This window comes from Curtobacterium pomorum, assembly GCF_044497295.1.
In the GTDB taxonomy this organism is placed as follows: domain Bacteria; phylum Actinomycetota; class Actinomycetes; order Actinomycetales; family Microbacteriaceae; genus Curtobacterium.
This window is the reverse complement of record NZ_CP172409.1, coordinates 1,585,524-1,699,132: the sequence shown is the minus strand read 5'-3', so window position 1 is coordinate 1,699,132 and position 113,609 is coordinate 1,585,524. Positions and strand designations below refer to the sequence as shown.

The 113,609-nt window shown below is 71.0% G+C and carries 107 protein-coding genes and 1 riboswitch (1 of these 108 only partly in view); of the genes, 37 read left to right on the top strand and 70 right to left on the bottom strand.

Annotated features, from left to right (window positions below; genetic code table 11):
- Both ACGH48_RS08180 and ACGH48_RS08175 read left to right on the top strand, forming a co-directional pair.
- Positions 1-1,522: the 3' portion of a hypothetical protein gene (locus ACGH48_RS08180; RefSeq protein ID WP_396290969.1), read on the top strand. Its footprint begins 23 nt before the window's first position; only the last 1,522 of its 1,545 coding nucleotides appear in the window; the start codon falls outside the window, past its left edge; the stop codon is at positions 1,520-1,522.
- 18 nt (positions 1,523-1,540) lie between these two features.
- Complete coding sequence (locus ACGH48_RS08175) at positions 1,541-2,641, top strand: glycosyltransferase (protein ID WP_396290968.1); 1,101 nt, start codon at positions 1,541-1,543, stop codon at positions 2,639-2,641.
- Positions 2,642-2,684: 43 nt separating this feature from the next.
- On the opposite strand, the gene ACGH48_RS08170 is transcribed toward ACGH48_RS08175, so the two are convergent.
- The 8 genes from ACGH48_RS08170 to ACGH48_RS08135 form a co-directional block, all read right to left on the bottom strand.
- On the bottom strand, positions 2,685-4,451 hold the full coding sequence (locus ACGH48_RS08170; protein WP_396290967.1) for a glycosyltransferase family 2 protein: 1,767 nt from the start codon (positions 4,449-4,451) through the stop codon (positions 2,685-2,687).
- Positions 4,448-6,097 carry a polysaccharide pyruvyl transferase family protein gene (locus ACGH48_RS08165; RefSeq protein ID WP_396290966.1) on the bottom strand — a complete coding sequence of 550 codons (1,650 nt, stop codon included), beginning with the start codon at positions 6,095-6,097 and terminating at the stop codon, positions 4,448-4,450. Before ACGH48_RS08165 ends, ACGH48_RS08170 begins: the two co-directional genes overlap by 4 nt.
- The gene (locus tag ACGH48_RS08160; protein ID WP_396290965.1) at positions 5,982-6,488 is read right to left on the bottom strand and encodes an acyltransferase; all 507 of its coding nucleotides are present in this window, start codon (positions 6,486-6,488) and stop codon (positions 5,982-5,984) included. The genes ACGH48_RS08165 and ACGH48_RS08160 overlap by 116 nt, the downstream gene beginning before the upstream one ends.
- A gap of 197 nt (positions 6,489-6,685) precedes the next feature.
- Positions 6,686-7,891: a chondroitinase-B domain-containing protein gene (locus ACGH48_RS08155; protein WP_396290964.1), complete on the bottom strand. Its 1,206-nt coding sequence runs from the start codon at positions 7,889-7,891 to the stop codon at positions 6,686-6,688.
- Between the two features lie 11 nt (positions 7,892-7,902).
- Positions 7,903-9,393, bottom strand: a complete 1,491-nt coding sequence (locus ACGH48_RS08150) for an SGNH hydrolase domain-containing protein (protein ID WP_396290963.1) — start codon at positions 9,391-9,393, stop codon at positions 7,903-7,905.
- Positions 9,394-9,396: 3 nt separating this feature from the next.
- Complete coding sequence (locus ACGH48_RS08145) at positions 9,397-10,923, bottom strand: SGNH hydrolase domain-containing protein (RefSeq protein ID WP_396290962.1); 1,527 nt, start codon at positions 10,921-10,923, stop codon at positions 9,397-9,399.
- A gap of 142 nt (positions 10,924-11,065) precedes the next feature.
- Positions 11,066-11,746 carry an ABC transporter ATP-binding protein gene (locus ACGH48_RS08140; RefSeq protein ID WP_396290961.1) on the bottom strand — a complete coding sequence of 227 codons (681 nt, stop codon included), beginning with the start codon at positions 11,744-11,746 and terminating at the stop codon, positions 11,066-11,068.
- 44 nt (positions 11,747-11,790) lie between these two features.
- On the bottom strand, positions 11,791-12,612 hold the full coding sequence (locus ACGH48_RS08135; protein ID WP_396290960.1) for an ABC transporter permease: 822 nt from the start codon (positions 12,610-12,612) through the stop codon (positions 11,791-11,793).
- 157 nt (positions 12,613-12,769) lie between these two features.
- On the opposite strand from ACGH48_RS08135, the gene ACGH48_RS08130 reads away from it, so the two are divergent.
- Together ACGH48_RS08130 and ACGH48_RS08125 are read left to right on the top strand one after the other, a co-directional pair.
- Positions 12,770-14,140 (top strand): glycosyltransferase family 4 protein, encoded by a 1,371-nt coding sequence (locus tag ACGH48_RS08130; RefSeq protein ID WP_396290959.1) that lies wholly within the window; start codon positions 12,770-12,772, stop codon positions 14,138-14,140.
- Positions 14,137-15,591, top strand: coding sequence for a glycosyltransferase family 2 protein (locus ACGH48_RS08125; RefSeq protein WP_123312942.1), 1,455 nt, complete (start codon positions 14,137-14,139; stop codon positions 15,589-15,591). The genes ACGH48_RS08130 and ACGH48_RS08125 overlap by 4 nt, the downstream gene beginning before the upstream one ends.
- A 53-nt stretch (positions 15,592-15,644) precedes the next feature.
- Here the strand turns inward: ACGH48_RS08125 and ACGH48_RS08120 are convergent, their stop codons facing one another.
- From ACGH48_RS08120 to ACGH48_RS08010, 23 genes are all read right to left on the bottom strand, one after another.
- Complete coding sequence (locus ACGH48_RS08120) at positions 15,645-16,454, bottom strand: hypothetical protein (RefSeq protein ID WP_396290958.1); 810 nt, start codon at positions 16,452-16,454, stop codon at positions 15,645-15,647.
- On the bottom strand, positions 16,451-16,801 hold the full coding sequence (locus tag ACGH48_RS08115) for a DUF2200 domain-containing protein (RefSeq protein WP_396290957.1): 351 nt from the start codon (positions 16,799-16,801) through the stop codon (positions 16,451-16,453). The genes ACGH48_RS08120 and ACGH48_RS08115 overlap by 4 nt, the downstream gene beginning before the upstream one ends.
- 13 nt (positions 16,802-16,814) lie before the next feature.
- Positions 16,815-20,297: a DNA polymerase III subunit alpha gene (gene dnaE, locus ACGH48_RS08110; RefSeq protein WP_396291110.1), complete on the bottom strand. Its 3,483-nt coding sequence runs from the start codon at positions 20,295-20,297 to the stop codon at positions 16,815-16,817.
- A 442-nt stretch (positions 20,298-20,739) separates the two neighbouring features.
- Complete coding sequence (locus tag ACGH48_RS08105; protein ID WP_123312945.1) at positions 20,740-21,669, bottom strand: RluA family pseudouridine synthase; 930 nt, start codon at positions 21,667-21,669, stop codon at positions 20,740-20,742.
- Positions 21,666-22,397 carry a signal peptidase II gene (gene lspA, locus ACGH48_RS08100; RefSeq protein WP_396290956.1) on the bottom strand — a complete coding sequence of 244 codons (732 nt, stop codon included), beginning with the start codon at positions 22,395-22,397 and terminating at the stop codon, positions 21,666-21,668. Before lspA ends, ACGH48_RS08105 begins: the two co-directional genes overlap by 4 nt.
- 2 nt (positions 22,398-22,399) lie before the next feature.
- A complete protein-coding gene (locus tag ACGH48_RS08095) occupies positions 22,400-23,086 on the bottom strand; it encodes a DivIVA domain-containing protein (protein WP_340197015.1) in 687 nt (228 codons plus the stop codon).
- Positions 23,087-23,294: 208 nt separating this feature from the next.
- Positions 23,295-23,591, bottom strand: coding sequence for a YggT family protein (locus tag ACGH48_RS08090; protein ID WP_111085780.1), 297 nt, complete (start codon positions 23,589-23,591; stop codon positions 23,295-23,297).
- A gap of 70 nt (positions 23,592-23,661) precedes the next feature.
- Positions 23,662-24,240: a cell division protein SepF gene (locus tag ACGH48_RS08085; RefSeq protein WP_340197016.1), complete on the bottom strand. Its 579-nt coding sequence runs from the start codon at positions 24,238-24,240 to the stop codon at positions 23,662-23,664.
- 43 nt (positions 24,241-24,283) lie between these two features.
- Positions 24,284-25,006, bottom strand: a complete 723-nt coding sequence (locus ACGH48_RS08080; protein WP_396290955.1) for a YggS family pyridoxal phosphate-dependent enzyme — start codon at positions 25,004-25,006, stop codon at positions 24,284-24,286.
- Between the two features lie 7 nt (positions 25,007-25,013).
- Positions 25,014-26,174, bottom strand: a complete 1,161-nt coding sequence (gene ftsZ / locus ACGH48_RS08075) for a cell division protein FtsZ (RefSeq protein ID WP_111085783.1) — start codon at positions 26,172-26,174, stop codon at positions 25,014-25,016.
- Between the two features lie 145 nt (positions 26,175-26,319).
- A complete protein-coding gene (locus ACGH48_RS08070; protein WP_396290954.1) occupies positions 26,320-27,618 on the bottom strand; it encodes an FtsQ-type POTRA domain-containing protein in 1,299 nt (432 codons plus the stop codon).
- On the bottom strand, positions 27,615-29,036 hold the full coding sequence (gene murC / locus ACGH48_RS08065) for a UDP-N-acetylmuramate--L-alanine ligase (protein ID WP_396290953.1): 1,422 nt from the start codon (positions 29,034-29,036) through the stop codon (positions 27,615-27,617). Before murC ends, ACGH48_RS08070 begins: the two co-directional genes overlap by 4 nt.
- Positions 29,033-30,148, bottom strand: a complete 1,116-nt coding sequence (locus ACGH48_RS08060; RefSeq protein ID WP_340197021.1) for a UDP-N-acetylglucosamine--N-acetylmuramyl-(pentapeptide) pyrophosphoryl-undecaprenol N-acetylglucosamine transferase — start codon at positions 30,146-30,148, stop codon at positions 29,033-29,035. The genes murC and ACGH48_RS08060 overlap by 4 nt, the downstream gene beginning before the upstream one ends.
- A complete protein-coding gene (gene ftsW / locus ACGH48_RS08055) occupies positions 30,145-31,404 on the bottom strand; it encodes a putative lipid II flippase FtsW (RefSeq protein WP_123312952.1) in 1,260 nt (419 codons plus the stop codon). The genes ACGH48_RS08060 and ftsW overlap by 4 nt, the downstream gene beginning before the upstream one ends.
- On the bottom strand, positions 31,373-32,902 hold the full coding sequence (gene murD, locus ACGH48_RS08050; RefSeq protein ID WP_396290952.1) for a UDP-N-acetylmuramoyl-L-alanine--D-glutamate ligase: 1,530 nt from the start codon (positions 32,900-32,902) through the stop codon (positions 31,373-31,375). Before murD ends, ftsW begins: the two co-directional genes overlap by 32 nt.
- Before the next feature lie 4 nt (positions 32,903-32,906).
- Positions 32,907-34,010, bottom strand: coding sequence for a phospho-N-acetylmuramoyl-pentapeptide-transferase (gene mraY / locus ACGH48_RS08045; protein WP_123312954.1), 1,104 nt, complete (start codon positions 34,008-34,010; stop codon positions 32,907-32,909).
- Positions 34,007-35,515: a UDP-N-acetylmuramoyl-tripeptide--D-alanyl-D-alanine ligase gene (murF, locus tag ACGH48_RS08040; protein WP_396290951.1), complete on the bottom strand. Its 1,509-nt coding sequence runs from the start codon at positions 35,513-35,515 to the stop codon at positions 34,007-34,009. The genes mraY and murF overlap by 4 nt, the downstream gene beginning before the upstream one ends.
- Positions 35,512-37,149, bottom strand: a complete 1,638-nt coding sequence (locus ACGH48_RS08035; RefSeq protein WP_123312956.1) for a Mur ligase family protein — start codon at positions 37,147-37,149, stop codon at positions 35,512-35,514. The genes murF and ACGH48_RS08035 overlap by 4 nt, the downstream gene beginning before the upstream one ends.
- 14 nt (positions 37,150-37,163) lie before the next feature.
- Positions 37,164-38,933: a peptidoglycan D,D-transpeptidase FtsI family protein gene (locus tag ACGH48_RS08030; protein WP_396290950.1), complete on the bottom strand. Its 1,770-nt coding sequence runs from the start codon at positions 38,931-38,933 to the stop codon at positions 37,164-37,166.
- 49 nt (positions 38,934-38,982) lie between these two features.
- Positions 38,983-39,660, bottom strand: a complete 678-nt coding sequence (locus ACGH48_RS08025; RefSeq protein ID WP_396290949.1) for a hypothetical protein — start codon at positions 39,658-39,660, stop codon at positions 38,983-38,985.
- A 1-nt stretch (position 39,661) separates the two neighbouring features.
- Positions 39,662-40,627, bottom strand: a complete 966-nt coding sequence (rsmH, locus tag ACGH48_RS08020; RefSeq protein WP_222660701.1) for a 16S rRNA (cytosine(1402)-N(4))-methyltransferase RsmH — start codon at positions 40,625-40,627, stop codon at positions 39,662-39,664.
- Between the two features lie 106 nt (positions 40,628-40,733).
- Positions 40,734-41,165, bottom strand: coding sequence for a division/cell wall cluster transcriptional repressor MraZ (gene mraZ / locus ACGH48_RS08015; RefSeq protein ID WP_071254530.1), 432 nt, complete (start codon positions 41,163-41,165; stop codon positions 40,734-40,736).
- Between the two features lie 483 nt (positions 41,166-41,648).
- Positions 41,649-42,050, bottom strand: coding sequence for a DUF3040 domain-containing protein (locus ACGH48_RS08010; protein ID WP_396290948.1), 402 nt, complete (start codon positions 42,048-42,050; stop codon positions 41,649-41,651).
- Positions 42,051-42,160: 110 nt separating this feature from the next.
- Here ACGH48_RS08010 and ACGH48_RS08005 point away from each other — a divergent pair, with 110 nt between their 5' ends.
- Entirely contained in the window at positions 42,161-43,279 is a 1,119-nt protein-coding gene (locus ACGH48_RS08005) for a polyprenyl synthetase family protein (RefSeq protein WP_123312961.1), read from the top strand.
- A 70-nt stretch (positions 43,280-43,349) separates the two neighbouring features.
- Here ACGH48_RS08005 and ACGH48_RS08000 read toward each other — a convergent pair whose 3' ends face one another.
- The gene (locus tag ACGH48_RS08000; RefSeq protein ID WP_123313150.1) at positions 43,350-43,706 is read right to left on the bottom strand and encodes an Rv2175c family DNA-binding protein; all 357 of its coding nucleotides are present in this window, start codon (positions 43,704-43,706) and stop codon (positions 43,350-43,352) included.
- A gap of 171 nt (positions 43,707-43,877) precedes the next feature.
- Between ACGH48_RS08000 and ACGH48_RS07995 the strand changes: the two genes are divergently transcribed.
- Both ACGH48_RS07995 and pknB read left to right on the top strand, forming a co-directional pair.
- Positions 43,878-45,182, top strand: a complete 1,305-nt coding sequence (locus ACGH48_RS07995) for a LysM peptidoglycan-binding domain-containing protein (RefSeq protein WP_396290947.1) — start codon at positions 43,878-43,880, stop codon at positions 45,180-45,182.
- Positions 45,183-45,264: 82 nt separating this feature from the next.
- A complete protein-coding gene (pknB, locus tag ACGH48_RS07990) occupies positions 45,265-47,334 on the top strand; it encodes a Stk1 family PASTA domain-containing Ser/Thr kinase (protein ID WP_396290946.1) in 2,070 nt (689 codons plus the stop codon).
- A gap of 286 nt (positions 47,335-47,620) precedes the next feature.
- Here pknB and ACGH48_RS07985 read toward each other — a convergent pair whose 3' ends face one another.
- The 3 genes from ACGH48_RS07985 to ACGH48_RS07975 form a co-directional block, all read right to left on the bottom strand.
- Positions 47,621-49,006: a class II 3-deoxy-7-phosphoheptulonate synthase gene (locus tag ACGH48_RS07985; protein WP_396290945.1), complete on the bottom strand. Its 1,386-nt coding sequence runs from the start codon at positions 49,004-49,006 to the stop codon at positions 47,621-47,623.
- A 93-nt stretch (positions 49,007-49,099) separates the two neighbouring features.
- Positions 49,100-49,825, bottom strand: a complete 726-nt coding sequence (locus tag ACGH48_RS07980) for a 1-acyl-sn-glycerol-3-phosphate acyltransferase (RefSeq protein WP_123312964.1) — start codon at positions 49,823-49,825, stop codon at positions 49,100-49,102.
- Between the two features lie 61 nt (positions 49,826-49,886).
- Positions 49,887-50,840, bottom strand: coding sequence for an ROK family glucokinase (locus tag ACGH48_RS07975; protein WP_111085799.1), 954 nt, complete (start codon positions 50,838-50,840; stop codon positions 49,887-49,889).
- 122 nt (positions 50,841-50,962) lie between these two features.
- Between ACGH48_RS07975 and ACGH48_RS07970 the strand changes: the two genes are divergently transcribed.
- The gene (locus tag ACGH48_RS07970) at positions 50,963-52,858 is read left to right on the top strand and encodes an AMP-dependent synthetase/ligase (RefSeq protein ID WP_396290944.1); all 1,896 of its coding nucleotides are present in this window, start codon (positions 50,963-50,965) and stop codon (positions 52,856-52,858) included.
- 110 nt (positions 52,859-52,968) lie between these two features.
- On the opposite strand, the gene ACGH48_RS07965 is transcribed toward ACGH48_RS07970, so the two are convergent.
- From ACGH48_RS07965 to ACGH48_RS07955, 3 genes are all read right to left on the bottom strand, one after another.
- Positions 52,969-53,100: a hypothetical protein gene (locus ACGH48_RS07965; protein ID WP_260233057.1), complete on the bottom strand. Its 132-nt coding sequence runs from the start codon at positions 53,098-53,100 to the stop codon at positions 52,969-52,971.
- 125 nt (positions 53,101-53,225) lie between these two features.
- Positions 53,226-53,729 carry a peptide deformylase gene (locus tag ACGH48_RS07960; RefSeq protein WP_396290943.1) on the bottom strand — a complete coding sequence of 168 codons (504 nt, stop codon included), beginning with the start codon at positions 53,727-53,729 and terminating at the stop codon, positions 53,226-53,228.
- Position 53,730: 1 nt separating this feature from the next.
- Positions 53,731-57,141 (bottom strand): pyruvate carboxylase, encoded by a 3,411-nt coding sequence (locus tag ACGH48_RS07955; protein WP_396290942.1) that lies wholly within the window; start codon positions 57,139-57,141, stop codon positions 53,731-53,733.
- A gap of 60 nt (positions 57,142-57,201) precedes the next feature.
- Here ACGH48_RS07955 and ACGH48_RS07950 point away from each other — a divergent pair, with 60 nt between their 5' ends.
- Positions 57,202-58,023 (top strand): ParA family protein, encoded by an 822-nt coding sequence (locus ACGH48_RS07950; RefSeq protein WP_111085803.1) that lies wholly within the window; start codon positions 57,202-57,204, stop codon positions 58,021-58,023.
- A gap of 387 nt (positions 58,024-58,410) precedes the next feature.
- On the opposite strand, the gene ACGH48_RS07945 is transcribed toward ACGH48_RS07950, so the two are convergent.
- From ACGH48_RS07945 to ACGH48_RS07925, 5 genes are all read right to left on the bottom strand, one after another.
- Entirely contained in the window at positions 58,411-58,971 is a 561-nt protein-coding gene (locus tag ACGH48_RS07945; protein ID WP_123312967.1) for a MerR family transcriptional regulator, read from the bottom strand.
- A gap of 184 nt (positions 58,972-59,155) precedes the next feature.
- Positions 59,156-59,860: a MerR family transcriptional regulator gene (locus tag ACGH48_RS07940; RefSeq protein WP_123312968.1), complete on the bottom strand. Its 705-nt coding sequence runs from the start codon at positions 59,858-59,860 to the stop codon at positions 59,156-59,158.
- A complete protein-coding gene (locus ACGH48_RS07935; protein WP_111085805.1) occupies positions 59,860-60,339 on the bottom strand; it encodes an FHA domain-containing protein in 480 nt (159 codons plus the stop codon). The genes ACGH48_RS07940 and ACGH48_RS07935 overlap by 1 nt, the downstream gene beginning before the upstream one ends.
- Positions 60,340-60,452: 113 nt before the next feature.
- Positions 60,453-61,457: a FecCD family ABC transporter permease gene (locus ACGH48_RS07930; RefSeq protein WP_396290941.1), complete on the bottom strand. Its 1,005-nt coding sequence runs from the start codon at positions 61,455-61,457 to the stop codon at positions 60,453-60,455.
- 2 nt (positions 61,458-61,459) lie between these two features.
- Entirely contained in the window at positions 61,460-62,494 is a 1,035-nt protein-coding gene (locus ACGH48_RS07925; protein WP_123312969.1) for an iron ABC transporter permease, read from the bottom strand.
- 178 nt (positions 62,495-62,672) lie between these two features.
- Between ACGH48_RS07925 and ACGH48_RS07920 the strand changes: the two genes are divergently transcribed.
- Positions 62,673-64,211, top strand: coding sequence for a S1C family serine protease (locus tag ACGH48_RS07920; RefSeq protein ID WP_396290940.1), 1,539 nt, complete (start codon positions 62,673-62,675; stop codon positions 64,209-64,211).
- A gap of 43 nt (positions 64,212-64,254) precedes the next feature.
- On the opposite strand, the gene ACGH48_RS07915 is transcribed toward ACGH48_RS07920, so the two are convergent.
- Together ACGH48_RS07915 and ACGH48_RS07910 are read right to left on the bottom strand one after the other, a co-directional pair.
- The gene (locus tag ACGH48_RS07915; RefSeq protein ID WP_396290939.1) at positions 64,255-65,412 is read right to left on the bottom strand and encodes a hypothetical protein; all 1,158 of its coding nucleotides are present in this window, start codon (positions 65,410-65,412) and stop codon (positions 64,255-64,257) included.
- Between the two features lie 224 nt (positions 65,413-65,636).
- Positions 65,637-65,894 carry a hypothetical protein gene (locus ACGH48_RS07910; protein ID WP_396290938.1) on the bottom strand — a complete coding sequence of 86 codons (258 nt, stop codon included), beginning with the start codon at positions 65,892-65,894 and terminating at the stop codon, positions 65,637-65,639.
- A gap of 33 nt (positions 65,895-65,927) precedes the next feature.
- Here ACGH48_RS07910 and ACGH48_RS07905 point away from each other — a divergent pair, with 33 nt between their 5' ends.
- On the top strand, positions 65,928-66,290 hold the full coding sequence (locus ACGH48_RS07905) for an RNA-binding S4 domain-containing protein (RefSeq protein WP_340197122.1): 363 nt from the start codon (positions 65,928-65,930) through the stop codon (positions 66,288-66,290).
- A gap of 13 nt (positions 66,291-66,303) precedes the next feature.
- Here the strand turns inward: ACGH48_RS07905 and ACGH48_RS07900 are convergent, their stop codons facing one another.
- From ACGH48_RS07900 to ACGH48_RS07885, 4 genes are all read right to left on the bottom strand, one after another.
- On the bottom strand, positions 66,304-67,278 hold the full coding sequence (locus tag ACGH48_RS07900; RefSeq protein ID WP_396290936.1) for a DnaJ domain-containing protein: 975 nt from the start codon (positions 67,276-67,278) through the stop codon (positions 66,304-66,306).
- Between the two features lie 96 nt (positions 67,279-67,374).
- Entirely contained in the window at positions 67,375-68,466 is a 1,092-nt protein-coding gene (locus tag ACGH48_RS07895; RefSeq protein ID WP_396290934.1) for a winged helix DNA-binding domain-containing protein, read from the bottom strand.
- Entirely contained in the window at positions 68,463-69,209 is a 747-nt protein-coding gene (locus ACGH48_RS07890; RefSeq protein ID WP_340197126.1) for an aminoglycoside phosphotransferase family protein, read from the bottom strand. Before ACGH48_RS07890 ends, ACGH48_RS07895 begins: the two co-directional genes overlap by 4 nt.
- Positions 69,210-69,339: 130 nt before the next feature.
- Positions 69,340-70,242 (bottom strand): NUDIX domain-containing protein, encoded by a 903-nt coding sequence (locus ACGH48_RS07885; RefSeq protein WP_396290933.1) that lies wholly within the window; start codon positions 70,240-70,242, stop codon positions 69,340-69,342.
- A gap of 81 nt (positions 70,243-70,323) precedes the next feature.
- A riboswitch (TPP riboswitch) is annotated at positions 70,324-70,419 on the top strand.
- Between ACGH48_RS07885 and thiM the strand changes: the two genes are divergently transcribed.
- The 3 genes from thiM to thiD all read left to right on the top strand — a co-directional run bounded on the left by thiM (position 70,408) and on the right by thiD (position 73,501).
- Positions 70,408-71,268: a hydroxyethylthiazole kinase gene (gene thiM / locus ACGH48_RS07880; protein ID WP_396290931.1), complete on the top strand. Its 861-nt coding sequence runs from the start codon at positions 70,408-70,410 to the stop codon at positions 71,266-71,268. Its footprint overlaps the riboswitch before it by 12 nt.
- Positions 71,265-72,008, top strand: a complete 744-nt coding sequence (thiE, locus tag ACGH48_RS07875; RefSeq protein ID WP_396290929.1) for a thiamine phosphate synthase — start codon at positions 71,265-71,267, stop codon at positions 72,006-72,008. The genes thiM and thiE overlap by 4 nt, the downstream gene beginning before the upstream one ends.
- Positions 72,005-73,501, top strand: coding sequence for a bifunctional hydroxymethylpyrimidine kinase/phosphomethylpyrimidine kinase (thiD, locus tag ACGH48_RS07870; RefSeq protein WP_396290928.1), 1,497 nt, complete (start codon positions 72,005-72,007; stop codon positions 73,499-73,501). The genes thiE and thiD overlap by 4 nt, the downstream gene beginning before the upstream one ends.
- Positions 73,502-73,597: 96 nt before the next feature.
- Here thiD and ACGH48_RS07865 read toward each other — a convergent pair whose 3' ends face one another.
- The 4 genes from ACGH48_RS07865 to ACGH48_RS07850 all read right to left on the bottom strand — a co-directional run bounded on the left by ACGH48_RS07865 (position 73,598) and on the right by ACGH48_RS07850 (position 75,437).
- Entirely contained in the window at positions 73,598-74,107 is a 510-nt protein-coding gene (locus tag ACGH48_RS07865) for a metallophosphoesterase (RefSeq protein ID WP_222660663.1), read from the bottom strand.
- A complete protein-coding gene (locus ACGH48_RS07860; RefSeq protein WP_185021373.1) occupies positions 74,104-74,574 on the bottom strand; it encodes a MarR family winged helix-turn-helix transcriptional regulator in 471 nt (156 codons plus the stop codon). The genes ACGH48_RS07865 and ACGH48_RS07860 overlap by 4 nt, the downstream gene beginning before the upstream one ends.
- Positions 74,575-74,656: 82 nt before the next feature.
- Positions 74,657-75,118, bottom strand: a complete 462-nt coding sequence (locus ACGH48_RS07855) for a VOC family protein (protein WP_123292436.1) — start codon at positions 75,116-75,118, stop codon at positions 74,657-74,659.
- Between the two features lie 22 nt (positions 75,119-75,140).
- Positions 75,141-75,437 (bottom strand): GNAT family N-acetyltransferase, encoded by a 297-nt coding sequence (locus tag ACGH48_RS07850; protein ID WP_222660658.1) that lies wholly within the window; start codon positions 75,435-75,437, stop codon positions 75,141-75,143.
- A gap of 76 nt (positions 75,438-75,513) precedes the next feature.
- Between ACGH48_RS07850 and ACGH48_RS07845 the strand changes: the two genes are divergently transcribed.
- The gene (locus ACGH48_RS07845) at positions 75,514-76,137 is read left to right on the top strand and encodes an NADPH-dependent F420 reductase (protein WP_396290925.1); all 624 of its coding nucleotides are present in this window, start codon (positions 75,514-75,516) and stop codon (positions 76,135-76,137) included.
- Positions 76,138-76,281: 144 nt separating this feature from the next.
- Here the strand turns inward: ACGH48_RS07845 and ACGH48_RS07840 are convergent, their stop codons facing one another.
- On the bottom strand, positions 76,282-77,250 hold the full coding sequence (locus ACGH48_RS07840) for an aldo/keto reductase (protein WP_396290923.1): 969 nt from the start codon (positions 77,248-77,250) through the stop codon (positions 76,282-76,284).
- Between the two features lie 155 nt (positions 77,251-77,405).
- Here ACGH48_RS07840 and ACGH48_RS07835 point away from each other — a divergent pair, with 155 nt between their 5' ends.
- Positions 77,406-78,491: a hypothetical protein gene (locus ACGH48_RS07835; protein ID WP_396290922.1), complete on the top strand. Its 1,086-nt coding sequence runs from the start codon at positions 77,406-77,408 to the stop codon at positions 78,489-78,491.
- 29 nt (positions 78,492-78,520) lie between these two features.
- Here ACGH48_RS07835 and ACGH48_RS07830 read toward each other — a convergent pair whose 3' ends face one another.
- Positions 78,521-79,378, bottom strand: coding sequence for a LysR substrate-binding domain-containing protein (locus ACGH48_RS07830; RefSeq protein ID WP_123292823.1), 858 nt, complete (start codon positions 79,376-79,378; stop codon positions 78,521-78,523).
- Positions 79,379-79,514: 136 nt separating this feature from the next.
- Between ACGH48_RS07830 and ACGH48_RS07825 the strand changes: the two genes are divergently transcribed.
- Positions 79,515-80,837: an MFS transporter gene (locus tag ACGH48_RS07825; RefSeq protein ID WP_123312984.1), complete on the top strand. Its 1,323-nt coding sequence runs from the start codon at positions 79,515-79,517 to the stop codon at positions 80,835-80,837.
- A gap of 106 nt (positions 80,838-80,943) precedes the next feature.
- Here ACGH48_RS07825 and ACGH48_RS07820 read toward each other — a convergent pair whose 3' ends face one another.
- Positions 80,944-81,591 carry an NAD(P)-dependent oxidoreductase gene (locus tag ACGH48_RS07820; RefSeq protein ID WP_396290920.1) on the bottom strand — a complete coding sequence of 216 codons (648 nt, stop codon included), beginning with the start codon at positions 81,589-81,591 and terminating at the stop codon, positions 80,944-80,946.
- A 112-nt stretch (positions 81,592-81,703) separates the two neighbouring features.
- On the opposite strand from ACGH48_RS07820, the gene ACGH48_RS07815 reads away from it, so the two are divergent.
- Both ACGH48_RS07815 and ACGH48_RS07810 read left to right on the top strand, forming a co-directional pair.
- Complete coding sequence (locus ACGH48_RS07815) at positions 81,704-82,066, top strand: winged helix-turn-helix transcriptional regulator (protein WP_396290918.1); 363 nt, start codon at positions 81,704-81,706, stop codon at positions 82,064-82,066.
- A gap of 143 nt (positions 82,067-82,209) precedes the next feature.
- Positions 82,210-83,241, top strand: a complete 1,032-nt coding sequence (locus tag ACGH48_RS07810) for an NADPH:quinone reductase (protein ID WP_396290916.1) — start codon at positions 82,210-82,212, stop codon at positions 83,239-83,241.
- An 84-nt stretch (positions 83,242-83,325) separates the two neighbouring features.
- Here ACGH48_RS07810 and ACGH48_RS07805 read toward each other — a convergent pair whose 3' ends face one another.
- Both ACGH48_RS07805 and ACGH48_RS07800 read right to left on the bottom strand, forming a co-directional pair.
- Positions 83,326-83,511, bottom strand: coding sequence for a hypothetical protein (locus ACGH48_RS07805; protein WP_123312988.1), 186 nt, complete (start codon positions 83,509-83,511; stop codon positions 83,326-83,328).
- Between the two features lie 41 nt (positions 83,512-83,552).
- A complete protein-coding gene (locus ACGH48_RS07800; protein WP_396290915.1) occupies positions 83,553-84,362 on the bottom strand; it encodes a hypothetical protein in 810 nt (269 codons plus the stop codon).
- Between the two features lie 113 nt (positions 84,363-84,475).
- Between ACGH48_RS07800 and ACGH48_RS07795 the strand changes: the two genes are divergently transcribed.
- Together ACGH48_RS07795 and ACGH48_RS07790 are read left to right on the top strand one after the other, a co-directional pair.
- On the top strand, positions 84,476-85,372 hold the full coding sequence (locus tag ACGH48_RS07795; protein WP_396290913.1) for a patatin-like phospholipase family protein: 897 nt from the start codon (positions 84,476-84,478) through the stop codon (positions 85,370-85,372).
- Entirely contained in the window at positions 85,369-87,411 is a 2,043-nt protein-coding gene (locus ACGH48_RS07790) for an alpha/beta fold hydrolase (protein WP_396290912.1), read from the top strand. Before ACGH48_RS07795 ends, ACGH48_RS07790 begins: the two co-directional genes overlap by 4 nt.
- A 90-nt stretch (positions 87,412-87,501) precedes the next feature.
- Here the strand turns inward: ACGH48_RS07790 and ACGH48_RS07785 are convergent, their stop codons facing one another.
- Positions 87,502-88,695, bottom strand: a complete 1,194-nt coding sequence (locus tag ACGH48_RS07785; protein ID WP_396290911.1) for an acyl-CoA dehydrogenase family protein — start codon at positions 88,693-88,695, stop codon at positions 87,502-87,504.
- Between the two features lie 47 nt (positions 88,696-88,742).
- On the opposite strand from ACGH48_RS07785, the gene ACGH48_RS07780 reads away from it, so the two are divergent.
- Complete coding sequence (locus ACGH48_RS07780) at positions 88,743-89,351, top strand: QsdR family transcriptional regulator (RefSeq protein ID WP_396290910.1); 609 nt, start codon at positions 88,743-88,745, stop codon at positions 89,349-89,351.
- Complete coding sequence (locus tag ACGH48_RS07775) at positions 89,348-89,791, top strand: acyl-CoA thioesterase (protein ID WP_396290908.1); 444 nt, start codon at positions 89,348-89,350, stop codon at positions 89,789-89,791. The genes ACGH48_RS07780 and ACGH48_RS07775 overlap by 4 nt, the downstream gene beginning before the upstream one ends.
- A 19-nt stretch (positions 89,792-89,810) precedes the next feature.
- On the opposite strand, the gene ACGH48_RS07770 is transcribed toward ACGH48_RS07775, so the two are convergent.
- The 3 genes from ACGH48_RS07770 to ACGH48_RS07760 form a co-directional block, all read right to left on the bottom strand.
- Entirely contained in the window at positions 89,811-89,960 is a 150-nt protein-coding gene (locus tag ACGH48_RS07770) for a hypothetical protein (RefSeq protein WP_396290907.1), read from the bottom strand.
- A 47-nt stretch (positions 89,961-90,007) separates the two neighbouring features.
- Positions 90,008-90,448: a VOC family protein gene (locus ACGH48_RS07765; RefSeq protein ID WP_111086862.1), complete on the bottom strand. Its 441-nt coding sequence runs from the start codon at positions 90,446-90,448 to the stop codon at positions 90,008-90,010.
- A 157-nt stretch (positions 90,449-90,605) separates the two neighbouring features.
- On the bottom strand, positions 90,606-94,064 hold the full coding sequence (locus ACGH48_RS07760) for a proline dehydrogenase family protein (RefSeq protein WP_396290906.1): 3,459 nt from the start codon (positions 94,062-94,064) through the stop codon (positions 90,606-90,608).
- A gap of 105 nt (positions 94,065-94,169) precedes the next feature.
- On the opposite strand from ACGH48_RS07760, the gene ACGH48_RS07755 reads away from it, so the two are divergent.
- From ACGH48_RS07755 to ACGH48_RS07740, 4 genes are all read left to right on the top strand, one after another.
- The gene (locus ACGH48_RS07755; protein ID WP_111086860.1) at positions 94,170-95,072 is read left to right on the top strand and encodes a LysR substrate-binding domain-containing protein; all 903 of its coding nucleotides are present in this window, start codon (positions 94,170-94,172) and stop codon (positions 95,070-95,072) included.
- A 136-nt stretch (positions 95,073-95,208) separates the two neighbouring features.
- Positions 95,209-96,663, top strand: coding sequence for a putative Ig domain-containing protein (locus tag ACGH48_RS07750; RefSeq protein ID WP_396290905.1), 1,455 nt, complete (start codon positions 95,209-95,211; stop codon positions 96,661-96,663).
- A gap of 220 nt (positions 96,664-96,883) precedes the next feature.
- Complete coding sequence (locus ACGH48_RS07745) at positions 96,884-98,491, top strand: putative Ig domain-containing protein (RefSeq protein ID WP_396290904.1); 1,608 nt, start codon at positions 96,884-96,886, stop codon at positions 98,489-98,491.
- A 142-nt stretch (positions 98,492-98,633) separates the two neighbouring features.
- Complete coding sequence (locus tag ACGH48_RS07740; RefSeq protein WP_396290902.1) at positions 98,634-99,266, top strand: FMN-dependent NADH-azoreductase; 633 nt, start codon at positions 98,634-98,636, stop codon at positions 99,264-99,266.
- 17 nt (positions 99,267-99,283) lie between these two features.
- Here ACGH48_RS07740 and ACGH48_RS07735 read toward each other — a convergent pair whose 3' ends face one another.
- Complete coding sequence (locus ACGH48_RS07735; protein WP_396290900.1) at positions 99,284-100,327, bottom strand: MBL fold metallo-hydrolase; 1,044 nt, start codon at positions 100,325-100,327, stop codon at positions 99,284-99,286.
- Between the two features lie 169 nt (positions 100,328-100,496).
- On the opposite strand from ACGH48_RS07735, the gene ACGH48_RS07730 reads away from it, so the two are divergent.
- The 3 genes from ACGH48_RS07730 to ACGH48_RS07720 all read left to right on the top strand — a co-directional run bounded on the left by ACGH48_RS07730 (position 100,497) and on the right by ACGH48_RS07720 (position 101,980).
- Positions 100,497-101,540, top strand: coding sequence for an ATP-dependent DNA ligase (locus tag ACGH48_RS07730; protein WP_396290899.1), 1,044 nt, complete (start codon positions 100,497-100,499; stop codon positions 101,538-101,540).
- Positions 101,541-101,678: 138 nt separating this feature from the next.
- Positions 101,679-101,840, top strand: a complete 162-nt coding sequence (locus ACGH48_RS07725; protein ID WP_396290898.1) for a hypothetical protein — start codon at positions 101,679-101,681, stop codon at positions 101,838-101,840.
- Positions 101,837-101,980, top strand: coding sequence for a hypothetical protein (locus tag ACGH48_RS07720; protein WP_185021377.1), 144 nt, complete (start codon positions 101,837-101,839; stop codon positions 101,978-101,980). Before ACGH48_RS07725 ends, ACGH48_RS07720 begins: the two co-directional genes overlap by 4 nt.
- Before the next feature lie 19 nt (positions 101,981-101,999).
- Here ACGH48_RS07720 and ligD read toward each other — a convergent pair whose 3' ends face one another.
- Entirely contained in the window at positions 102,000-103,019 is a 1,020-nt protein-coding gene (ligD, locus tag ACGH48_RS07715) for a non-homologous end-joining DNA ligase (protein WP_396290897.1), read from the bottom strand.
- Positions 103,020-103,051: 32 nt separating this feature from the next.
- Here ligD and ACGH48_RS07710 point away from each other — a divergent pair, with 32 nt between their 5' ends.
- The 3 genes from ACGH48_RS07710 to ACGH48_RS07700 are packed head-to-tail and all read left to right on the top strand — an operon-like array spanning position 103,052 to position 105,716.
- Entirely contained in the window at positions 103,052-103,888 is an 837-nt protein-coding gene (locus ACGH48_RS07710; protein ID WP_396290895.1) for a DUF429 domain-containing protein, read from the top strand.
- 9 nt (positions 103,889-103,897) lie between these two features.
- Entirely contained in the window at positions 103,898-105,115 is a 1,218-nt protein-coding gene (locus ACGH48_RS07705) for a glycosyltransferase (RefSeq protein WP_396290894.1), read from the top strand.
- 1 nt (position 105,116) lies between these two features.
- Positions 105,117-105,716, top strand: a complete 600-nt coding sequence (locus ACGH48_RS07700; RefSeq protein ID WP_396290892.1) for a uracil-DNA glycosylase — start codon at positions 105,117-105,119, stop codon at positions 105,714-105,716.
- 19 nt (positions 105,717-105,735) lie between these two features.
- On the opposite strand, the gene ACGH48_RS07695 is transcribed toward ACGH48_RS07700, so the two are convergent.
- Positions 105,736-106,164, bottom strand: coding sequence for a DUF6892 domain-containing protein (locus ACGH48_RS07695; protein ID WP_396290890.1), 429 nt, complete (start codon positions 106,162-106,164; stop codon positions 105,736-105,738).
- A 98-nt stretch (positions 106,165-106,262) separates the two neighbouring features.
- On the opposite strand from ACGH48_RS07695, the gene ACGH48_RS07690 reads away from it, so the two are divergent.
- Positions 106,263-107,717 (top strand): APC family permease, encoded by a 1,455-nt coding sequence (locus tag ACGH48_RS07690; RefSeq protein ID WP_340197197.1) that lies wholly within the window; start codon positions 106,263-106,265, stop codon positions 107,715-107,717.
- A gap of 318 nt (positions 107,718-108,035) precedes the next feature.
- On the top strand, positions 108,036-108,656 hold the full coding sequence (locus ACGH48_RS07685) for a hypothetical protein (RefSeq protein WP_123313009.1): 621 nt from the start codon (positions 108,036-108,038) through the stop codon (positions 108,654-108,656).
- 28 nt (positions 108,657-108,684) lie between these two features.
- Here the strand turns inward: ACGH48_RS07685 and ACGH48_RS07680 are convergent, their stop codons facing one another.
- The 3 genes from ACGH48_RS07680 to ACGH48_RS07670 form a co-directional block, all read right to left on the bottom strand.
- Positions 108,685-109,116: a hypothetical protein gene (locus tag ACGH48_RS07680; protein ID WP_123313010.1), complete on the bottom strand. Its 432-nt coding sequence runs from the start codon at positions 109,114-109,116 to the stop codon at positions 108,685-108,687.
- Between the two features lie 276 nt (positions 109,117-109,392).
- On the bottom strand, positions 109,393-109,890 hold the full coding sequence (locus tag ACGH48_RS07675) for a DUF6264 family protein (RefSeq protein WP_396290889.1): 498 nt from the start codon (positions 109,888-109,890) through the stop codon (positions 109,393-109,395).
- Positions 109,890-110,270 (bottom strand): hypothetical protein, encoded by a 381-nt coding sequence (locus tag ACGH48_RS07670; RefSeq protein WP_222660605.1) that lies wholly within the window; start codon positions 110,268-110,270, stop codon positions 109,890-109,892. The genes ACGH48_RS07675 and ACGH48_RS07670 overlap by 1 nt, the downstream gene beginning before the upstream one ends.
- A 76-nt stretch (positions 110,271-110,346) precedes the next feature.
- Between ACGH48_RS07670 and ACGH48_RS07665 the strand changes: the two genes are divergently transcribed.
- Positions 110,347-110,682, top strand: coding sequence for a hypothetical protein (locus ACGH48_RS07665; protein ID WP_396290887.1), 336 nt, complete (start codon positions 110,347-110,349; stop codon positions 110,680-110,682).
- 25 nt (positions 110,683-110,707) lie between these two features.
- Here ACGH48_RS07665 and ACGH48_RS07660 read toward each other — a convergent pair whose 3' ends face one another.
- Complete coding sequence (locus ACGH48_RS07660; protein ID WP_396290885.1) at positions 110,708-111,199, bottom strand: DUF427 domain-containing protein; 492 nt, start codon at positions 111,197-111,199, stop codon at positions 110,708-110,710.
- Positions 111,200-111,308: 109 nt separating this feature from the next.
- Between ACGH48_RS07660 and ACGH48_RS07655 the strand changes: the two genes are divergently transcribed.
- On the top strand, positions 111,309-112,727 hold the full coding sequence (locus ACGH48_RS07655; RefSeq protein ID WP_396290883.1) for an amino acid permease: 1,419 nt from the start codon (positions 111,309-111,311) through the stop codon (positions 112,725-112,727).
- A 136-nt stretch (positions 112,728-112,863) separates the two neighbouring features.
- On the opposite strand, the gene ACGH48_RS07650 is transcribed toward ACGH48_RS07655, so the two are convergent.
- Positions 112,864-113,559 (bottom strand): M23 family metallopeptidase, encoded by a 696-nt coding sequence (locus tag ACGH48_RS07650; protein ID WP_396290882.1) that lies wholly within the window; start codon positions 113,557-113,559, stop codon positions 112,864-112,866.
- Positions 113,560-113,609: the final 50 nt, after the last annotated feature.

The window sequence follows — 113,609 nt, the reverse complement described above, 5'->3', positions numbered from 1 at the left end:
CATTCGAGGCAGATCCTTCTTCACGGGTGTCGCGATGTCCGAGGCCGCCTCGTTCGTGGCGTTCGGCAGTGCCGGCTGGCAGCGATCGGACCGTGCGCGACCACGCGGCGGAGTGACCCCGTCCGGCTCGTTCGTGCAGGCCTCCTGGACCCGTCACGAGCTGCGCCTCGGCAACGACCTCTTCGGGACCGTTCCGGTGTTGCAGGCGCACGGACCCGGATTCGTCGCGTTCTCGGACTCCCTGTTGGTGCTCACCGACCTGAGGGATCGCTTCGGGCTCGTCAATTCGCCGAATGCTGAGGCGCTGCTCGCCCGAACCGGCCTGTCCTGGCGAACAGCCCAGAACTTGTCCACCGAGACGGTCGTGCGGGAGATCACCATGGTCGCCCCGGGACGCGGCGTGACGGTGCAGTGCAGTCGCCCGCTCCTCGTCGACACGGACGAGACATCGCTCGGCACGCTTCTCGAATCGAGTTCCGCTCCCGTCGATGCAGCCCGACGGTCTGCCGGGTTCCTCGCATCGGTGCTCCGCGAGGTCCCTGGCACCCTGCCGACGTCCGTCCACCTGTCCCCGGACGGCGACGCCGTGCTGCAAGGCGCACTCGACCTCGCGGGCACCGAGGGAGGAGTCACGCTGCAAGCCGACGCCGGTGCCGTCGAGCGACTGCACGGCCGGGCAGGCGGCCGGGCGATCGAGGCTGTGCCGGAGATCTCGGACGCTGCGGCGTTGTCGGGCTGGGCAGCCACCGGTTTGGGACTGTACGACGTCGTGGCACCTTCGACCCAGGCTGCGCACGAAACAACGACGGTGACGGTGGACTCCGCCGGGAACGCCATTGCCCGACGCATCTGGGGCGCGGAGTCGGCTGAGGGCATGCAGGCCGAATCGGGCCTGGAGGGTGCAGCTGCGGCGGCCTACGTCGCACAGGTGAAGAAGGGGCTGCGATCGATCGGCGGTGATCCGACGTCCCCGTCGTCGTCGCAGCAGCACTACGTCGCCTTCCGAGCCCCTCGGTACGTCTCCGCGGCGCGTTCGGGCCGTCCCGCTGTCCATCCGTTGCACACGCTGAGTTCCGCCGCGGTGGCGACGACGAGCGCCCACTTCGACGGCGCCGACGGACTCGATGTCCTCGAAACGGTGCTCCGCTCTCGTGGCGCACAGACGAAGGATCCCGCTGCGGCAGGGCGTGCCGCGCTCACGCTCACGGAACTCGGTGGTCCGCTGCAGGATTCGGAGGTCCCCGCTCTCAGTGTGTTGGGGAGCGGTGTCCCCGCCACGGCGTCGACCGAACTCTCTGCCAGCATCGCTGCTGCACGGGGCCTAGGCTCCTCGATCGAGAACCGCGAAGTCCTCGTGGAGCTCATGCGAGACCTGGTCGGCGTTCTCCCTGATGAACTGCTGCCGTCCTACGAACCACTGTTGGCGAACGCGCGGTGGCACCTGGTCGACCGACGAGAGCCGTTGGCAGCTGCCGGGCCCAGTGTCGGCAGGCTGCTGTCGCTCGTCTTGTTCGCCAACTGAAGTCCACCGAGGAGCGCAATGCTGAGCACCCGCCGGATCGGCGTCTTCCCCGCATGGGAGGACAACCCGTACCTGAACTACCTGTACCTCGCCCCTCGCACTCGTGGCTTCGACATGTTGCACGCGACCGCATTCGCGAGCGGTGTCGCGCTCCTCGAGCGCCTCGGGGCCGGCGACGTCTTCCACCTGCACTGGACTGCGCCGATCGTGCAGCGCGCGGAGGACGCGGAGGACGCACGCTCGCGTCTTGCCCGGTTCGTCACCGCCGTCGACGAAGCGCAGCGACGTGGGGTGTTGCTGGTGTGGACGATCCACAACGTCCTCCCCCACGATGCGAAGTTCCGCGACTCCGAGATCGAGCTGTGTCGCCAACTCGCGGCCAGAGCCGACGTCATCCACGCGCTGTCGCCGGCGACGGTGGACATGACCGCCGAGCATTACGCGCTCCCCTCCGAGCGCGTCGTGCAGATTCCCCACCCGAGCTACCAAGGGGTCTACTCGAACACGTCGGATCGACGGTCCGCTCGCCGTGAGCTCGGCATCGGGCCGACGGACCGCGCAGTGCTCTTCTTCGGGCAGATGCGACCGTACAAGGGGCTCGACGCACTCTTCGCCGCCGTCGACGAACTTCCTGACGACGAGTCCCGCAAGACGGTCCTGCTCCTTGCGGGCAGGACGCGTCCAGAAGACCTCGCCGTGGTCGAGGACTCGCTCCCCAGCCGGGTGCGGGTCATCCGGGACCACTCGTTCATCCGCGATGAGGACGTCGACCGGTGGTTCCGAGCCGCCGACGTCGCCGTGTACCCCTACCGGGCGATCTTGAACTCGGGGAGCCTCCACCTCGCCGCGACGTTCGGGGTCCGAGCGCTCCTGCCGGGCGAGCCCCATCTTCGCGATGAGTTCGAAGGCGAGGACTGGATCGCGTTCTACGATCCCGAGGAACCAGAGTCAGGGATCGCAGCGGCTCTGGCGTCGCCGGACACCTACGCGCCGGTCACGACGCACGACGCCTTCTCACGGCGACTGTCACCGTGGAACGTGTCGGTCCGCTTCGCAGACGCACTCGAAGCTGCGCTCACGGCACGCGCTGACCAATCGGATGCCACGTCGGGATCCTGACCGGAAACGCGTCCTCGTGCGGCTGCCCGTTCAAGAGGGGGCTTCAGCGCCGAGGCACGACCTGCCGAACGACCTTCAGCGCCGCACGCGAAGCCGCAGCGCGACGACGTTCCAGGACCACCCGCCAGTTGCGAGACCGGTCCCCGAGGACGCGGAGCGTGTCGAATCGTTCGGGAAGCGGGAGCTGCATCCGTGCCGTGACGACCGGGACCTCGACCGTCGCAGCCCCGATTGCGTACTCGCCGACAAGGTCCCAGCGGCCCAGAGCAACCCGGTGCGACGGCACGGCCACGGACCACCTCGCGGCATATGCCGCGGGTTGTATCCGGAACGTCCCCGCCGTACCCTGGGCGCGTGCGATGACCGTCAGGCGGACGTCGTCACCCAGCAGCTCGACTGGTCCGCTGAGAACTGCACCGGTTCTGTCGAGGCGAACGTCGTCGACGACGAGTCGTGTGCGGATGCTGGTCGAGATCAGCCAGACCGCCCCTGGCTCGCGGAGCTGCAGAGCGCGGACGACCTGACGCACGGGGCCGCGCTTCACCGCGGCGAGGTCGATCGAGTCCGCCAGGCCAGCACCGGCCACCCGCTCGGTCAGCGCGTCGACGGCGTCGCGTCCGACATCGCGTGCGTGGTGCAGCAGGACGGTCGCCAAGCCGTCCGTCACGATTCGTTCGCGACTCACCTTGGGCAGGACATCGGTCCGGCGAGCGATGACCTCAAGGGCGTCGACCCAGGCGTCCAGCGTCTCCACGTCGTAGGTGTCCCGTTGTCGGGCATCTTCCTCGAGGCGGTTGAAGCGGATCGCCACGTCGAGTTCGCCGGCCATGACCAGGCACCACAACACCTGCTTGTGCGGCGTCGCAACCGGTAGTGACCAGTGCGGCGTGGCTTCCACCAGGTGCTCCAGCGCCGCGAGCGCTCCGCTTGCCCGGACACGATCGGACGAGACCGAACGGAGGAACCGGCTGAGGTGGAGCCAAGCATCGGCATCGAACACGAGCGATGAGTACGTCTTCGCGAGCCCGGTGTCCCCGTGCGCCGAGACGAGCTCGGCGCACGCTGCTTCTTGGGTGAAGTAGCTCACTGCCGCCGCGTCGGCTCCCGCGCGCGAGGTCATGGATCCGGTGCCGGGCCGGTCACGGTAGAGGTAGACACAGTCCGGCAGGACGTCGATGGTCCGCGCGGAGAGGTACGTGCGTGTCATCGGCACGATGTCGTTCGACCGTGGCACCTCCGGGAACTCGAGCCCGATCGCGGTCAGGAAGGTTCGACGGAAGACCTTGTTCCACACCGCTCGGCCCCGGATCAGCGCTGGCACGTCGGTGATCGTGGCCTCGGCTCGTGACTCGTCGAACACACGCCAGTTCTTCGACGGCTGCCAGGTCCGAACGGAGGAGAACTTCAGCCAGTCGCCGAACGCTATGTCCGAGCCCGACTCCTCGAGCGATGCGACCAGGCGCTCGTACGCTCCCGGGGGCACGATGTCGTCACCGTCCGCGAAAGCGATGTACTTGCCGCGAGAGACCGCCAGTCCCACATTGCGAGCGCCAGCGCCGCCTCGCTTGTGTGCACGGACGACCCGGACGCGAGGGTCCGCCGACGCGAAGTCGGTCAGACGCTCGAACGTTCCGTCGGAGGAATGATCATCGACGATGACGACCTCCATCGAAGTGAGGGTGCACTCGAGAACGCTTCCGAGGAGCTCGTCGATCCACGGTTCGACGTCGTGGGTCGGGATCACGACGGAGAGGAGCGGTTCCGTGTCGCGACGCAGATGGTCGTCCTGTGCCGGGAGCGGCGTACTCACGATGCTTCGATCTCCTTGTGGATGACGGCGAACCCTCGTCCTGTCCGGTCGACCCGGTAGGGCGAACCGTCGTGCCACCAGCGTGGGAACGTCATCGTGGGCGCCGACCTGACCACGACATCACGCGATCCACCAGGACCGTCGATGTGTACGACGAGGACCCAGTCGCCGTTCGGCGTCTCCGCGAGCGGGACCTCTGCTGACCACCGGACGGTTCCGATGGTGGGCTCGACCTCGTCCCAGATGACGTCTTCGACCGGGTACCGGTCGAGGAGTCGGTCGTCCGCGATCAACAGCGACACCGTGAAGTCGTCGAGCCCGCCGTCGGGCAACTGAAGGCTCCCGCCGACCACGAGGCGCCCGTCGTCCCCCGCTCGCTGGACGTGGTCGAGTACCGAGTCCGCTCCCCGCACGTTCAGGATCGCACTTCGACGGAGCGCATCGCCGAGCCGGTACCTCGCCAGATCGCGAGTCCGATTCCAACGCTCGTCGACACCCTGGAGCATGCCGGCGGCGTCGAGTCGACGGACGTCGCTGACGACGCGCTCGAGTTCGGCGTCGTCCAGCACCATGGCTCGGTCTCGCAGCACCGGGACAGCGATCCTCCGCGCGATCTCCTTCCAGGCATCGAGAGTGGCCCCGGGCCGAGCAGTCAGCGCACGTTCGGTCGTCTCGGACACCACCGTCGCGAGAGACCGAACCGGGATGGACGCCGGAGGAGGATCGCCTGTCCAGAGCTCGCTCGGGAAGGCTTCGAGCAGCGCGGTCCGATGCCGTACGTCCGGCGCCTCGGCCCCGCCGAGCGCGATCGCTTCCTCGACGCTCTCCGCGATGACGACGTCGGTGCGCCCGGTGCCCTCGTAGTAGTCGACGTACTTCACCGGGCTCTCCGTCGATGACCGGACAGCTCGGGCTGGGACTCCGTACGCCTCAGCCGTGATGATCGCGTGCAAGGACGTCCCCACGACGAGGTCGCCAGCAAGCAACTCCTCGATCACCTGCCAAGGCGCTCCGGTCGGACTCACCACGTGCTCGCCAGCAGCATCGAGTCCGACGTCGTTCACGTTCGGGACGACGACGACGGCATGTCGTTTGCGCTCGGGCGATGCCAACACCGCGGTCTCCGGGAACAGTGCGGGCAGGAGAACACCAGGGTCGCCGAAGCAGGGCGGAACGCTGCTGCCCTCCGACTCGAGGGCGACCGCGGTCAGTGGTCCTCGGACGGCTCGGACGTCGAACACCCGCCGCGGGTCCAGGCGACGGGGACGCAGTTTCGCGTTCACGCCGGAACCCCAGACGACATCGCCAGGCTCAGCGAACTGCATGATCGAACCGATGGTGAGCAAGGACGGCTGGCGCGCGTCCTGCTCGGCCGGGCTGCTCACGAGACGACGGGTGAGAAGGGGCCCGAGAAGGTCTCCGAAGTTGTCGACCCGGCCGCCGCCATCGGCACCGGGGTTCCATCGGACGACCCGGACGCCGTGGACGTCCTCCGCGTAGTCGTTCTCCACGACAGACAAGCCTATTGGTTCACCGACGCGGCGAGAGCCAGCGTCGGCGGCGGCCGTCCGGAACGCCCTGATCGGCTCCCGGAGGGTTCGGGATCGATTCGGCGCCGATCGTCCGAACGAGCCGCGCCGGCACACCGGCGACCACCGTGTTCGGCTGCACGTCCCGGTTGACCAAGGAACCGGACGCCACCACCGAACCGGCGCCGATCGTCACACCACCGAGCACCGTGACGTCCCCGCCGATCCACGCGCCGTCGTCCACCTTGATCGGCTTCGAGCTCTTCTTGCCAGCTCGCGACGCCCGGACCCCGATCTCGTGGCCCTCGGTGAGGAACCGAGTGAAGGGGCCGACCGCGACCCGCACGCCGAAGGTGACACCCGGTTTCACGTACACGTCGCGGTTGAGGAAGGTGCCGCGACCGATCGTGAGCGGCCCGAAGAGTTCCGCACCACGGTAGATGTTCACGTCGTCCGCGAGCTCGATGGGAGCTTCGTCCGAGCTGTGCATCCGGACGCGCTCGTCCACGCGGACACGTTCGCCGCGCCGGACGGACGAGGCGAACGTCGACGAAGGGAACAACTCGTTCCGGAGGCTCGCGACCTCGCGCTCGAGCCGGGCCACCGTGTCTCGGAGCTCAGCGGAGGTCGGCGGGGCATCACTGCACTCAGGGACAGCGGAACCCTCGTCTCCTGCCCTGCTGGATGTCGATCCCTCGGCGGCACTCATCCTGCGTACTGCCCGTAGTTCGCGAGCACAGCCGCCGACGACGCGCGCGCGGTGCAGTTGGCGATGGATCCGGTGTACGAGAACGGCGTCTTCGTGTTGTTCCTGGCGGTGAACAGGTGCGCGCTCACTCCGTAGTCCTCCGACACCGGCCTCGCGTAGCCCGACAAGAGCGAGTCCGTCGCCGCGTTCTTCCCCGGGGCCGCGAGCTGGTAGGTCTTCACCGCACCGTCGTACGGACCGGACCCGGATGGCAGCGCGATCACGTTGCGCTGGGCGACGACCGCCTGGGCCTTGAGTCCGATCGTGACGCCGGAGGCTGCCGCCAGCATCGTGTTGTAGCGGATCGACACGTTGCGCGGGCTTCCGTTGGCGGTGCTCGGTGTGCTCCCGGCCGCCTTGATGTTCGACCCACGCGGCGCTCCCGCGATGAGGTTCCTCTCGATGACGCCGCCGGTCGAGTAGATGCTCGACATGAGGTAGATGTTGTGATCGGTGCCCTGGGTGCCGGTCGCTCGATTGTCGTGGATGCAGTTCCCAGCGATCCGGAAGTCACGTGGCGCCGCCGCGCGGAGCGCACTGGCCGTCCCGGACGCAGTGGTCGCGTTGACGAGGAGGTTCGCGACTCCGGTCGATCCGGTCACTTCGTTGTTCCGGAAGGTCCAACCGACTCCGCCGGACATGAGCACGACTGCCTGCCCGCTCTTCTGGACAGCGGAGTTGTAGAGGAACCGGATTCCCTGCACCGTCCAGTAGTCGGGCGAGGTCATGATGAGTGTGCCGCTGATCTGGACCCGCTCGCCCGGAGCCGCCTGCAGCACGATCGGTCGAGTACTGGTACCTCGCTCGATCCCCCAGCCGATCGCCTCCGCGTACGTTCCGGATCGAACCACGATCACGTCACCGGCGTGAGCCGAGCGCACGGCCGCCTGCACCGTCCGCAGCGGAGCGGTCGCATTCGGCTCAGGGCACGCGTCCTGGTACGGGGGCCGCGAAGCCGGGTCCTTCAGGCAGGGCACACGGGAGTACTGCTTGTACGAGTCGGTGCCGGTGGTCGACACGTAGAGGTACCGTCCGCCCGCCGACGGGCTGGCCAGCGACGTCGAGCCCACTCCGTACTGAACGGTGCTGGCCGCGCGCGCCGGCGCGATGTCGATCGCAGTCACCGCGCTCACCACGAGTGCCGTGACGAGCGCGAGGATCATCGAGGGCCTTTTCACAACGAGCCTGCCATCTCCTGGACGAGGTACGGGACGAGCGTTCGGACGAAGGTTGCCGACATGTGGTGCCGGTCACGGTAGGCCATCACGTGACCGATGACCACGGGGCATCGAGCCGCGTCGCACATGCGGCCGGTCTGGTCGATGAGCACTGCACCCGGCGTCGATGCCACAGCCGCGCGCAAGGGGTCCTGCACCGCGAAGGCCGAAGACTTCGTGGTCGCACACTTCGTTGCGGTCGAAGCGGTCTTCGAACCCACTGCGCAGGAGATGGCGGCCTCGGACTGCATCGGGTCGTCAGCCACGGCGATGACCTTCGTACCCTTCGCGATGAGCGGCTTCCACGCGGCGGAGAACGACGCCGGGTCCACCGAGTCACTTCGCAGGGCAGTGACGACCACGACGTCGTACCCGCCTGCAGCAAGCCGCTTCGCGAGGTCGGTCCGCCGCTTCTGGCACGGATCCCCTGCACTCGTCGAAGCGAGCACGCAGCCTCGACCGACGAAGGAGTCCACCCGCCAGTTCAGCGTCGATGCAGTCGCTTTCAGACCCGACAAGAGCATCGCGCCGTGCGAGTCCCCGGTGACCGCTACCCGGAGTGCGTCCGCACGGGACGAACCGTACCGGCACGACGGCACGGGCACCGAGACGTCCGAGGTGTAGCAGGAGAAAGCACCCTGCGTGTCCTTCTCGGATTCGGCGGGCTTGGGCGAGATGGTGTCGCCCCAGCGGGAACCGTCGCACGTCGGAGTCGCCCCTGCGTCGGCACCCCAGCACTGCTTGCCGTCGTCGAGCTTCGCGGTCGCGGCCCCGTAGGCACCAGCTCGCAGCACGCCGCTCGCCTTGACGATGAGTCCGTCACCGGACGGGACGACCATGCGGTAGGCGCCGGCACCCCAACGAGTGACCTTGACCGGGATGGAGACACGTCCGCCCGTCTTCGCGTAGGACTGCCCGGCGAACGTCCAACCCGTCGGGGTCCACTGCTCGACCTTCACCCGTTTGCCTGCCAGACCGCCGTGGAGCCGACCGGTGAACTCGCGCACAGCACCGACTGCGACGTCCGCCGTTCCCGCCGCCGCCGCATCGTAGAGCTGTGGCTGGACCTGGACCCGCACCACCGCACTCGCGACCGTCGCCGAGCCGACGACGGCCCGTGCCCGGAACTGGCCGCCCTTGAGTGCCTGCAGCGAAGTCGACCAGGTGCCGGTCGCCGTGGACTCGACCGCAGCGACTGCGTGCCACGAGCCCGTGCTGGCGAGGTCACGCGACTCGACCGTGACCGCTGCAGCGACGGGTGCGCTGGCGCTGCGCACCGTGCCGGACAAGGTGATGCCCTGTCCGTAAGCGGCACCTGTCGTCGACGACCGGAGCGACACCGCCGAAGTGCTCGCTGCGGTCGCGGGCGAAGCGAGCCCGAGGCCCGCCAACACCACGGCCGCAGCCGTCAACAGGACCGTGGAACGTCCTCGGGCACGGTTCATCATGGGTCAGGCCCCTCGTCTGATCTGGTCGAGTGCGTTCAGCACGTACGGTCCGAGTGTGGCACTCCACGTTCCCGAGATGTGATGGCGATCTCGGAAGACGATGACGCCGCCGATGACGAGCGGGCAGGCGTCAGCCGTGCAGTAGTGCGATGTCAGGTCGACCAGCGACGCGCCGGGCGAGGCCCGCACGGCGGCCGCGAGCGGATCGATCCCCCCGAGCGCGAACGTGCGCGACGTCGAGCACTGCTGCGCTGCGAACGCTCCCCCGGTCGTGGTGCAGGCGACCAACTCGTCGGTGAGGTACGGCTGGTCTGCGATGGCCACGACCTTTGCCCCTGATGCCAGCACGGGCGCCCAGGCCCTCCGGTAGCCCTCCGACGTGGCTGCGGCCCCCGCGCTCCCCGCGGTACTGCGGGGCTGACGGAGCCCTGCGACGACCACCATGTCGTAGTCGCCGGCCAGGAGTCGTCGCTCGATGTCGGCCGACCGTGGCGCGCAGGGGTCACCGGCGGATTGCCCCAACCACCGACAGGTGACGCCGAGGAACGTGTCGAGGTGCCAGTTGCGCGCACCGAGGCGATTTCGGATGCCGGCGACGTAGCCAGCCGCATGCGAGTCACCGACCAGCGCGACCCGGTACGCGGTCTTCTGCGTCGAGCCGTAGCTGCAGCTCGGGACCAGAGCGGTACCGTCCGCCGTCCAGCACCCCTTCGCGAATGCTCCGCCGGTGTCGGCCGAGAGCCCCGCCGCGTCCGTCGTCGGCAGCGCGAGTCCATCGAGTGCGCGGTTGGTGCACGTCGCTGCCGAAGGCGCGCCTGCGGCACCGACGCACGTCGTCTTCGCGGACAGGGCGTCCACGGAAGCGACAGTGGTGAGCTGTTGGACCGGACCGAGCTTCGAGATGAGACCGCCGGACGCCGGAAGGTAGACGCGCATGGCAGTGTCGCCGGCGGCGACGCGGAACGGCAGGACGAACGTCCCGCCCTTGGCGACGCGTGTGACGGTCGAGTCGACCCATTTCCCGCCTCGCAGGACGACGAGTTTGACGCGTTGGCCCGCGAGCTGTGCGTAGACGGCGGCGCTCGCGGACTTCTCTGCTCCGGCAACCGCGTACGAGCGTGCGGCCGGGACCGACGAGTAGATCTGTGCTTGCACGGCCACCGGCAGGTATGCACTCGCGGCTGCACCGTGGCCGGCGGTCTTGACGACCTCTGCCTTCAGCTTGTAGCTCGTGGTCGGGGTGAAGCCGAACGTCCACTTCCCGGTGCTCGATGAACGCGTCGTTCCGATCAGCACCCAGGTCGTCTTCCCAGACGGCATGCCGACGATGCGCACGTCCTCCGTGACCGGGCGATTGGACACCGACACGGACCCGGTGATGGTGACGTTCTTGCCGAGAGCGACGCCGCTGGCGTTCGCGCTGGCGGTCACCTTGGTGGCTGGGGCTGCGGCGTAGGCGGTGGCACCGCTTCCCCCGACGATCATCGCGACGATCGAGAGCAGAGCGAGCGTCCCGAGGGACCGGAGCATTCGAGGACGAACGGTGGCCGGTTCCCCGGAGAGACGGGTGTTCAGGACAGACTCGTTTCAGAAGGGAACGAACAGTTTCGGCAGAATCATAGGTGATTCTGAGTCAACTAAAGGTCACGATCGCCGACGGGCGCAACCTCGATCAGACCGTGGCGTTGTACGCGTCGATGACCGGCGTCGCGTCGCCCGCGCCACGCAGCTGCCCCGCGTCGAGCCAGGCGACCTGATCGCACATGTCGCGGACCGTGCTCATCGAGTGGGACACGAGGATCACCGTCCGGCCCTCTTCACGCATCTCGCGGAACTTCGTGCGGCAGCGCTTCTGGAAGGTCGCGTCACCGACAGCGAGCACCTCGTCGACCACGAGCACGTCGGGAGTCCCAGCCACGGCCACCGAGAAGCCGAGTCGGACGTACATGCCGGACGAGTAGTTCTTCACGGGTTGGTCGATGAAGTCGCCGACGCCCGCGAACGAGACGATCTCGTCGAACTTGCGAGTCACTTCCTTCTTCGTCATGCCGAGGATGGAGCCGTTGAGGAACACGTTCTCACGACCGGACAGCTCGGGGTGGAAGCCTGATCCGACCTCGAGGAGCGACGCCTGGCGACCATGGACCTGGATGCGCCCCTGGTCCGGGTACAGGATCTTCGCGAGGCACTTGAGCAGCGTCGACTTCCCGCTCCCGTTCCGGCCGATCAAGCCGAACGTACTTCCGCGAGGAACTTCGAACGACACGTCCTTGAGCGCCCAGAAGTCCTCGTGGACCGACTTCCGTCCGCGCATCACCGCACTCTTCAGGGTGTTGTTCTGCTCGTGGAACATGCGGAACCTCTTGGCGAGGTGCTCCACGGAGACAGCGACGTCGTTCACAGCAGTTCCGCCAACTTCTTCTCGTTCCGGGAGAACACCACGTAGCCGATCGCCAGGCTCGCGCATGCCCACACCAGGCAGGCGAGCAGATCGCCCCACTCGGGCAATCGGTTGTCGTACATGAGGTTCCGGAAGACGGTGGAGAACCGCTCGATCGGGTTGAGCCGGTACAGCGTGAGGATCCACGGGTGCCCCGCCTTGTCGGCGGCGTCCTCGACGAGCGAGATCGGGTAGATGATCGGCGACAGGTACATCCACATCTGGAGCGCGATGCCGACGAGGTGCTGCATGTCACGGAAGTGCACGTTGACGATGGCGAGGACGAGTCCGACACCGCAGGAGAACATGGCCAGGAGCAGCATCGTGATGACGATGACCGGCAGGTAGACCCAGAAGTTCGAACCGGCGATCGCGAGGGCGATGAGGAGCACACCCATCTCGACCAGCCAGGTGAACCCGAAGGAACCGACCGCGGCGATCGGGAGGGCCATCCGCGGGAAGTAGACCTTCTTGATCAGCGACCCGTTGGCCACGATCGAGGTCATCCCGGAGTTGATGACGTTGCGCGCGAAGATCCACGGCAGCAAGCCGCACATGAGCCACAGCGGGTAGATGCTCAGTCCGCTGGGGTCGCCGACCTCGAGCCGCGCCCGGAAGATGAACGAGTACACGATCGTGTAGATCAGCATCGTCGCGAGCGGGTTGATCAGGGACCACAGCTGCCCGAAGACCGTGCGGCGGTACTTGCCCTTGACCTCACGGGCGGTGAGGTTCGCCAGCAACTCGCGCGACGACATGAGCTCGTTCAGGTACGTCATGCTTCGGGTGCTGGCTCCTCCGGGGCGCAACGGAGCGCTCCTCACAGGGATTCGGGGACGAGACATTCTCGCACAGTCGTTGTCTTCTGCATGTTCGAACGGACCCGCGCGGCATCGACATGACGAAGACTCGCCCAAACGTTTGTAGGCTGACACGGTGATCGTCAGCTTCGCCAACCACTCGACGGCGCCCGTCAACCTCGGCGGCGCGGAGCGGTCCCTCCTCCGGTTCGTCGAGGACTGGCTGGCGATCGACCCGACGATGACCCCGACCTTCGTCACGAAGGCCCCGAAGGGCAAGTTCATCGAGGCGCTCGACGACCGCGGCTGGTCCTACGACGCCCTGCGGTTCCGCGGGTGGGCGCTGCCGAGCCCGCAGCCGGCTCCGGCCGCGGAACGCGCGGCGTTCGCCACCGTCGACTACGCCGCGGTGAACGCGATCATCCGCCTGTACGAGCGGCAGCGCCCGGACCTCGTGGTCACGAACACCCTCGTCGCACCGTGGGCGTCCTTCGCCGCCGCGGTCCTCGGGATCCCGCAGGCGTGGTTCGTCCGCGAGTACGGCGACCTCGACCACGGGCTGCAGTTCCAGACCGGGCGTGCGGGTGTCCTCGGTGACATCGGCCTGCTGTCCGGTGCCGTCGTGACCAACTCCGAGGCGATGCGCGAGCACCTGGCGCAGTACATCCCCGCCGACAAGCTCTCCGTCGCGTACCCGACGGTCGACACCGAACGCCTCCTGGCCTCGAAGGACGAGACGCCGGCGGTCGCGCCGTTCCCGCAGGCCGAGCCCGGCCTCCGGATCACGGTCCTCGGCCGTGTCGAGGAGTCGAAGGGCCAGCACCGTGTCGTGGACGCCCTGGGCGCGCTGCACGAGCGCGGGGTCGCCGCGAGCGTCTGCTTCGTCGGCAGTTGGAAGCACCCCGGCGAGGACCAGCGCCTGACCGAGCGCGCCCGCGCGCTCGGCGTCGCCGACCGTGTCGTGTTCGCGGGCGAGCAGCAAACGCCCGCCCCGTTCATCGAGGCTGCGGACGTCTGCATCACCCCGTCGACGATCGAGGCCTTCGGTCGCACGACGGCCGAGTACATGACCCTGGGCAAGGCGGTCGTCGCGACCCGCCAGGGCGGGAGCGCCGAGCTCGTCGACGACGGCGTCACCGGCGTGCTCGTGGACGCCGACGACGTCACGGCGCTCACGGACGCGCTCGCGACGTACGCGGCGGAGCCGGAGACGGCCAGGAGGCACGGCGCGGCTGCTCCGGACCGGCTCGCGTCGGTCACCGGCGCGGGTCACGACAACGCGGCGGCGATCGCACGTCTGGTCGCGCTGGTCGGCACCGAGGGCTACCGACTCCCCCAGGCTGCGCGGTACTGGTTCGAGCTCCCCGGTGCCTACGCCTCGCTCGGCGCCACGAGTGCGCGCGCCGCGCTCGGCCTGCTCGCGAACCGTGTTCGCGCCCGCTCCGGGACGGTCGGCCGACTCCTCGCCCGACCGGGTGTGGTCGCACGGAAGCTGGTGCGCCGATGAGCCGCGACCGGCGTCCGGTGACGATCGTCGTCCCGATCTACGACGACCTCCCCGGCCTCGAGCGCTGCATCCAGGCGCTCCTCGAGACCGTCGACTTCTCGGTCGACCGGGTCCTGCTGGCCAACGACGTCGGACCCCACGTCGACGCCATCGAGGCCCGCGTCCTCGAACTCGTCGGTGAGCACCCCGGCTTCGAGTACACCCGCAACCCGCGCAACCTCGGGTTCGTCGGCAACTGCAACCGCGCCGTCCTCGAGCTCGACCGGACCGGCAACGACGTCCTGCTGCTGAACAGCGACACGGTGCCGATGCCGGGCTTCCTCGACGAGATGACCGCCGTGCTGGCGTCCGACGACGCGATCGGGGTGGTGTGTGCGCGCAGCGACAACGCGACCATCGCGTCGTTCCCCTACGCCCGGCGCAACCCCCGGGCGACGCTGCCCCCGCGCCGCACGCGCGAGCTGCACGGCCGGACGAAGTACCTGCTCCCCCGGCACACGGTCTCGCCCGTGGCGATGGGCTTCTGCTTCCTCATCCGGCGCGAGGTGATCGACCGGTTCGACCTGTTCGACGAGGTGTTCTCCCCCGGCTACGGCGAGGAGAACGACTTCTGCCTGCGCATCAACGAGCACGGCTACACGTCGGTGCTGGCGAACCGCGCGCTCGTCCTGCACACCGGCTCGACGAGCTTCAGCGGCGACCGCGGCCCGTCACTCCGCCTGGAGCACGAGCGCATCCTGCTCGAGCGGTACCCGTTCTACGCCGGGGCCGTCGCGCTGTTCCTCGCCCGCTACCGTGACGCCGTCGACGTGTTCGCCGACGCGTTCCTGCCCGACGACGACGTCGTGCGCGTGGCCCTGCACCTGCCGACGGAGATCACCCCGGAGGTCGTGGCACGTGTCCGTGACACCCTCGCGTGCGCGGCGGACGACGTGGTCGTCACGGTCATCGTCTCGAAGGCGCAGATCCGGTCGGCACGGCAGGCGTTCCCCGGAGCCCTCATCGCCGTCGGCGGCCGTCCTCGCCAGATCTTCGACGTGGCCGTCGCGCTCGGGGCGTTGACGACCTTCGCGCAGCTGTCCGCACTCAACGCCAACGCGCCGCGCTGGATCCTGGTCGACCCGGTGTCGCACGACATCCGCTGGTCGCACGCGGTCGCGAACCACCGTGCGTCGGCGATCGACCGCATCCTCCGTCGCTTCGAGAACCAGAGCACGTCCTGGCGCGGCGGCGACGGACTCGTCGAGTTGATCCGGATGGCGGCCGACACCGAGATCGACCCAGCATCGCTCCGCGCGCGCTGGCACGCCGTCTCGGACATCGCCGAGGCGACGGGTCTGCTCGTCCACCGGGCGACCGTGTCGCTCCGCCGGCTCACGGCCCTGAGCTTCGGGGCCCGGAACCCACGCATCGTCGCGCGGATCCGCGCGATCACCGGGCGCGGCGCCTGAGACGACGCCCCTGCTGACGGGAGGCCCGTGGCGGCCCCGCCACGGGCCTCCCGTCAGACGACCGCGTCGATGACCGGACGGTGGCGTCCGACGCTCGTCGCGTCCCACGCACCCAACAGGTGCAGCGTCGCGATGCGGAACGCGAGGGCCCGGACCAGCAGCTGCCGCCACTCGGGCTCACCGGCTCCGAGCGTGTCGAGTCGCTCGACCGCGACGCCGTGCCAGCACACCGCGTCGACGGCCGCGATCGCGGTGCCGAACGCCGCCGGACGCCAGTACGGCGGCCAGTCGATGATCGTCGGTGCGGACCCCTCGGCGAACAGCACGTTGCCGAGCAGGTCACCGTGGACCAGCTGCGACGGCGAGTGGACCGGACGGAACGACGCCGCGAGCCGGTCGAGGGTGGGGTCCGTCGGCAGCGGTTCCTCGCCCCACGCCATCCGGTCGGCACGGGCCCACGGGTCCGTGGCGGCTCCGGTGGTGGACGCCGTGCCGAGGAACGCTGGTCGATCGACGCCGGCGACCGCGCGGTGGAAGGCGCGGCCTGCCTGGACCACGTCCTCGACGCGGGACTCGTCGGCTCGACCGGCGACGAACTCCCAGGCCTCCCAGTCCCCCGACCGCCAGCTCCCGTCGTGGGTGGCCACGGGTCGGGGTGCGCGGAACCCCGCCGAGTGCTCGAGCTCGGCCAGGAGGTCGGCACGCCAGTCGGTCACCGCCGGGCCGTCGTGCGGACGGAGCACGACGCCGCCAGCGAGCCAGGTCAGTCCGCGCCCGCCCGTGAGCGGCACCGGCGTGGCCGCTCCCACACCGAACGCGTGCAGCGCTCCGGCGTCCGGAGCGACCAGCTCGGTGCCGTTCACGCGCTCCGCAGCACCTTCGTCATCGGGCGGCCCCTCGCGACCTCGTCGACGAGCTTGTCGAGGTACCGGATCTGCCGCATGAGCGGGTCGTCGAGTTCCTCGATGCGCACACCGCAGATCACGCCGGTGATCAGCGGCGCGTTCGGGTGCAAGTGCGCGGCGGCGAAGAAGTCCTCGAACGTGGTCTCGTCGGCGAGGTGTCGCGCGAGCGCCGCCTCGTCGAAGCCGGTCAGCCACCGGATGACGGTGTCGAGCTCGGCCTTCGTGTGGCCCTTCCGCTCCACCTTCGCGAGGTAGTGCGGGTAGACAGCCGCGAAGGGCGTCCCGAAGATCCGGTGTCCGGCCACGGTCACATCCCTGCTACACCAGGCACCGCGGCCCGAGCAGGCTCTTCAGCTCGCCGAACAGGTCGGGTGTCAGGTTCACCGGGAACGGCAGCTCGAACGTGCGCGCGACGTCGTCCTTGAGCAGCTTCAGCCGGACCTCGGTCTCCCCCTGGTGCCGTCCGAGCACGGCTGCGAGCTCCGTCACGGTGGACGTGGTCGCCTGCCGCTCCGGCAGCGACAACGTGAGCGGGCCGGAGCCCATCGCGTCGCCGATCGCCGGCTGGAACATGCTCACCGCGTGCAGGGCCTTGCCGTCGTCGCGGACGTTCACACGACCGCGCAGGACCACGATCGAGTCGGCCACGAGCGACGGCCCGAACTCCTGGTAGGTCTTGCCGAGGAACATCACGCCGATCTGGCCGCCGAAGTCCTCGATGTCGACGATGCCGTACGGGTTGCCGCTCGTCTTCGCCACCCGGTGCTGCACGCTCGTCAGCAGCCCCGCGACCGTGACGGTCTCACCCTCGATCGAGTCGTCGGCCGCGATGAGGTCGGCGATGGTGATCGACTGGTGCTTCGCGAGCTCGATCTCGAGCCCCGCGAGCGGGTGGTCGGACACGTAGAGCCCGAGCATGTCGCGCTCGAACGCGAGCTTGTCGCGCTTGGACCACTCCGGACGGTCGGGCACCTGCGACACCGGACCGGTGGCCGGCGACTCCTCGGCGACCTCGGCGAACAGGGAGTCGAAGTCGAAACCGACGTTGCCGTGGGCCTCGTCGCGCTTGACCTTGACGGCGCCCTCGACCGCGCCCTCGTGGATCTCGACCAGGGCGCGGCGGGAGTCGCCGAACTCGTCGAACGCACCCGCCTTGATGAGCGACTCGACCGTGCGCTTGTTCGCCGACGAAATCGGGATCTTGCGCAGGAAGTCGTGGAACGACTCGAACGCACCCTTCTCGGTGCGGGCCTTCACGATGTCGTCGACGACGTTGAACCCGACGTTGCGGATCGCGCCCATGCCGAAGCGGATGTCCTCACCGACGGCCGCGAAGAAGCCGATCGACTCGTTGACGTCCGGCGGCATGACCTTGATGCCCATGCGGCGACACTCGTTCAGGTACAGCGCGAGCTTGTCGCGGGCGTCGCCCACCGAGGTGAGCAGCGCTGCCATGTACTCGGCCGGGTAGTGCGCCTTGAGGTACGCGGTCCAGAACGACACGACGCCGTACGCGGCGGAGTGCGCCTTGTTGAACGCGTAGTCGGAGAACGGCAGCAGGATGTCCCACAGCATCTTGATCGCCGCGGCCGAGTAGCCGTTGTCCTGCATGCCCTTCTCGAAGCCTGCGTACTGCTTGTCGAGCTCGGACTTCTTCTTCTTGCCCATCGCGCGGCGGAGGATGTCCGCCTGGCCGAGGGAGAACCCCGCGACCTTCTGCGCGATGGCCATGACCTGCTCCTGGTAGATGATCAGGCCGTAGGTGCCGCCGAGGATCTCCGACAGCGGCTCTTCGAGCTCCGGGTGGATCGGCGTGATCGCCTGCTCGCCGTTCTTGCGGAGGGCGTAGTTCGTGTGCGAGTTCGCACCCATGGGGCCCGGGCGGTACAGGGCGATGAGCGCGGAGATGTCCTCGAAGTTGTCGGGCTTCATCAGGCGCAGCAGCCCACGCATGGGTCCACCGTCGAGCTGGAAGACACCGAGCGTGTCACCGCGCTGCAGGAGCGCGTACGCCTCGGGGTCCTCGAGTCCCATGGTCTCGAGGTCGAGCTCGATCCCACGGTTGGTCTTGATGTTGTCGAGGGCGTCACTGATGATCGTGAGGTTGCGGAGCCCCAGGAAGTCCATCTTGATCAGGCCGAGCGACTCCGCTGCCGGGTAGTCGAACTGCGTGACGACCTGGCCGTCCTGCTCCCGCTTCATGATCGGGATGATGTCGATGAGCGGGTCGCTCGACATGATGACGCCGGCCGCGTGCACGCCCCACTGGCGCTTCAGCCCCTCGAGTCCGAGAGCGGTGTCGAAGACGGTCTTCGCCTCGGGGTCGGTCTCGACCACGGTGCGGACGTCGACGGCTTCCTTGTAGCGCGGGTGGTCCTTGTCGAAGATCCCGGTGAGCGGGATGTCCTTGCCCATCACGGGCGGCGGCATGGCCTTCGTGAGCTTCTCGCCCATGCCGAACGGGAACCCGAGGACGCGCGAGGAGTCCTTCAGTGCCTGCTTCGCCTTGATCGTGCCGTACGTGACGATCTGTGCGACGCGTTCGGACCCGTACTTCTCGGTGACGTACTTGATCGCCTCACCGCGGCGCCGGTCGTCGAAGTCGACGTCGAAGTCGGGCATCGAGACGCGGTCCGGGTTCAGGAAGCGCTCGAAGATGAGCCCGTGGCGGATCGGGTCGAGGTCGGTGATGCGCATCGCGTAGGCGACCATCGACCCGGCACCGGAACCACGGCCCGGGCCGACGCGGATGCCGTTGTTCTTCGACCAGAGGATGAAGTCGGAGACCACCAGGAAGTACCCGGGGAACCCCATCTGGTTGATGATGCCGACCTCGTAGTCGGCACGCTCCTGGACCTCGGCCGGGATGCCGCCCGGGTACCGGTACTCCAGCCCCTTCGCGACCTCCTTCTCGAACCAGGAGTGCTCGGTCTCCCCCTCGGGCACCGGGAACTTCGGCATGTAGTTGGCCGAGGTGTCGAACTCGACGTTGCACCGCTCGGCGATCAGCAGGGTGTTGTCGCACGCCTCGGGGTTGTCGCGGAAGACGTGCCGCATCTGCTGCGGGGACTTCAGGTAGAACTCGTCGGCGTCGAACTTGAAGCGGTTCGGGTCGTTCAGCGTCGAGCCCGACTGCACACAGAGCAGGGCGGCGTGCGACTTGGCGTCGTGCGAGTGCGTGTAGTGCAGGTCGTTCGTGCCGACCAGCGGGATGTCGAGGTCCTTCGCCAGCCGGATGAGGTCGCTCATGATCCGGCGCTCGATCTCGAGCCCGTGGTCCATGACCTCGGCGAAGTAGTTCTCCTTGCCGAAGATGTCCCGGTAGTCGGCGGCGGCCTTGACGGCTTCGTCGTACTGGCCGAGGCGCAGGCGCGTCTGGACCTCGCCCGAGGGGCAGCCCGTCGTGGCGATGATGCCCTCGTGGTACTCCTGCAGCAGCTCGATGTCCATGCGTGGCTTGAAGTAGTACCCCTCGAGCGAGGCCTTCGACGACAGCCGGAACAGGTTGTGCATGCCCGTGGTGTTCTCGGCGAACATCGTCATGTGCGTGTACGAGCCGGCGCCGGAGACGTCGTCGCCACCGCCGTCGCCCCACCGCACACGGGTCTTGTCCGTGCGGTGCGTCCGGGGCGTGATGTACGCCTCGGTTCCGATGATCGGCTTCACGCCGCCGGCCTTGGCGGCCTTCCAGAACTCGAAGGCGCCGAACATGTTGCCGTGGTCGGTCACCGCCACGGCCGGCATGCCCTGCGCAGCGGTCTCCTGCACGAGGTCGCCGAGCCTGGCCGCGCCGTCGAGCATCGAGTACTCGCTGTGCACGTGCAGGTGGACGAAGGAGTCGGAATCCGCCACGGAACCTCCGGTCGAACGAGCTGCTTGCGGGACGCGAACAGCCTAACCGCGACCGAGGACAAACCCGCGCGCGTCGGAGCGGTCTCCCGCCGAGGTCGCACGACACGCCGCACGCAGTCCGGCGAGGGTGCAGGAACCGACGTGTGGCGGGCGCGAGGTGTGCAGATCGTGGCCTGTCGGCGGTGGAGTCCGCGCGTGGCGGGCGGGAGGCACGGGGCGGGGCCGAGACGGGCCTCCCGGCCGGAGCCCGCGCGCGACACGCCCGTGGCGCCCCTGTCGAGGTTCCACGACATGCCGCCTGCGCGTCGCCGAGGTTCCACGAACCGGTGCCGAGCGCGCCGACATGCCGAGATTTCGGAACCTCGACGGACCACGCGGCCGCGCGCTCGCGTCAGGACGAGGCGGCGCGGATCCGGTCGAGCGCGAGGCGCAGGTCGTCCGGGTACTCCGCCCGGAACGACACCCACTCACCGGTGCGCGGGTGGTCGAACCCGAGGCGCACGGCGTCGAGCCACTGGCGCGTCAGCCCGAGCTCCTGTGCGAGCGCCGGGTCCGCGCCGTACATCGTGTCGCCGACCAGCGGGTGGCGCGTCGCCGCCATGTGCACGCGGATCTGGTGGGTGCGGCCGGTCTCCAGGTGCACCTCGAGCAGGGTCGCCGAGCGGAACGCCTCGAGCGTCTCGTAGTGGGTGACGCTCGGCTTGCCGTCGGCGGTGACCGCGAACTTCCAGTCGCTCGACGGGTGCCGCCCGATGGGGGCGTCGACGGTGCCGGAGGTCGGGTCGGGGTGCCCCTGCGCGAGCGCGTGGTAGACCTTCTCGACCGTGCGCTCCTTGAAGGCACGCTTGAGGTGCGTGTAGGCGAGCTCGGTCTTCGCGACGACCATGAGCCCGGACGTGCCGACGTCGAGGCGGTGCACGATGCCCGCGCGCTCCGCGGCACCCGAGGTCGCGATCGTGAAGCCGGCGGCCGCCAGACCCCCGGGCACGGTCGGACCGTCCCAACCGGGCGAGGGGTGTGCGGCGACGCCGACGGGCTTGTCGACGACGACGATGTCCTCGTCGTCGTGCACGATCGTCATCCCCGGCACGACCGCCGGCACGATCCGGGGCGGCTCCTTCGGGGACCACTCGACCTCGAGCCACGAGTCCGCGTGCAGGCGGTCCGACTTGTCGACGGGGACGCCGTCGACCCGGACCCCGCCTGCGGCGACGACGTCGGCCGCGAACGACCTGCTGAAGCCGAGGAGCTTCGCGATGGCGGCGTCGACACGCTCGCCGGCGAGCCCGTCGGGGACGGGGAGGGAACGTGACTCGGTCACGTGGCGTCGTGCCCCAGCGTGTCGCGACGGTCGCGGTGGTCCGGACGGGAGGCCCGCTCCGGCTCGGCCTTGTCTGCGACGGGCGATCCCACGCCGGCCTCCGGCGAAGTCGCGTGGGCTGCGGGCGATCCCGCATCGGCTGCGGGGACCGAGAACGCCGCCCCGCCGTCGAGCGGTTCCGTCGTGTCCGCCTGCGCCGCGCGCTTGGCCGAGACCGTGCGGGACCCGTCGAGGTTCACGCCGAGGATCACCAGCAGCACGAAGACCACCATGCTGATGCAGATGAACGAGTCGGCGACGTTGTAGATCGCCGGCATCATCCACGGGGTGGAGATGAAGTCCACCACGTGGCCTCGTCCGAAGCCGGGTTCACGGAAGAGTCGGTCGATCAGGTTGCCGAGCGCGCCGCCCAGCAGCATGCCGAGCACGACGGCCCACCACATCGAGCGGATCCGGCGCGAGTAGATGATGATCGCGACGACGACCGCGGCCGAGATGACCGAGAACACCCACGTCATGTTCACCGCGAAGGAGAACGCCGCTCCGGGGTTCCGGACGTACAGGAACTGGAGCGCCCCGCCCAGGACCGGGACGGGGGTGCCGTAGGGCAGGTTCGCGACGACCAGCGCCTTGGCGACCTGGTCGAACGCCACCACCACGACAGCGGCGAAGGCCAGTGCCGCGATAGCGCGGACACTGACCTTCGCTCGTGTTGCTGGTCGCGACAACGTCAGTTGCCGAAGCCCTGCGCCGATGCCGGCGCCGGGGTGAGACCGGACTGCTCGTTCGAGGAGTCGAGCTCGGAGAGCTGCCCCTGGATGTAGCTCTTGAGCTGGGCGCGGTAGTCGCGCTCGAACGTCCGGAGCTCGTCGATCTTGCCCTCGAGCTGGCGCTGCTCCTGCTCGAGCACCTGGACACGCTGACGGTTCGTGTTCTCGGTGTCGGCGATGATCTGGCGCTGCTTGGCCTCGGCCTCGGAGACCAGACGCGCTGCCTGGGCGGTGCCCTCGGCGATGAGCGCGTCGCGCTTCTCGATGCCTTCGCGGACGTGCTCCTCGTGGAGACGGCGCGCGAGCGTCAGGAGGTTCGTGGTGCCCTCGGTGTCCTCGTCCGCCGGGACCGTGGTCGCCGGGGCGGCCGCTGCGACCGGAGCGGGCTCGGGAGCCGCCTCGACCGGGGCCGGCACGGGCTCCGGCTCGGGCTCGGCCGCCGGAGCGGGCTGCTCGGTCTGCGCCGACTGCGGAGCGGACTCGGCCGCCTGCAGGCGCTGGCGGAGCTCGTCGTTCTCCGCGGTCAGGCGGCGCAGCTCGACCACGACCTCGTCGAGGAAGTCGTCGACCTCGTCCTGGTCGTAGCCCTCGCGGAACTTCGTCGGCTGGAACCGCTTGTTGACTACGTCTTCCGGCGTCAAAGCCATTGCCGTCACCTCAATAGAACTGCTGAACGTGTGGAACCACTTGCGTCGCGACCGAATCTACCAGTCGCGCCCTGTGGTGCGGATGCCGCGCCGGAGGCGAGCATCGATCCCGACCACCGTACACCGACGACGGACCGGAACGATGACCGCGCTCTCGGCGCGGCGCGTGTCGCGGGCCAGGATCGGCCCGGGAAGGACCTGGATCGGGTCAGACCGCGACGGCGATGCCGTTGACGACGACCCGGGCGATGATCACGACGAGCATGACGATCGTCCAGCCGAAGTCGAGTGCGACCGGCCCCATGCGGAGCGGCGGCAGGACCCGCCGGACCGCGCGGATCGGCGGGTCGGTGATCGTGTAGACGAACTCGGAGACCACGAGCAGTCCCCCGCGCGGTCGCCAGGACCGGTTGAAGTTCTGCACGAGGTCGAGCGCGAACCGCCCCCACATCACGAAGAAGTACAGCAGGAGGGCGAGGGAGATGATCCCTAGGATCACGGACACGATGGGGCTCGCTCGTCTCGGGCGAGCGGCGTCATGCGACGACGCTCACGGGCGGGTGGCCGCGGGCGGCTCAGGACTGGGCGAAGAAGTTCGCCTCGATGTCGGACTCTACCTCAGCCGGCTCACCGCTCACTGCGACGTGTGCGGGCGACAGGAGGAAGACCTTGTTCGTGACGCGCTCGATCTTGCCGTACAGGCCGAGCGACAGGCCGGACGCGAAGTCGATCATGCGACGGGCGTCGTTCTCGGTCATCTGCGAGAGGTTGATGATGACGGGGATGCCGTCGCGGAAGCTCTCGGCGATGGACTGGGCGTCCTTGTACTCGCGCGGGTGGACGGTGAGGATCTCGTTCATTTCCTGGACCGGGGTCGCCTTCTGTGCGGTCGTGTGCGAGCGGCGGAGCGGAGTGACCTGGGCGCCGCGCTGGTGGGTGTGCGTCTTGGGCGCCGGAGCGGCGGCCGGGGCCGCGGCCGGAGCCGCGGCGGTGGGAGCGTCCGCCGGGGCGGCAGACTCCTGTGGCGCGGCTGCCTTCGCCTCCGGGGCCTGCTGCCGCGCGGGGGCAGCCTGCTGCGGCTGCTCGTCCTCGTAGTCGAGTTCCTCGTCGGCGAGGCCGAGGTAGACCATCGTCTTCTTCAGCGGGTTGGCCATGGTTCCTCCGGAGGTTGGTGCACGTGGATGCCCTGCAACGAGGCTAGGGTGCCGCCGGCCGATTTCCCGTGATTGCGGTGCCGATCCGCAGGTGTGTCGCGCCCTCGAGCACGGCGTCGGCGTAGTCGCCGCTCATGCCGGCCGAGATGTCGGTGGCGCCGGGTGCGAGTGCCACGACCCGCTCGGAGATCGTCCGGAGTCGTGCGAAGGCCGCGCGGGGCTCCTCGTCGAGGGGCGCGACCGCCATCACGCCCCGCAGCCGGATCGTGCCGGTCTCGAGCACGCGTGTGGCCATCGCCTCGACGTCGTCCGGTTGCACGCCGCCGCGGCCGGGGTCGTCGGTCAGGTTGACCTGCACGAAGCCGTCGATGACCGGCGGCTCCGGTTCGGCCTCGGTCGGCGCGAAGGCGTCCACCACCGAGGTCCGGTCGAGCGACTGCACGACGTGCGCGTAGCGACGGACCTGCCGCGCCTTCTTCGACTGCAGCTGCCCGACGAAGTGCCAGGTCAGGGCGAGGTCGTCGAGCTCGGCGGCCTTGGCCTGCGCTTCCTGGTGGCGGTTCTCCCCCACCTCGGTGACCCCGAGCGACGCCAGGGCCCGGACGAGGGATGCCGGGTGGTACTTCGTGACGACGATGAGCGTCAGGTCGTCGACCGAGCGACCCGCGGCGCGCGCCGCGTCGGTGATGCCGCTCCGGACGGACGCGACACGCGCCTCCAGTCCGTCGTCTGGTGACGAGGACGGGAGGCGCGGATCACCTGCCATGGAACGGTTACTTCAGGAAGTCGGGGACGTCGAGCTCGTCGTCGTCGTCGAACGCCGGGTCGGCGGCGCGCTGCACCGGCGGCTGGTGCTCCTGCGAGGCCCAGGACGGGCTCGACGTGCTGGAGTCCTCGATCGCACCGGTCGACGCGGCGACGGGGGCCGTCGCGCTCGACTCGGGGTCGACGTAGCTCGAGCGACGCTCCTTCTGCTGCTGCGCCGGCTCGCCGCCGTCGAAGCCCGCGGCGATGACGGTCACGCGGACCTCGTCGCCGAGGGTGTCGTCGATGACCGCACCGAAGATGATGTTCGCCTCGGGGTGCACGGCTTCCTGCACCAGACGGGCGGCGTCGTTGATCTCGAAGATGCCGAGGTTCGAGCCACCCTGGATCGAGAGCAGCACGCCGTGCGCGCCGTCGATCGAGGCCTCGAGCAGCGGCGACGCCACGGCGAGCTCCGCGGCCTTGATGGCGCGGTCGGCACCCCGCGACGAACCGATGCCCATGAGCGCGGAACCCGCACCCTGCATGACGGACTTGACGTCGGCGAAGTCGAGGTTGATGAGACCAGGGGTGGTGATGAGGTCGGTGATGCCCTGCACGCCGGCGAGGAGCACCTGGTCGGCGGTGGCGAAGGCCTCGACCATCGAGATGCCGCGGTCGCTGATCTCGAGCAGGCGGTCGTTCGGCACGACGATGAGCGTGTCGACCTCGTCCTTGAGCCCGGCGACGCCGTTCTCGGCCTGCGACTGACGACGCTTGCCCTCGAAGCTGAACGGCTTCGTGACGACGCCGATGGTGAGCGCGCCGATGGACTTGGCGATGCGGGCGACGACGGGCGCACCACCCGTGCCGGTCCCACCGCCTTCACCGGCGGTGACGAAGACCATGTCGGCACCCGCGAGGGCCTCTTCGATCTCTTCGGCGTGGTCCTCGGCGGCACGACGGCCGACCTCGGGGTCCGCGCCGGCGCCGAGACCGCGGGTGATCTCGCGGCCGACGTCGAGCTTGACGTCGGCGTCGCTGAGCAGCAGCGCCTGGGCGTCGGTGTTGATCGCGATGAACTCGACGCCACGGAGGCCGAGTTCGATCATCCGGTTGACGGCGTTGACGCCGCCGCCGCCGACACCGACGACCTTGATGACGGCGAGGTAGTTGTGGTTCGTGGTCACGTCAGTCAGGCCTCCGGTTGAACCCTCAACCTCTACTTGAAGTTCAGGGGCAATGCTGGTAGATGTGGTGCTGGCTTCGACGCTACGGGTGGGTTCCGCGCACTGTCGCCCCGCCACGCCGCGTGTCGCCGATCAGGTCGGCAATTCAGTCCTTCGCGCGGATCACGCCGTTGTCCGGTGCCGACACGTCGTACTCGACGACGACGCCCGGGTTCCGCGCCGCGTGGTCCTTCACCAGGGCGGCGAGCAACGCGGCCTTCGTGTCGGAGTCGTCGGGGCTCCCCCACACGACGGTGGAGCCGTCCTTGAGGGTCAGGGTCACGTCGTCGGCGGTGGACCCGGCGACCCGCGTGACCTGCGACCGCACCGTCGAGGGCAGCGCCAGCACGACCTCGGTCATGGTGCGGAAGCTCGAGGACCCGAGGCGCGCGCGGGCGATGTCGGCGAGCGGCATCGTGGCCGGACGCTTCGGCGACGACTGCACGACGATGCCGGCCGGGTCGACGAGGTCGAACGAGCTGCCGGACTTCACGGCCACGACGGGCGTGCGCTCGGTGACCGTCACGACGAGGGTGTGCGGCGGCGCCTCTTCCGTCACGTAGCTCTCGATGAGCGGGAAGCCGGCGATGTCCTGCTTGATCGCGTCGAAGTCGAGTCGCGCGAGCGGCGTGCCGACCTGGTCGGACAGCGCCTGTCGCAACGCGGTCTCGTCGACGCGGTTCGTGCCCTTGACCTCGATCGTCTGCAGCGCCATCAGCGGCGAGAAGACCGCCACCAGGATCGAGACGCCGAGCACGAGCACGATGCCGGCCGCGGTGATCCAGGCAGCGCGGCGGTGGCGGCTGCGGCGGGTGAAGCGACGGACCTCGGCCCGCTCGAGCAGGCGGCGGCGGCGCTTCGCGACGCGCGCCTCGCGTGCGGTCTCGGCCGCACGGACGCCGGCACCGATCGGTGCGTCGTCCTGGTGGACCGGCCGGGAGGCACTGCCCGCGTCGAGCACGTCCGTCACGGTCGCGTCCTGGTCGCGTGCACTGCCCGCCGCGCCCCCGGACGGTCGTCGCGCCCCGTCTCCTCGGGGCGCGTTGCCCGCGTCGGGGCGCGAATCGCGGTGGTCCTCGTCCGGTGTGTACTCGCGCAGGCGGTCGGCGACGGCCCCGAAGCCGGCGCCGACGCGGCGGCCGGCCGCGCCCGCGAGGGCGCCCACGCGGTCGCGGGACGAACCGGACGCGTCGGTGCCGGCGGTCGTGTCGGGGGTGGGGTCGGCCGTCTCGACGACCGGGGCCTCGTCGGCGGACGCGGGACGGGCCTCCCGGTCGTCCGCGGGGCGCCCACGGAACGGGAGCCGCGGCATCGAGGGACCACGACGCTGCCGGGGCGCGTCGGCGCCCTCGGCCGGGACGTCCCTGCGGACGTCCCCCTCGTCGAACCCCTCTGGTCGCTTCACCGTGTCAGCGCGCCGTCGTCGTGGAGGGCACCGAGCACCTGCGGGATGATCCGGTACACGTCACCGCAGCTGAGCGTCATGATGATGTCGCCGTCACGGGCGACCGCGGCGGCACGGGCGGCGGCCTCGTCCCAGTCGGGCAGGAACTCCACGCGGGACTGGTCGGCGAAGCGCTCCTGCACCAGGGCGCCGGTCACGCCGGGCTCCGGGTCCTCGCGCGCGCCGTAGACGTCGAGGACGACGGTGTGGTCGGCGAGCTCCTCGTAGACCCGGGCGAAGTCACCGGCCATCAGGCGGGTGCGGGAGTACAGGTGCGGCTGGTGGATGGCGATGACGCGGCCGTCGCCGACGACGTTGCGGGCGGCCTTCAGTGCCGCCGCGACCTCGGTCGGGTGGTGCGCGTAGTCGTCGTAGACGGACACCCCGCGCTCGACGCCGTGCAGTTCGAAGCGGCGCTGGGTGCCGCCGAAGGCCTCGAGCCCGCGGATCGCGTCCGCGGCGCTGACGCCCAGGCCGGTCAGGACCGCGAAGGCGCCGACGGCGTTGATCGCGTTGTGTCGGCCCGGCACGCGCAGCGTCAGGTGGTGCGCTTCGCCGCCGGAACGGAACTCGACCTCGACGCCCGCCGACTCGATGATCCGCTCGATGCGCACGTCGGCGTCGACGGCCTCGCCGAAGGTGACGACCTCGGGGGCGTCGGCGCGCTGCCGGATGCCGGCCGTGACGGTCTTGGCACCGGCGTCGTCGCTCGAGATGACGATGCGCTCGCTCGCCTTCGCGGCGAACTCGACGAACGCCTCGGTGAACGCCTCCTCGCTGCCGTAGTGGTCGAGGTGGTCGGCGTCGACGTTCGTGATGAGGGCCACGGCGACGTCGTAGAGCAGGAACGAGCCGTCGGACTCGTCGGCCTCGACCACGAACAGGTCGCTCGTGCCCGGCGCCGAGCTCGTCCCGAGCGACTGGATGACGCCGCCGTTGACGAAGCTCGGGTCGAGGCCGAGCTCGACCATCGCGGTGACGATCATGCCGGTCGAGGTCGTCTTGCCGTGGGCACCGGCGACCGCCACGAGGCGGTGCTCGGCGATCAGGGCGGCCAGGGCCTGCGACCGGTGCAGCACCGGCAGACCGCGGCGCTGCGCCTCGAGCAGTTCGGGGTTGTCCGGCCACAGCGCGCTCGTGACGACGATGGTGTCCGCGTCGCCGACGTTCGCGGCGTCGTGGCCGATGTGCACCGCGGCACCGAGGTCGCGCATGATGCCCGTCGTCTCGGTCTCGCGGGAGTCGCTGCCGGTGACGCGGTGGCCGGCGGCCAGGAACATCCGTGCGATGCCGCTCATGCCGGCGCCGCCGATGCCGACGAAGTGCACGGTGCCGAGGTCGTCCGGGATCGGCTGCGTCAGGTCGGGCTTGATGGTCATGGTTCCTCCGTGGTGCTGGCTGCGCCGGTGCCGTGCTGCGCGTGCCTCGCGGCGTCGAGGACGAGGTCGGTCATCCGGTCGGCGCCGTCGCGGTGCCCGACGCTGCCCGCCCGGACCGTCATGTCCGCGATGCGGGACCGGTCCTGCAGGATCGTCAGGAGTTGGAACGTCACCCAGTCCTGGTCGAATTCCCCGTCCGCCACGAGCACTGCTCCCCCGGCGTCGACGACGTCCTTCGCGTTGTGGCGCTGCTCGCCGTTGCCGACAGGGTACGGCACGAGCACGCTCGGCAGCCCGACCGCGGTGAGCTCGCAGACCATGCCGGCGCCGGAGCGCGACACGACGAAGTCGCTCGCCGCGTACGCCAGGTCCATCCGGTCGCAGTACGCCAGCACGTGGTAGCCGTCGAGGTCGCTCGGACCGATGTCGGACGCCGCACCGACGACGTGCAGGATCTGCCAACCGGCACCCACGATCGTCGCCGCGGACGCGTTGATCGTGCGGTTGATGCTGCGGGCGCCCGACGAACCACCCGTGACGAGCAGCACGGGGCGGGACGGGTCGAGCCCGAACTCCGCGAGGGCCGCAGGCCGGCTCGCACGACGGTCGAGCGACTCGATCTCGCGCCGGAGCGGCATGCCCACGACCCGGCCGTGCCGCAGTCGGGTGTTCGAGAAGGTCAGGCCGACGTGGTCGGTGAGGAACGCGGCCAGGCGGTTGGCCAGCCCGGGCTTCGCGTTCTGCTCGTGCACGACGATCGGGGTGCCGGTGCGCCGGGCAGCGATGTACGCCGGTGCCGCCGCGTAGCCGCCGACGCCGAGGACGACCTCGACCTCACGCTCCCGGATGATCTGCTCGGTCCGCTTGACGGCCGCTGCGAACCGCTGCGGGAAGCGCAGGGCCGCGCCGCCCAGCTTCCGGGGGAACGGGAGACGCGGGATCGTGAGGAGCTCGTAGCCGCGCATCGGCACCAGGCGGGACTCGAGACCCTCGGCGGTGCCCAGGACGAGCACCTCGGCGTCCGGCTCGCGCTCGGTCAGCCGGTCGGCGACCGCGAGCAGCGGGTTGACGTGTCCGGCGGTGCCACCGCCGGCGAAGAGGTACTTGCTCACCGGAGTCGTCCGTTCGTGGTGGTGCTGTCGAGGGGCGGGTTCGTGGTGCGCGGGTCGTTCTTGCCGGGCAGGTCACGGGCGAACGACAGCACGACGCCGATCGCCACCAGGGTCATGATGAGCGCGGACCCGCCGGCCGAGATCAGCGGCAGTGGGACGCCGAGGACCGGGAGCAGGCCGAGGACCACGGCGATGTTCACCAGCGCCTGGCCGATGATCCACGCGAGGATGCCGCCGGTGACGGTCTTCACGAACGGGTCGCGGGACTGCCGGATGATCTTGATCATGCCGACGGCGAGCACGACGAACAGTGCGAGCACGACGACGGCGCCGATCAGCCCGAGCTCCTCGCCGATGATCGCGAAGATGTAGTCGTTGTCCGCCTCGGGCAGCCACGACCACTTCGCCTTCGAGTTGCCGAGCCCGACACCGAACACACCACCGGACGCGAGCGCCCACATGCCGTGCACGGGCTGCCAGCACAGGTCGGCGTACTGGTTGGAGTCGGTGCAGCCGGACAGCCACGCGCTGATGCGCACCTGACGGGACGACGAGGCCATCGTCACGAACGGCAGCATGACCGCCATCGCCGCCAGGCCGACCAGCAGGTGCCGGGCCCGGGCGCCACCGACGTAGAGCGCACCGAGGACCAGGATGAGCATGATCATCGCGGTGCCCTGGTCGCCACCGAGGATCACGAGGCCGAGCGACAGGAGCGAGGCGATCCCGATCGGGATGAACACCTCTTTCCAGTCGTCGAGCTTGTCGCGCTTGACGTACATGATCGCGCCGATGCCGAGCACCAGACCGAGCTTGACGACCTCGGACGGCTGCGCGGTGAACGAGCCGATGCCGATCCAGTTCCGGTTGCCCTGGACGTCGATGCCGAGCGGTGTGTAGACGAGGAGCTGCAGGGCGAGCGCGGCGCCGAGCAGGCGCATCGCCCACTTCCGCCACAGCCGCGTCGGGACACGACTCGCGACGAGCATGAGCGGGACGCCGAGGACCGCGTAGAGCCCCTGGCGGGACGCCGCACCGAAGAAGTCGTGCGTCGCGGCGTACTGTTCGACGCTCGACGACGACAGGACCATCACGACGCCGAAGACGACCAGGAACAGCGTGACGCCGAGGATCGTGTAGAAGGTGCTCGACTCGGCGACGAAGACGTTCTTGACGGCGACGAGTGCGCCGTTGGTGCGACGCGGGGTGCCCGTCGCCGTCGTGCTACGACTGTTCGGAAGATCCGTCGTCGCCATCGGCGTTGCCTCCCAGGTGCTCGTGGACCGCCGCCGCGAAACGACGCCCCCGGTCGGCGTAGGAGCCGAACTGGTCGAACGACGCAGCCGCCGGGGCGAGGAGGACCGTGTCGCCCGGTCTCGCGACCGATGCGGCATGCCGGACCGCCTCGGGCATGACCTGATCAGTGTCCGTCGTCTCCACCTGGAGCACCGGCACCCCGGACGCGTGTCGCGCGAATGCCTCCAGGACGGGGGTCCGGTCGGTGCCGATCACCACGACGGCGCGCACCTCGGGGCCGAACCGCTCGACGAGGGCGTCCACGTCGACGCCCTTGAACAGGCCCCCGACGATCCAGACGACGGTGTCGAACGACGCCAGTGACGCGGTGGCGGCGTGCGGGTTCGTGGCCTTGGAGTCGTCGACCCAGGTGATGCCGTCCGCCTGGGCCACGAGCTCGGTGCGGTGGTGGTCGGCGCGGAACGCCCGGACGGCCGACTGGATGGCGCTCGGCTGGACCGTGCCGGCACGGGCCAGGGCAGCGGCGGCGAGGACGTTCATCGTCATGTGCGGGCTGGCGAGCCCGGCAGCCTCGAGGTCGGCGACGGTCGAGAGTTCGAGCGCGCTGTTCCGACGGTCCTCGGTGAAGGCACGGTCGCAGAGGACGTCCTCGACGATGCCGACGTCACCGGGCGCGGGCACCCCGGGCGTGAAACCGACGGCGCGGCAGCCCTCGACCACGTCGGCCTCCTGGACCATGTCGCGCGTGACGTCGTCGGCGGTGTTGTAGACGCACGCCATCACGGTGCGCTCGTAGACCTTGGCCTTCGCGGCACGGTAGGCCGCGGCGGAGCCGTGCCACTCGAGGTGGTCGTCGGCGATGTTCAGGCAGGCGCTCGCGAGCGGCACGACCGCACCGTCCCCCGAGGTCGCCATGTAGTGCAGCTGGTGGCTCGAGAGCTCGACCACGAGCACGTCGTAGCCGTCCGGGTCGCGCACGACGTCGAGCACCGGCACACCGATGTTGCCGCAGGCCACGGCACGCAGGCCGCCGGCCTCGTACATCGCGGTCGTGAGCTGCGTGGTGGTGGTCTTGCCGTTGGTGCCCGTGATCGTGATCCACGGCGCGGCGACCGGGCCGCGCACGACCTTGTCGCGCACGCGCCAGGCGAGCTCGATGTCACCCCAGACGGTGCTGTTCCGGACGGACCACTGCACGGTCGCGTTGTGCGGCGGCAGGCCGGGCGACACGATGACGACGTCGGGCGCCTGCTCCTGCAGCGCGGCCGGGACGGCGTCGAGCGGGGTCTGCACGAAGCGGGCCCCGATGACGTCGAGCAGCTCGACGCTGTCCGACGGCGCGTCGGTCGAGTACACCGTGACCGCGCTGCCGAGCTCGACCAGGGTGTCGGCGACCGAGAAGCCGGTCGCGCCGAGGCCGAGGACGGCGACGTTCAGGCCCTTCCACCCCTCGGCGTACCAGCTGTCGAGGGACTGGAGGCGGGAGGACGAGGACACCTGGTCAACCAACGCGTGCGATCCATTCGAGGTAGAAGAGGCCGACCCCCGCGGCGACGAAGAGCCCCGCGATGATCCAGAACCGGACGACGACCGTCACCTCGGCCCACCCCTTCAGTTCGAAGTGGTGGTGCAGCGGACTCATCCGGAAGATCCGCTTGCCGTGGGTGATCTTGAAGTACGCCCGCTGCAGGATGACCGAGCCGGTGACGATGAAGAACAGGCCACCGATCAGGATGAGCAGCAGCTCGGTGCGGCTGAGGATCGCGAGACCCGCCAGCGCGCCACCGAGGCCGAGCGAACCCGTGTCGCCGAGGAAGATCTGCGCCGGCGACGTGTTGTACCAGAGGAAGCCGATGAGCCCACCGCAGACCGCGGCCGCGACGACCGCCAGGTCGAGCGGGTTGCTCACGGTGTAGCAGGCGTGCTCGGTGCTCGCGTCGAGCCGTGCACCGCCGCAGATCTGGTTCGACTGCCAGAAGCCGATGATCACGTACGAGCCGATCGCCAGGATGCTCGAACCGGTCGCGAGACCGTCGAGACCGTCGGCCACGTTCACGCCGTTCGACGTGGACACCGTCAGCAGGACGATCCAGGCGAGGAACAGCACGGTGCCGATGACGGTGCCGAGCGCCATGAAGTCGAGCCACGGGATGTCCCGGACCGCTGAGATCATGGTCGACGCCGGGGGCTTGCCGTTCGACGTCGGCACCACCAGGGCGACCGTCGCGAAGATGACCCCGACGATGACCTGGCCGAGGACCTTCGCCCAGCCGCCGAGCCCGAGGCTCCGCTGGCGCCGGACCTTCAGGAAGTCGTCGATGAACCCGACGAAGCCCAGGCCGACCATGAGGAAGAGCACGAGCAGGCCGGACAGCGTGATCGAGTCGCCCCCGACCAGGTGCCCGACGAAGTACCCGATCACCGCACCGATGATGAGGACGATGCCGCCCATCGTCGCGGTGCCGCGCTTGGTGTGGTGCGACTGCGGGCCGTCGTCACGGATGAACTGCCCCCACCCGAGACGGTGGAACAGCTTGATGAAGAACGGGGTGAGCAGCAACGTGAACACCAGCGACACAGCGCCGGCGATGAGGAGCGCGATCATTCGGTGACACCTCCGAGGCGGTCGCCGAGGAATCGCAGTTCCGCCGACTTCGAGGACTTGACCAGGACCACGTCGCCGGGGCGGAGCATGTCCTGGAGTGACCGGACGGCGTCGTCGACGTCCTCGATGAACACCGACTCGCCGTCCCACGATCCCTCGAGGGTGGCGGCCTGGTGGATGGGCATGGCGCCGCGGCCGACGACCACGAGCTGCCCGATGCCGAGACGGACGACGAGCCGGCCGATGCGGTCGTGCTCCTCGGTCGAGAACTCGCCGAGCTCGGCCATCTCGCCGAGCACGGCGACGGTCCGCTCCCCCGGACGCACGATCTGCGCCAGGGTCCGCAGCGCCGCTGCGGTCGAGTCCGGTGACGCGTTGTAGGCGTCGTTGATCACGGTGACGCCCTCGGGGCCGCCCTGCAGCAGCTCCATGCGCCAGCGCTCGGCGCGCGTCATCGACGCGAGCGCCGCGGCGCCGTCGGCGAGCGGGACACCCCAGCGGTGGGCGACCGTCAGGGCGGCGGCCGCGTTCATCGCGTGGTGCTCACCCAGGATCGCGAGGCGCACGTCGACGTGATCCGGGCCTCCAGGCTGGGTCCCGTCCGCCGGACGGTCACCTTCCTGGCGGACGGGAGGCGCGGTGAGGGTGAAGCGGGTGCCGCTGCGGTCCGTCTCGATGCCGGTGATGCGGTAGTCGGCATCCGCCGACGTGCCGAAGCCGACCACCTGCGCGGCCGTCAGGTCGCGCATCGACGCGACCCGGTCGTCGTCGACGTTGAGCAGCGCGGTCGCGGACGCGGGCAGGTCGGTGACCATCTCGGACTTCGCCCGCTGCGTGGCCTCGATGCCGCCGAACTCGCCGGCGTGCGCGAGGCCCACCTTGAGCACGACCCCGACGTCCGGCTCGGCGATGCGCACGAGCGCGGCGATGTGGCCGACGCCGCTCGCCCCCATCTCGACGACCAGGAACCGCGTGTCGTACGTGACCCGGAGCATCGAGATCGGTGCCCCGACGTGGTTGTTGAAGGACCCCTGGGGCGCGACGGTCTCGCCGTGCTGCTCGAGGATCGTCCGGAGCATGTTCTTCGTGCTCGTCTTGCCGTTCGAGCCGGTGATGCCGACGACCCGCAAGGGTGCCGGCCGTCCCTCGGCGTCGACGCGGTCGGCGGACGCCATCCGGACGCGGGTGACGACCTCGTGCGCGAGCGCGGCGAGGGCGGCGTACCCGTCCGCGACGACGATCTGCGGCGCGGAGGTGTCCACCCGTTCGGGCGTGATGACGAGCGCTGCGCCGGCCTCGGTCGCGGCGGGCACGAAGCGGCGCCCGTCCGTGACCTCGCCGGGCAGGGCGAAGAACACGCTGCCGGGACGGACCAGGCGCGAGTCGGTCTCGACCGAGCCCTCGACCACCAGGTCGCCGGGCTCGGCGACGTCGGTCGCCTGGGCGCCACCGATGAGCTCGCCGCCGACCGCGGTGGCGATCTCGGCGAGGGTGAGCGCGATCATCGGAGGTCCTCGGCCGGACCGGAGTTCGGTTCCCAACCCGCTTCGCGCAGGGCCTGACGGGCCTCGTCGCGTGCCGAGTAGGGAGTGCGGACGCCGGCGATGTCGCGGTAGTCCTGGTGGCCGGGGCCGGCCCAGAGGATCGAGTCGCCCTCGCCGAGCAGACCGACGGCCAGGCGGATGGCGGCCTCTGGCGGGCTCACCTCGTGCAGCTCGTGGTCCGGGAACGCCTCGCGCGCGGCGTCGACCAGGGTCTTCCGGATCGATGCGGCGTCTTCGAAGCGGGGGTGGTGGTCGGTGACGACGAGGATGTCGCTGCCGGCCGCTGCGACGCGGGCCATGTCGCCGCGCTTCGTGGTGTCACGGTCACCGTCCGCGCCGAACAGCATGAGGACCTTGCCCGGCGTGAACTGGCGCACGGCGGCGAGGGTGTTCTCGAAGGCGTCGGCGCTGTGCCCGAAGTCGACGTAGACGCTCGGGCCGTGCTCGCCCGAGACGCGCTCGGTCCGGCCGGGCAGGTAGCACTCGATGGCGCTCGTCCGTTCGCCGCGCTGCTCGCGCTCGTCCTCGTCGGGGTAGCGGCGGTGGTTCGTCTCGAGCGCGTGCGCGATCGCACCGAGCTCGAATCCGCCCTCGACCAGCATGACGATCGCCAGTGCGGCGTTCGCGGCCATGTGCCAGCCGATCAGGGGCACACGGGTGGTGAGCTCGCGACCCTCGGGACCGGTGAGGCGGAACTCGGTGTAGGCGGCGTGTGCCTCGACGATGTCGACGTGCCACTCGGCCTCGACGTCCGGGTGCACCGTGATCGTCGTGACCGGGATGCGGGAGTCCTGCACCACGCGGTGGCCCCAGTCGGTGTCCAGCGAGACGACGCCGCGACGGGCGTGCTCGGGCTGGAACAGCGGGAGCTTCGCCTGGTAGTACTCCTCCATGTCGGCGTAGTCGTCGAGGTGGTCGTGCGACAGGTTCGTGAAGGCTGCGACGTCGAAGACGATGCCGTCGACCCGGTGGCGGCTGAGTGCCTGTGCGCTCACCTCCACGGCGACCGCGCGCACCTCGCTCTCGCGCATCCGGGCGAGGAGCGCGTGCATCTCGCTGGCCTCGGGCGTGGTGAGGCGGCTCGTCACGCTGAGCGCGCCGATGTGGCGCTCGGCGGTCGAGCTCAGGCCGGTGACCAGGCCGAGCTGCTTGAGGATCCCCTCGAGGATGTAGGACGTGCTCGTCTTGCCGTTCGTGCCGGTGACGGCGAACAGCTGCGGCAGGTCGGTGGCCTCGTCCGGGTGGGTGCGGTAGACCCAGGCCGACACGTCCCCCAGGGCAGCACGGGGGTCGTCCACGACGAGCACCGGCAGACCGGCGGCCTGCGCGCTCGCCACACCGGCGTCGTCGGTCAGGACGGCGACGGCACCGCGCTCGGCGGCTTCGGCGGAGAACTCCGCCCCGTGACGGTTCGCACCGTGCACGCCGACGAAGACGTCACCCGGCTGCACCTCGGCGGCACTCAGCGTGACACCGGTCGTCTCGACGGCGTCGACCGAGCCGACGACGCGGAGGCCGAACGCGTTCGCGAGTTCGGCGACCGCCCTCGGGGTGGGGTGTTCGGGCCGGAGGACCGGGGGGATCCGTGCGGACAAGTATTCCTTCTTCCTCACCACGTGGACGGGTAGAGCTTCGCCTCGGACGCGGAGGGGGCTACTCGGTACTTCTCGAGCACCTGGGACATGAGTGTGCGGAACGCCGGAGCCGCTCCGCTCGACCACTTGTTGGTCTGCGGCTTCGTGAACGTCACCGTGACAACATACTGGGGGTCTTCGGCGGGTGCCATTCCGGCCACCGAGGTGATGCGCTGACCGCCGTAGCCCTTCGAGCCCTCGGCCACCTCGGCCGTACCGGTCTTCGCGGCGATGTTGTAGCCCGAGATCGGCTTCATGCCCACGAGCGTGCCGCCCGTGACCACGCTCTGGAGCATGTCGGTGACCTGCGTCGCGGCGGCGGCGGACACGACGCGCTGCTTCTGCACGTCGGGCGCGTCGATCGTCGTACCGTCCGAGGCGGTGCACCCCTTGACGAAGTGCAGCGGGATCCGGACACCGTCGTTCGCGATGGTCTGGAACACGCTGGCGACCTGGACCGCGGTCGTCGAGATGCCCTGGCCGAACATCGAGTTGATGTTCGTCTGCTGGTCCCAGTTCGGGCTCGAGCCGTAGTCCATCGACGGCTGGCCCGGGTAGTCGATCGCCGACTCCGGCTCGAACAGTCCGAACTTCTGCATGTAGTCGTAGCGCTGCTGGGCCGTCAGCCGCGAGCCGAGCTCGGTGATGCCGACGTTCGACGAGTTCTGCAGGATGCCCGTCAGCGTCAGGTTCTCGGTCTCGTGGAACTCCGAGTCGTGGATCGTCCCACCCCAGGGGAACGTACGCGAGTAGGGCACGACCGCCTGGTCGGTGGGACTCGACTTGCCCTGGTCGATCAGGGCAGCGGCGATGGCGGCCTTGATCGTCGATCCGGGCTCGTAGCTCGCCGTGAGGGCCCGAGAACCGAACGCTCCCTTGTCGGTGGTGGCGTCCACGTCGTTCGGGTCCACCGTCGGGTAGTCGGCGACCGCGAGCAGCTCACCCGTCTTCACGCTCGTGACCGTGGCCGTCGCGGACTCCGCCTGCAGGGTCTTCGCGGCGGACGCGATGGTCTGCAGCGCCATGTACTGCAGGTCGCTGTCGATCGTCGTGACGAGCGTGCCGCCGTCCTTGGCCTGTTTCTTCGTGACGGTGCTGCCCGGCAGCTGGACGCCGTCCTCACCGCGCTCGTAGGTCTCCGAGCCGTTCGTGCCGGCCAGGCACTTGTTGTACGCGTACTCCAGGCCGGCCTGCGCGCCGTCGGTGCCCATGAAGCCGGTCACGTTGCCCGTGGTCGCGCCCGTCGGGTAGACCCGCGACGCCTGCTGCTCCTTGTAGATCCACGGGATGCCGAGGTCGGTCACGGCCTCGTAGTGCTTCACGTCGAGGCCCTTGACCAGGTAGGCGAAGTCCGACTTCGGGTTCGCGGCGATGTTCTTCCGCATGGTCGCGACGTCACCGCCGGAGGCCTTCGCCAGAGCGGTGAGCGCCGTCGACACGCTGATGTCCTTGACCCGTGTCCCACCGAGCTTGCCCGTGAACTTCTTGACGAGGCGCGGGGCGGTGGTGATGTTGTACCGGGTGACGCTGTCGGCGAGTTCGGTCCCGTTGCGGTCCACGATCGAGCCGCGGGTGCCGTAGATGGTCACCGGGATGCTGCGCTTCTGGGTGGACTGCTCGTTGAGGGCCGAGGCCTGCACGACCTGGATGTCGACGAGACGGACCACGAAGACGCCCACCAGGGCGATCACGGCGATCATCACGATGCTGTATCGCAGTCGGCGGTTGCGGATCGTCTTCGTCACGCGGTGCGGTCCTTCCCGGATGGTGCTGAGGGTGGTGCAGACCCGCAGGTCACCGGGTGGAGGGCGCCTGGAGCTGGTTCGCGTCGGACTCTACGGAGGACTTCGAGGAACCCGCGTCCGACGCGCTGGCGCCGCTCGTCTTCTCAGACGCGGCGCTGCCGGCGGTGCTCGTGCTGCCGGTGCTGCTCGCGCTGCCGGTCGTCGAGCCCGTCTCCTTGCTCGTCGACGTGTCGCCCTGCTTCGCGGCGAGGGGGACGTCGTTCAGCAGCGAGTTCGGCACCTGGTTCTCCGTACTCGCCGTGGCCGGGTCGGCGACCGCGGGCGTCGGCGTGCCGTACACCCGGCCCGTCTTGGGGTCGAGGTACACCGGCGTGGAGTTGGCGATCATCCCGAGCGACTGCGCGTTGCGGGCCAGGTTCTGCGGCGAGTCGAGCACGCGGAGTTCCTCGGAGAGCGACTGCTGCGTGCGGGAGAGGTTCGTCTGCTCGGTGCCGAGGGCGCTCAGCGTGTAGGCCCCCTGACTGAGCACCATGCTGATGCCGAGCTGGGCGAGCAGCAGGATGCCGAGCGCGACGACCGCAGTGACGGCGTAGCCGATGCGGGGCCGTGCACGACGCTGCGCCGCGGTCGGGGTGACCTCGACGAGCTCCGGTCGGCTCTGTCGGTCCGGGCGCGGGGTGCGGGACGGGACGACGACGGGGTCGACGAGTGCGAGGTTCGTGCTCATGTCACTTCCGGATCCGCTCGGCCGCGCGCAGGCGCACGGGTGTTGCTCGGGGGTTGGCAGCGCGCTCGGCCTCGTCGGCCAGCTCGGCGCCCTTGACGATCAGGGAGAAGGTGGGGGCGTGCTCGGGGAGCTCGACGGGCAGCCCGGCGGGAGCGCTCGACTTCGTGCGCTCCACGAGCGCCCGCTTGACGATGCGGTCCTCGAGCGACTGGTACGACTCGACGACGATCCGGCCACCGACCGCGATGGCGTCGAGTGCCGCCGGGATCGCGCGCTCGAGGACACTGAGCTCGGCGTTGACCTCGATGCGCAGCGCCTGGAACACGCGCTTCGCCGGGTGGCCCTGGCGCTGGATCGCGACCGGGGTCGCGTCGTGGAGCACCTGGACGAGGTCGCCGGACATCGTGAACGGTGCGCTCGCTCGGCGCTCGACGATGGCGCGGGCGTACCGGCCGGCGAGCTTCTCCTCGCCGTAGCGCTGGAAGATGCGGCGCAGCTCGCCTTCGTCGTAGGTGGCCAGGACGTCGGCGGCGGTCTGCCCCTCGGTCCGGTCCATCCGCATGTCGAGCGGCGCGTCCTGGCTGTAGGCGAAGCCGCGCTCGGCCCGGTCGAGCTGCAGCGAGCTGACACCGAGGTCGAACAGCACACCGTCGACCTGACGGAAGCCCTCGCCCTCGATGGCGTCGACGATGCCGTCGTACACGGTGTGCACCAGACGGACGCGGTCGCCGAATCGGGCGAGTCGCTCCCCCGCGATGCCGAGGGCGTCGGTGTCGCGGTCGAGACCGATGAGCGTGAGCTCCGGGAACCGTTCGAGCAGCCCCTCGGAGTGCCCGCCCATGCCGAGCGTGGCGTCCACGACGACCTTGCCCGGTCCGTCGAGCGTCGGCGTGAACAGGTCGACGATGCGCTCGAGCATCACCGGCGTGTGCGGGAAGCGTGGCGTCCCGTTGTCGTTGTCGGCCATGTGCAGCCCCTCGTCTCCTGGGCCGCGGGTCCGGATCCCCATCCATGCGACCTGACATCGGGGAAGTGATGTCAGGGCTTCACGGCTGGGAGTCCCGATCCACGGATCAGAAGATCCCCGGGATCACCTCCTCGTCGTTGTCGGCGAACGCCTCTTCGGCTTCGGCGTAGTAGGCCTCCCACGCGGTGGTCGACCAGATCTCGGCACGGTCACCGCTGCCGATGACCGTCAGGTCCCGCTCGAGCCCCGCGTACTCACGGAGGTTCTGCGGGATCGTCACGCGGTTCTGCTTGTCGGGCTGTTCGGCGCTGGCCCCCGAGAGGAACAGGCGCATGTAGTCCCTGGTGCGCTTCGACGTCATCGGTGCGGTCCGGATGCGCTCGTGGAGTTCCTCGAACGTCCGGGCACTGAAGACCACGACGCAGCGTTCCTGGCCGCGGGTCATCACGAGTCCCCCGGACAGTTCGTCCCGGAACTTGGCGGGGAGGATCACGCGACCCTTCTCGTCGAGCTTCGGGGCATGAGTACCGAGCAGCACGTCGGGCCTCCCCTCCGCTCCACCGGACCGTTGCAAGCCCCACTTTACTCCACTCCCCTCCCCACGCGCAGGATTTCGCTCCCTTTTCGCCCCGTGACACCCCTTCTGGGGCCGTTCGAGCGCCGGTTGCCGCTGAGCCATCGCCGCGGATGCCCGTCATGGCGGGGATCTGGGCCGGAGTGGAGGGCGTGGAGGAAAGTGGAGGACTTTCGCAGTCGGTGGAGCGTCACGGCGGCGCGGCGGAGCACGGCCCGATGTGGTGCGGGAGGCCCGGCTGCTCACACCACGGCGCCGGCACCGCGCCGAGGTTCCACGACATGCCGCGCGCGAGTCGCCGAGGTTCCACGAACGGACGCCAGGGCGCGCGAGATGCCGAGATTTCGGAACCTCGACGGCGCTCGCCCGCGCGAACGCACCCGGAAACGCGAAAACGGGGCCGACCCGAAGGTCGACCCCGTCACGAGGGAGGAGTGTGGAGGGCTGCTACTGCCCCTGGTCGTTCCGCTTGTCCCAGCGGTCGTTCATCCGGTCCATGAAGGACCCGCCGCCGCTGCCACCGCTGCCCGGACGAGCCGAACCACCGGACGCCGGAGCACCCGGCCGAGCGGGCTTCGCCTTCGGGGCACGCATGCCCGGGCGCAAGGCGAAGAGGACACCGGCGAGCATCACGACGAAGCCGAGGATGCCGAGCAGCGGGGCCTTGATCACGAGACCGACGATGACGATCGCGACGCCGGCGAGTGCACCGAGCACACCGAGCGTGATGGCCGTGTACGTCGGACGACCCTGTCGACGTGTGACACGCGCCACGAAATCGGAATCGTTCTGGTAGAGGCTGCGCTCCATCTCTTCGAGAAGGCGCTGCTCCTGTTCCGAGAGCGGCATCTGGGTTCCCTCTGTTCCTGGGATCGACGCGGGGTTGAACAACCGGGCTGGAAAACACTCGGTTGAGTGGACCGATTCTATGTCCCAACCGCTCCACTAGGGTAGGGACTGTGGCTGAGAGTACGCGATTAGTGGACCTCGTATCGGCGCGTATCGACCGGGCACTCGACGAGCAGCGTGAGCGGCTCCTCGCGATCAGCCCCGATCTCGCCCCGTTCGACCTGTACGCACGTGATCTGCTGTCCGGCGGCAAGCGCTTCCGGGCGCTGTTCTGCTACTGGGGATGGCAGTCGGTGGCGGGCCGTTCGGGCTCGTTCGACCCGCTCGCCGAGGGCTCCCGCCAGACCACGGCCGAGGCGATCGTCACGGTCGCCGCGGCGCTCGAGGTCTTCCACGCAGCGGCGCTCGTGCACGACGACATCATGGACCGCTCGGACACCCGTCGCGGGCGTCCCGCGGCGCACCGCCGCTTCGAGTCGCTCCACCAGGAGTCCGGTTTCGTCGGCGACCGCGGACAGTACGGCACGAACTCGGCGCTGCTGCTCGGCGACCTGCTGCTCTCCCTCAGCGACTCGGTGTTCGACGAGGGCCTCGCGCTCCTCGACCCGGTGCGCGGCCGCATCGTGCGCCAGGAGTTCCACGCCATGCGCCTCGACGTCACCGCGGGCCAGTACCTCGACGTGCACGAGGAAACAGCCTGGCCCGTCATCGACGAGTCCGAGCACCTGCTCCGCGCCCAGCGCGTCATCGTCTTCAAGTCGGCGAAGTACTCGATCGAGGCACCGCTCGTCATCGGCGCCCTGGTGGCCGGCGCGAGCGAGTCGCAGCTCGAGGGCCTCCGCGCCTTCGGACTCCCCCTCGGCGTCGCCTACCAGCTGCGCGACGACATGCTCGGCGTGTTCGGCGACCCCGAGGTCACCGGCAAGCCCGCAGGCGACGACCTGCGCGAGGGCAAGCGCACAGTGCTCATCGCCTCGGCGCGCAAGGCCCTGGCGAGCGGCCCGCGGCAGCTGCTGGACGAGCTCCTCGGCGACCCGGACCTCGACGAGGAGCAGGTGCAGATGCTCCGCGCCACCCTCACCGAGTCCGGTGCGGTCGCCGCGGTCGAACGCTCCATCGACCGGCACGTGCAGCGTGCGAAGGCGGCGCTCGACGCGTCGCCGCTGACGCCGTCGGCACGGGAGCAGCTCGCGTCGCTGGCCGACACGGTCAGCCGCCGGTCGTCCTAGACCCACTCCCAGGACGGACGGGAGGCCCGGTGCCAGCTGGCACCGGGCCTCCCGTCTGCTCGGAACGCGTCTAGAGCAGCGACTGCGCCACGCGGCGCACCTCGGCCTTGCGACCGGCGCGCAGCGCCGCGATGGGCGAGACGCCCATCGAGTCGTCGACGGTGAGCATCCAGCGCACAGCCTCGTCGTCGGTGAAGCCGTTGTCGCCGAGCACGGTGAGGGTGCCGCGCAGCTCGGGCAGGGGCTCGCGGTCCTCGAGGAACTCGCTCGGCACGCGCAGGACGCCACCGACGCGGGCCGCCAGCAGGGTCCGCTCCTCGAACAGGCGGTGGATCCGACCGGGGCTGGTGCTGAACAGGTCCACCAGCTCGGGGACGGTCAGCCAGCGCTCGGAGAGGGTCAGGTCGTCGACGGGTGCAGCACTCACACGCCCATGGTGCCAGAGCGGGGCACCGAGTGAGTACGCCTCGTTCGTCACATTCGTCACACGCACCACATCCGGCTCTCTGGTTGACTTGGGAATCACACCATGCCAGCGTTGTGCAACCTGTGAGTGCGCGCATGCACGCGCACGGGACAGTCGAGATCAGGAGAAACCGTGGACAACGCTGCAGACGAAGCCGCCCGACGCGCACGATCCGCCCGGTTCGCGACCATGCCCATCGTCCTCGCGGGCACGATCGCGGTGACCGCCGGCCTGACCGGCCCGATCGCCCACGCCGAACCGCGACACGACGACGCGGACGCGAACCACAAGCGCCACGTCGACCAGGACCGCAACGTCGGCAGCCGTCCGGTCTTCGGTACCGCGGTCGCTCGTCCGTCGCAGACCACCGTCACGACGGTCGCCGCGACGACGAAGGCCCCCACGGCTGTGCCCACGAACTACACGGTCCGTCAGGGCGACACGGTCTCGGGCATCGCCGCCCGCTTCGGCCTGTCGGCGCAGGAGGTCCTGGTGCGCAACGGCCTCGGCTGGAACACGATCATCCACCCCGGGCAGACGCTGCACCTGGCGTCGACGCCCGCGGTGACGACGGCGCGCACGACCACGAGCGCCGGATCGACGTCCGGCTCGGGGTCGAGCACCTCGAGCTACCACGTCAAGTCGGGCGACACCGTGTCCGGCATCGCGTCGCGGGTCGGCGTGTCGACGACGGCGCTCCTCAGTGCGAACAAGCTCTCGCAGCGCAGCGTGATCTACCCCGGCCAGACCCTTCGGGTGCCGCACGGCTCGTCCGGTGGCGGCTCGGTGTCGACGGCCGCCGCGTCGTCGGGTTCGTCGGGTTCGTCGAAGTCGAGTGTGAAGATCTCCTCGGGCGACACGATCGGCTCGATCGCCAGGTCCCACCACGTCTCCGTCGCCGCGCTGTTGTCGGCGAACGGCCTGACCTACACGAGCACGATCTACGCGGGCAAGACCCTCGTCATCCCGTCGTCGAGCTCCGCCGCGGCGACGGCCGCCGCGCCGTCGCGTGCCGCGGTGAGCGCCGCCGTCGGACTGAGCGCCGAGCAGCGCCAGAACGCGGCCACCATCGTCGCCGTCGGCCGCTCCCTCGGGGTGTCCGACCGCGGCATCGTGGTGGCGTTGGCCGCCGCGATGCAGGAGTCGAGCCTGCGCAACCTGCCCCACGGTGACCGCGACTCCGTCGGCCTGTTCCAGCAGCGGCCGAGCCAGGGCTGGGGCAGTGCGGCGAAGCTGCAGGACCCGGCGTACGCGACGAAGCTGTTCTTCGGCGGGCGGAACAACCCGAACGCGGGCAAGACCCGCGGGCTGCTCGACGTGCCCGGGTGGTCGTCGATGAGCATCACCGACGCCGCCCAGGCCGTGCAGCTCTCCGCCTACCCGAAGGCCTACGCCAACTGGGCGAGCGCCGCCGAGGGCTGGCTGGCCACCCTCTGAGTCTCATCCGGAAGATCGAGATTGGGTCACGACCGGTGCGCCGGTGCGGTCCCGTGCAGTCTCGATTCGTAGAATGCCGCCGATGACCACCAACGCCGCCACGGATCCGATGATCGGTCGCATGATCGATCAGCGGTACCGCGTCCGCTCCCGCATCGCGCGCGGGGGCATGGCGACCGTGTACCTCGCGACCGACGTCCGCCTCGAGCGACGCGTCGCGATCAAGATCATGCACGGGCACCTGGCCGACGACCAGGCATTCCGCGAACGCTTCATCCAAGAGGCGAGATCCGCCGCACGGCTGTCCCACCCGAACCTGGTCGGTGTCTACGACCAGGGCGCCGAGGACGACACCGCGTACATCGTCATGGAGTACATCCCGGGCATCACGCTGCGGGACCTGCTGCAGGAGCACCACGCCCTGACGCCGGAGCAGGCGACCGACATCCTGCGGGCGGTGCTGGCCGGCCTCGCCTCGGCCCACCGCGCCGGCATCGTGCACCGCGACCTGAAGCCCGAGAACGTCCTGCTCGCCGACGACGGCCGCATCAAGCTCGGCGACTTCGGTCTGGCCCGGGCGACGACCGCGAACACCGCAACCGGGGCCGCCCTGCTCGGCACGATCGCGTACCTGTCCCCCGAGCTCGTGACCCGTGGCGCTGCCGACTCGCGCAGCGACATCTACGCGCTCGGCATCATGCTCTACGAGATGCTCACCGGCGAACAGCCCTACAAGGGCGAGCAGCCGATGCAGATCGCCTACCAGCACGCGAACGACACGGTGCCCGTGCCGAGCGCAGCGGTGTCCGGCGTGCCGCCCGAGCTCGACGAACTCGTCGCCTGGTCGACCGCCCGCGACCCCGAGGACCGCCCGCGCGACGCCCGCGACATGCTCGACCACATGGCCGGCAACCAGCAGCGTGCGACGGGCCAGTACCGGACCGCCGTGCTGCGGCCGGAGAACGCGACGGCGATCCTGCCGTCCGGCGGCGGCGCCACGGCCGGGGCCGGCGCAGCCGGCCCCGGTTCCCGCGCAGCCGCCGCCGACGCACCGGCGGCGGCGACCGACGCCACGGCCATCATCGACTCCCCCGAGCGGAGCCGCCCGACGACCCGCAACCGCAACACCGGTCCGGGCCCGCGCCGCACCGGCGCGCAGCCCGGCGTGCTGTCCCCCGCGGGGCAGCGCCTGGCGGACCTGTCGGCGAAGCGCCGGAAGCGCGGCTGGATCGCACTGTCGGTCTTCGTCGTGCTCCTGCTCATCGGCGCGGGCTTCGGCTGGTACTTCGGGCCGGGGCCGGGTGGCAACGTGCGCATCCCCGAAGTGACGGGCAAGTCGGTCTCGCAGGCCCGGCAGCTGCTCGAAGCCCAGGGCCTGCACGCGGCGTCGAAGACCGGAACCCGGTTCGACGCCGTCGTCGCGAAGGGACAGGTGTCCGTCACGAAGCCGGCCGCGGAGCGCGAGGTGCAGAAGGGCACGTCCGTGCAGCTCGTCGTGTCGAACGGCCCGAGGATGATCGCGCTGCCGGCGATCGTCGGGCAGCCGATCTCCACCGTCACCGCCGCGCTCGACGACGACTTCGAACTGCAGGACAACCGGTACGAGTTCTCCGCCGACTCCGCGAAGGACACCGTCATCGCGGCGACCGGCCGTGCGTCGGGCGGGAAGGCGCTCGACCTGACCGCGGTCAAGGCCTACGGCGAGACCGGTCCGGTCACCCTCACGGTGTCCCTCGGGGCCGTGCCCGACGTCGTCGGCAAGACCGTCGACGAAGCGTCGGCAGCACTCGACGACGTCGGACTGATCCTCGGCGCACGCACCGAGGAGTACAGCGAGACCGTCCCCTCCGGCCAGATCGTCTCCGCCGAGGTGCAGGACTCCCCCGCCGTGCGCGGCACCGCGATCGACGTCGTCGTGTCGAAGGGTCCGGCGCCGATCACCGTCCCCGAGGACGGCGTCGTCGGCGCGACGATCAACGAGGCCACCGCGACGCTCGAGGGCCTCGGGCTCAAGGTCGCCGTACCGGACTGCACGAACATCTTGTGCGGGTTCTACGACTGGAAGTCGAAGCTCCCGGTGACCGGCACCGACCCGGGCGCCGGGGCCACGGTGTACCGCGGCGACACGGTGACGCTCGCCTACGACCAGTAGCGGTCGGGCAGTCCGGTCCGTCGAAGCGACACCTGTCCGACCAGCCTCGCCGAAACCACCGCGAAAGCGACAGTGTGCCGCCGGACATCGGCGGCACACTGTCGCTTTCGCGGACCGGCGCCGGTGACGCCTCACGGGGCGGGCAGTGGACGCGACGGCACGGCGGACGGGAGGCGCGGTGCGGAGCCGCCACGGGCCTCCCGTCCGGCACGCGGAAGCGACAGAACCCCGCGAACGGTTCGCGGGGTTCTGTCGCTCTGGCGGGACTGACCCGCTCCGCTGCGCGCTACGCGCGCACGTGCGGGTGCGCGCCGAGCTCCTCGGCCACGAGGAACGCGAGCTCGAGCGACTGCATGTGGTTCAGCCGCGGGTCGCAGAGCGACTCGTACCGGGTGGCGAGGGTGGCCTCGTCGATGTGCTCCGAGCCGCCGAGGCACTCGGTGACGTCGTCACCGGTGAGCTCGACGTGCATGCCGCCCGGGTACGTGCCGACCTGGCGGTGCGCCTCGAAGAAGCCGAGGACCTCGTCCACGACGTCGTCGAACCGACGGGTCTTGTAGCCGGTGGGCGTGGTGAGACCGTTGCCGTGCATCGGGTCGGTGACCCACAGCGGGTTGGCGTCCATGCCCTTGATCGCCTCGAGCAGCTTGGGCAGCTCGTCGCGGATCTTGCCGGCACCCATGCGCGTGATGAACGTCAGGCGGCCGGGCTCGCGGTTCGGGTCGAGCTTGTCGACCAGGGCCTTCATGTCGTCGACGCTCGTCGTCGGGCCGAGCTTCACGCCGATCGGGTTCCGCACCCGCGACAGGAAGTCCACGTGGGCGCCGCCGAGGTCACGCGTGCGCTCCCCGATCCAGATGAAGTGGCCCGACGTGTCGTAGGCCAGTCCCGAGCGCGAGTCGATGCGGGTCATCGGACGCTCGTAGTCCATGAGGAGACCCTCGTGCGACGCGTAGAACTCGACGTGCTTGAGCGCCTCGAAGTCGGCACCGCAGGCGTCCATGAAGCGGATCGCGCGGTCGATCTCCTTGGCGAGGTGCTCGTACCGGGCGTTCGCCGGGTTCGACGCGAAGCCCTTGTTCCACGAGTGCACCTGGCGCAGGTCGGCGAAGCCACCCTGCGTGAAGGCGCGGACGAGGTTCAGGGTCGACGCGGCCGTGTGGTACCCCTGCACCAGGCGGCGCGGGTCGGCCGTCCGGCTCTCGGGCGTGAAGTCGTAGCCGTTCACGATGTCGCCGCGGTAGGCGGGCAGCGTGACGTCGCCGCGGGTCTCGAAGTCGCTCGAGCGCGGCTTGGCGAACTGCCCGGCCATGCGGCCCATCTTGATGACGGGCATCGAGGCGCCGTAGGTCAGCACGACGGCCATCTGCAGGATCGTCTTGACCCGGTCACGGATGGAGTCGGCGGTCGCACCGGCGAACGTCTCGGCGCAGTCACCGCCCTGCAGCAGGAACGCCTTGCCCTGGGCGGCGGCTGCGAGCCGCTCGCGGAGCTTGTCGACCTCGCCCGCGAAGACGAGGGGCGGCAGCGTGGCGATCTCGGCCGAGGCGGCTTCGGCCGCGCTCGCGTCGGGCCACGTCGGCTGCTGCTTGATGGGAAGCGTGCGCCAATAGTCGAGCCCCTCGATGACGTCCGGATCCTGCAGGGCGACGAAGTCGGTCGACTCGGGCAAGGGCGTTACCTCGGTGTTCTGTGCGGGCGGCCCGCCTGGCCGCCGGAAGGCGGCAGAACGGGCGTCCCGGCGGGGTGCCGGGACCATCAGAGCCTAACGTGCGGGCGACGACTTCCGTTCCCGCATGACGGCCTCGCGTGCGGAGCTCGCGCGCTCCTTGACGCTGGTGGCGTAGACGTCGACGTACTCCTGCCGGCTCAGCCCGGCGAGCTCGTGCATGACCTCGTCGGTGACGCTCCGCAGGATGAACCGGTCGGTCTCGAAGCCCTGGAACCGCGAGAAGTCGAGCGGCTTGCCGAACACGACGCCGACGCGCTTGATCTTCGGGAAGCGCTGCCCGATCTGCTGCACCTCGCGCGTGCCGACCATGGCGACGGGGACGACGAGGACACGGCCCTCGAGGATCATCCGCGCGATGCCGGTCCGGCCCCGGTAGAGCTTGCCGTCGGGGCTGCGGGTGCCCTCCGGGTAGATGCCGAGCTGTTCACCGCGGGCCAGCACCTGCAGGCCGGTGCGGAGCGACGCCTCGGACGCCTTGCCGCCGGAGCGGTCGATGGGAAGCTGGCCGATGGCGTTGAAGAACGTCTTCGTCGCCCACCCCTTGAGGCCCCGCCCGGTGAAGTAGTCGCTCTTCGCCAGGAAGGACAGCCGCCGGTCGAGCACGGCCGGCAGGATCACCGAGTCGATGAACGAGATGTGGTTCGACGCGAAGATGACCGGCCCCTTGGCGGGGACGTGCTCGCGGCCGACCACCCAGGGGCGGAACAGGGTGAGGATGAGCGGGCCGAGCAGGAAGTTCTTCAGCAGCCAGTAGGTCATCGACGACTCCAGGTGGTGGGGCGGGCCAGAGCGACCTTACGCGGTGCGGACGCGGATGCGCCTACGCCGTGCGGGCGTGGATGCGGGCCAGGTCGGCGGCACCGACGACCCCGGCGTCGTTGACCAGCTCGGCGATCACGAAGTCCGGCTCGGGGTGGTAGCCACGCGCCGGCAGGTTGTTGAGGTACGCCTGCTTGATCGGGTCGAGCAGCCGGTCCCCCGCGCTGGCGACACCGCCGCCGAACACGAAGAGCTGCGGGTCGAGCACCGCCGACAGTGAGGCGCAGGCTTCGCCGAGGTGCCGACCGAGACGGCGGAGGGCCGCGAGGGCACCCGGGTCGTCGGCCAGGATCAGGTCGCCCACGATGTGACCGTCGAGCTCGCCACCGTTGGCTTCGCGCGCGTCGGCCAGGGCCGAGCCGATGCCGCCGGCGTCGGCGACGTCGTTCGCCATCCGCTGCAGGGCACGGCCGGAACCGTACTGCTCGATGCAGCCACGGGCACCGCAGCCGCAGGGCAGACCGTTCGGCACGATGCGCAGGTGCCCGATCTCGCCACCGGTGCCGAAACCGCCGCGGAACAGGCGGTCCTCGGTCACGATGGCGCCGCCGACGCCGGTGCCGATGGTGAGCATGGTCATGTCGGAGACGAGGCGGCCGGCGCCGAAGCGGAACTCGGCCCACCCGGCGGCGTTGGCGTCGTTGTCGACCGTGATGTGCAGGTCGCCGAGGCGCTGCTGCAGCTTCTGGCGCAGTGGCTCGTTCCGCCACCGGATGTTCGGCGTGTAGTAGACGATCGACTGCGATGCGTCGATGAACCCGGGAGCTGCGACGCCCACGGCGCCGACCTCGTGTCCCGAACTGAGTCGCTCGACCATCGAGACGACGTCGTCGAGCATGGCGTTCGGGTCCGCAGCGTTGGTGGCCACGCGGTCCTCGGCGATGATCTCGCCGAGTTCCGTCACGACCGCTCCCGCGATCTTGGTGCCCCCGATGTCGATTCCGATGGCGTGCACGGTCCAAGAGCCTACCGGTTCACCGCGAACTCACGGAACGCCCGGTCACGCGCCCTATGCTGGCTGTGACGCCTCGCAGGATGAGGCGCCCTCGAATCGAACCGGCAGACAAGGGAGTCACCGTGAACGATCAGCGACCCGTACCCGGCACCGAGGCGTCGACCGGGAGGCACGCATCGCGTCCGACCAGCGGCCCCGTCGCTCCTGACCACGGCTCCGCAGCGCGGCTGCTGGGCGACCGCGCCCGACTGACGCCGTCGCGTCCGATCCTGGCCCAGCGCCACGGTGACACGTGGACGACGATCACCGCCGGCGAGGTCCTGGAGCGGGTCCGCGGCATCGCGAAGGGCTTCGTCGCCGCCGGTCTCGAGCCCGGCGCCCACGTCGCCATCCTGTCCCGCACGCGCCTCGAGTGGACCCTCGTCGACTTCGCGGTGTGGACCGCGGGGCTGGTCTCCGTCCCCGTCTACGAGACGAGCTCCCCCGACCAGGTCCGGTGGATCCTCTCCGACTCCGAGGCCGTCGCCATCGTCGTCGAGCAGGAGGAGCACGCGCGTCGGGTCGCCTCGATCGCACCGGACCTGCCGCACCTCGGACAGCACTGGACGATCGACGGCGGTGGGCTCGACGACCTGACCCGGCTCGGCGAGGACGTCACCGACGACGAACTCGACGCCCGGACGGCGACCGTGCACGGCCACGACGACGCGACGATCATCTACACCTCCGGGTCGACCGGACGCCCGAAGGGGTGCGTCCTGCGGCACGACAACTTCACCGCGACGGTCGAGAACGCCAGCGTCGCGATGCCCGAGGTCGTCGCGGACGGCGCCTCGACCCTGCTCTTCATCCCGATGGCCCACGTGTTCGCCCGGTTCATCGCGGCGATGTCGGTGTCGGCCGGTGTCCTGGTCGGCCACGAGCCGGACACGAAGGACCTCATGCAGGCGGTGTCGTCCTTCAAGCCGTCGTTCCTGCTGGCCGTCCCCAGGGTCTTCGAGAAGATCTACAACGCGTCCGAGCAGAAGGCCGACCTCGGCGGCAAGGGGAAGATCTTCCGGGCCGCGGCGGACACGGCGGTCGCGCACTCCGAAGCGCTGGCCGCCGGGCGGGTGCCGCTCGTGCTCGGCCTGAAGTTCAAGCTCTTCGACAAGCTGGTCTACGCGAAGCTCCGGAACGCCCTCGGCGGTCGGACCGAGTACGCGGTCAGTGGTTCGGCGCCGCTCTCACCGCGGCTGTCGCACTTCTTCCGGTCGATCGGCGTGCTCATCCTCGAGGGCTACGGGCTCACCGAGACGACGGCCCCCGCGACCGTGAACCGCGCTGGAGAGCTCCGCATCGGCACGGTCGGCCGCGCGCTGCCCGGTGTCGAGATCCGGATCGCCGACGACCAGGAGATCCTGATCCGCGGGGTCGACGTGTTCGACCGTTACTGGCGGAACGACGAGGCCACGGAGCACGCCTTCACCGACGACGGCTGGTTCCGCACGGGCGACCTCGGGCGGCTCGACGCCGACGGGATCCTGACGGTCACCGGCCGCGCCAAGGAGCTCATCGTCACCGCCAGCGGCAAGAACGTCGCCCCCGCACCGCTCGAGGACGGCATCCGCGAACACCCGCTCATCGGACAGGTCGTGGTCGTCGGCGAGGGCAAGCCCTTCGTCGCCGCCCTCGTGACGCTCGACCGCGAGATGCTCCCGGGGTGGTGCGAGAGCCGCGGGATCACTCCGGCGCTCTCCGCGCACGAGGCCGCGTACGACGAACGCGTGCTCAGCGCCGTGCAGGAGGCCATCGACACCGCGAACGGCCGGGTCTCACGAGCCGAGTCGGTCCGGTCGTTCACGATTCTGGACACCGAGCTGTCCGAGGGCTCCGGACACCTGACGCCGAAGCTCACGATCAAGCGGTCGGTCATCCTCCGCGACTTCGCGGCGGACATCGACCACATCTACTCGGGGTCGAAGGTGCAGACGACCGCGACGCCGGTCATCGAGGAGCGTCGCGGGCGCCGCGCGTAGCGCCCCATCGTCTCGGCGTACCGGGGCGTTTCGGGCGTACCAGGTCGTTTCTTCTGACCAGGTACGCCCGATTTCGCCAGGTGCGCGCGGGATGCAGGTGCGCGCGGGGCTCAGGCCTCCGGCGACTGCTCCGTCGCAGGGGCGTCGAGGACGGCGGTCGCACCGGTGGCGACGGTGGTGTCGGCCGGACGACGGTTGGTGCGGGTGCGGTGGGAGCTGAGCTCGTCAGTCTGACTGGTCATGCGGGAGTCCTGGGGGGATGGGATCGTCGTCGGTGGGAGGCCGACGCCGATACGGTACCGCTTCGTCAGGACAAAGCGACAATCCCCCGTGGGGGTGTCATGAGCAGGTGCTCAGCGGCACCCGGTCAGTGGAACCACTCCTGCGCCCGGATGTCCCGCAGCGCCTGCCGCCGGACCTCGGGATCGAGCGTCATCACGTAGACGGTGCCGTCGAGGTGGTCGACCTCGTGCTGCAGTGCCTCGGCCATCAGCCCGGTGCCCTCGAGCACCACCTCGGCGCCGTCGACGTCGACGCCGCGGACCTTGGCGTAGGGGTGTCGTCTCGTCGGGTAGCCGAGGCCGGGGACGGACAGACACCCCTCCTCCATGAGTTCCGGCTCCCCCGAGACCTCGACGATCTCGGGGTTCAGGACGTAGCCGACCTCGCCGTCGACGTTGTAGGAGAACGCGCGGAGGCCGACGCCGATCTGCGGCGCGGCCACGCCGGCGCGGCCGGGCTCCTTGACGGTGTCGATCAGGTCCTGCACGAGGTCGCGGACCCCGCTCGACCCGAGTACGGCCGGAGCGATCGGGTCGGCGGGCGAACGGAGGACGGGGTCGCCGAACAGGCGGATGGGACGGACGGTCAATTTACTGCAGCACCACCAGGAGGTCGCCGGCGTCCACCTGCTGGGTCACCGGGATCGCGAGACGGCCGACGGTACCCGCCACGGGCGCCGTGATGGCCGCTTCCATCTTCATCGCCTCGATGCTCGCCACGGCCGCTCCGGCCTCGACGACGTCACCGACGGCGACCTTGAGCGTCACGACACCGGAGAACGGTGCAGCGACGTGCTTCGGGTCGGACTTGTCGGCCTGCTCGGCGACCTTCGTCTCGACCTCGATCGACCGGTCACGGACCGAGACCGGGCGGAGTTGCCCGTTCATCGTCGCCATGACCGTGCGGATGCCCTTGTCGTCGACCTCACCGATCGCCTCGAGCCCGACGAACAGGTTGACGCCCTTGCCGAGCGGCACGACGTGCTCCTGCCCGGGGCGCAGCCCGTACAGGTAGTCGACGGTCGGCACCACGGACAGGTCGCCGTACTGGTCGCGGACGCGCTCGAACTGCGCCGTGGGCTGCGGGAACAGCAGTCGGTTCAGCGCCTGCTGACGCTCGGGCCCCGGGGTGTCGAGGTGCGCGCGCTCGGCGTCCGGCACCGGCGTGATCTCGAGGCGGACGTCGCGGCCCGCCAGGACCTTCGTCCGGAACGGCTCCGGCCACCCACCCGGCAGATCGCCGAGCTCGCCGGCCATGAACCCGACCACGGAGTCCGGGATGTCGTACTTGTCCGGGTTCTGCTCGAAGTCGGCGGGGTCGGCATCCACCGCGGCGAGCTGCAGCGCGAGGTCGCCGACCACCTTCGACGACGGCGTCACCTTGGTCGGGCGTCCGAGGATCCGGTTCGCCTCGGCGTACCAGTCCTCGACCTGCTCGAACCGGTCGCCCAGGCCGAGCGCGATCGCCTGCTGGCGGAGGTTCGACAGCTGACCGCCGGGGATCTCGTGCTTGTAGACACGACCCGTCGGCCCGGGCAGCCCGGACTCGAACGGGGCGTAGGCCCGACGGACCGCCTCCCAGTACGGCTCGAGGTCGCCGACCGCGTCGAGGGACAGGCCGGTGTCGCGCTCGGTGTGCGCCAGGGCGGCGACCAGGGCGGACATGCTCGGCTGACTGGTCGTACCGGCCATCGGCGCCGAGGCGACGTCCACCGCGTCCGCGCCGGCACGAGCGGCGGCGAGGAGCGTCGCGAGCTGACCGCCGGCGGTGTCGTGCGTGTGCACGTGCACCGGCTGGTCGAAGCGCTCGCGCAGCGCACCGACGAGCTTCTCGGCGGCGCCGGCGCGGAGCAGGCCGGCCATGTCCTTGATCCCGATGACGTGCGCGCCGGCCTCGACCATCTGCTCCGCGAGGCGGAGGTAGTAGTCCAACGTGTACAGATCCTCGGCAGGATCGAGGAGGTCGGCGGTGTAGCAGAGCGCCGCTTCGGCGACGGCCGTGCCGGTCGCGAGCACCGCCTCCAGGGCCGGTCGCAACTGGCTGACGTCGTTGAGCGCGTCGAACACGCGGAAGACGTCGACGCCCGTGGCGGCGGCCTCGGCGACGAACGCGTCCGTCACCTCGGTCGGGTACGGGGTGTAGCCGACCGTGTTGCGGCCGCGCAGCAGCATCTGGATCGGGATGTTCGGCATCGCCTCGCGCAGCGAGGCCAACCGCTCCCACGGGTCCTCGCCGAGGAACCGGAGGGCGACGTCGTACGTCGCCCCGCCCCAGGCCTCGACGCTGAGCAGCTGCGGCGTGAGCCGCGCGACGTACGGCGCGACCGCGACGAGGTCCTTCGTGCGGACGCGCGTCGCGAGCAGCGACTGGTGTGCGTCGCGCATCGTCGTCTCCGTCACCGCGAGCCGGGTCTGGGCGCGGAGTGCCCTCGCCCACTCGGCAGGGCCGCTCGCCAGCAGCAGGTCGCGCTGGCCCTCGGGCACCGGGGCGCTGAGGTCGAGGGCGGGGAGCTTCGCGCTCGGTTCGGTGACCAGCGGCGACCGCTCGCCGTTCGGCTTGTTCACCGTGACGTCGGCCAGCCAGTTCAGGACCTTGGTGCCGCGGTCCTTCGACACGTGGCCGCTGAACAGCTGCGGGCGCTCCTCGATGAACTTCGTCGAGACGTCGCCCCGGGCGAAGTCCGGGTCCTCGAGCACCGCCTGCAGGAAGGGGATGTTCGTGCTGACGCCGCGGATCCGGAACTCGGCGAGGGCGCGCTTCGCACGGGCGACCGCCGTCGGGAAGTCGCGTCCGCGGCACGTCATCTTGGCGAGCATCGAGTCGAAGTGCGGGCTGATCTGCGCACCGGTGGCGACCGTGCCGCCGTCCAGGCGCACGCCGGCGCCGCCGGGGCTGCGGTAGGTGGTGATGCGGCCGGTGTCCGGGCGGAAGCCCTGCGTCGGGTCCTCGGTCGTGATGCGGGTCTGCAACGCTGCCCCGTGCACGGCGACCGTGTCCTGCGACAGGCCGAGGTCGGCGAGCGACTCGCCCGAGGCGATCCGCATCTGCGACTGCACGAGGTCGACGTCGGTCACCTCTTCGGTGACGGTGTGCTCGACCTGGATGCGCGGGTTCATCTCGATGAAGACGTGCTGCCCCTCGCGCTCGCCTTCGGTGTCCAGCAGGAACTCGACGGTGCCGGCGTTGACGTAGCCGATCGACCGGGCGAAGGCCACGGCGTCGCGGTGCAGCGCCCGCGCGATCGCGGGGTCGAGGTTCGGCGCCGGAGCGATCTCGACGACCTTCTGGTTGCGACGCTGCACGGAGCAGTCCCGCTCGAACAGGTGGATCGTGCCCGCCTCGGTGCCCGTCGCGTCGGCGAGGATCTGCACCTCGATGTGCCGGGGCCGGATCACCGCCTGCTCGAGGAACATCGTCGGGTCGCCGAACGCACTGTCGGCCTCGCGCATCGCCGCTTCGAGCGCAGCACGGAGCTCGGGCTTCGTCTCCACCCGGCGCATGCCGCGACCGCCACCACCGGCGACGGCCTTGGCGAACACCGGGAACCCGATGGCGTCGGCGCCGGCGAGGAGCTCCTCGATGTCACGACTCGCCGGGGTGCTCGCGAGCACCGGCACACCGGCCGCGATCGCGTGCTCCTTCGCGGTCACCTTGTTGCCGGCCATCTCGAGCACGTGCTCGCCCGGGCCGATGAACGTGATCCCCGCTGCGGCGGCCGCGGCGGCGAGCTCCGGGTTCTCGGACAGGAATCCGTACCCCGGGTAGATCGCGTCGGCACCCGACTCGCGCGCCACGCGGATGATCTCGGAGACGTCCAGGTACGCCCGGACCGGGTGGCCCCGCTCACCGATCAGGTAGGCCTCGTCGGCCTTCAGACGGTGCAGGGAGTTCCGGTCTTCGTACGGGTAGACGGCGACGGTGCGCGCCCCCAGTTCGTACGCGGCACGGAACGCACGGATGGCGATCTCACCACGGTTCGCCACGAGGATCTTGCTGAACACGACGTCCCTTTCAGCCCGGGTTGAGGTGAGACAACCCTAGTGGCGGTAACGTTGCTGATCGTGCATGTACTCAGCGTGAGCTCCCTCAAGGGTGGTGTCGGCAAGACGACGGTGACGCTCGGCCTGACTTCGGCCGCCTTCGCCAAGGGACTGCGCACGCTGGTGGTGGATCTCGACCCGCAGTCCGACGTCTCCACGGGCCTCGACATCAACCTCGCCGGACACCTCAACGTCGCCGACGTCCTCGAGAACCCGAAGGAGAAGATCGTCCGTCAGGCGATCGCCCCGTCAGGGTGGACGAAGGGGTCGCAGGGCAAGATCGACGTGATGGTCGGATCGCCCTCCGCGATCAACTTCGACGGGCCGCACCCGTCGATCCGCGACATCTGGAAGCTCGAAGAGGCGCTGGCCAACGTCGAGCAGGACTACGAGCTCGTCCTCATCGACTGCGCGCCGTCGCTGAACGCCCTCACGCGCACCGCGTGGGCAGCGTCCGACCGCGTCACCGTCGTCACCGAGCCCGGCCTGTTCTCCGTCGCCGCCGCCGACCGCGCGCTCCGGGCCATCGAGGAGATCCGCCGCGGTCTCTCCCCCCGCCTGCAGCCCCTCGGCATCATCGTGAACCGCGCCCGCGTACAGTCGCTCGAGCACCAGTTCCGCATCAAGGAGCTCCGCGACATGTTCGGCCCGCTCGTGCTCTCCCCGCAGCTCCCCGAGCGCACCTCGCTGCAGCAGGCGCAGGGTGCCGCGAAGCCCCTGCACGTGTGGCCGGGCGAGTCCGCGCAGGAGATGGCGCGCAACTTCGACCAGCTGCTCGAGCGCATCATGCGCACCGGCAAGATCGGCCCGTACGCCGACGGTGCGGGTGCGGCCGGCGCGTAGGCGGTAGGTCGTCCGGCGTCGGAGTCGTTCGGCGCTGGGGTTGCGACGCGCCGGGGTCGTTCGGTGCCGTGTGTGCGACGCGCCGCTCGCGTTCGCCGAGGTTCCAGGACATGCCGCTCAGGTTCACCGAGGTTCCACTCCCGAGCCCCGGGCGCGCCGAGGTTCCGAGATTTCGGAACCTCGAGGGCGCACGGTCAGGACTCCCGTCCGAGTCTCGCGCCCGAGTGTTGCGCCTGCTGACGTCATGCGGTCGTTCGCTCGCAGGCGCGAGGTTTCAGGACACGCCGCTCAGGTTCGCCGAGGTTCCACTCCCGAGCCCCGAGCGCGCCGAGGTTCCAAGATTTCGGAACCTCGGGGGCAGGCGTCGGGGCGGGCGCGGACCCGGCGTCAGGACGCGCGGGAAGCGCGACGAGCGGCGAGCTCGTCGGAGGGGTCGGCCGCCGCGGTGGCGTCGAGCTCGACCAGGGAGGTCTCGACCTCGCGCAGGACCTTGCCGACGGCGATGCCGAAGACACCCTGGCCGCGGGACACCAGGTCGATGACCTCGTCGTCGGAGGTGCACAGGTACACCGAGGCGCCGTCGGACATCAGGGTCGTCTGGGCAAGGTCGGACACGCCCGACTCGCGGAGCTGGTTCACGGCGGTGCGGATCTGCTGCAGCGAGATGCCGGTGTCGAGCAGGCGCTTCACGAGCTTGAGCACGAGGATGTCGCGGAAACCGTAGAGACGCTGCGACCCGGAGCCGGCAGCACCGCGGATGGTGGGCTGCACGAGTTCGGTGCGAGCCCAGTAGTCGAGCTGACGGTACGAGATGCCGGCTGCACGAGCGGCGACGGTGCCGCGGTACCCGTTCTGCTCGTCGTGTTCGGGGAGGCCGTCGGTGAAGAGCAGCCCGAGGTCGTACCGCGTCGTGTCCGACTCGGTGCCTGGGGTGTCGTTCCCACTCATGCGCTTGCCTTCCACGACGATCGAGCTCCCACCCGAAGGTTCAACGACGGGTTGAGAGTTGTTCCGAGGTCAACGGTAGCGACTCCGACCGCTCCCGCGCGGGACATCCGACTCGGCGCGTCCGGCGTGTCGAGGATACGCCCCACGCACTGACGCACAAGCCCCCGCGGAGCACCGGAACGGATCATGCGTCGAGACGACCGATCGCCGCGCGGATGAGGCTCGAGCGGATGACCTCGAGCTGGACGGCGATCTCACGTGCCAGTTCGGTGGCCTTCGCCCGCGACGTGGCGTCGCCCCGGCGGGACACGGGCATGAGCGCGGATTCGATGAGCCCGACCTCGCGCTCGGCGGTGCTGCGGAGCGTGCGCAGGTGGCGCGGCTCGATGCCCGTCCGCTGCAGCTCGACGAGTGCCTTGAGGACGGACACGCTGTCCTCGCCGTAGGTCTCAGTGGCGGGGAGTAACGAGGCGGAGACCGCGTCCGCCAGGAGCATCGGGGACGCTCCGGCCGCGCGCGCGGTCTCGTCGCGGGTGTACCGACGTTCGCGCCCGAGGATCGAGGGGCGAGGGGCGTCCCCACCACCGGGCAGGACCGGTTCGCGCCCCGCGTCGAGGTCGGCGAGGTAGTCCTTGATGACCTTGAGCGGCAGGTAGTGGTCGCGCTGCAGGCCGAGGATCACCCGGAGGCGGTCGACGTCGGCCGCCGAGAACTTGCGGTACCCGCTGGCCGTGCGGATCGGCGTGACGAGCTCACGCTCTTCGAGGAAGCGCAGCTTGGAACTCGACAGGTCCGCGAACTCGGGCTTGAGGCGAGCGAGGACCTGCCCGATCGTGAGCAGGTCCGGTGCCGCTGACCCCGCCCGGGCCGCAGCGGACCGTGCGGCCACTACGCGTTCGCCAGGCGCGCCAGGTCGACCCGGGACGCGTAGAACGTCAGACGGAACTTGCCGACCTGGACCTCGGCCCCGTCGGTGAGCGGCGCTTCGTCGATGCGTGCACCGTCGAAGTACGTGCCGTTCAGCGAGCCGTTGTCCTTGACCGTGAAGGCCGTGCCCTGCCGCAGGAACTGCGCGTGCTTGCGGGACACCGTGACGTCGTCGAGGAAGATGTCGGCGTCGGGGTGTCGACCGGCCGTCGTGACGTCGGAGTCGAGGAGGAACCGCGCACCCACGTTCGGACCGCGGCGCACGACGAGCAGCGCCGATCCGGACGGTAGGGCGTTGACCGCCTCGCGCTCTTCGGCTGAGACACCGGACTCGGCGGTGAGCGCCGCGCCCATGTCCATGCTGAAGGTCAGCGTGGTGTCGACCAGCCGCTGCTCCGGGGTCTTCTGACCGTCGGGCTGCGGGACCACTGGATCTGGCATCGGTGGACCTCCTCCTCTTGGCCCACCAGCGTATCGGAAAGGAGGGCTCCAGCGGCAGCCCCGAACTGGGCCTGTGGACGATCGTCCGCGGTGCGCGAACGCGCGGTCCGGGTTCAGCGACCGCGCGCGAGCAACCAGAGCAGGTACGGGGCGCCGACGACGCCCGTGACGACACCGACGGGCAGGGCGTTGCCGGGGATCGCGAACTGGGCGATGAGGTCGCTGCCGAGCGTGATCGCCGCCCCCACCGCGGCGGCCGGCCCGAGGGCGACGCGGCCGGCCCCGACGAGGCGACGGGCGATCGGCGCCGCCATCAGCGCGACGAACGACACCGGCCCCGCCGTGGCCACCGCGGCGGCGGTCAGGCACACCGCGGTGAGGAGCAGCAGCACCTTCGCGCGGTCCGGTCGGAGCCCGAGGGCCGCCGCGACCTCGTCGCCGAGCGTCAGGACGGTCAGGCGCGACGACTGCAGCAGGGCGAGCAGGAACAACACGACGAACGCGACAGCGAGCACCCCGACCAGGTTCCGGTCGACGGCGTTCAGGCTCCCGGACAGCCAGAGCAGCGCGGTGCCGGCCTGGGTGACGGTACCGCTGGTGAGCATCCACCCCGTGATGCTCAAGCAGATCGCCGCGACGCCGATCCCGACGAGCACGACCCGGTTGCCGGTGATCCCCCGGCGCCAGGCCAGTCCGGCGATCACGACCGAGACGACCACCGCGCCGACGAGCACGACCGAGAACAGGGTGCCGCCGGAGGCCCCGAACAGCACGATCGCGGTGAGACCCGCCGCACTGGCACCCGAGGTGATGCCGATGACGTCCGGGCTCGCGATCGGGTTGCGGACCACGCTCTGCACGATGGCGCCGGCGACTCCCAGGCTCGCGCCGACCAGCACCGCACCGAGCACCCGCGGACCGCGCAGCTGCCCGATGACGAAGTCCGAGATGCGGTCGCCCTGACCGAACAGCGAGCCGGCCACCTGCTCCGGGGTGAGCGGGATCGAACCGACACCGAGTCCGACGAGCACCAGCGCGACGAGCACGACGACGACGGCCGCCAGGACCACGAGCTCGCGCCGGACACCGACGAGCGCGCCCCGAATGGACGTCGACACCGTCACAGGCCCCGCACCGCCCTCGACCGCACGAGCGCGATGAACACCGGCGCACCGATGAGCGCCGTGACGATGCCCACCTGCAGCTCGCCCGGGTACGCCACGACGCGCCCGATGACGTCGGCCACCAGCAACAGCGCCGGAGCGACGATCGCGGAGAGCAGGATCGTCCACCGGTGGTCGGGGCCGCTCAGGCGACGGACGGCGTGCGGCACGGCGAGCCCGACGAACGCGACCGGCCCGGCTGCGGCCACCGCGGACCCGGCGAGCAGCACCGTCACGAGTCCGCCGACGGCCCGCACGAGCACCACGCGCTGTCCGAGCGACGCCGCGAGCTCGTCGCCGAGGGCGAGGGTGTTGAGCGACCGTCCGAGGCCGAACGCGATCACGAGACCGATCAGCACGGGGGCCGTGATGATGCCCGCGGTGCCGAGGTCCTTGCCGGCGAGGGCACCGACCTGCCAGAACCGCAGCTGGTCGAGCAGGCTCGCGTTCGTCACGAGCACCGCGGTCGTGATCGACGAGAGCGCGGCGGCGACCACGGCGCCGGACAGCGCGAGGCCGACCGGTGACAGCCCGCGGCGGGCGACGGCGGCGATCCCGTAGACGAGCAGTGCCGCCAGGGCAGCGCCGACGAACGCGAACGGCAGGTAGGCGGCCGTGCCGCTCACCCCGAACAGCGCGATGCCGGCCACCACGGCGAGGGCTGCCCCCGAGTTGATGCCGAGGACGCTGGGGTCGGCGAGCGGGTTGCGGGTCACCCCCTGCATCACCGCGCCGGCGACACCGAGGGCCGCACCGGCGAGGAGCCCGACGACGGTGCGCGGGACGCGGTTGCCGAGCACGATGAGCCCGACCTCGTCGTTGCGCCCCGGGTGCAGGACGGTGTCGAGCACGGTGCCGAGCGGGATCGGCCGGGATCCGTAGGCGATCGACAGCGCGCACGCCACGGCGAGGACGACGACGGCCAGCACGGTCGCCCCGACCAGGCGGGAGACGGAGGCGGGCGCCGGAGGCGCGGACGTGGAGGAGCGCATGGGGAGTAAGGCAACCCTAACGGACGCCCACGCGACCGACCGGGCAGCGCACTCGGCGTCCCCCGAGCAAGCCCGGAGCATCCGCTGGGTCCGTTCATAGGCTCGTCATCGGATCGCCGCCTGTACTGGTCTCCATCGACACCCGCCCGGGTCGTCGAGGGACGACCGGAGAGCACCGATGAACGAGACCCCGAACCCCGCCGCCGACGCCGACCGCGAGCACGACGAGCAGGGCAGCGCCCGGACCGACGGCGCGGAGCAGCAGCGGCAGCAGCAGGCGTACGGGATGCGCTGGGAGGCACCGCACGCCGACCCCGCCACCCTCCGTCCGGCCTACGCCTTCGACGGCTCCGGCCCGTACCTGTACGGCCCGGACGGCTCCGGCCCGTACGCCTACTCCCCCGACGGCCGCGGCCCGTACCTGATCGGCAGCCCGGCGCTCACCGGCACCCACCACGCCTGGGCGCACACCGCGGCGACGGCGAACCACCCGGGCGCGGTCACGAAGCGCCCGCGGCGCCTCGGCCTGATGATCGGCTCCGGCATCGCGGCACTCGCCATCGTGGGCGCCGCCGGCGGCACCGCACTGGGTCTGTCCTCGCAGAGCACGACGACCACGTCGAGCCAGTCGCAGGGCACCACGACGCTGCCCGACAGCGGGTCCGGTACCGGCGGTACCGGCAGCAGCGACGGGACGAACGGCTTCACGGTGCCCGGCGACGGCACCGGGAGCGACAGCGGCACCGGGAGTGACAGCGGCACCGGGACCGGGACCGGGACCGGGACGACCCAGTCCCCCGCCACCGCTGCGACCGCCGCCCAGAAGAAGGGCGTCGTGACGATCAACACCGTCCTGAACTACGACGAGTCCTCGCAGGCTGCCGGCACCGGCATGATCCTCAGCGCGAACGGCACGGTCCTGACGAACAACCACGTCATCCAGGGCGCCACGAGCATCACCGTCACCGACGAGACCACGAACAAGGAGTACAAGGCCGACGTGGTGGGCACCGACGCCACGAACGACGTCGCCGTCCTGAAGCTCGAGAACGCGTCCGGTTTGTCCACCGTCACGCTCGACGACGACGGCGAGCCGAGCACCGGCGACACCGTCACCGACGTCGGCAACGCGGAGGGCACGGGCAACCTCGTCGCCGCCGAGGGCACGGTCACGGCCACCGACCAGGACATCCAGGTGCAGAGCGAGTCCGGCACCGGCACCGAGTCGCTGTCCGGTCTGATCGAGATCGCGGCGGACATCGTCTCCGGCGACTCCGGCGGCCCCGTCGTCGACAGCGAGGGCGAGGTCGTCGGCATGGCGACCGCGGCGTCCTCGGGCACCGCGGACGTCACCGGGTACGCCATCCCGATCACCACCGCGAAGGCGATCGCCGAGAAGATCCTGGACGGGGAGTCGTCGAGCACGATCACCATCGGCCTGCCCGCGTTCCTCGGGGTCCAGGTCAGCAGCACCGCGGGCACGACGAGCGGTGTGGCCGTCGCCGGCACGGTCGAGGGTTCCGGTGCCGCGAGCGCCGGTCTGGCCGAGGGCGACACGATCACGAGCCTGGGCGGGACCACGGTCACGACCTCGGACGAGCTCACCGCCGCCGTGCAGTCGCACTCCGTCGGTGACAAGGTCGTGGTCGGCTACACCGACAGCACCGGCGCCGCCAAGACCGTCACCGTCACCCTGACCGCCGGCCCGGCCGCGTAAGCAGGAGCACGAGCACCACCCGAAAGCGCAGGCGAGCAGCCGTTCAGCCGAGCAGCGCCCGCACCACCGACCGGTACACGTTGGCCGGGGAGTCCGTCTGGAAGACGGTCTCCCCGGCCTCCGTCTTGCCCACCCGCGCGAAGCCGATCCCCTCGGCGCGCACGATCGTCACGGGCTTCGGCTTGCCCGGCCGCCGCAGGTACGACACCGTCCACGGCGCCGCCCAGAAGCGCGCGAGCCGCGGGTCCGCCTCGACGAGTGCCTCCGGCAGGTCCGGCGCGTCGGAGCCGCCGGCCAGCCGGCGGCCGAGCAGGTGCCCTGGCAGCGACCCCGTGCGGAACGGGAAGGTCCACGTCGGACCGATGCCGAGCCTCCCGGCCGTCAGCGCGACCGCCCGGTCCGGCGTGACGGACGCGACCACCGCGCCCGCCTCGGCGGTCCCGTCCACGACGGTCTGCGACCAGGCCTGGAGGCGCGACTCGCCTCCGTCGGGCAGGTGCTGTTCCAGCGTGACCGGCTGGGCATCGCCCTGCCACGGTTCGAGCAGCGTCTGCGTCGACTCCGGCAGCGTGCCGAGCCGGCCGACGAGACCCGCCTCGATGAGTTCGCGGCCCGCCGCGGTGCGGAGGAGCGTCGGGTTCCAGCGACGTCCGGCGAGGCTCTTGAGCGTGCCGACCGCGTCGGCGCTCAGGCGGGGGCCGTCGAGCTCCGGGCCGGGCACCGGGGCGGGCAGTGGTTCGAGGTCCCGCTCGGGGCGGACCGGGGACGGTTCGGTGGCGCGGACGCTCTCGAGGACGGCGAACACGAGTTCGTCGGTCTCGAGGAGTCGCGCCAGGGGCCGTTCGATCGTCAGGTCGACGCGGTGCCGGCCGGTGACGAAGAGCAGGTGTGCGCCGGCGACGTCGCCGTGTTCGTCGGGACGGACGTACTCGACCAGGCGCGCGGGAGCACCGGCGGCGGTCCAGGTGTCGCAGCCGACGAGCAGCAGGCCCTCGACGGAGCCGGGCAGTCTCGCGAGGAGCCCCGTGTTCTCGTCGCCGATCGCACGGTCGCTGGGGCGGGATCGGACGGTGAGGACGATGTCGTCGCCGGTGACGCGCAGGTCCGCCTGGGCTGAGTCCTCGCGGCGCCACTGGTCGGGGCGGCGGAGGGTGAGGCGGGCGGTGCGGTCCTCGGTGCCGAGCGGGACGGGGACTGCCATGGCACGAGGCTACGTCGGGTGCGGGGCGCGGAGGGGTGCGGCTCGCCGTGTGGGCGCGGGCGGGTGCGTGCGCCTCGCACGGTGCGGGTCTCGTCGCAGGGTGCGAGGTTGGCGGCTCCGTGCAGCGCAGCAAGCTCGCACCGAGCAACCTCGCTCGCACGGCCTGACGAACCCTGCACCGTGCGAGCGCGACCAACGGCGCACGAACCTCGCACGGTGCGAGGTCAGCGGCGGGGCGTGCGCGGGGCCGGGGGCGGTGGGACGGGCTTCGCGGCGACGACGTCGTCGAGCCGGACCTCGACCGGGCCGCGGCGGGTGGCGATCGTCACGGTGTCGGGGGTGCGGGCGACGAGGTCCCCGAGGGCGTCCTGTGCACCGTCGCCGTGGTGCGCCCGGACGACGAGCCGGTCCCCGATCGCGGCGGCGTGCAGCACGCCGAGCGCTCGGGCCCGCGCGATCGCCGCCTGCTCCCCGGTGCTCACCCGCCCAGCGTAGGGGCCGCCTAGAGTGAGGGGATGGCCAAGGCTCGCGTGGACAGCTGGATCTGGGCGGTGCGGATCACCAAGACCCGCTCCGCTGCGACCGCCGCGTGCAAGGCCGGGCACGTCCGGGTGAACGGCGAGCGTGCGAAGCCTGCGCAGCCGATCGGCCCCGGCGACGAGGTCCGGGTGCGGCAGAACGGCTTCGACCGGATCGTCATCGTCACGGGCATCATCCTCAAGCGGACGAGTGCGCCCGAGGCCGCGAAGCACTTCGAGGACAAGACCCCACCGCGGCTGTCCAAGGAAGAGGCGGGGTTCGTCCCGATGCGCGACCGCGGTGCCGGACGCCCGAGCAAGCGGGAGCGCCGCGACCTCGAGAAGCTCCGCGGCTACTGACCCCCGCCGCACCTCAGACGAAGCGGACGGTCTGCTGCAGGCGGTCGCGGATCTCGAACACGTCGACCGATCCGGGCGGGGACCACACGCCGTTCAGGACCTGCCCGAGCGCACTGCGCCGGACGACGAGCGCGGTCGGCTTCTTCGGGGAGCCGACGAGCTGCACGTCGACCTCGACGGCGGAGTCCGGCACGACGAGCAAGCGGCCGGTGAACCGCACCCGGGTCTGCTTCTGCACGGCACGGGCGGCGCGGACGAGCTCCTTGACCGGTCGTTCCCCCGGCGCCAGGGTCTCGCCGACGATGTCGCCGTGCTCCACCCGCACCGGGGCGCCCCAGTCGATCGACTCGACGGCCCAGAGTCCGCTCGGGGTCAGGACGGCGTGGTCGAGCTTGCCCTCGGCGCCGGCGTCCAGGTCGTGCCACACCGTCACGCCGATGCCCATGTCCGAGACGATCGAGGCGGTGGCCTCCTCGGCGAGTGCTTCGCCGAGCAGCCGCCGGATGTGCCGGGGCGCGGACCGGATGAGGGTGGGGTCGTAGGGGTCCTCGATGGGGTCGCCGAGTCCGACCCACTCGCGTTCCGCCTGCAGGAAGACCTCGCGGGAGCGTCCGCCGGGGTGTCCGTGGGACCGCGCGCGGGGGCGGGTGTCGCGACGGGCTGACGGAGGTGCGTAGGCGTCGCGACCGGAGTCGGGCCTCCCGGTAGACGAACCGGACGAAGCGGACGCACCGGACGTGCTGAACGGCCCGGTACCGCTGCTGCCGAACGAGCCGCGGGAGCCGGCGTCGTAGGCGCGGCGTGCAGCGGGCGTGCCGATGCGTTCCCAGGCGAGCTGGACGCGCCGGAAGTGCTGCGCGTCACCGCCGAGGTCGGGGTGGGATTCGCGGGCAGCGCGCCGGTAGGCGCGGCGGAGCGCGTCGTCGTCGGCGGTCGCGGGGACGCCGAGGACTTCGTACGGGGTGGCGTCGGCCGGGCTGTCGGTCATGGCCCTGCGACATTACCCGAGGCAGGGTACGAGTCCGCCGCGTGGTTGCTGGGGACGGTCTGGAGGAACGGATGGACTCGACCTCACCGGCTGCGGTCAGCGGCTGGTCGCCTCCACGACCCCGAACGCGACGGGCGCGTCGAGGAACCGCGCGTACCGCTCGGCGGCCGCCTCGAGCGCGCGCACCGCAGCGGTGTCGAGTGCCGCGAAGGGCGTGACGGTGACGAGGACCCCGTCGGCGCGCTCGGTCCGCTTCCAGGTGCCGACGACCCGACCGCGGACGACGGCCATGGGCAGGAACACGCCGTTGGCCCCCGGCACCACCCGGTCGGCGTGTGCGGGGTCGAGCTGGGCGGAGCGGTCGGCGTACCCGAGCAGGTACTCGTCGAACCCGGGCAGCAGGTGCCCGGTGGGTGTCCCGCCGGTGGTGGGACGGTCGGCCAGCGCGAGGAGTCCGTCGCCGAGGTCCTCGACGGCGTCGCCGGCTGCGGCTCGGGCACGGCGGAGGTCGCCGAGCGGGAGCTTCGTCCAGCCGGCGGCGTCGGTCTCGGTGGCGGGACCCCGGCCGCGCAGGTAGCCGACGAGGACGCGGCGGAGTGCTTCGTCGCGGTCGGGGACCTCGGCGGCCGCCGGCGCCCACTCGTCGAGGAGCACGAGTCCCTGGCCGACGCGGGCGGTGGGTCCCCAGGCGACGAGTCCCTCCTGCGAGAGCTGCAGCAGCAGGTGGTAGCCGCGCCCGGCGGCGGGGTCGATGCCGGCGGCGCGGTACTCCTCGAAGAGTTCGTCGCGGACGAGGGCACGACCGCCGGAGAGTGCGGCGACGGTGGTGTCCCGCGCTCGGTCGAGCAGGGGCCGGTCGATGCCGAGTTCGGTGGCACGCCGGGCGATGCTCCGCAGGGTCCGTTCGGCGGTCAGGGAGAGCAGGAGTCGCAGGTCGTCGGGGCGCACGGCGTGCAGGGTGCCCCGCATCGGCCAGGAGCGGACGAGTGCACCGCGGTCGAAGGCGGCGCGGACGTCGTCGCGGGTCGCTCCGGGTGCGCGGACCCCGATGGCCCAGAGCGCCTGGCCGAGGTCCTGCCCCTGCACGGCGGTCATCCGCTCGACGGCGGCGGTGGGGTCGAGCCCGGGGACCGCGATCCCCTGCGCGGCGAGCCGCAGGGTGCGGAGCTGCGCAGGGGTCGAGGTCACGCGACGGCGGCGGCGATGGCGTCGGCGTGCTGCTCGAGGTAGGCGACGTCGGCCCGGTACAGGTCGGCGTGCCCGTGTGCCAGGTCGCTGACGAACTTCGGGTTGCCCGCGGCGGCCTCGGTCTCCATGGTGGTGACCATCGCGACGAGGGACGCGGTCATCGTCTCGGCGAGGACGCTGCGGGAGCGGGCGTCGAGGTCGTAGGCACGGCAGAACTCCGCGGCACGGGCGAGCCGGTCCTCGAGGGCGGGCGCGGTCATGCCCTCGACGGCTCCGGTGGTGAACGGGGCGAACCGGTACACGGCACTCGCGACGTCCCACACGCGGGGCCCGGGGTGTGCGGTGTCGAAGTCGATGAGCCCCACGGCCTGGATGCCGTCGTAGACGCAGTTGTACGGGGCGAAGTCGCCGTGCACGATCGTCTCGACGGGTGTCCGCTCGGCCTGGGACCAGCAGTCCCGCGATGCGTCCAACGGATAGGTGGCTGCGGCGTCGTGGAACTGCCGGAGCAGCCGGGCGCTCGTGACGAGGGCGGCTTCGCTCGCGACGTCCTCGGTCCACGGGTACTCCCCCGCGACCCCGGGGACGAACGACACCGTCTCGAGGGTGTCGCCGTGCTCGATCGGCTCCGGTGCCGCGACGAACCCCTGTTCGTGCAGGTGTGCGAGCAGCCGGTGGACGGTCGGTGTCCACGGCCCGGCCGGGCGGTGGACTCGGTCGTCGGCCCTGGTGATCCGCTCCATGGAGAACCTCCTGTGTGTGCGTCTCCGTTGACGTCCGGCCAGCGTACCGACGAGTGGGTCCGCTCGTGACACAGCGGTGTGAACAACACGTCACGGCGAGTGACACGGCGCGCCGGGCCACGCCGCCCCGCTAGGACTGGTCGCGCAGCCAGGACGGTCCGTGCACGACGGCGCCGATCGCCTCGACGCGGGCTCGGAGGCCACGGTCGGCGGTGACGACCACGACGGGTCCGTCCCCCGCGTCCACCGCGGACTGCGCAGCCGACACGATCGCGTCGTCGCCGGAGCCCGGAGCCTGCACGACCTCGACCGGTCCGGACCCGTCGGTCCCGTCCGCCGAAGCGCCACGGGCTGCACCCTCGAGCACCACCGTCCACCGCGGCCACCACCGGGTGAACGGCAACGCGAGCAGGTCGGCCGCCACCCCGGACGCGGCGAGCGCCGTCACCGACGACAGCAGGCGCGCAGCGGCACCCGCGCGGTCCTTCCACCACCCGTCGGGCACGCTGCCGACGACGTTCGCGGCGTCGACGACGATGTGCGGCGTGGTGGTGATGGACGCGCGGAGGGCCGGCCACGACCTGCCGAACCCCGGGTGCAGCGGGAGGTCGTCGACGTCGTCGACGGGGATCCAGGAGAGCGCGATGCTCTCGCGGTCCGCGATGACCGGTTCGAAGGGCCGGGAGGCGCGCCCCACGACGGTCGTGTAGGTCCAGAACCCCAGGTCGAGCAGTGCGGTGTGGCGCAGGTCGACGCCGTCGTGCGGCACCCCGGCTTCCTCCGCGGACTCGCGGAGTGCGCCGGTGACGGCGTCCTCGCCCTGGTGTCGTGCGCCGCCGGGGATGCCCCAGGTGCCGCCGTGGTGGCTCCACTCGACGCGGTGCTGCAGGAGCACGCGTCCGGCGCCGTCGTCGACGAGCAGTCCGGCGGCGCCGAAGAGTCCCCAGGCCTTGGTGCCGTCGGGGCCGACCGCCCAGGCGTCGCCGGGGTCGCGGGGGCCCGGGGGCGGTCCGGGAGGCGTGGTGTCTGGCACCCGTCAACCCTGTCACACGGGGCCGGACATGTGACCGGAGACGACGGCCGGGGCACGACGCAGCGGCTCGTGTACGGTGTCGCTCGAGACACGGGGTGCCGCAACCAGCGGCTGAGATCACACCCGTCGAACCTGCTCGAGCTCGTACTCGCGAAGGGATCGTCCATGGAGACCGCTGCGCCCTCCCCTGATTGGGCCCACCGAACCGCCGAACTGCTCGAGGCCGTCCGTGGCCGGAGTCCGTTGGTGCAGTGCATCACGAACACCGTGGTGCAGAACGTCACCGCGAACGTGCTGCTCGCGCTCGGTGCGTCGCCCGCGATGGTCGACGTCCCGACCGAGGCGGGGCCGTTCGCCCGGGTGGCCGACGCCCTGTTGGTGAACACCGGGACCCCGCACGCGGAACCGCGGGTGGCCGCGCTCGAGGCCGCGCACGCCGCCCGCGACACGGGCACCCCGTGGGTGCTCGACCCCGTCGCCGTCGGCTCGCTGCCGGTGCGCACCGCCCTGGCCCGCGACCTGCTCGGGTTGCACCCGACGGTGCTGCGGGGCAACGCCTCCGAGGTGCTCGCCCTGCTCGGCGACTCGGCCGGTGGCCGCGGCGTGGACAGCACGGTGGGCACCGAGGACGCCCGTCTCGCGTCCGTGCAGGCGTCGACCGGGAGGCTCGTGGCCGCGGTGGCCGTGTCGGGTCCCGTCGACCTGCTGGTCGCGCCGGGCACCGGCGTGGTGCGGGTCGCCAACGGCACCGACCTGTTGACGCGGATCACCGGGGGCGGGTGTGCCCTCGGCGCGGTCGTCGCCGCGTTCACGTCGGTCGCGCCCGACGACGCCGGCGCGGCCGCCGTCGCCGCGACCGCGGTGCACACCATCGCCGCGGAGCTCGCCGCACGCGAGGCCGGCGGGCCCGGCACGTTCCAGCCGCTGTTCCTCGACCGGTTGGCGTCGCTCACCCCGGAGGACGTCGTCCGCGAGGCCCGGATCACGGTCGAGGCCGAGCCTGCGTCCCTGGTGGTGCCGGCATGAGCGGGCCGCGGCGGGACGTCGGCGTCTACCTGGTCACCGACGGCGCGCTGGCCGACCGGCACGGTGTCGGGGTGCTCGGGGTGGTCCGCGCCGCGGTGCACGCCGGGGTCGGGATCGTGCAGGTGCGGGACAAGGACGCCTCGGCCCGTGGCCTGCTCGCCCTGACCGCCGCCGTGGCCGACGCCGTCGGGGACCGCGCGATCGTGGTGGTCGACGACCGGCTCGACGTCGCCCTCGCCGCTCGGCACGCGGGGCACCGGGTCGCCGGGGTGCACCTCGGCCAGTCGGACGTGCCCGTGACGGCCGCGCGGGCGCTTCTCGGGCCGGACGCGCACGTCGGGTTGACGGCGAACACGCTCGAGCACCTGGCTGCCGTCGAGCGGCTGCCCCGCGGCACCGTCGACCTGCTCGGCGTCGGGGTCGTGCACCCCACTGCGACGAAGGCCGACCACCCGCCGGCGCTCGGCCACGACGGGTTCGCCCGGCTGGCCGCCGCGACCGAGGTACGGTGCGTGGCGATCGGCGGCGTCACGCTCGACGACGTCGTGCCGCTTCGAGCAGCGGGCGCTGCCGGGGTCGCGATCGTGTCGGGCATCTGCGCCGCGGCCGACCCGGGATCCGCGGCGGCCGCGTACGTGACCGCGTGGGGCTCTGGAACCGGGCACGGGGCGGAGCGGGGGCGGTCCACCCAGGGTGATCCGTTCCTCCCGGCCTCCTCGCACCACGGGGCGGACTCGTGAACGTCCCGCGCGTCCTGGCCGTCGCCGGGACCGACCCGACCGGCGGCGCCGGGCTGCAGGCCGACCTCAAGGCGATCGCCGCGCACGACGGCTACGGCATGGGGGTGGTGACGGCCCTCGTCGCGCAGAACACGCACGGCGTGCGGTCGGTGCACGTGCCGGACGTCGGCTTCCTGCGGGAGCAGCTCGACGCGGTGTCCGACGACGTGGTCATCGACGCCGTCAAGATCGGCATGCTCGGCACCGCCGAGGTCGTGCGGACCGTGACGGACTGGCTGCGGGAGCACCGGCCGCCCGTGGTCGTCGTGGACCCGGTGATGGTGGCGACGAGCGGGGACCGGCTGCTGGACGAGGACGCCGCCGCCGCGATGGGCACGTTGTTCGCCCTGGCCGACCTGGTCACGCCGAACCGGGCCGAGCTGGCGGTGCTGGCGGAGCTCGCCGGGGCTCCGTCGCGGGCTCCGCTGTCGTCGCTGGATGCTGCGCGGCTCGTGGCGTCGACGTGGGACGTCCTCGTGCTGGCGAAGGGCGGGCACGACGAGGGGCCGACCTCCGACGACGTGCTCGTGTCGCCCTCGGGGTCCGTTCGGCGGTTCACGGCTCCCCGCGTGGCGACGACGAACACGCACGGCACCGGGTGCTCGCTGTCGAGCGCGATCGCGACGCTCGCCGCCCGGCACGGGGACTGGGATCTCGCGGTCGGGGTGGCGAAGCCCTGGCTGACGGCGGCGCTGCAGGGAGCCGATGGGCTGCAGGTCGGGTCGGGGAACGGGCCGATCGACCACGGCGCCGTGATCCGCGCCGCGCTGCCCGTGGTCCCGACCACCGACGTGTGGTGGGACGACGTCGGCTCCCTGCTGCGGTCGACGATCGAGTGCGGGTTCCTCGTGGGGCTGCGGGACGAGACGCTCGATGCGGACGTGTTCGCGGGGTACCTCGCACAGGACGTGCACTACCTGCGGGCCTACGAGCGGCACCTCGCGGGGCTGGCGGCGAGCGCTGCCGGTGCTGCGGCTGCCGCGTTCTGGGCTGCGGCGTCCGAGGGGTGTGCCGCCGAGGCCCGCGACCTGCACCACCGACGCCTCGCCGGCACCCACGCCGACGACCCCGTCCACCCGACGTGCGCCGGCTACCTGGCGCACCTGCAACGGGCGGCGGACTCCGGGTCGGCGGCCGTGCTCGCCGCGGCGGTGCTCCCCTGCTTCCGGGTGTACGCCTGGGTGGGCGTGCAGCTCGGCACGGCGCCGGACGGACACCCGTTCGCGGACTGGATCGCCGCGTACGGCGACGAGGGCTTCGCGGCGTCGAGCGCCGAGGCGACCCGGTTGGTCGAGGAGATGGCAGCAGCCGCGACCCCGGCCGAGCGAGGACGGATGGCGCGGGCGTTCCGCCGCTCGACCGAGTGGGAGCTGGCGTTCTTCGAGATGCCGCTGGGGTTGGGTGCCGGCGCTGGTGCCGGGGTCATTGCCGCGGAAGCGTCACTTCTACGCTGACGACCGCCGACCACCCCGCGAAAGCGACAGATGTCCGCCGATGTTCCGCGGGGACCTGTCGCTTTCGCGAACGGGGTGGCTGGGACGGATCTCGGGTCAGCGCGCGGGCGGCGGCAGGCGAACCAGTTCGACGGTCAGGTCCGCGCCGGTCACCGTCCCGCGCATCCACGTGAAGTCGGGCTGCCGGCGACGATCGGTGGGCGACCCGGGGTTGAGCAACCGTAGGCCCGACGGCGCGACGGTGTCCCACGGGATGTGCGAGTGCCCGAAGACGAGCACGTCGACGTCCGGGTACTCGGCGGCCATCCGGCGCTCCCGGCCCGTCGCGGCGCCGGTCTCGTGCACCAGGGCGAAGCGCAGGTCCTCGACGGCGAAGCGGGCGACGAGCGGGAGCCGGTCGTCGAACTCGGGGCCGTCGTTGTTGCCGCGCACCCCCTCGAACCGGCGCGATCGGGCCTGCACGGCGTCGAGGGTGGCGAGGTCGACCCAGTCCCCCGCGTGCACCACGAGGTCGGCGGCGTCGACGTCGGACCAGAGCGCCGCCGGCAGGTCCTTCGCCCGCTTCGGCAGGTGCGTGTCGGAGAGCAGGACGAACGAGGTCGTCACGTCGACGCGCGCCCGGGCATCGGCAGCCCGGCCTCGTCCGAGGCGCCGAGCCGTTCCAGCAGGCCGGCGAGCAGGGCGATGTCGTCGTCGGACCAGCTGGCGAGCCGCTCCTCCAGCGCGTCGCGGTGCAGTTGCACGGAGCGTTCGAGCGCAGTGCGGCCGGCGTCCGTCGCCTCCAGCGGCTTCGCGTTGCCGGTGCCGCCGTCGGTCGTCCGGATCAGGCCCGTGGCGAGGAGCCCGGAGAGCTGGCGGGAGATCGTCGAGCGGTTCAGGCGCAGGTACCGGGCGATGTCGATGGCCATGCAGCCGGGGTGCTGCACCACGAAGTCGACGAGGGACTGGTCGACGACGCTCAGCGCGTCGTCCGACCCGCGGGCGCGGATGCTCGCACGCCGGGTGATCCGGGCGAGTTCGGTGTACGCCCGGCCGATCTCACTGTTCCGGATCTGGGAGCTCGGGTGGTCCATCGTGGCTCCAGCCTGTCGGTGCCGGCGCCGGCCGGCGGTCTTCCGTGCCGACACCATACCGGGCGGTACGCGAGGTTCGGATTCAGTGGCCGGCGGCTGCGGCCCGGAGTGCGGGGATGTCGAGCTTCTGCATGGTCATCATCGCCTGGAAGACACGGGCGTTCGCCTCGGGGTCGCCCGACCCGGTCATCAGCTCGCCCATCATCGACGGCGTCACCTGCCAGGCGACACCCCAACGGTCGAACAACCAGCCGCACATGCTCGGCTTCCCGCCGTCAGCGAGCAGGGCGTCCCAGATACGGTCGAGTTCGTCCTGCGTGTCCACGTCGACCTGAAACGAGACGGCGTCGGTGTGCGGGTGTCCCGGGCCGCCGTTCATCGCCCGGTACGGCTGTCCGAGCAACGTGAACTCGACGACCAGCGTCGCGCCGTCCGGGGTCTTCGCCACGCTGTCGATCGAGCTGCCGGGGAACAGGTCGACGTAGTACCGGGCGGCTTGCTCGGCCTGGTCGTCGTACCAGAGGAACGGGGTGATGGTGGGCATGTGGCCCTCTTCTCGCGTCGGCTCAGTCCGCGGCACTGCGGATGAGCAGGTCTGACTTCTCGGGGTGCTCGTCGAACCACTTGCCGACGAACCAGCACATCGGCACGACCCGCTTCGTCGAGTTCGACTCGACGTCCGCGACGGCGTACTCGACGAGCTCGGCCGCGTAGCCGTGCCCGCGGTGCTTCGGCACCGTGTACGTGTGCGGGAACGCGATCGCGTCGCCGTTCTCGCGGTAGTCGAGCACGCTCACGAGCTCGCCGCCGACGTACATGGCGTAGCGGTCCTGGTCGGTCTCGTCGCGGAACTCGTGGTCCATGCCGCCATCATGCTCCGCCCCGGGCGCACGCGCTCCACGGGGAATGCTCGTGGCCGCCGAGCGTTGGATGGACACCATGACAACGATCGGCATCATCGGCGCAGGCAACATCGGATCCCAACTCGCACGACTCGCGGTGCAGCACGGCCACCAGGTGGTGATCGCGAACTCCCGCGGCCCCGAGACCCTGACCGACCTGGTCACCGAGCTCGGCGACCGGGCCCGTGCGGCAACCCGCGACGAAGCCGCTGCCGCGGGCGAGGTCGTCGTCGTCACCGTGCCGCTCGCCGCGATCGACACGATCCCCGCGGAACCGCTCGTCGGCAAGGTCGTCATCGACACGAACAACTACTACTGGGAGCGCGACGGCCACATCGCCGCGCTCGACGACGGGTCGACGACGACCGCCGAGCTGCTGCAGGACCACCTGCCGGGCGCCCGGGTCGTCAAGGCGTTCAACCACATCGGCGCCGCGGACCTCACCGGCCACGCCACCCCGGACCGCCGCGCCCTCGTGGTGGCGGGCGACGACGCCGAGGCGAAGCAGGTCGCCACGGACCTCATCGAGCAGTTCGGCTTCGACGTCGTCGACGCCGGCCCCCTCGCCGAGGGCTGGCGCATCCAGCGGGACACCCCCGGCTACGGCCCGCGCCTGACCGCCGACCAGCTGCGCGAGGCCCTGCAGGCAGCGACCCGCTGACGCCCCGAGTCTCGGCCCCGCCGCCGCGAGACTCGCGCTGGGCGACAGTCCTCGGGCCGACGGCCGCGAGAACTGTCGCTCACGCCGAGACTCGGCCCGGCGGCCCGGCGGCCCGGCTCGCCGGCGCGGCCGGGCGGCGGCGCACTACGCCCGGTCGAAGATCTCCGTCATGTCGGCGATGTCGTCCTCGGTCGGCGTCCAGGTGGTGCCCGCCTCGACGTTCTGCGTGATCTGCTCCGGCTTCGTCGCTCCGGCGATGACGCTCGACAGCCCCGGCTGCGCGAGCAACCAGGCGAACGTCGCCTGCAGCATCGTGACGCCGCGGTGGTCGCAGAACCGCTGGTAGTCGTCGAGGACGTCCCACGGGGCGTTCTCGAGCAGCTGCGGCTTCGACGTCGACAGGCGCCCGTCGGCCGGGCCTCCGGCCTTCGTGTACTTGCCGGTGAGCAGCCCGTTGTACAGCGGGAAGAACGGCAGGAACCCGAGCGCGTACGCACGGACGGCCGGCAGCACCTCGGCCTCGGCGGCTCGGGCGAGCGGGCTGTACTCGTTCTGCGCGGACACGAACGCGGTGGTGCCGGCGATCGACGCCGTCAGCTCGGCCTCGGCGATCTGCCACCCGGCGAAGTTCGAGTGTCCGACGTACCGGATCTTGCCCTCGCGGACCAGGTCGTCGAGGACGGACAGCGTCTCCTCGATCGGCGTCACGTCGTCGGGTCGGTGCATCTGGTACAGGTCGATCCAGTCCGTGCCGAGGCGACGGAGCGACGACTCGACGGCCAGCCGGACGTACCGCCGCGAGCCGCGGACACCCCAGTCCGGGCCGTTCGCGCCCTGCATGTCCATACCGAACTTCGTCGCGAGCACGATCTCGTCCCGCCGACCCACGATCGACCTGCCGAGCATCTCCTCGGACATGCCGGGCCGGCCGCCGTAGATGTCCGCGGTGTCGAAGAGCGTGACACCGGCGTCGAGGGCCGCCCGCACGACGGCGTCGGTGCCCTCCTGCGACTCGGAGGCGGTCCCCGGTCGCCCGAAGTTGTTGCAGCCGAGGCCGACGGTGGAGACGACGAGCCCCGAGGGACCCAGTGGACGGTGTTCGATTCCGGTCATGCCCCGAACGTACCGGCGACCCCGGAACTGGGGCTGCGACATCCGCGACCGTTGCCGCTAGAACTGACGATGGATCAGTCGACGAAGGGAGCACCGCAGTGGCGTCGCATCGCATGCAGGATTCGGAACGGCCGCGCCGTCCCGTCCCGTCCTGGGTGACCGCACCGGTCGTCGAACCGGCCGTGGCCGTCGAGCGGCTCGCCCCCGACGTCGCAGCGAGCACCGGCCAGGAGGCTCGTCACACCCCCGCCACGTCGCGCACCGCCCACGGTGCGTCGGCTCCCACCGCCGTGGTCGGCTCCGCGCCGCAGCCGACGGCCACGCTCGCCCCGACGCCGGAGCCCGCGTCGATCGCGACCCTCGTCGAGGACGACGTCGCGGTCCCCGACTACCCGCCGCAGCAGGACCTCCTGCCGCCGGCGCCGACCTCACCGTCCGTGCACACCGTGCCGTTCGACACCGCCGCCGTGGCCCCCGCCCCCGCCCCGGTCTCGCCGATCGACGCCGCTCCCCGCACCACACCGGCCCCCGCGCCGTCGCCCGTGCCCACCGCCGGCCAGCCCCGGTTCTCGGTGCCCGGTCTGGAGCACGTCGTCGTCGACGGCACCGAGCCCGAACCCGTCGGCCCGATCGGCTTCCGCACGCCCCGCCGCTTCGCCCACCAGCAGGCCGCCGCCACCGTGACACCGGCACCGGCGCCGACCCCGGCGTCCGCCCACGTGCGGTCCTTCGACGCGGTCCTGCAGGCGCCGTCGGTGCCGACCGCCTCGTCGACCGCACCGATGGCGCCGAACCCGGTCGTGCCCGTGACCGCACCCCGTGCCGAGGCGAGTGCGTCCGTCGGGGCCGAGCCGGGCCTCCCGACCGAACTGCTCGACCAGCCCGTGGCCGCAGCCGCTGCGCCGGAGCCGCGCCGTGCACTCGGTGCGACGCCCGGGGCGATCCTGGGCGCCGTGGCGGGCATCGCGACGCTCGGACTCGCGGCGTGGTGGTTCACCGCGCCGGCGACCGTGCACGGCGTCGGTGTCGTGCTCGGACTGCTCGCGTTGGTGGTGTCGATCGTGACGCTGCGCGACCGCGCGGCGACGTGGCAGCGGCCGGTCGCGCTGCTCGGTGCCGTGCTCGGCGGCGTCGGCACGCTCGTGCTGCTGTGGGCCGTCGCGTCGGCGCTGCTGCCGCTCGCCGGGGTGACGCTGCCCGACCTGACCGGCACCGGGACGACCCCGCCCCTCGCGCCGTAGCCCGCGCGTCCGCTGCACGCCGGTCGCGGTCAGACCGCGCGGACGACCCCGCGGGACAGGATCGCGTTCGTCAGGGCGTCGATCGGCTCGCGCTGCACCGTCGGGTTGGCGATGAGGACGTAGTCGACCGCCGGCAGGTCCGGTAGCCCCAGCCGCTGCGACACCTTCACCAGGTCCGCCGGGATGAGCGAGTGCGGGAACACCGCCACGCCGATCCCCGCGCGCACCGCCGCCAGGACGCCGTTGACGTCGCGGGTGTTGCAGGTGATCCGCCAGGTGCGGCCGGCGGCCTCGAGGGCGTCGATCGCCATCTGCCGGCTGATGCTCGGCGCCTGGTACGCGATGAGCGGCACTGGCTCGTCGCGTTCGACCGCGATGCCGTCCTGCGCCATCCACACCATCTGGTCGGTCGCGACGCGGGTGCCCTCGGCGGACTCCCCTGCGGTCTGCTTGATGAACACCAGGTCGAGCTGGCCGGCGTGCACCCGGCGCAGCAGCGGCGACGACTGGTTCACCGTCAGCTCGAGGTTCACCTGCGGGTGCAGCCGCCGGAAGTCGCGGAGGATGCGCGGCAACTGCGTGATCGCCAGGTCGTCGGCCGCGCCGAACCGGAGCCGCCCGCGCGTCGCCGACCCGGAGAAGTACGCGTCCGCGGTGGCGTGCGCGGCGAGGATCGTCCGGGCGAAGCCGGCCATCGCGTCGCCGTTGTCGGTGAGGGTGACGCCACGGGTGTCGCGTGCGACGAGGGTGCGGGACACCGCGGTCTCGAGCCGCCGGACGTGCTGGGACACGGTGGGCTGACTGATGCCGAGACGGGCTCCGGCCTGCGTGAAGCTCTGCGTCTCGGCGACGGCCAGGAAGGTCTGCAGCAGGACCGGATCGAGCACGGGGCACCTCGTTCGTTCGCGCAGTCATTCGACATCGCAATGGATTGATAGCCACCATAGGGGTGTCGAATGAACCTCGGTCACGTAGTTTCGTTGGGGTACCAGATCCGCAACGACGTCCGGAGAACCCCTCACCGTGAGTGCGTCATCGACGACCCTCCCCCCGCCCACCGAACCGCTCCCGATCCAGGCCACCCGCCCGCCCTGGCGGCACACGCTCATCGCCCTGTCCGTGCCGAACTTCCGGCTGTTCACGGCCACCAACCTCGTCGCGATGACCGCCGGGTGGATGCAGCGCATCGCCCAGGACTGGCTCGTCCTGCAGCTGACCGGCTCGGTCGCGCAGGTCGGCATCACCGTCGCCTGCCAGTTCGCGCCGATGCTGCTGTTCGGGCTGCTCGGCGGGGTGCTCGTGGACCGGTTCTCGAAGCGTGCGCTGATGATGATCACGCAGGGCGCCTTCGCGGTGCTGTCCGCGCTGCTCGCCGTGCTGACGCTGGCCGGGGTGGTCGAGGCCTGGCACATCTGGGTGATCGCGTTCCTGGTCGGCATGGTCACCGTGATCGACAACCCAGCCCGGCAGGTGTTCGTCACCGAGATCGTCGGGCACCAGCACCTCCGCAACGCGATCAGCGTGAACTCGTCGGTGTTCCAGCTGGGCGGCATGATCGGACCGGCGCTGTCCGGCGCACTGCTCGTCGCCGTCGGGGCGGGGTGGTCGTTCGGCGTGAACGCGATCGCCTGCGTCGCCGTCGTCGTGACGCTCGGGTTCCTGAAGGTCTCGGAGCTGCACCGGACGCCCCCGGCGCCCCGCGGCAAGGGGCAGCTGATCGAGGGGCTCCGCTACGCCGTGAACAAGCCGACGATCATCGTGCCGGTGATCCTCGTCGCGTTCTTCTCGGTGTTCGCACTGACGATGCCCGTGCTCCTGTCGGCCTTCGCGTCCCAGGTCTACGACGTCGGTGCCGCCGGGTACGGCGTGTTCAACTCCGCCGTGGCGATCGGCGCACTCGTCGGCGCCCTGCTCTCCACGCGGCGGGCGGTCGTGCGGCTCCGGACCATCGTGGGCGGGGTCTTCTGGACCGGGGTGCTGCTCGTGGTCTCCGGGTCCATCCCCGTGATCGCGCCGTTCACCGTGGCGCTCGTCGCCGTCGGGATGTCGCAGCTGCTGTTCCAGACCGCGTCGAACTCGCTCGTGCAGCTGTCCTCGAACGTGGCGATCCGGGGACGGGTGATGTCGCTCTACGTGCTCGTGCTGCTCGGCGGCCAGGCGATCGGCGGGCCGCTGATGGGCCAGGTCGTCGACCACTTCGGGGCGCACGTCGGGATGATGGTCGCCGGCGGGGTGCCCGCTGCGGCCGCCGCCGTGATCGCGCTCGTGCTCGCCCGCCGCGGAGGCCTGCACGTGGCGGTGCGCATGCGCCACCATGTGCCGCTGCCGGCCATCGTCGCGCACTGACCGGAGGCGCGGTCGCGAGATTGTCTGCCGGAACCAGGTTCCGGACACTGAACCACGCAGATCCGCGGTGCTGTGTCCGGAACCGGGTTCCTGAGCGGGGTGCGCCTCAGTAGGCGACGCCGAAGCGCGTCTGGTGGTGCGCCGGGTTCGCGATCTCGTCGACGAAGGCCAGACCGAAGTCGTCACCCGAGATGTCGGAGTTGCCCTCGGCGTCGGCGAGCAGGACCTCGTCGGTCGTGCGGTACGTGCCGCGACGCTCGCCCGGGTTGTAGCTGCCGTAGCCGGCGGCCGGGCTGACGTAGAACCAGTCGACGTCGGTGTCCGAGGCACGGAGCGCGTCGAGGATCTGCGCGTGGCTCTTCGCCTCGCCCTTGAACGCGTCCGGGAACTCAGCCGAGTCGAACAGGCGCGGACCACCCTCGGCGACGAGCAGCGAACCGGCGCCGCCGACGATGCCGAGCCGCGCACCGGCGCTGGCCGCAGCGTCGACGAAGTGCTGGAACTTGTCCTTGAGTTCACTGCCGTCCGACTGGACCGCGTGCAGCGCGACGACGATGACGTCGGCGTCCTTCGTGACCTCGGCCACGAAGTCGGCGTCGAACGCGTCGCCCTGCGCCAGGGTCAGACCCTCGGCGGCGTCGAGCTTGCTCGTGTCGCGCGCGACGGCGGTGACGGCGATGCCGCGGGAGAGGGCTTCGCGGGTGATGGCGGAGCCGGCGTAGCCGGTGCCTCCGAAGACGACGATGCTGGTCATGCTGTTCCTTTCGTGGGGCTGGTGCTGCTCACCGTACAAGAGTTACTCTCTTTGAGTAAGTAGGCACCTCACAGTGCGTAACGGAGCCCGTCGTCACGGAGGCCAGGCCAGGATGTCAGCACTCGAGTACAGCCCCTACGCGGCGGACTGCCCCAGCCGACAGTTGCTCGACCGCATCGGCGACCGCTGGAGCGTGCTGACGATCGGCACCCTCGCCGACGGGCCGCAACGGTACTCGGCGATCGCGAACCGGGTGCAGGGCGTGTCGCAGAAGATGCTCACGCAGACACTCCGCGCGCTCGAACGGGACGGGCTCGTGACGCGCACGGTGTTCCCGGAGATCCCGCCGCACGTCGAGTACGAACTGACCGATCGCGGGCGGTCCCTCCGCCGGGTGCTCGAGCCGCTCGAGGCATGGGCGACGTCCCACATGGACGACGTCGCCGTGTCGCGCGGGGAGTACGACGCGCGCTGAGCTCCGGCGGCGGCGGGCGGGCGGGGGCGCTTCGTGAGCAGAAATGGTCGGGTCCGCCGAACGCACCCGACCATTTGTGCTCACGAAGTGTCGCCACGCCCACACTCGGAATCCCCGACGGCGGCGAGTGGTTGCCTGGGGACATGCGATCCATCGTCTACACGAAGCCCGGTGACAGCAGCGTCCTCGAACTCGTCGAGCGGGACGTCCCCGAACCCGGCGCCGGCGAGGTCCGCGTCCGCGTCGTCGTCTCCGGCGTGAACCCGACGGACTGGAAGGCGCGGGCCGGCGGCACCTACGGCGACGGCCTGCCGTTCCCCGAGATCACGCCGAACCAGGACGGCGCCGGTGTCGTCGACGCGGTCGGCCCGGGCGTCGAGGACCTCGCCGTCGGTGACCGTGTCTGGCTCTTCATGGCCGCCGCCTCGCGCCCGACCGGCACCGCGCAGGAGTACACCGTCGTGCCGGAGAGCCGCGCGGTCCGCCTGCCTGACGGCAGCTCGTTCGACGTCGGCGCCTCGCTGGGGGTGCCGGCGATGACGGCACACCGCGCCCTGACCACGCACGAGGACGGTCCGGCGCGACTCGGTCCCGGATCCCTCGACGGCTTCACCGTGCTCGTTGCGGGTGGTGCCGGCGCCGTGGGGCACGCTGCGATCCAGCTCGCCCGCTGGGCCGGCGCGACCGTCATCACGACGATCAGCTCGGACGCCAAGGCCGCGCTCGCCACCGCCGCTGGCGCCCACCACGTCGTGAACTACCGACAGGACGACGCCGCGGCTCGCATCCGCGACATCGCTCCTGACGGCGTCGACATCGTCGTCGAGGTGTCGATCCCGCAGAACGCCGCGCTGGTCGCCGACGTGCTCGCGAACCACGGCGTCGTGTCGATCTACGCGAACAACGGCGGCGACGAGGCCTCGCTGCCGATCCGCCCGAACATGAGCGTCAACGCGCGGTACCAGTTCCTGCTGCTCTACACGATCGGCGACGAGGCCCTGGCCGCCGCGGCCGAGGACGTCACCGAGGCACTGCACGACGGCGTGCTGCCGGTCGGCGAGGACGCCGGGCTCCCGCTCACTCGGTTCACGCTCGAGCAGACGGCCCAGGCGCACGACGCGGTGGAGCAGGACACCGTCGGCAAGGTCGTCATCGACGTGACGAAGGCACCGTAGTCGCGACGCCCGGCGCCTCGACGCTCCACGACGAACGGCTCCCACACACGTGGGAGCCGTTCGTCGTGGAGGATGCGGGAAGGGTCAGCGACCCAGGCGCGCGGCGATGGCTGCGGCGACCCGGATCCGGGCTGCTTCGCGCTCGCGCTCGATGTTGGCGGCGATGACGTCGAGGTCTTCGTAGTCGGCGTCGGTGGTGGTGTCGTTCCAGTTGGGCGATGAGATCCGGGCACGCCCGAACGACGGCGGAGCAGGGTTCACGGTCGTCATGGGGGCATCGTACGTCGAGCGTCCGACAGAGCGTGTGAGCATCACGGGCCTTTCCTTGGATTGCGGTCGCGCTCGGGGAACGAGTAAGTCAACGAGAAGGCCACGGCCATGAACGAGGCCATCATCGCGATGTTCTTCGCGTCGAGTTCGGTGAAGGCGTCGGGGACCGGGGAGTCGACGGTGAGCATGCCGAACGAGTACTGGTCGGACCGGATCACCACCGAGACGTACGAGGAGTACCGCGGTTCGAAGCCGGACACGTCCTGGTCGACATCGACGTCGGCGGAGCGGTCGCCGACGATCCGGGGCGATCCCCCGATCAGCACCCACTCGAGGTTGCGGTCGCCGTAGGGCGTTCCCGCGCGGAAGACCCCGGCGGTGTCGCCGGCGCCCCCGTGACCGATCGGCTCGAGCGCACGCAGATCGGTGGACAGCTGGTACACGTTGGCGCGGACGTCGGGGACCTTCGGCAGCAGGTAGAACGCCAGGGCCACGGCAACGCGGTCGGCGACGACGGAGAGTTCGCCGTGGCGCTCGGACCGGGGCAGTTCGGCGAACCGGACGAGCCGGGTGGCGATCTGGCCGAACGCGTACCGGACCGCCGTCGACTGTTCGAGCTCTGCCGCGGTCGCGTTCTCCTCGGCCGCCGAGCGCGCGGCGTCGCCGCGCCGAGTCCGGACCACCTGCACCGCCACGGCGACGGCCAGCACGACGAGCCCGAACACGACGAGTGACAGTCGGACCGCCGGGGTGACGAACAGGTTCGGCAGCTGGAACGCCGCGGTGGGCGCGGCCGCCACCAGGATCGGCCACCCGACCGTGCCGACCCGTCGTGAACGCTGTTGCCCCATGACCACGACGCTAGGTCACGCCACCGACGCGATCGGAGTTGTCCACAGGGCAGTTCTCCACAGCGAGACCGGGTCTCCACCAGCGCGTCGCCGGCAGCTGGTAAGCAGGACCCATGACCGACGTCGCGACGCCCGTACCTGGAACCAGAGCTCTCGTCCTCGGCGGTGGTGGTGTCGCCGGGATCGCGTGGGAGGTCGGTGTGCTCTCCGCCCTGCAGGACGCCGGCGTCGACCTCGACGCAGCAGACCTCGTCGTCGGCACGAGCGCCGGCAGCGTCGTCGGGGCCTTCGTCCGCAACGGCGCGGTACAGCAGGCGTACGACCAGCAGCACACCCCGGCGCCGACGACCTACGTCGAGCCGCCGGCCATCGACACCGACGCCGTCCAGCAGCGGATCGGCGCCGCGCTCGAGGGGGCGACCGGCGAGCAGGACGCCCGCGCCCGCCTCGGGCTCGCCGCGCAGCAGGTCGCCGACGGACAGACCGACGACGAACGCGTGGCGACCTTCGCCGAGACCCTGCCGTCCACCGAGTGGCCGGTCAAGCCGCTCGCGATCACCGCGGTCGACGCCACCGACGGCACGTTCCGGCTGCTGACCGCGGCCGACGGCGTCCCGCTCCCCCGCGCGGTCGCCGCGAGCTGCTCCGTGCCCTTCGTGTGGTCGCCCGTCGGCATCGAAGGCCGACCGTACGTCGACGGCGGGGTCCGTTCCGGCACGAACGCCGACGCCGCCGCCGGCCACGAGCGTGTCCTCGTCATCGCCTGCGGTCCCGAGGGTCCGTCGCCGGTCGGCCCCTGGCTCGACGTCGCGGTCGAGTCGCTCCGCGCCGGCGGCAGCTCGGTCGAGGTCGTCGTGGCCGACAGCACCGCGCAGGAAGCCTTCGGCACGAACTCGCTCTCGCTGGCCACCCAGGCGCCGTCGGCCGAGGCCGGCCGCACCCAGGGCACGGCGGTCGCCGAGCAGATCGCCGCGTTCTGGGCGGACGACCTGGTGAGCGTGGACGCATGACGACACCGTTCTCCGACCTCGACCAGTACATCGCCCTCCCCCGGGTCGACGGGATCGCGATCAGCCCCGATGGCGAGCGCGTCGCCCTGACGGTCAGTGCGCTCGACCCGGACCGCACCGGGTACCGCCGCTCGATCTGGCAGGTGCCAGCAGGGAACGACGCCGACGCGGCCAGCGGAGACGCACCTGGTACCGCCGTCCGCCTCACCCGCTCCGCCAAGGGCGAGGGCGGGGTCGCCTTCACCCGCACCGGCGACCTGCTCTTCGTCTCCGCGCGGCCCGACGCCGACGCCGACGAACTCGAGACAGCTCAGCTCTGGGTGCTCCCGGCGACCGGCGGCGAGGCCCGTCCCCTCACCCGGCTCGCCGGGGGCGTCGGCGGCGTCCTGGCCACCGCGGCGTCGTCGGACGTCGTCGCGCTCACCGCCGACCTGCTGCCGGGTGCCGGCTCCGAGCCGGAGACGGTACTCGAGGCCGACGCAGCACTCCGCAAGGCCCGCACGGACAAGAAGGTCCGCGCGATCCTGCACGAGACGTACCCGGTCCGGTACTGGGACCACGACCTCGGGCCGGCCCAGACCCACGTCCTCACGCTCGACACCGCCGGCGGCGCGGACGAAGTCGCTCAGCCCGTCGACCGCACACCGACCCCGGGCCGGTCGCTGGACCACGTCGCCGGGGCGCTCACGCCCGACGGATCGGTCCTGCTGGCAGCCGTGGGCGTCCGGGAGGCCCGTGGGGACCGCTCGACGCTCGTCACGATCGACTGCACCAGCGGCCACCGCACGGTGCTGTTCGACGACGTCGACGTCGACCACGAGATGCCCGCGCTGAGCCACGACGGCCGCACGATCGCGTGGGTCAGGACGGTTCGCTCCACGCCCGCCGGCGCGGCACAGCAAGAAGTCTGGACCGCCGGCATCGACGGGTCGGACCCGCACCGCATCGCCACCGACTGGGACCGCTGGCCGAGCGAGCTCGTGTTCGAGCACGGCGACCGGGCACTGCTCGCCGTGGCCGACCAGGACGGCCGGGCACCGGTCTTCCGCATCCCGCTCGACGGCGCAGCCGTCGAGCAGCTGACCCACGACGACTGGGCGTACTCGAGCCTGCGCGTGGCGGAGGCGACCGGTGCGGTCGTGGCGCTCCGGGCCTCCTGGGCGGCACCACTGCACCCCGTGCGGATCGCGACGGACGGCATGGTGACCCCGCTCGCGACGCCCGCGCCCCTGCCCGACGTCCCCGCGCACCTGGAAGAGGTCGAGACCACCGCGGCCGACGGCGCGCGCGTACGCGGCTGGCTGGTGGTGCCGGAGGGCGAGGGGCCGCACCCGTTGCTGCTCTGGATCCACGGTGGACCGCTCAACTCGTGGAACCAGTGGTCGTGGCGGTGGAACCCGATGCTCCTGGCGGCGCGCGGGTACGCCGTGCTACTGCCGGACCCGGCGCTGTCGACCGGCTACGGGCTCGACTTCGTGAACCGCGGGTGGAACGCGTGGGGGCAGGCTCCGTACACCGACCTGATGGCGATCACCGACGCGGTCGAGGCGCGCGCCGACATCGACGAGACCCGCACGGCCGCGATGGGCGGGTCGTTCGGTGGGTACATGGCGAACTGGGTCGCCGGGCACACCGACCGGTTCCGCGCGATCGTCACACACGCCAGCCTGTGGGCGCTCGACCAGTTCAACGGCACCACGGACTCGTCGCAGTACTGGTCGTCGATCTTCGACGCCGCCGGCATCGAGGCGAACGACCCGCACCGCTTCGTGGCCGACATCACGTCACCGATGCTCGTGATCCACGGCGACAAGGACTACCGGGTGCCGATCGGCGAGGGGCTGCGGCTCTGGTCCGAGCTCGCGGAGCACCACGCGGCGCCGGACGGCACGATGCCGCACCGGTTCCTGTACTTCCCGGACGAGAACCACTGGGTGCTCTCGCCGCAGCACGCTGTGGTCTGGTACGAGACGGTGTTCGCGTTCCTCGGGCAGCACGTGCTCGACCAGGAGTGGGAGCGGCCGGAGCTGCTCGGGTAGTCACGGCCCTGGACGACCCGGAACGACACGATCGACGTCGTACGACATCGTGGATGTCGTTCCGGGTCGGATCCGCCCGACAGGCCCGGCCTAGACGAACGCGGCCTGCCCGGTGATCGCCCGCCCGACGATGAGCGTGTTCACCTCGCGTGTGCCCTCGTACGAGTAGATCGCCTCGGCGTCCGCGAAGAACCGGGCCACTCCCTTGTCGAGCACGATGCCGTTGCCGCCCTGCACCTCGCGGCACCAGCCGACGGTCTCGCGCATCTTCGCGGTCGCGAACGCCTTCGCCAGGGCGGAGTGCTCGTCTCCCCCGACACCGGCGTCCTGCATGGCCGAGGCCTGCGTGCAGAGCGCGATCGAGGCCGTGATGTTCGACAGCGACTTCACGAGCAGGTCCTGCACGAGCTGGTGCGACGCGATGGGCTTGCCGAACTGGATCCGCTCGCGGGCGTACGAAAGGGCTGCTTCGTAGGCGCCGACCGCGATGCCGACGGCCTGCCAGGCCACCTCGGTGCGGGTCAGGCGCAGCACCTCGGCCGTCGACCGGAACGAGTCGGCGCGCTGCAGCCGACGCGATTCCGGCACGCGCACCCCCTGCATGACGATGTCGGCGTTCTGCACCCCGCGCAGCGCGATCTTGTCCTCGATCTTGGTCGCGGTGAAACCGGGGGTGTCCGTGGTGACCAGGAAGCCCTTCACCTGCTCGTCCGCGACGTCCTTCGCCCAGATGACGACGACGTCAGCGAAGGTGGCGTTGCCGATCCAGCGCTTCTCACCGTCGAGCACCCACGTGTCGCCGTCGCGCCGGGCGGTGGTGCGCAGGCCGCGGGCGGAGTCGCTGCCGGACAGCGGTTCGGTCAGACCGAACGCCCCGATGAGCTCGCCGGTCGCCATGCGCGGCAGCCACTCGCGCTGCTGCTCCTCGCTGCCGGCCACCGCGATCGAGTTCATCGCCAGGCCGGACTGGACGCCGATGAACGTCGCGACGCTCGCGTCGACCCGTCCGAGCTCGAGCGCCGCCCACCCGCGGTACACGGCCGAGTTCTCGAACTGACGCACGAGCGGGATCCCCGGCCCGTACATGCCCAGCTCAGCGAGCGGAGCGATCACCTGCATCGGGAACTCGGCACGTGCCCAGTACCCATCGGCGATGGGCGCGACCTCGTGCTCGAGGTACTCGCGGAGTCGCCCGATCGACGCGCGCTCCGGCTCGGTCAGCTGCTGTTGGAAGCCGTAGAAGTCCGATTCGAGGAGGCCCGTCGTGGGCGTCAGCGTTGACATGGAACCAACGATGCATCATTCTCGAAAACGTTGCAAGGGAGGGTCGCGTGTACACATCGGATTCTGCGCTGCGCGCCTTCCGGGAGGCCCGCCACACCTTCATCGACGGCGCACGGATCGACATGGGCGCCTTGGCTGCCGCACTCGGCGTGGACCGTACGTCGCTGTTCCGGTGGGTGGGCAACCGTGACCGGTTGCTGTCCGAGATCCTGTGGTCCCTCGCAGTCCCGACGCTCGACCGGGCGTCCCGCGCTGCCGACACGATCGGGTCGACCGGCGCAGCACGCATCGTCGACGTGCTCGACCGGTTCACCGCCGACCTCATCGAAGCCACCTACTTCCGCGCGTTCCTCACCCGCGAGCCCGCGCGGGCGATGCGCCTGCTGACCACCTCGGAGAGCGACGTGCAGAGCCGGTTCGTCGACCGGATCACTGCACTCGTCGTCGAGGAACAGTCGTCCGGCGAGTTCGATCCGGCCCCGCTCTCCGCCGAGGAGCTCGCCCGGCTGCTCGTCCGGATCTCAGAGTCGTTCACCTACGCTGAGTTCATCTCCGGTGAGGCCCCCGACCCTGTCCGGGCACGCGCCGCGTTCGAGTACGTGCTGCGCCCCGCCGCCGATCACGCCACACCCGCACCTCCGATCGGAGACCGATGACCATCGACGAGTACCCGTTCCGCCGCCTCTACCCCACGCGGTGGAACGACAACGACATGTTCGGGCACGTCAACAACACGATCTACTACTCGGCGATGGACAACGCGTCGACGTACTGGTTCCGCGAGCAAGCGGGGCTCGACCCGTTCTCGTCGGAGTGGATCGCGGTGCTGGTGTCGTCGAGCTGCCGGTTCGTCGAGTCCGCCGTGTGGCCGGACGTCATCGAGGTCGGGATGCGCTCCAAGCACCTCGGCACCACGAGCCTGTCGTGGGAGTTCGGCCTGTTCCGCCAGTCCGACGGCGCGCTGCTCGCCACCGGCGAGTTCGTGCACGTGATCATCGACCGCGAAGGTGCCCGCCGGCCGATCCCCCTGCCGGAGTCGCTGCGCGAGCTCGTGACCGGCACGATGGTCGCCCAGCAGCCCGCCGTCGCCGACTGACCGCGCGCACGACGCCCGGTCAGGGGCGGTAGTCGTCGCGGCTCGGCCGGTTCAGCCGCGCGGCGAGGTCGTCGCCCGCGGGCTTCGCGCCGTTCAGGGTCCCGAGCACCTTCGCGATGGTCGACAACACGAAGCCGATCCCCCGGCCGATGGCGTGTACGAAGCGCATGACGTCCCCTCTCGTCACCCCACGCTAGCCCGCGGCCCGAGGACTGCTCAAGACTTCAGCGCGGCCAGCTCGAGGTTGATGTCGTCGGGGTCCTGCACGGACAGGATCACCATGCCGGCGTCCCCGAGGTCGGTCACCTCGCCGTGCTCGACCCCCGCAGCGTCGAGACGTGCGGCCGCCTGGTGCAGCTCGTCGACCGACCCCACGACGAAGCTGACGTGGTCGAGTCCCACCGTGTCCGGGTTGAACGTCTGCCCCGCCGGAGCGACCGGGCGCAGGCCGAAGACCTGGTCGCCGAGCTGGAACACGGATCCGCCGTAGAAGCGCTCGCGGTCCTCGCGCACGCCGGGCTCGTCGACCTGGTCGCTGAAGTCGATCGCCGGGTCGGTGCCGAGCAGCTGCTGGTAGAACGCCTTGCTGCGGTGGATGTCGGTCACGGTGACGCGGACGTGGGCCAGGGCGGTCGGGCGTGCGAACGGTTCGGTCATGGTGGAGCTCCTCCGGGTTCGACCCGACGCAGGGCCGTCGGGTGCGCGCCGTGGTTGCGACGCACCCACGAGGAAACCCCTGCCACCTCGGTGCATCCCGACACCGTGCGGCGACCGGACAGCGGCGCTGGACCCGAACGCCAGCGCCGCGGTCCGGTCAGATCAGGTCGTCGGTCAGGTGGTTCGGCGTGCCGAAGCGGTGCGCCGTGATCGACACCGCCTGCTCGCGGACGAACGGCAGGATCTCGAGCCGCCCGGCCTCGGTCACGGGGCCGCCGTACACCGCGACGTCGGGACGCCCACCGACCGCCGCGTAGAGCGCCGAGGTGTCGCCGCCGATGAGCCGGACACGGGTCGACGGGCCCGCCGCGATCGACGATGCGAAGGAGTCGTCGGCAACCGACTGCGAGACGGACCGGACGATGGGCAGCGAGCGGAGCGCCGATGCGACGGACTCGGGCAGCGCGGCGGCCGTCGAGACGTCGATCGCCGTGCCGGCCCGGAGCGCAGCCGCGACGACGCGGACGAGGTCAGGAACAGCATCCTCGTCACCAGAAGCCAGGCGCACCTGCACCGACGGGAACGGCAGGTACCGGGCGATGTTCCGCTCGGCGCTCAGGGCCGAGACGTCGGTCGCGGTGCCGAACAGCGTCGACCAGGCCTGCTCGTCGGACGCCAGCGCACGGTCGAGCACCGGCGACGACACCTCGGCCGCCCGGACGAACGTCCGGATCGGGGCGGACGGAGCCGCCGTAGCGGTAGCAGCAGCGGGGGTCCACGACCCGAGCCCGAGCAGGTAGTTCAGCCCACCGGCCTTCGTGCCCGCGCCGACGGCCGACTTCTTCCACCCACCGAACGGCTGCCGGCGGACGATCGCGCCCGTGATGCCACGGTTGACGTAGAGGTTGCCCGCCTGGATCCGGCCGAGCCACGTGCCGATCTCGGCCGGGTCGAGCGAGTGCAGGCCCGAGGTCAGGCCGTAGTCGACCTCGTTGACGATGTCGATCGCTTCGTTGAGGGTGTCGGCGGTCATCATGCCGAGGATCGGACCGAAGTACTCGGTGCGGTGGAACTCCGAGCCGCGTCGGACGCCCTGACGGACACCCGGGCTCCAGAGCTTGCCGGTCTCGTCGAGCTGCTTCGGCTCGACGGCCCAGGACTCGCCCGCGCCGAGCGTCGTCAGGCCGTCGAGCAGCTTGCCCGACGCCGGCTCGATGACCGGGCCCATCTGCGTCGCGGCGTCGGTCGGGTAGCCGACGGTGAGTGAGGACACGGCGTCGAGGAGCTGGTTGCGGAAGCGCTTCGACTTCGCGACCGACCCGACCATCACCACGAGCGACGCGGCCGAGCACTTCTGGCCGGCGTGCCCGAAGGCCGAGGCGACGACGTCCTTCACCGCGAGGTCGAGGTCCGACGACGGGGTGACGATGACGGCGTTCTTGCCCGAGGTCTCGGCGAGCAGCGGCAGGTCCGGACGGAAGGAACGGAACAGCTCGGCGGTCTCGTACGCGCCGGTGAGGATCACCTGATCGACCATCGGCGAGGCGATGAGCTGCTCGCCGAGCTCGTTCTCGGACACCTGCAGGAACGCGAGCACGTCGGCCGGGGCGCCGTGTGCGTCGAGCGCGGTCTCGATGATCGAGGCGAGGACTGCGCCGGAGCGCTCGGCGGGCGGTGCCGGCTTGAGGACCACGGCGGACCCTGCGGCCAGCGCGGCCAGGGTCGAGCCCGCGGGGATCGCGACCGGGAAGTTCCACGGCGGCGCGACGAGGGTCAGGCTTGCCGGGGTGAACGTCGCGCCGTCGACCTCGTCCAACGAGCCAGCGAGCGTGCCGTAGAAGTGCGCGAAGTCGATCGCCTCGGACACCTCGGGGTCGGCCTGGTCGATGGTCTTGCCGGTCTCGGCGGCCATGACCTCGATGAGTGCGGCGCGGTTCGCCTCGAGCGCGTCGCCGACGGCGTGCAGCACGGCGCCACGAGCGCCACCGGACCAGGTGCCCCAGACGGCACCGGCGGCCTTGGCGCGGCCGAGCGCGGCGTCGAGCGCCGTGGCGGAGTCGACCCGGGCCTCCTGGACGGCGCGGACGCCGAGCGTCGACGACGCGACGCGTGCGGTGATCGCGTCACCCCACGAACGGACGGAGGCGACCGACGGGTCGCTGTCCGGCGTGTTCTCGAACCGGCCCGGTCCGGGGCGTCCGACGGCCGCGTAGCGGTCGGCGACGCGGTGGGACGCCGGGGCGGCGAGGCCCTCAGGCGTGGCGAGCGGCACGAGCGACGCGCGGAACCGCTCTTCTTCGCGCGCGAACAGCGGCGGCGAGGACACGAGCGAGAAGACCGCGGACATGAAGTTGTCCTGCGAGGCGCCTTCTTCGAGTCGACGGATCAGGTACGCGATCGCGACGTCGAACTCGCCCGGGTGGACGACCGGTGTGTACAGCAGGAGCGAACCGACGGTGCGGCGGACGGCTTCTGCCTGGCCCTGCGCCATGCCGAGCAGCATCTCGAACTCGATGCCGTCCCGCACGCCCCGCTCACCGGCGAGCAGCCACGCGTGCGCGACGTCGAACAGGTTGTGCCCGGCGACGCCGACGCGGACGTTCTCGACGCGCGACGGCGTGAGCGCCCAGTCGAGCACGCGCTTGTAGTTGGTGTCGGAGTCCTGCTTGGTGTGCCAGGTGGCGAGCGGCCAGCCGTGCACCGAGGCCTCGACCTGCTCCATGGGCAGGTTCGCGCCCTTGACCAGGCGGACCTTGATGCCGGCACCACCGCGGGCACGGCGAGCGGCGGACCACTCCTGCAGCTGCTCCATCGCGGCGAGGGCGTCGGGCAGGTACGCCTGCAGCACGATGCCGGCTTCGAGGCCGAGGAAAGCGGGCTCGTCGAGGAGCTTCGTGAAGACCGCGATCGTCAGGTCGAGGTCCTTGTACTCCTCCATGTCGAGGTTGATGAACTTCGCCGGGGTCGCGGCGGCGGCACGCTCGAACAGCGGGCGGAGCTGCTCCACGATGTCGTCGACGGCGTGGTCGAACGCCCACGGCGAGTGCGGGTGCACGGTCGACGAGACCTTGATCGACACGTAGTCGACGTCGTCACGGGCCAGGAGCTTGTGCGTGCCCTCGAGCCGGCGTGCGGCCTCGCGCTCGCCCAGCACGGCCTCACCGAGCAGGTTCACGTTGAGCCGGACGCCGTCCCGCTTGATCTTGGCGATCGCGGGGCCGAGCTTCGAGTCGGTCGCGTCGACGATGAGGTGGCCGACCATGCCGCGCAGCACCCGGCGGGCGATGGGCACGACGACGTTCGGCAGGACCGGTGCCATGCCGCCACCGAGGCGCACGAGTCCGCGCATCGCGGCGGGCAGGAACCCGGGGGCGCCGGGCGCGATCTGCCGGAGCTTGCGCGCGGCGACGGCGAGGTCTTCCGGGCGGACGACGCCGTCCACGAAGCCGACCGCGAAGTCCAGACCGGCCGGGTCGGCGAGCACCCCGGCGAGCTGCTTGGCAGAGCCGTCCACCGGGAACGACTCGGCCTCGGCCAGCCACTGTCGGACGAGTGCGACGGACTGGTCCGCCAGGGCGTCGTGGTCGGTGGCGGGGTGCTCCTGCAGGGTCGTCATGGGATCAGTGTGGAGGCCCGGGATACGGTAGCGGAAGCGACCGTTCCTGATGGGTACCGTTCAGTTGCACTACCGAATCCGCCGCGACCCCGCTACCGTCGGACCATGCTCGACGTCCGCCGCCTGGTCCTGCTCCGCGAGCTCTCGATCCGCGGCACCATCGCGGCCGTCGCCGAGGCCATGAACTTCACCCCGTCGGCGGTGTCGCAGCAACTCAGCGCCCTGGAACGCGAGGCCGGAGTCCAGCTCCTGCGCAAGGCCGGACGGCGGTTGCAGCTCACCCCGCAGGCCGAGGTGCTCGTCGCCGCCGCCGGCCACGTGCAGGACGTGCTCGAGCAGGCCCAGGCGCAGGTCGAGGACACCCTGCCGTCCGTCCAGGGGCGGGTGCGCGTCGCCGTGTTCCAGTCCGCCGCCCTGGCCCTGATGCCGAACGCCCTGCACGAGATGGCCACCGAGCACCCCGACGTCCGCGTCGAGATGGTGCAGCGCGAGCCCGAGACCGCGCTGAACGAGACGTGGGCGCGCGACTTCGACATGGTCATCGCCGAGCAGTACCCGGCGCACGCCGCACCGCACCTGTCCGGGCTCGACCGCTCCGACCTGACCACCGATGCGGTCCGGTTGGCGTTGCCGCCGCTCGACACGGCGCTGTTGCCGGTCTCGAGCCTCGAGGACGCCGAGGCCCTGCCGTGGGTGATGGAGCCGCGTGGGACGGCCTCGCGACACTTCGCCGAGCAGGTGTGCCGACGCTGGGGCTTCGAGCCGGACGTCCGCTACGAGACCGCCGACCTGCAGACCCAGATCCGCCTGGTCGAGTCCGGCAACGCCGTCAGCCTGATGCCCGACCTGATGTGGACCGGGCGCACGACGACCTGCCGCCTGCTCGAACTCCCCGAGCAGCCCCGCCGCACGATCTTCACGGTCGTGCGCGCGGCCGGGGCGTCCTCGCCCGCGGTCCGTGCACTGCGCGCAGCGCTCGAACGCGCCGCGGCGGCCGTCGGCGACTGACGGGGCCTGTCCCCGATCCGGCTGACCGCACCGAGACCGAACCGAGACCTGACGCGCCGTCAGCATCGCTGGATCGACGACATCTCCTTGGTGAGGGCACTTCTCGTTGCCCCGTCCGGTATCCGAGGGGGATCCCATGAGTCAGCCCTGCACGTCCACCACGCGTCGCGTCGCCGCGATCGGCGCCGCCGTCGCCATCGTCGCCGCCTCGTCGGCCCTCGGCATCGGCGCCACGACCGCCGTCGCCGCCGAGGAACCGGCGGCGACCAGCACCGTGACACCGGCGGCGACGAGCGCCGCGACACCCGCTGCGTCCGCCTCGCCCGAGACGCCCGTCCCGACCGACACCCCCGACGAGCAGCCGGGAGGCACGACTCCCGATCCGACGCCGGCTCCCGCCGACGAGTCGGAGACCCCACTGCCCGCTGCGCCCGCCGCCGACGACGGCAGCGACCTCGCGTTCACGGAGCCGTCGACCGAGGACGCCCCACTCGCCCTCACCGCGACCGTCGGCACCCCGTTCTCGCACACCTTCCAGACCACCGGCGGCAACGGCACCGTGGGCTACGCGATCCAGGACGCCCCGTCCTCGGCCGCCGGGCCGTCCGACTACAGCGTCAACGTCGAGACCGGCGTGCTGAGCGGCACCCCGACGGACGCCGGCACCTTCCGCTTCGAGGTCGTCGCCCTGAGCGGCTCGACCCAGATCACCGAACACGTCGAGCTCACCGTCTCCCCCGCCGCAGAGCCGGACGTCATCACGTTCGACGAGCAGTCGAAGCCCGAGTCCCCGATCCGCATCGAGACCACGGCCGGTGACACGGTCGACCGGACCTTCACCGCGACGGGATCGTCGAGCGAGCTGCACTACATCCTGCTCAGCGGTCCGACCGCCTTCCCGGTGCCGGGCAACGCGTACCCGACGGCTCCGGCGGGCCTGTCCGTGGACGAGGCGACGGGCCGACTCAGCGGTGCACCGACCCAGGCGGGCGAGTGGGACTTCCAGGTCATGGCGATGAACGGCGCCCGCGCGGCGACGCAGTACGTCCACCTGTCCATCCGTCCGGCCGCCACAGCCCACCTCGAGCTGCTCATCGGGGTCATCGGGACGGGCCAGGCCTGGCAGGCGGGCGAACACGGTCTGCGCGAGATCTTCGCCGAGAGCCCCGACGCGAACCCGGTCGACGCTGTCCCGGCAGCCCAGGGCGCGACGATGTCCGTCCGGGTCACGCCGCTCGACGCGTACGGCAACCCGACCGAGGACCACGAGGGAACGACGCCGACGGTGACGAGCAGCGTCTCGTCGGACGAGGTCTCGTTCCCGTCCGACCCCTGGAACGCTCGCGTCGGGTTCCCGCACGCGTCGCCGCACACGATCACGGTCGCTCTCGACGGGGTGTCCACCTCGTTCGACGTGGACGTGCAGCCGGCGGCAGCGACCATCGGCACCACGACCCCGACAGTCGGCTCCGGGACCGGCACCCTCGCCTACACGGGCGCGGAGACGTCCGGCCCGCTCGCCTGGGCGCTCGGCCTGCTGGCCGCCGGCGGCGGCCTGCTCGTCCACCGGCTGCGTCGCCGACGCGCCTGACGCGGTGCAGCGCACCGGATGACGGACGGGAGGCCCGTGGCGGATCCGCCACGGGCCTCCCGTCCGACGCGGGTTCCCGCACGAACCCCCAACCATGGTCACATTCCGGTCACCAACCCCTGACCGGCCACGCAGCCGCACTACGATCCGAGCAGGCCGAAACTCTCGGCAGATTCTTACGATCCGGCCACCCAGCCGGACCTGAACATGGGGGGAACCCGTGCACCGCAGCACCTCCGCCGTTCGTCGCGCATGCGCCGTCGGCACCACCGTCGCACTCGTCGGTCTGACCACCGGTCTCGGCATCATGTCCGCGACCGCCGCCAGCGCCGTCGAGCCGGTCGACTCGACGCAGCCCGTCGTCTCCGAGGAGACCCCGGCACCCGTCGACGCGACGGAGACGCCCGCACCGACCGACGACCCGACGGTCCCCGCAGACGAGACCCCGGCCCCTGCCCCCGCCGAGGAGACCCCGGCCCCCACCCCGAGCGACGACGCGACCGCCCCGGCCGACGAGCCGGCCGCTCCGGAGACCACGGCTCCGGCCGCCGAGACCCCGGCGCCGACCGCGAAGCCGACGCCGGACGTGACCACCAAGGCCGCCGACGCCACCGTCACCATCGACGGCGCGGCGAAGGTCGGCACGCTCCTGAGCGCCGTCGTCACCGGCTTCGACGAGGACTCCTCGTACAAGTACGTCTGGGCTGACCAGGACCGCAACGTCCTGTCGAAGACCGCGACCTACCGCATCGACCCCACCGACGTGCGCAAGACGATCACCGTCACCGTGACCGGCACGCTGCCCGGCGCGACGGACACCACCTCGGTGACCTCCGCCGCGACCGCGCCCGTCAGCCAGACCCCCGCCTTCCTCGGTGAGGACGGCAAGCCGACGAAGGCCGGCGCCGACGTCGACCACCCGCTCGAGCTGAGCACCACCGCCGGTGACGCGTTCTCGTACACGTTCCGCGCGCAGGGCTTCCCGGAGCCGACGTACAAGCTCGCGTACTTCTTCGACGAGGATGCCGAGTTCAACGACTCCCCCGCCGACCAGCTGCCCGACGGCCTGACCTTCGACGCGTCGACCGGTGAGCTCAGCGGTGTCACGACCTGGAGCTCCGACTGGACCTTCGCCGTCACCGCGACCAGCGGTACCGAGACCGTCACGCAGTACGTCGACCTGACCGTCGAGGCAGCAGCACCGCTGGGCGTGGTGGTGTTCACGACGGACCGTGCCGGCGCGTTCGACTTCGACGACGACGACACGAGCACCCGGACCACCTGGGTCATCGACCCGGAGGGCAAGGTCTACACGATCACCATGAAGGGTGACGGCGAAGGTGGGTCCGTCGGGACCGAGGTCGACGGTGGTCGACCGACCATCAAGCAGGGCGGCACCCTGGTCGTCTCCGGCAACCTGGTCGACCGGTACGGCAACGAGATCACCGACGAGAACGACGAGTCGATCGTCCCGACCGTCACGTCCGACGTGGCCAGCGACGTCATCGCTCCGGACCCCGACCTGGACTTCTTCGGTCTCGTGAACGTCACGTTCCCGCACGCGTCGATCCACAACCTGACCGTCGCCGCCGGCGAGTTCAGCACCTCGTTCGCGGTGGACGTCCAGCCGACTGCGGTCGCCCCGGTCGTCACCCCGGTCACCCCGGTCCCCGCGGCCGCACCGGTCACCCCGACGAACCGTGGCGGCCAGCTGGCCTACACGGGTTCGGACGCCACCGGTGCCCTGCCCTGGGCCCTCGGCCTGCTCGTCGCCGGTGCCGGCCTGATCGGCGCCCGCACCCTGCGCCGTCGCCGCGCACAGCGCTGACGGACAACGAGCGCTGACGGCCCCCGTCGTCTCCCGTCCGTCACGTGCCCGCGTGACGGACGGGAGGCCCACCTCGGCCCCGCCTGACCCCGCACCGGGGCGGCGGGGCCGTTTCCGTGCCACCGTCGGTAGCGTGGGCACCATGCCCACGCTGCTGCACATCGACTCCTCGGCCGACCTCGCTCACTCCCGTTCGCGCGCGCTGACCGCCGCGTTCGCCGACGCCTGGCGCGCCCGCGGACCGGAGTACACGGTGGTCCGCCGCGACCTGCACGTCGACCAGCTCCCGCACCTCGAGACCTCGGCGCTGCACTGGGCGGCAGCGGACCGCACCGCGGACGAGACCGTCGCCCCCGAGGCCGAGGCGCTCCGCCAGGAGGTCATCGACGAACTCCTCGCCGCCGACGTCGTGGTGGTCGGTTCGCCGCTGTACAACTACACGGTGCCGTCGACGCTCAAGGCGTGGATCGACCGCATCCACGTCCCCGGCGTCCTGGCCGGCGACGTGCAGCCCCTGGCCGGCCGTCCGGTCGTCACCGTGGTCAGCCGCGGCGCGACGTACGACGCCGGCACCCCGACCGAGGACTGGGACCACGGATCGCCCGTCCTGCACCTCATCCTCGGCACGGCGCTCGGCATGAAGCTCTACCCCATCACGGTCAGCGCGACCCTGGCCGACCGGCTGCCCGACCTCGCGCCGCTCGCCGAGCACGCGTCCGCCGAGCTCGCCGACGCAAAGACGACGATCGAGCGCCTGGCCACCACGCTCGGCTGACGTCAGGACGCGAGCGGTCAGGCGGGGCGGACCTCGCCGGACCGGCCGAGCAGCTCCGCGTGGAACGCCGTCTGCGTCAGCGCGCTCGCGAGCAGGAACCCGGTCATCGACTCGATCCCGCCGCTGAACGGCACCCGCGCGGCGACCTCGAACAGCGTGGGCCGATCGAGCACGTCGAGCGCCTCGGCGACGTGCCGTGACCGTTCCTCGCGGTGCCGCGCCAGCGTCCGTGCGCGGGCGACGACGTCGGTGAACCGGTACTCGTGGCCCGGGCAGACCTCGAGCCCGGCGTACCCGTCGAGTCGGCCGAGCGACGCCAGGTAGTCGCCGAGCGGGTTCGTGGCGGTCCGACCGCCGAGGCCGATCCCGGAGTTGATCCGCGGCAGCACGTGGTCGCCGGTGAACAACAGTCCGTCGACCTCATCGACGAAGCACACGTGCCCGGCGGTGTGCCCGGGCGTCCAGAGCGTCCGGATGGTGCGACCGGGGATCGGCAGCACGTCGCCGTCCGCCAGCAGCAGGTCGGCGTACGGCGCCTCGCTCCGCCCGAGCCCGATCCGTCGCCCGCTCCCCCAGGCCGCGACGACGCCGTCGTGCAGCTCGGGCGGCAGGCCCCACGTGGCGATGTCGGCGTCGTTCTGCACGGCGTCGGTGCGCTCGCGGTCCAGCGCCTCGACCTCGAGCCCGTGCATCGCGACCCGCGCACCGGTCGCTCGGCGGATCGCGGCGGCGGCACCGAGGTGGTCGGCGTGCAGGTGCGTGACGGCCACCAGGGACACGTCGTCGAGCGACCGACCGATCGCCGACAGTGCGGCGCGGACCTCGTCGACGCCGCCGTCGGCCGACCACCCGGGGTCGATCAGCGCGAGCGAGCCGTCCGACCCCTCCACCGCGTAGACCAGGGTCGCGTCGGGCACACCGAACCGGAACGGCACCGCGAAGGTCCAGGTGCCCGGCCGCACCTGTTCGACGGGCGGCAGGACGCCGTCGCGGAGCGCGGCGGCCTGCACAGGGCTGATCGGTTCCGGAGCCGGCACTGCCGACGGGGGCACGGTCGTCACCCGCACCACACTACTGACGCGCGCCGATCCGCCCAGGGCGAGCCGGGCCTCCCGGCCGCACTTCGTGAGCAGAAATGGTCGAGTCGTCGCGCCGGACCCGACCATTCCTGCTCACGAAGCGCACACCCCGCCCACGCAAGCCCAACCCGCGCCCGAGTAGACACGACGCATGGAGATCGCACCGATGCTGGCCAAGGCCGTCGCCGACGTCCCGGACCCCGACAGCGTGACCGGCGGCCTGCGGTACGAACCGAAGTGGGACGGCTTCCGCGGCATCGTGACGATCGACGGCGACGACGTCGAGATCGGCAGCCGCGGGGCGAAGCCGCTCACCCGCTACTTCCCCGAACTCGTCGAGGCGTTCCGCGCCCAGTTCGGCGGCCGCGACCATCCCGTCGTGCTCGACGGCGAGGTGATCCTGCGCTCCGGCGAGCCCGGAGCCGAACGTCTCGACTGGGAGGCGCTGTCGCAACGCATCCACCCGGCGGCGTCGCGGATCGCGAAGCTCAGCGCCGAGACGCCGGCCCAGTTCGTCGCGTTCGACCTGCTCGCGGCGGACGGCGACGAACTGGTCGACCTGCCGTTCGACGAGCGACGCGAACGCCTGGAGCAGCTCGCGAGCGGCATGTCCGACCCGCTGTTCGTCACGCGCACCACGCTCGACGTCGAACAGGCCCGCGAGTGGCTCACCACCTTCGAGGGCGCCGGACTCGACGGCGTCGTCGCCAAACGCCGGGCCAAGCCGTACGAGCCGGGCAAGCGGACGATGCTCAAGATCAAGCACCACCGGACGGCTGACGTCGTCGCGATCGGGTACCGCGTCCACAAGAGCGGTTCGGGGGTCGGGTCGCTGCTCGTCGGGTTGTACGGCGACGACGGCGAGCTCCGCCAGGTCGGCGGCGTCTCCGCCTTCTCCGACGAACGCCGGCTCGCCCTGGTCGACGAGCTCGAGCCCGTCGTGCTCCGCGATGCGGACGGGAGGCCCGTCACCGGCGACGGGGAACGGTCGCGTTTCTCGTCGGGTCGCGACACGTCGTTCGTCCGGCTGGCGCCGGAGGTCGTGCTCGAGGTCCGGTACGACCAGATGGAGGGCGACCGGTTCCGGCACACGGTGCAGTTCGAACGGTGGCGCCCGGACCGCGACGCGGAGTCGTGCGGCTTCGACCAGCTCGAGGTGCCCTCGGCCTACGACCTGCGGGATGTCCTGTCCTGACGCCCCGTTGTCCGTTTTTCGACGTGTTCGCGGCACCAGCAGGAAAGTAGTTAGGCAAACTAGCGACGCGCTGCCAGCATGGTGATCAGCAGCACGAGGCGCCCATCCCGGGAGCCCCAGGATCGAAAGCGGATCGACATGAGCACCAGCACGCTTGTCCGCCACTCGCAGCGGAACCCCTTCACCGAGGCGCGCGAGGCACGCCGCCAGCGCACCCTCCAGCTCAGTGCGGTCATCAGCGCCATCGCCGGCGTGACCGCCACGGCGCTCGCCCTGGTCACGATCGGTCTGGGCTCGTGATCGTCGACGGGATCAGTGACGCGCACCGCGGCACCTGGTCGCGGCTGACCCGCCTGCACACGGCGAGCGTCGGGCTGCCCCTGCAGACGTCGCGTGTCGACGACCCGGATCGTTCGACGGACACGCTGCCCGCCGTCTGACGGTTCGCGCTGGCCCGGGTCAGGGCTTCTTCGCTCGCGACGGCTGCACGCGCGGTGGTTCGCCGGGCATCTTCGGGAAGTCCGGCGGGAAGGGCAGCTCGCCCTCACCGTTCTCCAGGTCGCGCTCCCACCACTCCAGCAGCGGCGCGATGCTCGCGTGCTCGTCGTGCATCGCCCGCCACGGATCGCCGATCGTCGCCAGACGTTCCGGGACCGTCCGGATCGTGAACGTCGTCGGGTCGGCTGTCGGCAGTTCGTCCCACGTGATCGGCGTCGACACCGAAGCGTGCGCCAGTGCCCGCGGACTGTAGGCACCGGCCATCGTGCGGTCGCGGTTCGCCTGGTTGAAGTCGACGAAGACCCGCTGGCCCCGCTCCTCCTTCCACCACGCCGTCGTGACCCGGTCGGGCATCCGCCGTTCGAGTTCGCGGGCGGCGGCGATCACGGCGTGCCGGACGTCGAGGAACTCGTGCTCGGGTGTGATCGGGGCGAACACGTGCAGACCGCGGTTGCCGCTCGTCTTGATCCACGCCGTCAGGCCCGCTTCCGCCAGGACCTTCCGGAGCTCCTGCGCCACCGGCACCGTGTCCGAGAAGTCCGTGCCGGGCTGCGGGTCGAGGTCGATGCGGAGCTGGTCCGGGTGGTCGCTGTCCTCGGCGCGCGACGCCCAGGGGTGGAAGACCACGGTGTTCATCTGCGCGGCCCACACCGCCACGGCCGGCTCGTCGACCACGAGCTGCGGGTGCTTCCGGCCGCTCGGGTACGTGACCGTGACCGATCGCACGTACTCCGGGGCGCCCTTCGGCGGGTTCTTCGAGAAGAACTGCTCGCCGTCGACGCCGCCGGGGAACCGCTGCAGCGAGATGGGCCGGTCACCGTTGGCCCGGACGAAGGCGTCGCCCACGGTCACCAGGTACTCGGCGAGGTCGAGCTTCGTGATCCCGGCCTCCGGCCAGAGCACGCGCGATGGACTGCTGATCCGGACCTCGCGCTCCCCGTCGGGCCCGGGTACCCGCACCGTCGTCGCTTCGCTCGCCATGCAGCGGAAGGTACTCGGTGCACGATGGACGAGTGAGCGCGTACCTCGGAGTGGACCTGGCGTGGGGGCTCGGCACCGCGAGCCGCGCCCCGAACGAGACCGGACTGGTCGCGATGGAGTCCGACGGCACGATCACCGATGCCGGATGGGCCCGCGGGGTCGACGACGTGACCGACTGGATCGCGGCGCACCTCGGGCCACGGTCCCTCATCGCGGTCGACGCCTCACTCGTGGTGACGAACCCGACGGGCATCCGCGAAGCGGAACGGCAGGTGGGGCAGCGGTACGGCCGGTGGAAGGTCGCGGCGAACCCGACGAACCAGGCCTCTGCGGCGAGCGCCGGCGCCCAGCTGCTCGACCGGCTCACCGAACTCGGCGTCGAGTACGTGTCCGACACCGCATCGATGCACGACAGGACCGGGCCGGCGGTGTTCGAGTGCTACCCCTACACGACGCTCGTCGGGGTGGAGGAGCTCGGGTACGACGTCGAGCGTCCCCGCTACAAGCGACTCGACCTCCGGATCCCCGCCGCCGAGGCACGTGCCCGTCGCGCCGAGGCGTTCGACGAGCTGGTCCGGCGTCTGCGAGTGACGCCGCTCGACCCGGCGCTGCTGCTCGACTCGCACCCGCTGACAGCGCGGCTCGCCGACCCGTCGGTGCTGCACGGTCCGACGCACAAGCACCGCGAGGACCTGCTCGACGGCGCCCTCTGCGCCTGGACGGCGGCGTTCTGGGAGCGACACGGCGACCAGCGCGTGCAGATCCTGGGAGGCGAGCCGAGCCTCCCCACCGATCCTGCGGACGAGGCGGGCCGCCGGCCCGTCGTGGTGGCGCCCGCGCGCCCGTCGCAGCGGAGGCCGCGCGGCTAGGGTTGACCGGTGAGCACGACGAGCGAACCCCTGCACATCGGGCTGGTGTCGCTGCACACCTCCCCCGGAGACGAACCCGGGTCGGGTGAGGTCGGCGGCATGAACGTCGTCGTCCGACACCAGGCCGAGGCGTTGGCCGACCGTGGCCACCACGTCGACATCATCACGCGGCGTTCGGCGCCGACGCAGCCGGACTCGGTGTCGCTCGTGCCGGGTGTGTGCCTGCGGTTCCTGTCGGCGGGTCCGGCGGAGCCCGTGCCGAAGGGCGAGCACGACGCGTTCATCGAGCCGTTCCGGCGCGAGCTCGAGCAGCTCGGGCCGTTCGACGTCCTGCACTCGCACCACTGGTTCTCCGGTGCCGCTGCTCTGCCGGTCGCCCGTGAGCGCGGCATCCCGCACGTGCAGTCGTTCCACTCGATCGCGGCCGACCCCGAGACACCGCTGTCCGAGGGCGAGCGGCCCGAGTCGGCCGGGCGGATCGCGGGCGAGCAGCTGCTGGCTCGGGAGTCCGACGCGGTCGTCGTGGTCTCCGAGGCCGAGGCCTCGACGGTCCGGACGCGGCTCGGCGGTGCCGACGCGCGCATCTGGATCGTGCCGCCCGGGGTCGACGGGTCCGTCTTCCGCCCCGCGGCCGTCGGTGCGCGCCGAGCCGCCACCCCCTACGTCGTCGCAGCGGCTCGCGTCCAGCCGTTGAAGGGGCTCGACCTGGCCATCGAGGCGATCGCGGGCATCAGCCAGGAGGCCCGCCCCACGTTGGTCATCGCGGGTGATGCCTCGAGCGAGGCGGGTGACTACGTGGACGAACTGCGTCGGCTCGCCGCCGCGCGTGGCATCGCCGACCGCGTCACCTTCATCGGGCCGCAGTCGCGTGCCGACCTGGCGTTCCTGTTCCGTGGCGCGGCAGCCGTGCTCGTGCCGTCGCACTCCGAGACGTACGGTCTCGTGGCGCTGGAGGGCTCGGCGTCCGGCGTACCGGTCGTGGCCGCCGCTGCCGGGGGTCTGCGCGAGGCCGTGGTCGACGGGGAGACGGGCGTCGTGCTCGAGTCCCGTGAGCCGTCGGTGTGGGCTGCCGAGATCGAGCGGATCCTGACGGACTCCGGGTACGCGGCGGGGCTGGCCTCGGCGGGCCGCGAGCACGCGGAGCGTCTGAGCTGGGAACGGTCGGCTTCGGGGCTCGAGGACGTGTACCGCCGGGTGCTCGGCAGCGCGTCGCGGGTCAGATCGTGAGGTGACGGCGTTCGACGCGTTCTGGGCGGCGCTCGACGCCGTGCTGGTCGAGCCCGACGCGGAAGCGCTGTACGACCTCGGTTCGGCCGAGGGACGACTGCGCCGATCGAACCTGCAGCGGTACCTGGAGCGCTTCGGGCCGGCGGCGGACACCCTGCTCGTGGCCGAGGCACCCGGGTGGCGCGGCATGACGAACACCGGCATCCCGTTCACGAGCATGCGCGAGCTCGGACCCGGGTACTCCGCACCTCCTGAGCCGACGGCACCGTGGGAGGCGTCCTCGCGCGTCGTGCAGGCTGCGCTGTCCGACTGGACCGGACCGCTGCCCGTGGCGTGGGCGATCTTCCCGCACCACCCGTTCGTCGCCCCGGACCGCCGGACGAACCGCACACCCCGTCCGGCCGAAGTGCGTTCGGGAGCACCCGTCGCCCTCGCACTGCTCGAGGCACTCGGCGGCGTCGACCGGGTCCGGGTCGTCGCCGTGGGTCGGAAGGCCCAGGGTGCGCTCGCGCTGGCCGGCATCGAGGCGATCGCCGTCCGGCACCCGGCACAGGGCGGCGCGACGCAGTTCACCGAGCAGCTACGGGCGCTGGACCGCTAGCCCGTGCCGGTGCCTCCGCTCAGGCCGAGCGGACCTCGACGCCCTTCGCGGCCAGGGCCTCGGCGACGTGGGCGGGCAGCGGTGCCGCGGCGTACACGGTACGGAGTGCCGGCAGGTCGAGGACGTCGTCCCAGTTCTGCGGGTCGAAGCGGTCGTCGGAGCCCTCCCACCCGGGGTGCACGTCCTGGAGCACCTCGAGGTCGGTGTCGACGGTGAGCTCCGTGACGAGCGACAGGTGCGACGGCAGGAGTTCCAGGTCGTCGTAGTACTCGCGGGCGCGGTCGTCCTGGCCGTCCACGTCGAGGTCCTCGTCCGTCTCGTCGGCGGTCTCCGGGTCGTACGGGTCGAGGACGTCGAGGTCGTAGCAGAGGACGTCGAGCACCAGCAGCTTCGCGTTGAAGTCGGCGAACTCGACGGGCTCTTCGGTGGTGTTCGACTCGTGGTCCATGGCCCGGAGAGTATCCGTCGCCGAGCGACCGTGTTGCGATCGCGAGAAACCTTCCTGTGGGACTAGACAGCAAGGCGTCTCGCGCGCAAGGGTGACGCATGGCCACCACCAAGACGGACCGACCACAGCAGGAGCAGCCCGAGCTCCGCAGGGTCATCGGTCCCAAGCTCCTGCTGCTGTTCATCGTCGGCGACATCCTGGGGACGGGTGTCTACGCGCTCACCGGTCAGGTCGCGGCAGAGGTCGGAGGAGCAGCGTGGCTCCCCTTCCTCATCGCCTTCGCGGTCGCCCTGCTGACGGCGTTCTCGTACCTGGAACTCGTGACGAAGTACCCGCAGACCGCGGGCGCTGCGCTCTACGTGCACAAGGCGTTCGGCGTCCACTTCATCACCTTCATCGTGACCTTCATCGTGATGTGCTCCGGCATCACCTCGGCGTCGACGGCGTCGCGCGCGTTCGCCGCCAACCTCGGCGTCGGGTTCGGGCTCGAGTTGCCGAACGCCGTCGTGATGCTCATCGCCATGGGCTTCATGCTCGCGGTGATGGCGATCAACTTCCGCGGCGTCAGCGAGAGCGTGAAGACGAACGTCGTCCTCACCCTGGTCGAGCTGTCCGGTCTCGTCATGGTGATCCTGATCGGCTTCTGGGCCATCGCGGGCGGCAACGCGGACTTCTCGCGCGTGGTGATGTTCGAGACCCCCGAGGACAAGACCCTGCTCATGTCGATCTCCACGGCGACGTCGCTTGCGTTCTTCGCGATGGTCGGCTTCGAGGACTCGGTGAACATGGCCGAGGAGACCAAGGACCCGTCGCGGATCTTCCCGAAGGTCATGCTCACCGGCCTCGGCATCACGGCCGTGATCTACACGCTCGTGTCCATCTGCGCCGTCGCCGTCGTGCCGATCGGTGAGCTCGCCGGCAACGAGACCCCGCTCGTGACCGTCGTGCAGACCGCGGCGCCGGACTTCCCGATCGCCGACCTGCTGCCGTTCATCTCGATGTTCGCCGTGGCCAACACCGCCCTGATCAACATGATGATGGCGTCGCGACTGCTGTACGGCATGAGCAAGCAGGGCGTGCTGCCGGGGTTCCTGGCCCGCATCTCCCCCGCCCGTCGCACCCCGTCGAACGCGATCGTCTTCACCACCGCGATCTCCCTGCTGCTCATCGGCTGGGTCTCGCTCGACCCGGACTCCCCGATCGTGGTCGTCCTCGGTGGCACGACCTCGCTCCTGTTGCTCACCGTGTTCGCCGTCGTGAACCTGACGGTGCTCGTGCTCCGCCGCGACAAGGTCGACCACAAGCACTTCCGTGCCGGCGTGATCATCCCCGTCATCGGCATCATCACCTGCCTGTGGCTCGTCCTGCCGTTCTCGTCCGGACGTGACCCGCAGCAGTACCAGATCGCCGGCGCACTGCTGGCCCTCGGCGTGGTGCTGTGGGCGGTGACGTGGTTCACGCACGGCCGCAAGCAGCCGGAGAAGGCCCCGACCGGCCTGGTCACCGAACCGACGAAGGTGCAGCACCCGCCGCACGACCACCGCGACGTCTGATGGACGCGACCGCCGTCATCTGGACGATCGTGATCGCGGCCATCGCGCTCGTCTCGCTCTCCGCCGGCGGATGGGGTCGGAGCAGGTCACGCCGACGCCGCCGCTGACGTCGGGCCGAAGCTGACGTCCGGCCGAAGCTGACGTCGGGCCGAACCTCGTGTTGCCGTTGACGGTCCTGGTTCCCGAACCCCGCGTTCGGCGCACCAGGACCGTCAGCACGTCACCGCGGCCCCCGATCGGGCGGGTGCGGTTCCCAGGCGGCGCCCGTACGCTCGTCGTGCTCCGCCTGCCCCGCCCCGTCCGTCGAGAGGTCCCGTCATGCGCCGTGTCGGCATCACGCTCGCGTCGGTGTTCGGCGCCGGCATCGTGGTCGTCGGCATCGGGGTCGTGGTGCTCGTCGTCATCGCGGTCAACTCGATCGCCGGGATCGCGAAGTCCAGCGCCGCCGACGCCACCCCCACGTGCCCGAAGGTCGCCTCGAAGACCGTCGGTGGCATGGTCGTCCCCGCCGGTCCCATCGCGGGATTCTGCCAGGACCGCCTGGTCAACGCTGCGTCGGTGATCCAGGCCGCGAAGGCGCTCGGCATCGGGCCGCACACCCAGGCCGTCGGGGTCATGACCGCGATCGGCGAGTCGAGTCTGGTGAACCTGGACCACGGCGACGCCGCCGGCCCGGACAGCCGCGGCCTGTTCCAGCAGCGCGACAACGGCGCCTGGGGCACGTACGAGCAGCGGATGGACCCGTACACGGCGGCGTCGATGTTCTACGCGAAGCTCGTCAAGGTGCCCGGTTGGAAGACGATGACGCCGACGCAGATGGCGCACGCGGTGCAGATCAACTCGGACCCCGAGCACTACGCGAAGTCCTGGCCCGCGGCCAAGGCCGTCGTCGAGGGGCTCACGGGCGAGACCGTGCCCGACACCGCGCCACAGGGCTGACCGGTCACGAGACCACCGGGCCCCACGGTCACGCCACTTCCTGGTCGTGCTCGTCGAGTTCGATCATCGCGGCACCGCCGTCGTGGACGATCACCTGGGCGCGCAGCCGGATCGCGTGCTCGTCGAGGGCGCAGGCGCACGCGTCGACCCACTCCCAGTCGACCGGGTGCACCCGGTCGACGCCGGGCCGCTCCCACGCGAGCACCACGTCGACCGCGCCGAGCTGCCCGACGATCTCGGAGATCAACGACGCGAAGTCGTTGACGTGCTCGTCCGGCTGGTACGGCAGGTCGGCGATGGGCAGCAGGAACGGGATCGACATCCCGAGTTCGTCGAGGAACACCACCCAGCACTGCCGGCGCACCGGGCGGTCGACCAGGGCGGCGACGAGTTGGACGACGTCGTCGTCGGTACGGACAGGGGTTCGGATCAGGCGGTCGAGGGTGTCGGTGTCAGGCATGCCTCCAGCGTCGCGAACACCACCCGCTCACCGACGACCATCGTGTGCATCTGTGGACAACCTCGCCGCCGCAGCCACCTGTGGAGGACGACCTTGAGGCCGCGAGCCGTCCGACTTCGACCAGCGCGATAACGACGTTGGACGAGCCTTCAGTCCTGACCTGACCGGCTCGGCGAGGTTCCACGACATGCCGCACGCTGATCGCCGAGGTTCCAGATCTCGACGAACAGGGCGCCGACATGCCGAGATTTCGGAACCTCGGGACGGCAGCGCCGCTCAGATCCCGTGCGTCACCGAGCTCTCGATGAGGAGCAACGCCGCGAAGAACACGGCCACGACCGCCGCCATCCCCACGAGCACCACCGGCCACGCCAGCCGACGCCGCACCAGCCGCAGGATGCACACCACGATCGAGGCGACCAGCACCAGCGCGATCAGGATCGGCCCGACGGTCACGACCGAGTCGCCCAGCCCCACGTTGCAGGTGTTCCCCGGGGCCGCGCACGACACGAACGCCAACGACATGAGCTTGATGCCCCAGCCCGCTGCCAACGCTTCGAGCGTCAGCACGACGAGCAGGGCGATGGAGGCGACCATGTCGGCGACGCGGCGGCGTCCTGCCAGCGGGTGGCGGGCCTCCCGTCCGAACCGTGCCGGAGCCGACCCGAGCGGATCGAGAGCCGAACCCGGAACCGCCCCTCGGACCGACTCCGGACTCGACCCGGGAACCGGGCCGACGTCGGCCGGACCGGACGACCGGGCGGGCGCGTCCATCAGGACCGCCGGCCGCGCGTGGACCAGAGGGCCGCAGCGATGAGGAGCGGCTGACCGAACAGGCGCGCGACCCGCTTCTCGTCGCTGTCGAGACCGAAGGCATCGCGGCGGTTGACCCACTGCGACAGGTTGCCCGGGAAGATCACCGTGAAGAACAGCGCAGCGACGGAACCGACGAAGCGCCGAGCCGGCTTCGGAGCGAGGACGAGCGCCGAACCGAGGGTGATCTCCGCGACACCCGAGGCCAGCACGGTCGTGTCCTCCGACAACGGCACGAACTCCGGCACCTGGGCCGTGAACTCCTTGCGCGCGAAGGTGAGGTGACTCGTGCCGGCGAACACGAGCGCCAGGCCGAGCAGGACGCGGAGGAAGGAACGCATGCCTCCATGGTGCCCGCTCCCGGACCACGGCGCTCGGGCGTGTACGGAACGCGGCCCGCTCGGTAGATTCAGACGCATGGGAGCACCCGCTCGGGACCACGAACCGCCAGCAGCCCCCGCGACCTTCGCCGTGCTGCTCGGACCGGTCGCGTTCTACCTCGGCATCATCGTGCCGGCGCAGGGCACGGTCCGGCACGTCCTGCTCGGCGCCGCGTTCGGCATCGTCTGCGTGCTGAGCGGCTGGCGCGCGATCACGATCGCCGGCCGCCGTCGCCGGGCGGTGCAGGTCTGGGCGTGGATCGGCATCGTCATCGGTGCGGCGGGGCTGGTCATGATCGTCTGGCAGCTGCTGGTCATCGCGACCGCCGGCGCGTTCCCGCCGCCGTTCTGGTCGCCCTACGCGAACCGCTGACGCAGGTCACCCGCGGAGCGACGGCTCACCAGCCGAGCGTGCCCGGCGCTCCCTTGAAGGGCCCGACGACGTCCGACGTGATCCAGCCGCCGTAGAAGTCGCCGTCCTGCGACTGCACGACCTCGCCGCCGACCTCGCACGAGTCCATCGCCGACGGGTAGATCGCGACGCGGTCCCGGAGGGACTCGTAGCCGGGCTCGGGCGTCGGGTAGTTCCACGCGGCACGGCTCGCGACGGTGCCGTCCCCGCCGACCACGTCGAAGTACCGCGCACGGCCCTTGAACTCGCACATGCTCGACCCCTGGGCGGGTCGGAGGTCGAGGTCCGCCATCGGCAGGTAGTACACCGGCGGGTGCGAGGTCTCGAGGACCCGCACCGCATCGGTCGTGTCGGCCACGACGGCGCCGCCGAGCGTGACGACGACGCGGGCGGCGACGGGCTCGACGGCGGGCGGGCGGGGGTAGTCCCAGACCGATTCCTGTCCGGGGCCGGGTTCGATCCGTTTCGGGTGGCGCATGGGGTCATGTGTACGCCGCGCGGCTGCGGTCGGCCTGCGGGGTGCGGGCCCGAGACTCGGCCCGCCGACCGCCCGCGCGCGGAGCCGCCGCAGGGTGCACCATGGGCGGGTGACGACGACGACACGCACGCTCTTCCGACGGAAGCCCATCGAGACGATCGATGACGACACCGGAGCCGAGGGTGGCCTGAAACGGCACCTCGGCCTCTGGCAGCTCACCGCGATCGGCATCGGCGGCATCATCGGCGCGGGGATCTTCACCCTCGCCGGCACCGTGGCCAACGGCGTCGCCGGTCCCGCGGTCCTCATCAGCTTCCTGGTCGCCGGCGTCGCGAGTGCCGCCGCAGCACTGTCGTACGCCGAGTTCGCCGGCCTGATCCCGAAGGCCGGCAGTGCGTACACGTACGGCTACGCGGTCCTCGGCGAGATCGTCGGGTGGTTCATCGGCTGGGACCTGCTGCTCGAGTACACCGCGATCGTGGCGGTGGTCGCGATCGGCATCTCGGGGTACGTCGGGTTCCTGGTGGGCCAGTTCGGCATCGACCTGCCCGCCTGGATGCTCGGCGCGCCCGGCACCGGCGACGGCCATGTGATCGACGTCTTCGCGATCATCCTGTGCCTCGTCACCGCGTTCGTGCTCACCCGCGGCATCCGCAGCGCCGCCCGGTTCGAGTTCGTGGCCGTCGGCATCAAGGTGGCGCTCGTCGTGCTCATCGTCGTGCTCGGCGTGTTCCACATCAACAGCGCGAACTACTCCCCCTACTTCCCGTTCGGCTTCGGCGGCGTGATGACCGGTGCCGCGACGGTGTTCTTCGCGGTGTTCGGCTACGACGCCATGTCCACCGCGGCCGAGGAGTCGACCGACGCCCGCAAGCACATGCCGAAGGCGATCCTGCTGTCGCTCGGCATCTCGATGGTCCTGTACGTGCTGGCCACCCTTGTGCTGACCGGCATGCAGAAGTACACCGACATCGACCCGGCCTCGGGCTTCTCGTCGGCGTTCGCCTCGGTCGGGCTCGGCGGGGTCGCGAACGTCATCGCGATCGGAGCCATCGTCGGCATCGTCACGGTGCTCGTCACCTTCATGCTCGGTGCCAGCCGCGTCTGGTTCTCGATGAGCCGCGACGGCCTCATGCCGAAGTGGTTCGCGAAGACCGACCCGAAACGCCACGTCCCGACCCGCGTGACCTGGATCCTCGGCATCGCGTCGGCGATCCTGGCGGGCGTCCTGCCGATCGGCGTCGTGGCCGAGCTCACGAACATCGGCATCCTGCTCGCGTTCGTGGTGGTCTGCTCCGCCGTGATCGTGCTCCGCTACCGGCAGCCCGATCTCGACCGCCAGTTCAGGCTGCCGTTCATGCCGGTCATCCCGATCATCGGCGTCATCGCGTCGCTGTGGCTCGTGACGTTCCTGCAGTGGGAGACGTGGGTGCGCTTCGCGATCTGGTTCGCGATCGGCCTGGGCGTGTACTTCGGGTACTCCCGGAAGCACAGCAAGCTGGCGGTTCCAGCCGATCGAGAGCGGTGACGATCACGGATCGGCTCGCTGCTCGTGCCAGTGGAGGGAGCAACAGCGTTGCCTCCGCGCAAAGGCGCCTCTCCTGGACCAGGAGAGGCGCCTTGCGTCTCCGCCGATCTGACGGGCCGCGGAACGGGAACCGGGGCTAGCTGATGCGGCGGTAGCCGGAGATGAACTGCCGCCCCTGCTTGTCCTTGATCTCCTTGATGCCCTGCGCACGCAGGAAGCCGAGCATCTGCGTGTCCGGCACACCCCAGTAGGTGTGCTGGCCGTGGTCGATGACGATGTACTCGTCGGGGCCGCCGGGCGTTGCGTTCGGGACGTGGGTGAGCCGGATCATGGTGCCTTCTTCGTCGTCGTCGGTGGTGTCGTCGTCGCCCGTGGGCGAACCAGGGTTGAGCGGTGCGTTCGTGAATGACGGGGCTGGGTCGATCGGGGTGCCGTTCTGGCGGAGTTCGAGGTGCAGGTGGGGACCCGTGGAGTTCCCCGTGCTCCCGACCTTGCCGATGAACGTCCCGAGCGACACTCGCTGACCGACTGCGGCGTTCATCGTGCCGTCGGCCATGTGCCCGTACCGTGTGCGCCAGCCGTCGCCGTGGTCGATCTCGACGAGGTTCCCGTACCCGCCCGAGAAGGCAGCGACGGTGATCGTCCCCGAGGCGACGGCGAAGATCGGCGTCAGGTTGGGCGCCGCGATGTCCAGCCCCTGGTGGTTGGTCGAGCCGTCATGGCCAGGTGAAGGCCTCGAGCCGAAACCCGATGAGATGTTGTGGCGCGCCGTGAACGGGTACCGCCATGCCGGTGCGGCGTACGCCGCAGTGGATCTCCAGAGCGGTCCCACGGCGAGCAGGGCTGCCCCCGCTCCACCTGCCGCCAGGAGCGAGCGCCTTC

Excerpts from the sequence above, each read along its gene's own strand:
- ACGH48_RS08175 (WP_396290968.1), top strand. The coding sequence starts at position 1,541 with ATGCTGAGCACCCGCCGGATCGGCGTCTTCCCCGCATGGGAGGACAAC.
- ACGH48_RS08155 (WP_396290964.1), bottom strand. The coding sequence starts at position 7,891 with ATGATCCTCGCGCTCGTCACGGCACTCGTGGTGAGCGCGGTGACTGCG.
- ACGH48_RS08150 (WP_396290963.1), bottom strand. The coding sequence starts at position 9,393 with ATGATGAACCGTGCCCGAGGACGTTCCACGGTCCTGTTGACGGCTGCG.
- ACGH48_RS08145 (WP_396290962.1), bottom strand. The coding sequence starts at position 10,923 with ATGCTCCGGTCCCTCGGGACGCTCGCTCTGCTCTCGATCGTCGCGATG.
- ACGH48_RS08140 (WP_396290961.1), bottom strand. The coding sequence starts at position 11,746 with ATGTTCCACGAGCAGAACAACACCCTGAAGAGTGCGGTGATGCGCGGA.
- ACGH48_RS08135 (WP_396290960.1), bottom strand. The coding sequence starts at position 12,612 with ATGACGTACCTGAACGAGCTCATGTCGTCGCGCGAGTTGCTGGCGAAC.
- ACGH48_RS08125 (WP_123312942.1), top strand. The coding sequence starts at position 14,137 with ATGAGCCGCGACCGGCGTCCGGTGACGATCGTCGTCCCGATCTACGAC.
- dnaE (WP_396291110.1), bottom strand. The coding sequence starts at position 20,297 with ATGCTCGACGGCGCGGCCAGGCTCGGCGACCTCGTGCAGGAGACCGCT.
- ACGH48_RS08095 (WP_340197015.1), bottom strand. The coding sequence starts at position 23,086 with ATGGCTTTGACGCCGGAAGACGTAGTCAACAAGCGGTTCCAGCCGACG.
- ACGH48_RS08085 (WP_340197016.1), bottom strand. The coding sequence starts at position 24,240 with ATGGCCAACCCGCTGAAGAAGACGATGGTCTACCTCGGCCTCGCCGAC.
- ACGH48_RS08080 (WP_396290955.1), bottom strand. The coding sequence starts at position 25,006 with ATGGCAGGTGATCCGCGCCTCCCGTCCTCGTCACCAGACGACGGACTG.
- murC (WP_396290953.1), bottom strand. The coding sequence starts at position 29,036 with ATGACCATCAAGCCCGACCTGACGCAGCCGATCCCGGACGACCTCGGC.
- ftsW (WP_123312952.1), bottom strand. The coding sequence starts at position 31,404 with ATGGCGACGACGGATCTTCCGAACAGTCGTAGCACGACGGCGACGGGC.
- mraY (WP_123312954.1), bottom strand. The coding sequence starts at position 34,010 with ATGATCGCGCTCCTCATCGCCGGCGCTGTGTCGCTGGTGTTCACGTTG.
- murF (WP_396290951.1), bottom strand. The coding sequence starts at position 35,515 with ATGATCGCGCTCACCCTCGCCGAGATCGCCACCGCGGTCGGCGGCGAG.
- ACGH48_RS08025 (WP_396290949.1), bottom strand. The coding sequence starts at position 39,660 with ATGAGCACGAACCTCGCACTCGTCGACCCCGTCGTCGTCCCGTCCCGC.
- rsmH (WP_222660701.1), bottom strand. The coding sequence starts at position 40,627 with ATGGCCGACAACGACAACGGGACGCCACGCTTCCCGCACACGCCGGTG.
- ACGH48_RS08010 (WP_396290948.1), bottom strand. The coding sequence starts at position 42,050 with ATGCCGCTCTCGGAACAGGAGCAGCGCCTTCTCGAAGAGATGGAGCGC.
- pknB (WP_396290946.1), top strand. The coding sequence starts at position 45,265 with ATGACCACCAACGCCGCCACGGATCCGATGATCGGTCGCATGATCGAT.
- ACGH48_RS07980 (WP_123312964.1), bottom strand. The coding sequence starts at position 49,825 with ATGACCTACTGGCTGCTGAAGAACTTCCTGCTCGGCCCGCTCATCCTC.
- ACGH48_RS07965 (WP_260233057.1), bottom strand. The coding sequence starts at position 53,100 with ATGACCAGTCAGACTGACGAGCTCAGCTCCCACCGCACCCGCACCAAC.
- ACGH48_RS07945 (WP_123312967.1), bottom strand. The coding sequence starts at position 58,971 with ATGAGTGGGAACGACACCCCAGGCACCGAGTCGGACACGACGCGGTAC.
- ACGH48_RS07935 (WP_111085805.1), bottom strand. The coding sequence starts at position 60,339 with ATGCCAGATCCAGTGGTCCCGCAGCCCGACGGTCAGAAGACCCCGGAG.
- ACGH48_RS07925 (WP_123312969.1), bottom strand. The coding sequence starts at position 62,494 with ATGCGCTCCTCCACGTCCGCGCCTCCGGCGCCCGCCTCCGTCTCCCGC.
- ACGH48_RS07920 (WP_396290940.1), top strand. The coding sequence starts at position 62,673 with ATGAACGAGACCCCGAACCCCGCCGCCGACGCCGACCGCGAGCACGAC.
- ACGH48_RS07915 (WP_396290939.1), bottom strand. The coding sequence starts at position 65,412 with ATGGCAGTCCCCGTCCCGCTCGGCACCGAGGACCGCACCGCCCGCCTC.
- ACGH48_RS07905 (WP_340197122.1), top strand. The coding sequence starts at position 65,928 with ATGGCCAAGGCTCGCGTGGACAGCTGGATCTGGGCGGTGCGGATCACC.
- ACGH48_RS07900 (WP_396290936.1), bottom strand. The coding sequence starts at position 67,278 with ATGACCGACAGCCCGGCCGACGCCACCCCGTACGAAGTCCTCGGCGTC.
- ACGH48_RS07890 (WP_340197126.1), bottom strand. The coding sequence starts at position 69,209 with ATGGAGCGGATCACCAGGGCCGACGACCGAGTCCACCGCCCGGCCGGG.
- thiM (WP_396290931.1), top strand. The coding sequence starts at position 70,408 with ATGGAGACCGCTGCGCCCTCCCCTGATTGGGCCCACCGAACCGCCGAA.
- thiE (WP_396290929.1), top strand. The coding sequence starts at position 71,265 with ATGAGCGGGCCGCGGCGGGACGTCGGCGTCTACCTGGTCACCGACGGC.
- ACGH48_RS07860 (WP_185021373.1), bottom strand. The coding sequence starts at position 74,574 with ATGGACCACCCGAGCTCCCAGATCCGGAACAGTGAGATCGGCCGGGCG.
- ACGH48_RS07855 (WP_123292436.1), bottom strand. The coding sequence starts at position 75,118 with ATGCCCACCATCACCCCGTTCCTCTGGTACGACGACCAGGCCGAGCAA.
- ACGH48_RS07850 (WP_222660658.1), bottom strand. The coding sequence starts at position 75,437 with ATGGACCACGAGTTCCGCGACGAGACCGACCAGGACCGCTACGCCATG.
- ACGH48_RS07845 (WP_396290925.1), top strand. The coding sequence starts at position 75,514 with ATGACAACGATCGGCATCATCGGCGCAGGCAACATCGGATCCCAACTC.
- ACGH48_RS07840 (WP_396290923.1), bottom strand. The coding sequence starts at position 77,250 with ATGACCGGAATCGAACACCGTCCACTGGGTCCCTCGGGGCTCGTCGTC.
- ACGH48_RS07820 (WP_396290920.1), bottom strand. The coding sequence starts at position 81,591 with ATGACCAGCATCGTCGTCTTCGGAGGCACCGGCTACGCCGGCTCCGCC.
- ACGH48_RS07815 (WP_396290918.1), top strand. The coding sequence starts at position 81,704 with ATGTCAGCACTCGAGTACAGCCCCTACGCGGCGGACTGCCCCAGCCGA.
- ACGH48_RS07810 (WP_396290916.1), top strand. The coding sequence starts at position 82,210 with ATGCGATCCATCGTCTACACGAAGCCCGGTGACAGCAGCGTCCTCGAA.
- ACGH48_RS07805 (WP_123312988.1), bottom strand. The coding sequence starts at position 83,511 with ATGACGACCGTGAACCCTGCTCCGCCGTCGTTCGGGCGTGCCCGGATC.
- ACGH48_RS07800 (WP_396290915.1), bottom strand. The coding sequence starts at position 84,362 with ATGGGGCAACAGCGTTCACGACGGGTCGGCACGGTCGGGTGGCCGATC.
- ACGH48_RS07795 (WP_396290913.1), top strand. The coding sequence starts at position 84,476 with ATGACCGACGTCGCGACGCCCGTACCTGGAACCAGAGCTCTCGTCCTC.
- ACGH48_RS07790 (WP_396290912.1), top strand. The coding sequence starts at position 85,369 with ATGACGACACCGTTCTCCGACCTCGACCAGTACATCGCCCTCCCCCGG.
- ACGH48_RS07785 (WP_396290911.1), bottom strand. The coding sequence starts at position 88,695 with ATGTCAACGCTGACGCCCACGACGGGCCTCCTCGAATCGGACTTCTAC.
- ACGH48_RS07775 (WP_396290908.1), top strand. The coding sequence starts at position 89,348 with ATGACCATCGACGAGTACCCGTTCCGCCGCCTCTACCCCACGCGGTGG.
- ACGH48_RS07770 (WP_396290907.1), bottom strand. The coding sequence starts at position 89,960 with ATGCGCTTCGTACACGCCATCGGCCGGGGGATCGGCTTCGTGTTGTCG.
- ACGH48_RS07765 (WP_111086862.1), bottom strand. The coding sequence starts at position 90,448 with ATGACCGAACCGTTCGCACGCCCGACCGCCCTGGCCCACGTCCGCGTC.
- ACGH48_RS07760 (WP_396290906.1), bottom strand. The coding sequence starts at position 94,064 with ATGACGACCCTGCAGGAGCACCCCGCCACCGACCACGACGCCCTGGCG.
- ACGH48_RS07755 (WP_111086860.1), top strand. The coding sequence starts at position 94,170 with ATGCTCGACGTCCGCCGCCTGGTCCTGCTCCGCGAGCTCTCGATCCGC.
- ACGH48_RS07750 (WP_396290905.1), top strand. The coding sequence starts at position 95,209 with ATGAGTCAGCCCTGCACGTCCACCACGCGTCGCGTCGCCGCGATCGGC.
- ACGH48_RS07740 (WP_396290902.1), top strand. The coding sequence starts at position 98,634 with ATGCCCACGCTGCTGCACATCGACTCCTCGGCCGACCTCGCTCACTCC.
- ACGH48_RS07730 (WP_396290899.1), top strand. The coding sequence starts at position 100,497 with ATGGAGATCGCACCGATGCTGGCCAAGGCCGTCGCCGACGTCCCGGAC.
- ACGH48_RS07725 (WP_396290898.1), top strand. The coding sequence starts at position 101,679 with ATGAGCACCAGCACGCTTGTCCGCCACTCGCAGCGGAACCCCTTCACC.
- ligD (WP_396290897.1), bottom strand. The coding sequence starts at position 103,019 with ATGGCGAGCGAAGCGACGACGGTGCGGGTACCCGGGCCCGACGGGGAG.
- ACGH48_RS07695 (WP_396290890.1), bottom strand. The coding sequence starts at position 106,164 with ATGGACCACGAGTCGAACACCACCGAAGAGCCCGTCGAGTTCGCCGAC.
- ACGH48_RS07690 (WP_340197197.1), top strand. The coding sequence starts at position 106,263 with ATGGCCACCACCAAGACGGACCGACCACAGCAGGAGCAGCCCGAGCTC.
- ACGH48_RS07685 (WP_123313009.1), top strand. The coding sequence starts at position 108,036 with ATGCGCCGTGTCGGCATCACGCTCGCGTCGGTGTTCGGCGCCGGCATC.
- ACGH48_RS07680 (WP_123313010.1), bottom strand. The coding sequence starts at position 109,116 with ATGCCTGACACCGACACCCTCGACCGCCTGATCCGAACCCCTGTCCGT.
- ACGH48_RS07675 (WP_396290889.1), bottom strand. The coding sequence starts at position 109,890 with ATGGACGCGCCCGCCCGGTCGTCCGGTCCGGCCGACGTCGGCCCGGTT.
- ACGH48_RS07670 (WP_222660605.1), bottom strand. The coding sequence starts at position 110,270 with ATGCGTTCCTTCCTCCGCGTCCTGCTCGGCCTGGCGCTCGTGTTCGCC.
- ACGH48_RS07665 (WP_396290887.1), top strand. The coding sequence starts at position 110,347 with ATGGGAGCACCCGCTCGGGACCACGAACCGCCAGCAGCCCCCGCGACC.
- ACGH48_RS07660 (WP_396290885.1), bottom strand. The coding sequence starts at position 111,199 with ATGCGCCACCCGAAACGGATCGAACCCGGCCCCGGACAGGAATCGGTC.